Annotated in this window: 91 protein-coding genes, 3 tRNA genes, 1 other RNA gene, 2 pseudogenes and 3 riboswitches; of the genes and pseudogenes, 25 read left to right on the forward strand and 72 right to left on the reverse strand. The window is 70.3% G+C overall.

Going from position 1 to position 102023, the window contains the following annotated elements; all coding sequences use genetic code 11:
- Nucleotides 1–314 precede the first annotated feature (314 nt).
- The 7 genes from J2Z79_RS08995 to J2Z79_RS09025 all read right to left on the reverse strand — a co-directional run bounded on the left by J2Z79_RS08995 (nt 315) and on the right by J2Z79_RS09025 (nt 9488).
- Entirely contained in the window at nt 315–1883 is a 1569-nt protein-coding gene (locus J2Z79_RS08995; RefSeq protein WP_209466540.1) for a hypothetical protein, read from the reverse strand.
- Between the two features lie 104 nt (nt 1884–1987).
- Nucleotides 1988–3571 carry a hypothetical protein gene (locus J2Z79_RS09000; RefSeq protein ID WP_209466541.1) on the reverse strand — a complete coding sequence of 528 codons (1584 nt, stop codon included), beginning with the start codon at nt 3569–3571 and terminating at the stop codon, nt 1988–1990.
- Between the two features lie 81 nt (nt 3572–3652).
- Nucleotides 3653–5122, reverse strand: coding sequence for a hypothetical protein (locus J2Z79_RS09005; RefSeq protein ID WP_209466542.1), 1470 nt, complete (start codon nt 5120–5122; stop codon nt 3653–3655).
- A 320-nt stretch (nt 5123–5442) separates the two neighbouring features.
- Nucleotides 5443–6579 (reverse strand): amidohydrolase, encoded by a 1137-nt coding sequence (locus J2Z79_RS09010; RefSeq protein ID WP_209466543.1) that lies wholly within the window; start codon nt 6577–6579, stop codon nt 5443–5445.
- Nucleotides 6579–7745 carry an amidohydrolase gene (locus J2Z79_RS19165; protein WP_209466544.1) on the reverse strand — a complete coding sequence of 389 codons (1167 nt, stop codon included), beginning with the start codon at nt 7743–7745 and terminating at the stop codon, nt 6579–6581. Before J2Z79_RS19165 ends, J2Z79_RS09010 begins: the two co-directional genes overlap by 1 nt.
- Nucleotides 7746–7917: 172 nt before the next feature.
- Entirely contained in the window at nt 7918–8136 is a 219-nt protein-coding gene (locus J2Z79_RS09020) for a hypothetical protein (RefSeq protein WP_209466545.1), read from the reverse strand.
- A gap of 122 nt (nt 8137–8258) precedes the next feature.
- On the reverse strand, nt 8259–9488 hold the full coding sequence (locus tag J2Z79_RS09025) for an MFS transporter (RefSeq protein WP_209466546.1): 1230 nt from the start codon (nt 9486–9488) through the stop codon (nt 8259–8261).
- A 311-nt stretch (nt 9489–9799) separates the two neighbouring features.
- On the opposite strand from J2Z79_RS09025, the gene J2Z79_RS09030 reads away from it, so the two are divergent.
- Both J2Z79_RS09030 and J2Z79_RS09035 read left to right on the forward strand, forming a co-directional pair.
- Nucleotides 9800–11005, forward strand: a complete 1206-nt coding sequence (locus tag J2Z79_RS09030; protein WP_209466547.1) for a helix-turn-helix domain-containing protein — start codon at nt 9800–9802, stop codon at nt 11003–11005.
- Between the two features lie 81 nt (nt 11006–11086).
- A complete protein-coding gene (locus J2Z79_RS09035) occupies nt 11087–11572 on the forward strand; it encodes an SRPBCC family protein (RefSeq protein WP_245302506.1) in 486 nt (161 codons plus the stop codon).
- Nucleotides 11573–11634: 62 nt separating this feature from the next.
- On the opposite strand, the gene J2Z79_RS09040 is transcribed toward J2Z79_RS09035, so the two are convergent.
- From J2Z79_RS09040 to J2Z79_RS09150, 23 genes are all read right to left on the reverse strand, one after another.
- Nucleotides 11635–12873, reverse strand: coding sequence for a serine hydroxymethyltransferase (locus tag J2Z79_RS09040; protein WP_209466548.1), 1239 nt, complete (start codon nt 12871–12873; stop codon nt 11635–11637).
- A gap of 22 nt (nt 12874–12895) precedes the next feature.
- Complete coding sequence (locus tag J2Z79_RS09045) at nt 12896–13729, reverse strand: lipoate--protein ligase family protein (RefSeq protein WP_209466549.1); 834 nt, start codon at nt 13727–13729, stop codon at nt 12896–12898.
- Nucleotides 13730–13916: 187 nt separating this feature from the next.
- Entirely contained in the window at nt 13917–15377 is a 1461-nt protein-coding gene (gcvPB, locus tag J2Z79_RS09050; RefSeq protein ID WP_209466550.1) for an aminomethyl-transferring glycine dehydrogenase subunit GcvPB, read from the reverse strand.
- A 1-nt stretch (nt 15378) separates the two neighbouring features.
- Nucleotides 15379–16734 (reverse strand): aminomethyl-transferring glycine dehydrogenase subunit GcvPA, encoded by a 1356-nt coding sequence (gene gcvPA / locus J2Z79_RS09055; RefSeq protein ID WP_209466551.1) that lies wholly within the window; start codon nt 16732–16734, stop codon nt 15379–15381.
- On the reverse strand, nt 16735–17121 hold the full coding sequence (gene gcvH, locus J2Z79_RS09060; RefSeq protein WP_209466552.1) for a glycine cleavage system protein GcvH: 387 nt from the start codon (nt 17119–17121) through the stop codon (nt 16735–16737).
- Between the two features lie 40 nt (nt 17122–17161).
- Complete coding sequence (gcvT, locus tag J2Z79_RS09065) at nt 17162–18289, reverse strand: glycine cleavage system aminomethyltransferase GcvT (RefSeq protein ID WP_209466553.1); 1128 nt, start codon at nt 18287–18289, stop codon at nt 17162–17164.
- Nucleotides 18290–18429: 140 nt separating this feature from the next.
- Nucleotides 18430–18538, reverse strand: a riboswitch (glycine riboswitch).
- Nucleotides 18535–18933 (reverse strand): DUF192 domain-containing protein, encoded by a 399-nt coding sequence (locus tag J2Z79_RS09070; protein WP_209466554.1) that lies wholly within the window; start codon nt 18931–18933, stop codon nt 18535–18537. (Overlaps the previous riboswitch by 4 nt.)
- A 27-nt stretch (nt 18934–18960) precedes the next feature.
- Entirely contained in the window at nt 18961–19323 is a 363-nt protein-coding gene (locus J2Z79_RS09075; RefSeq protein ID WP_209466555.1) for a hypothetical protein, read from the reverse strand.
- 12 nt (nt 19324–19335) lie between these two features.
- The gene (locus J2Z79_RS09080; RefSeq protein WP_209466556.1) at nt 19336–19638 is read right to left on the reverse strand and encodes a hypothetical protein; all 303 of its coding nucleotides are present in this window, start codon (nt 19636–19638) and stop codon (nt 19336–19338) included.
- Complete coding sequence (locus J2Z79_RS09085) at nt 19619–19873, reverse strand: helix-turn-helix transcriptional regulator (RefSeq protein WP_342589455.1); 255 nt, start codon at nt 19871–19873, stop codon at nt 19619–19621. The genes J2Z79_RS09080 and J2Z79_RS09085 overlap by 20 nt, the downstream gene beginning before the upstream one ends.
- A gap of 298 nt (nt 19874–20171) precedes the next feature.
- Nucleotides 20172–20750, reverse strand: a complete 579-nt coding sequence (locus J2Z79_RS09090) for a histidine phosphatase family protein (protein WP_209466557.1) — start codon at nt 20748–20750, stop codon at nt 20172–20174.
- Nucleotides 20747–21808 carry a threonine-phosphate decarboxylase CobD gene (cobD, locus tag J2Z79_RS09095; RefSeq protein WP_209466558.1) on the reverse strand — a complete coding sequence of 354 codons (1062 nt, stop codon included), beginning with the start codon at nt 21806–21808 and terminating at the stop codon, nt 20747–20749. The genes J2Z79_RS09090 and cobD overlap by 4 nt, the downstream gene beginning before the upstream one ends.
- Complete coding sequence (locus J2Z79_RS09100; RefSeq protein WP_209466559.1) at nt 21808–22650, reverse strand: adenosylcobinamide-GDP ribazoletransferase; 843 nt, start codon at nt 22648–22650, stop codon at nt 21808–21810. The genes cobD and J2Z79_RS09100 overlap by 1 nt, the downstream gene beginning before the upstream one ends.
- An 11-nt stretch (nt 22651–22661) precedes the next feature.
- Nucleotides 22662–23600, reverse strand: a complete 939-nt coding sequence (cbiB, locus tag J2Z79_RS09105; RefSeq protein ID WP_209466560.1) for an adenosylcobinamide-phosphate synthase CbiB — start codon at nt 23598–23600, stop codon at nt 22662–22664.
- 14 nt (nt 23601–23614) lie between these two features.
- A complete protein-coding gene (cobU, locus tag J2Z79_RS09110; RefSeq protein ID WP_209466561.1) occupies nt 23615–24163 on the reverse strand; it encodes a bifunctional adenosylcobinamide kinase/adenosylcobinamide-phosphate guanylyltransferase in 549 nt (182 codons plus the stop codon).
- Between the two features lie 41 nt (nt 24164–24204).
- Complete coding sequence (locus J2Z79_RS09115; protein WP_245302507.1) at nt 24205–25419, reverse strand: ABC transporter substrate-binding protein; 1215 nt, start codon at nt 25417–25419, stop codon at nt 24205–24207.
- A gap of 22 nt (nt 25420–25441) precedes the next feature.
- A complete protein-coding gene (locus J2Z79_RS09120) occupies nt 25442–26191 on the reverse strand; it encodes a hypothetical protein (RefSeq protein ID WP_209466562.1) in 750 nt (249 codons plus the stop codon).
- On the reverse strand, nt 26188–26673 hold the full coding sequence (locus J2Z79_RS09125) for an ECF transporter S component (RefSeq protein WP_209466563.1): 486 nt from the start codon (nt 26671–26673) through the stop codon (nt 26188–26190). Before J2Z79_RS09125 ends, J2Z79_RS09120 begins: the two co-directional genes overlap by 4 nt.
- A 119-nt stretch (nt 26674–26792) precedes the next feature.
- Nucleotides 26793–26986: riboswitch (cobalamin riboswitch) on the reverse strand.
- A 128-nt stretch (nt 26987–27114) separates the two neighbouring features.
- Nucleotides 27115–27963: a cobyric acid synthase gene (locus J2Z79_RS09130; RefSeq protein ID WP_209466564.1), complete on the reverse strand. Its 849-nt coding sequence runs from the start codon at nt 27961–27963 to the stop codon at nt 27115–27117.
- 118 nt (nt 27964–28081) lie between these two features.
- Nucleotides 28082–28897 carry a heme ABC transporter ATP-binding protein gene (locus J2Z79_RS09135; RefSeq protein WP_209466565.1) on the reverse strand — a complete coding sequence of 272 codons (816 nt, stop codon included), beginning with the start codon at nt 28895–28897 and terminating at the stop codon, nt 28082–28084.
- 15 nt (nt 28898–28912) lie between these two features.
- Nucleotides 28913–29962 carry a FecCD family ABC transporter permease gene (locus J2Z79_RS09140; protein WP_209466566.1) on the reverse strand — a complete coding sequence of 350 codons (1050 nt, stop codon included), beginning with the start codon at nt 29960–29962 and terminating at the stop codon, nt 28913–28915.
- Nucleotides 29959–30987, reverse strand: a complete 1029-nt coding sequence (locus J2Z79_RS09145) for an ABC transporter substrate-binding protein (protein ID WP_209466567.1) — start codon at nt 30985–30987, stop codon at nt 29959–29961. The genes J2Z79_RS09140 and J2Z79_RS09145 overlap by 4 nt, the downstream gene beginning before the upstream one ends.
- A gap of 146 nt (nt 30988–31133) precedes the next feature.
- Nucleotides 31134–31326, reverse strand: a riboswitch (cobalamin riboswitch).
- 77 nt (nt 31327–31403) lie between these two features.
- Nucleotides 31404–32147: a sugar isomerase domain-containing protein gene (locus J2Z79_RS09150; RefSeq protein ID WP_209466568.1), complete on the reverse strand. Its 744-nt coding sequence runs from the start codon at nt 32145–32147 to the stop codon at nt 31404–31406.
- Between the two features lie 251 nt (nt 32148–32398).
- Here J2Z79_RS09150 and J2Z79_RS09155 point away from each other — a divergent pair, with 251 nt between their 5' ends.
- Nucleotides 32399–32995: a DUF3794 domain-containing protein gene (locus J2Z79_RS09155; protein WP_209466569.1), complete on the forward strand. Its 597-nt coding sequence runs from the start codon at nt 32399–32401 to the stop codon at nt 32993–32995.
- Nucleotides 32996–33035: 40 nt separating this feature from the next.
- Here J2Z79_RS09155 and J2Z79_RS09160 read toward each other — a convergent pair whose 3' ends face one another.
- From J2Z79_RS09160 to J2Z79_RS09250, 19 genes are all read right to left on the reverse strand, one after another.
- Nucleotides 33036–33806 carry a stalk domain-containing protein gene (locus tag J2Z79_RS09160; protein ID WP_209466570.1) on the reverse strand — a complete coding sequence of 257 codons (771 nt, stop codon included), beginning with the start codon at nt 33804–33806 and terminating at the stop codon, nt 33036–33038.
- A gap of 85 nt (nt 33807–33891) precedes the next feature.
- Nucleotides 33892–34446 (reverse strand): hypothetical protein, encoded by a 555-nt coding sequence (locus J2Z79_RS09165; RefSeq protein WP_209466571.1) that lies wholly within the window; start codon nt 34444–34446, stop codon nt 33892–33894.
- Nucleotides 34447–34506: 60 nt separating this feature from the next.
- Nucleotides 34507–35580, reverse strand: a complete 1074-nt coding sequence (locus J2Z79_RS09170; protein ID WP_209466572.1) for an isocitrate/isopropylmalate family dehydrogenase — start codon at nt 35578–35580, stop codon at nt 34507–34509.
- 239 nt (nt 35581–35819) lie between these two features.
- Nucleotides 35820–36743, reverse strand: coding sequence for a pseudouridine-5'-phosphate glycosidase (locus J2Z79_RS09175; protein WP_209466573.1), 924 nt, complete (start codon nt 36741–36743; stop codon nt 35820–35822).
- A 7-nt stretch (nt 36744–36750) separates the two neighbouring features.
- Nucleotides 36751–37845 (reverse strand): 3-dehydroquinate synthase, encoded by a 1095-nt coding sequence (aroB, locus tag J2Z79_RS09180; RefSeq protein ID WP_209466574.1) that lies wholly within the window; start codon nt 37843–37845, stop codon nt 36751–36753.
- Complete coding sequence (locus J2Z79_RS09185) at nt 37845–38366, reverse strand: shikimate kinase (RefSeq protein WP_209466575.1); 522 nt, start codon at nt 38364–38366, stop codon at nt 37845–37847. Before J2Z79_RS09185 ends, aroB begins: the two co-directional genes overlap by 1 nt.
- A 17-nt stretch (nt 38367–38383) precedes the next feature.
- Nucleotides 38384–39562: a chorismate synthase gene (gene aroC, locus J2Z79_RS09190; RefSeq protein ID WP_280953664.1), complete on the reverse strand. Its 1179-nt coding sequence runs from the start codon at nt 39560–39562 to the stop codon at nt 38384–38386.
- Nucleotides 39563–39655: 93 nt separating this feature from the next.
- Nucleotides 39656–40300, reverse strand: coding sequence for a prepilin peptidase (locus tag J2Z79_RS09195; RefSeq protein WP_209466576.1), 645 nt, complete (start codon nt 40298–40300; stop codon nt 39656–39658).
- The gene (locus J2Z79_RS09200; RefSeq protein ID WP_209466577.1) at nt 40297–41181 is read right to left on the reverse strand and encodes a shikimate dehydrogenase; all 885 of its coding nucleotides are present in this window, start codon (nt 41179–41181) and stop codon (nt 40297–40299) included. Before J2Z79_RS09200 ends, J2Z79_RS09195 begins: the two co-directional genes overlap by 4 nt.
- A 51-nt stretch (nt 41182–41232) precedes the next feature.
- The gene (locus J2Z79_RS09205) at nt 41233–41742 is read right to left on the reverse strand and encodes a YqeG family HAD IIIA-type phosphatase (RefSeq protein ID WP_209466578.1); all 510 of its coding nucleotides are present in this window, start codon (nt 41740–41742) and stop codon (nt 41233–41235) included.
- Between the two features lie 54 nt (nt 41743–41796).
- Nucleotides 41797–44220 (reverse strand): ABC transporter permease subunit, encoded by a 2424-nt coding sequence (locus J2Z79_RS09210; protein ID WP_209466579.1) that lies wholly within the window; start codon nt 44218–44220, stop codon nt 41797–41799.
- The gene (locus tag J2Z79_RS09215) at nt 44217–45134 is read right to left on the reverse strand and encodes an ABC transporter permease subunit (RefSeq protein WP_209466580.1); all 918 of its coding nucleotides are present in this window, start codon (nt 45132–45134) and stop codon (nt 44217–44219) included. Before J2Z79_RS09215 ends, J2Z79_RS09210 begins: the two co-directional genes overlap by 4 nt.
- Nucleotides 45135–45419: 285 nt before the next feature.
- A complete protein-coding gene (gene sigK / locus J2Z79_RS09220) occupies nt 45420–46121 on the reverse strand; it encodes an RNA polymerase sporulation sigma factor SigK (protein ID WP_209466621.1) in 702 nt (233 codons plus the stop codon).
- A gap of 66 nt (nt 46122–46187) precedes the next feature.
- Complete coding sequence (locus tag J2Z79_RS09225; protein ID WP_209466581.1) at nt 46188–47090, reverse strand: hypothetical protein; 903 nt, start codon at nt 47088–47090, stop codon at nt 46188–46190.
- Nucleotides 47090–48010 carry an ABC transporter ATP-binding protein gene (locus tag J2Z79_RS09230; RefSeq protein ID WP_209466582.1) on the reverse strand — a complete coding sequence of 307 codons (921 nt, stop codon included), beginning with the start codon at nt 48008–48010 and terminating at the stop codon, nt 47090–47092. Before J2Z79_RS09230 ends, J2Z79_RS09225 begins: the two co-directional genes overlap by 1 nt.
- 403 nt (nt 48011–48413) lie before the next feature.
- Complete coding sequence (locus J2Z79_RS09235) at nt 48414–50318, reverse strand: pyridoxal phosphate-dependent decarboxylase family protein (RefSeq protein ID WP_209466583.1); 1905 nt, start codon at nt 50316–50318, stop codon at nt 48414–48416.
- A gap of 67 nt (nt 50319–50385) precedes the next feature.
- Nucleotides 50386–52266, reverse strand: coding sequence for a methyl-accepting chemotaxis protein (locus J2Z79_RS09240; RefSeq protein ID WP_209466584.1), 1881 nt, complete (start codon nt 52264–52266; stop codon nt 50386–50388).
- A gap of 244 nt (nt 52267–52510) precedes the next feature.
- A complete protein-coding gene (locus J2Z79_RS09245; RefSeq protein ID WP_209466585.1) occupies nt 52511–53227 on the reverse strand; it encodes a CBS domain-containing protein in 717 nt (238 codons plus the stop codon).
- 129 nt (nt 53228–53356) lie between these two features.
- The gene (locus J2Z79_RS09250) at nt 53357–53851 is read right to left on the reverse strand and encodes a PTS sugar transporter subunit IIA (RefSeq protein ID WP_209466586.1); all 495 of its coding nucleotides are present in this window, start codon (nt 53849–53851) and stop codon (nt 53357–53359) included.
- A gap of 290 nt (nt 53852–54141) precedes the next feature.
- On the opposite strand from J2Z79_RS09250, the gene J2Z79_RS09255 reads away from it, so the two are divergent.
- Genes J2Z79_RS09255 through J2Z79_RS09265 form a run of 3 tightly spaced genes read left to right on the forward strand, consistent with a single transcriptional unit; the run spans nt 54142 to nt 56779 of the window.
- Nucleotides 54142–55173, forward strand: coding sequence for an ABC transporter substrate-binding protein (locus tag J2Z79_RS09255; protein ID WP_245302508.1), 1032 nt, complete (start codon nt 54142–54144; stop codon nt 55171–55173).
- A gap of 13 nt (nt 55174–55186) precedes the next feature.
- Nucleotides 55187–55963 (forward strand): ABC transporter ATP-binding protein, encoded by a 777-nt coding sequence (locus tag J2Z79_RS09260; RefSeq protein WP_209466588.1) that lies wholly within the window; start codon nt 55187–55189, stop codon nt 55961–55963.
- Between the two features lie 6 nt (nt 55964–55969).
- Entirely contained in the window at nt 55970–56779 is an 810-nt protein-coding gene (locus J2Z79_RS09265) for an ABC transporter permease (RefSeq protein ID WP_342589456.1), read from the forward strand.
- A gap of 282 nt (nt 56780–57061) precedes the next feature.
- On the opposite strand, the gene J2Z79_RS09270 is transcribed toward J2Z79_RS09265, so the two are convergent.
- Nucleotides 57062–57352 carry a hypothetical protein gene (locus J2Z79_RS09270; protein ID WP_209466631.1) on the reverse strand — a complete coding sequence of 97 codons (291 nt, stop codon included), beginning with the start codon at nt 57350–57352 and terminating at the stop codon, nt 57062–57064.
- 955 nt (nt 57353–58307) lie between these two features.
- Between J2Z79_RS09270 and J2Z79_RS18410 the strand changes: the two are divergent.
- The 4 genes and pseudogenes from J2Z79_RS18410 to J2Z79_RS18415 form a co-directional block, all read left to right on the forward strand.
- Nucleotides 58308–59804 (forward strand): annotated as a pseudogene (locus tag J2Z79_RS18410) (DNA translocase FtsK); the annotation flags it as partial.
- Nucleotides 59805–59817: 13 nt separating this feature from the next.
- Complete coding sequence (locus J2Z79_RS09280) at nt 59818–60261, forward strand: GNAT family N-acetyltransferase (RefSeq protein WP_209466589.1); 444 nt, start codon at nt 59818–59820, stop codon at nt 60259–60261.
- Between the two features lie 179 nt (nt 60262–60440).
- A pseudogene (locus J2Z79_RS19285) lies at nt 60441–60968 on the forward strand (RNA polymerase sigma factor); the annotation flags it as partial.
- A 46-nt stretch (nt 60969–61014) separates the two neighbouring features.
- On the forward strand, nt 61015–61320 hold the full coding sequence (locus J2Z79_RS18415; protein ID WP_245302509.1) for a hypothetical protein: 306 nt from the start codon (nt 61015–61017) through the stop codon (nt 61318–61320).
- Between the two features lie 81 nt (nt 61321–61401).
- On the opposite strand, the gene hflC is transcribed toward J2Z79_RS18415, so the two are convergent.
- Complete coding sequence (gene hflC / locus J2Z79_RS09290; protein ID WP_209466591.1) at nt 61402–62316, reverse strand: protease modulator HflC; 915 nt, start codon at nt 62314–62316, stop codon at nt 61402–61404.
- Complete coding sequence (hflK, locus tag J2Z79_RS09295; protein WP_342589457.1) at nt 62313–63233, reverse strand: FtsH protease activity modulator HflK; 921 nt, start codon at nt 63231–63233, stop codon at nt 62313–62315. The genes hflC and hflK overlap by 4 nt, the downstream gene beginning before the upstream one ends.
- A gap of 179 nt (nt 63234–63412) precedes the next feature.
- Here hflK and J2Z79_RS09300 point away from each other — a divergent pair, with 179 nt between their 5' ends.
- Nucleotides 63413–63952 (forward strand): hypothetical protein, encoded by a 540-nt coding sequence (locus tag J2Z79_RS09300; RefSeq protein WP_209466592.1) that lies wholly within the window; start codon nt 63413–63415, stop codon nt 63950–63952.
- Between the two features lie 67 nt (nt 63953–64019).
- On the opposite strand, the gene yhfZ is transcribed toward J2Z79_RS09300, so the two are convergent.
- A complete protein-coding gene (yhfZ, locus tag J2Z79_RS09305) occupies nt 64020–64922 on the reverse strand; it encodes a GntR family transcriptional regulator YhfZ (RefSeq protein ID WP_209466593.1) in 903 nt (300 codons plus the stop codon).
- Nucleotides 64923–65399: 477 nt separating this feature from the next.
- On the opposite strand from yhfZ, the gene J2Z79_RS09310 reads away from it, so the two are divergent.
- The 3 genes from J2Z79_RS09310 (at nt 65400) to J2Z79_RS09320 (ending at nt 69677) form a co-directional block, all read left to right on the forward strand.
- Nucleotides 65400–66815 carry an FAD-binding oxidoreductase gene (locus tag J2Z79_RS09310; RefSeq protein WP_209466594.1) on the forward strand — a complete coding sequence of 472 codons (1416 nt, stop codon included), beginning with the start codon at nt 65400–65402 and terminating at the stop codon, nt 66813–66815.
- A gap of 34 nt (nt 66816–66849) precedes the next feature.
- Complete coding sequence (locus tag J2Z79_RS09315; protein ID WP_209466595.1) at nt 66850–68520, forward strand: glycerol-3-phosphate dehydrogenase/oxidase; 1671 nt, start codon at nt 66850–66852, stop codon at nt 68518–68520.
- A gap of 455 nt (nt 68521–68975) precedes the next feature.
- Nucleotides 68976–69677, forward strand: coding sequence for a uracil-DNA glycosylase (locus J2Z79_RS09320; RefSeq protein WP_342589458.1), 702 nt, complete (start codon nt 68976–68978; stop codon nt 69675–69677).
- Nucleotides 69678–69764: 87 nt separating this feature from the next.
- Here the strand turns inward: J2Z79_RS09320 and J2Z79_RS09325 are convergent, their stop codons facing one another.
- Nucleotides 69765–70547: a ZIP family metal transporter gene (locus tag J2Z79_RS09325; protein ID WP_209466596.1), complete on the reverse strand. Its 783-nt coding sequence runs from the start codon at nt 70545–70547 to the stop codon at nt 69765–69767.
- A 371-nt stretch (nt 70548–70918) separates the two neighbouring features.
- Between J2Z79_RS09325 and J2Z79_RS09330 the strand changes: the two genes are divergently transcribed.
- Both J2Z79_RS09330 and J2Z79_RS09335 read left to right on the forward strand, forming a co-directional pair.
- Entirely contained in the window at nt 70919–72193 is a 1275-nt protein-coding gene (locus tag J2Z79_RS09330; RefSeq protein ID WP_209466597.1) for a glycoside hydrolase family 18 protein, read from the forward strand.
- A gap of 119 nt (nt 72194–72312) precedes the next feature.
- Nucleotides 72313–73305, forward strand: coding sequence for a type I phosphomannose isomerase catalytic subunit (locus J2Z79_RS09335; RefSeq protein ID WP_245302511.1), 993 nt, complete (start codon nt 72313–72315; stop codon nt 73303–73305).
- An 826-nt stretch (nt 73306–74131) separates the two neighbouring features.
- Here J2Z79_RS09335 and J2Z79_RS09340 read toward each other — a convergent pair.
- From J2Z79_RS09340 to J2Z79_RS09355, 4 genes are all read right to left on the reverse strand, one after another.
- Entirely contained in the window at nt 74132–75343 is a 1212-nt protein-coding gene (locus J2Z79_RS09340) for an anaerobic glycerol-3-phosphate dehydrogenase subunit C (RefSeq protein ID WP_209466598.1), read from the reverse strand.
- Nucleotides 75340–76905, reverse strand: coding sequence for an anaerobic glycerol-3-phosphate dehydrogenase subunit B (locus J2Z79_RS09345; protein ID WP_209466599.1), 1566 nt, complete (start codon nt 76903–76905; stop codon nt 75340–75342). The genes J2Z79_RS09340 and J2Z79_RS09345 overlap by 4 nt, the downstream gene beginning before the upstream one ends.
- A complete protein-coding gene (gene glpA / locus J2Z79_RS09350) occupies nt 76898–78508 on the reverse strand; it encodes an anaerobic glycerol-3-phosphate dehydrogenase subunit GlpA (protein ID WP_209466600.1) in 1611 nt (536 codons plus the stop codon). Before glpA ends, J2Z79_RS09345 begins: the two co-directional genes overlap by 8 nt.
- A gap of 405 nt (nt 78509–78913) precedes the next feature.
- Nucleotides 78914–80716 carry a M3 family oligoendopeptidase gene (locus tag J2Z79_RS09355; RefSeq protein WP_245302512.1) on the reverse strand — a complete coding sequence of 601 codons (1803 nt, stop codon included), beginning with the start codon at nt 80714–80716 and terminating at the stop codon, nt 78914–78916.
- Nucleotides 80717–81114: 398 nt separating this feature from the next.
- Between J2Z79_RS09355 and cimA the strand changes: the two genes are divergently transcribed.
- Complete coding sequence (gene cimA / locus J2Z79_RS09360; protein WP_209466601.1) at nt 81115–82686, forward strand: citramalate synthase; 1572 nt, start codon at nt 81115–81117, stop codon at nt 82684–82686.
- Between the two features lie 164 nt (nt 82687–82850).
- Here cimA and J2Z79_RS09365 read toward each other — a convergent pair.
- The 4 genes from J2Z79_RS09365 to J2Z79_RS09380 all read right to left on the reverse strand — a co-directional run bounded on the left by J2Z79_RS09365 (nt 82851) and on the right by J2Z79_RS09380 (nt 83175).
- Nucleotides 82851–82941, reverse strand: a tRNA-Leu gene (locus J2Z79_RS09365).
- Nucleotides 82941–83022, reverse strand: an RNA gene (gene ffs / locus J2Z79_RS09370) — signal recognition particle sRNA small type. Before ffs ends, J2Z79_RS09365 begins: the two co-directional genes overlap by 1 nt.
- Nucleotides 83019–83094 (reverse strand) — tRNA-Ala (locus tag J2Z79_RS09375). Before J2Z79_RS09375 ends, ffs begins: the two co-directional genes overlap by 4 nt.
- 5 nt (nt 83095–83099) lie before the next feature.
- Nucleotides 83100–83175 (reverse strand) — tRNA-Phe (locus tag J2Z79_RS09380).
- 287 nt (nt 83176–83462) lie between these two features.
- Here J2Z79_RS09380 and J2Z79_RS09385 point away from each other — a divergent pair.
- The 3 genes from J2Z79_RS09385 to J2Z79_RS09395 all read left to right on the forward strand — a co-directional run bounded on the left by J2Z79_RS09385 (nt 83463) and on the right by J2Z79_RS09395 (nt 85933).
- Complete coding sequence (locus J2Z79_RS09385; RefSeq protein WP_209466602.1) at nt 83463–84590, forward strand: NAD(P)/FAD-dependent oxidoreductase; 1128 nt, start codon at nt 83463–83465, stop codon at nt 84588–84590.
- A gap of 155 nt (nt 84591–84745) precedes the next feature.
- Nucleotides 84746–85069: a hypothetical protein gene (locus J2Z79_RS09390; RefSeq protein ID WP_209466603.1), complete on the forward strand. Its 324-nt coding sequence runs from the start codon at nt 84746–84748 to the stop codon at nt 85067–85069.
- Nucleotides 85070–85177: 108 nt separating this feature from the next.
- Entirely contained in the window at nt 85178–85933 is a 756-nt protein-coding gene (locus tag J2Z79_RS09395) for an SDR family oxidoreductase (protein WP_209466604.1), read from the forward strand.
- 194 nt (nt 85934–86127) lie between these two features.
- Here J2Z79_RS09395 and J2Z79_RS09400 read toward each other — a convergent pair whose 3' ends face one another.
- From J2Z79_RS09400 to J2Z79_RS09420, 5 genes are all read right to left on the reverse strand, one after another.
- On the reverse strand, nt 86128–87792 hold the full coding sequence (locus J2Z79_RS09400; protein WP_209466605.1) for a peptidoglycan D,D-transpeptidase FtsI family protein: 1665 nt from the start codon (nt 87790–87792) through the stop codon (nt 86128–86130).
- 81 nt (nt 87793–87873) lie between these two features.
- Nucleotides 87874–88929 carry an endolytic transglycosylase MltG gene (gene mltG, locus J2Z79_RS09405; protein WP_209466606.1) on the reverse strand — a complete coding sequence of 352 codons (1056 nt, stop codon included), beginning with the start codon at nt 88927–88929 and terminating at the stop codon, nt 87874–87876.
- 86 nt (nt 88930–89015) lie between these two features.
- Nucleotides 89016–89327: a DUF1292 domain-containing protein gene (locus J2Z79_RS09410; RefSeq protein ID WP_209466607.1), complete on the reverse strand. Its 312-nt coding sequence runs from the start codon at nt 89325–89327 to the stop codon at nt 89016–89018.
- 55 nt (nt 89328–89382) lie between these two features.
- Entirely contained in the window at nt 89383–89817 is a 435-nt protein-coding gene (gene ruvX / locus J2Z79_RS09415) for a Holliday junction resolvase RuvX (protein WP_209466628.1), read from the reverse strand.
- Nucleotides 89818–89819: 2 nt separating this feature from the next.
- Nucleotides 89820–90512 (reverse strand): rhomboid family intramembrane serine protease, encoded by a 693-nt coding sequence (locus J2Z79_RS09420; protein WP_209466608.1) that lies wholly within the window; start codon nt 90510–90512, stop codon nt 89820–89822.
- 108 nt (nt 90513–90620) lie between these two features.
- Between J2Z79_RS09420 and J2Z79_RS09425 the strand changes: the two genes are divergently transcribed.
- On the forward strand, nt 90621–91052 hold the full coding sequence (locus J2Z79_RS09425; RefSeq protein ID WP_209466609.1) for a CBS domain-containing protein: 432 nt from the start codon (nt 90621–90623) through the stop codon (nt 91050–91052).
- Between the two features lie 151 nt (nt 91053–91203).
- Nucleotides 91204–91863, forward strand: coding sequence for a hypothetical protein (locus J2Z79_RS09430; protein WP_209466610.1), 660 nt, complete (start codon nt 91204–91206; stop codon nt 91861–91863).
- Nucleotides 91864–91911: 48 nt separating this feature from the next.
- Here J2Z79_RS09430 and J2Z79_RS09435 read toward each other — a convergent pair whose 3' ends face one another.
- The 5 genes from J2Z79_RS09435 to J2Z79_RS09455 all read right to left on the reverse strand — a co-directional run bounded on the left by J2Z79_RS09435 (nt 91912) and on the right by J2Z79_RS09455 (nt 98727).
- Nucleotides 91912–92172 (reverse strand): IreB family regulatory phosphoprotein, encoded by a 261-nt coding sequence (locus J2Z79_RS09435; RefSeq protein ID WP_209466611.1) that lies wholly within the window; start codon nt 92170–92172, stop codon nt 91912–91914.
- A 125-nt stretch (nt 92173–92297) separates the two neighbouring features.
- Nucleotides 92298–92885, reverse strand: a complete 588-nt coding sequence (locus J2Z79_RS09440; RefSeq protein ID WP_209466612.1) for a GNAT family N-acetyltransferase — start codon at nt 92883–92885, stop codon at nt 92298–92300.
- Between the two features lie 26 nt (nt 92886–92911).
- Complete coding sequence (gene alaS, locus J2Z79_RS09445) at nt 92912–95527, reverse strand: alanine--tRNA ligase (RefSeq protein ID WP_209466629.1); 2616 nt, start codon at nt 95525–95527, stop codon at nt 92912–92914.
- A gap of 384 nt (nt 95528–95911) precedes the next feature.
- The gene (gene metG, locus J2Z79_RS09450; protein WP_209466613.1) at nt 95912–97435 is read right to left on the reverse strand and encodes a methionine--tRNA ligase; all 1524 of its coding nucleotides are present in this window, start codon (nt 97433–97435) and stop codon (nt 95912–95914) included.
- 395 nt (nt 97436–97830) lie between these two features.
- Nucleotides 97831–98727, reverse strand: a complete 897-nt coding sequence (locus tag J2Z79_RS09455; protein ID WP_209466614.1) for a hypothetical protein — start codon at nt 98725–98727, stop codon at nt 97831–97833.
- A gap of 244 nt (nt 98728–98971) precedes the next feature.
- On the opposite strand from J2Z79_RS09455, the gene J2Z79_RS09460 reads away from it, so the two are divergent.
- The 3 genes from J2Z79_RS09460 (at nt 98972) to J2Z79_RS09470 (ending at nt 101932) form a co-directional block, all read left to right on the forward strand.
- Complete coding sequence (locus J2Z79_RS09460; protein WP_209466615.1) at nt 98972–99676, forward strand: hypothetical protein; 705 nt, start codon at nt 98972–98974, stop codon at nt 99674–99676.
- Between the two features lie 172 nt (nt 99677–99848).
- Nucleotides 99849–100352, forward strand: coding sequence for an RNA polymerase sigma factor (locus J2Z79_RS09465; RefSeq protein WP_245302515.1), 504 nt, complete (start codon nt 99849–99851; stop codon nt 100350–100352).
- Nucleotides 100343–101932, forward strand: a complete 1590-nt coding sequence (locus J2Z79_RS09470; protein WP_209466616.1) for a zf-HC2 domain-containing protein — start codon at nt 100343–100345, stop codon at nt 101930–101932. The genes J2Z79_RS09465 and J2Z79_RS09470 overlap by 10 nt, the downstream gene beginning before the upstream one ends.
- Nucleotides 101933–102023 lie beyond the last annotated feature (91 nt).

Here is a 102023-nt window from a genome sequence, read left to right on the forward strand (position 1 = left end):
CTCGCAAGATGGTCGATTGACTACCTGAAAAACCCAATTCGAACGAAAAGGAACGGGGCCGTCCCAGCAGAGCAACCTGCTTTTGGGACGGCCCCCGGCGACGCCGTTGAAGCGGGTTTTGGCGGGTGGGCGTTCCCCACCCGCTAGGACCTGGCGGACAGGAGAGTCACGATGAGGATCAAGAGAAGCGTGAGGCAGAACAAGTACTCTCAACTCGCCCATGCGAACACCTCCTCTCCTCTCAACGCGGCGTCGCCATATCTGCACAAGGAGAGACCCGTGCAGTGGTTCACGGGTCTCTCCCGTTCCTGAGGCTACTCGCGGTCCACTTGCTCGATCCGCTCACTGGACTGCCGCGTGCGGCGCAAGGCGCTGCGCCGCGCCCAGTGAACCGCCGTTCCCACCGCGCCTGCGGTGATGCAGAAGCCCACGATGAGCACGGCCATGCCCACCTGACCCTCGGGCCCATCGGGTTCTTCGGGTTCAGCGGACGCCCCCTCGTCATCGCCGCTGGAGGTGTCCGGCGGCGTCTCCGCCTGAGCCCCGGGCTCCTCGCTCTGCGCTACGCGCGCCAGGGCGGAGTCCAACAGCCCGTCCAGCTGCGCCGGACTCAGGGCGGCCCCGGCATTGGCGGCCACCCACTCACGGGCCGCCTCCGTCGAGTCGAACGACCGGGGCATCGCGGCCGCCAGGAACGCGGCGATCGCCTCCTGGGTCCGGGCCTGCCACGGATGGCCCTCAAGCGCGGTCTCCATCCAGGGGCGCCAGGTGAGCAGGTGCTCCGGCAGCGCCGGGTCGCCGCCGAACCGGACCGCAGTGCGCAGCATCTGCGCCAGCCGCTCCTCGCTGCGCAGGACCATGACCGGGCGCGGCTCGGCGTACTCCCAGCCCACAGCCGAGTCCTGCAGGAGCTCCAGGTACAGGTCGCGGACCGCAACATCATCCGGATGGTCAGCCAGATACGACTCGACCGCAGCCGTCAGGTCGGGCAGCAGGGCCTCGGCAGCCACGTTCGCCGCCAAGTCCCCGCGCAGGGGGGTATCGGTTCCGACCAGGGCCCAGGTGCCGCTCAGGGCTCGCAGCAGTCTCTCCCGGTCAGCGAGCCCCGCGTCCAACATGGCCCGGATCTCGCGGTCGGTGTCCGGCCAGTACGGGTTCTCCATCACCAGGTGCAGGTCGAAGTCCGGCTCCACGTCCTCCCAGACCCAACGCAGGGCTCCGTCCTCGAGGGTCCAGCCCGGCGTGGTGCCGTGCAGTCTGCCGTCGGCGCGGACGTCCTCTGCGCGGATCGGCTTATCCAACGTCACCACGGCCTCCGCCCGGCCGATGGTACCTGCCCAGTAGGCGCCGGTGCGCAGAACGTAGGACACCCAGAAGGGGGCGTCGTGTGTCCTGCCGTAGGGAAAGACCGGCATCCAGTAGCTGACCACCATCTCCAGCGGCTGGCCGGCCCGGAAGCTGACCGGGTAGACCGCCCAGTCCGCCGGGTCCGCGTCCGGGTTCCGCTTGCCGTACTCAGACTTCCGGATCTCCACGGGCACCTCCTGGCCGTCCACCTCCACCCGCAGGTCCTGGATGTGCCCGCCGAAGATGGACTGCTCAGGGTCGATGACGAACAGGGGGAAGCCCACCAACATCTCCTCGTCGACCTCGGGCTCGAAGCGGAACCAGATGCGGAACTCGCCCACCGCGTTCCAGGTGTAGTAGGGCACCTCGCTCAGGTGGCGGCTCAGGTGGATCTCGATGCGCTCCTCCGCCATCCGGACAGTGGTGGAGTCGATGGGCGTCACGCCCGGTCCCGCCGTCGCCATCGGCGCACTGTCAGCCAGTGCGCGGGGCGCCAGGGCGAGCAGGAGGAGCAGCACGATCGCCAGGCGGCGCAAGTCAAACATCTCCTTCTACACGTGATACCGATGCCGCTAGATGGACGCTCCCGATCCTACATGCGTTCCACAGGATACAGCCAGCCTGCCGGGCGGGGACCGCGCTACGTATCCGTCGGCTCCCTTCGCCGGTCGAACTGGCGCGCACGCCGCCGGGAACTGCGCCATGCCCAGAGCGTCGCCGTGCCGGTCGCACCGAGCGTCAGGCAGAGCCCGACGATCATCATCGCCACGCCACCCGTCGGCTCAGCCGCTCCGCCGGTCGTGGGTTCCTTCGCCTCACCTGCGGCTGCCACGATGGCCGTGGCGCCGCCCTCCGCCTCCTTTGCCGGCGCGGGGAGGCGCACCCGCTCCATGGCCAGCGTCCGCAACGCCGCGGCCTGGTCGGTCGGGAGCGCGTTGCCGGCGTTCGTCGTCACCCACTTCTCGGCGTCGGCGGCCGTGGCGAAAGACGGGGGCATCACGGCGGCGAGGAAGGTGGCGATTGCCTCCTGCGTCTCGGCCTGCCACGGGTAGTCCGTGAGCCCGGGCTGGGTCCAGGGGCGCCAGGCGTGCAGGTATCCCGGCAGTTCGCCCCCGGAGGCAAAGCGAGCCAGCTCGGCCAGGGCGTACGCCAGCCGCTCTTCGCTCAGCAGCGTCAACACCCAGTCCAGGGCCTGTGCGTCGTACCGCCACACCACAGCCGAGTCCTGCAATAGCGCGAGATAATTCTCACGCACCGTGATGTCCTCCGGCTGATCCGCCATGTACGACGTGGCCGCGGCAAGAACATCTGGCAGCAGTGCCTCAGCGGCCTCCTGCGATGTCAGGCCATCCCGCAGGGGGACCGGATCGCCAGACAGGCTGCCCTCGAAGAGTACCCTGGTGGCATGCATCGCCTGCAGGACCCCGTCCCGGTCGGCAACCCCTGCGTCCAGCATGGCGCGTGTGTCGCGATACGTGTCCAGCCAGTACGGGTTCTCCATCAGCAGGTGCAGGTCGAAGTCGGGCTCCACGTCCTCCCAGACCCAGCGCAGGGCCCCTTCCTCCAGCGTCCAGCCGGGGGTCGTGCTGCGCCAGTCCCCGTCGCGGGTGAGGAGGTCCTCTGCGCGGATTGGCGTATCCATGGTCACCACGGCCTCGGCCCGTCCGATCGTACCGGCCCAGTATGCGCCGGTGCGCAGCACGTACGATACCCAGAACGCCGCGGCGAGTCCCTTTCCATAGGGGACCACCGGCATCCGGTAGCTGACCACCATCTCCAGCGGCTGGCCGGCCCGGAAGCTGACGGGAAAGACCGCCCAGTCCGCAGGGTCGGCGTCCAGGTTCTCCTTGCCGTAGGCCGACTCCCGGATCTCCACGGGGACGTCCCGGCCGTCGACCTCGACCCGCAGATCCTCAACCCGGGCGCCATAGACGGAGCGGTCCGGAGCGAAGAAGCTCAGGGGGAAGCCCACCGTCATCTCCTCGTCCACCTCTGGCTCGAACCGGAACCAGATGCGGAACTCGCCCACCGCCGTCCATCCGTAGCGGGACGGGTCGCTGAGGTCGCGGCTTAGGTGGATCTCGATGCGCTCCTCGGCCAGCCGGACAGTGGTCGAGCCCATGGGCTCCACGCCCGGCCCCACGGATGCCAGCGGCGCACTGTTGCCCAGCGCCCGGGGCGCCAGGGCGAGCAGCAGGAGCAGCACGATCGCCAGGCGGCGCACGTCCAACATCCCCTTTTTCACATCGTACCGCCGTTGCCTGGTTGACGATACCGATCTGCGTGGACTTGTCGAGGGGAGCGGTCAGCCCCGTGCACGGCAGGTGCCCCGCCGCCGCACGCCGGCCACTGCCGCGACCGCACACACCAGTAGTACGAATTCTCCCGCAGAGCCGATCAGGCCTGCTCGGCCGTCCCGGCCGGCGTCCGCGCTGTCCATTCCGGGGCCCACGGCGTCCTCAGCCGCTCCCGGGTCCGGCGTCGCGGTGTCGACGGCCGCCGCATGTGCCGGTGACGCCTGAGATCCCGGCGGTGCGGGCCTTGCCTGTGCGGCTGGCGCGGCCGGCGCTGCCTCCGTCGGGAGGACGCGTCCCACCGCAAGGGCGACCAGCCGGTCGACCTGCCCGGGTGCCAGGGCGCCTCCGATGTTGGCCGCCACCCACTCCCGGGCCTCAGACTCGGAACCGAACGACTCGGGCATCACCGCCGCCAGGAAGGAGGTAATCGCCTCCTGCGCCCCGGGGCTCCACCGGTAGCCCTCCAGCGCGTAATGGAGCCACGGGCGCCAGGTACTCAGGTACGACCCTCCGGGGTGTTCCGCCAGATACGACTCGACCGCACCGAGCATGGCGGGCACCAGCGCCGCGGCGGCCTCTACCGGGGCGACGCCGCCGTGCAGGGGCGGGCTGCCCACCTCCCCCGCCTCCAGCAGCATGGCGATATCCCACGTGGCGGCCATGAGCTCGTCGCGGTCGTAGGTACCCGCGTCCAGCGTGGCCCGGACCTCAAGGGCCGTATCGCGCCAGTACGGGTTCTCGATCACGGCGTGCAGGTCGAAACTGGGCTCCACGTCCTCCCAGACCCAGCGCAGGGCCCCGTCTTCCAGCGTCCAGCCGGGGGTCGTGACGCGCCCGCGGTGCTCCTGCACCCGGACGTCCCCCTCCTGGATGGGCCTGTCCATGGTCAGCACCGCCTCCGCCCGGCCGATCGTTCCGGCCCAGTAAGCACCGGTGCGCAGGACGTAGGAGACCCAGAACGGACTGCCGATCTCCCTCCCCTTGCCCCACGGAGAGACCGGCATGGTGTAGCTGACCACCATCTCCAGCGGCTCACCGGCCCGGAAGGTCACCGGGAAGACCGCCCATTGCGGCTGATCGGTGTACGGGTAGTACGCTTCCGGTGGGGACTGCCTGACCTCGGTGGCCACCTCCCGACCGTCGACCGCCACCCGCAGGTTCTGGATGTGCTCCCCGTAGATGTGCTGGTCAGGATCGTAGATGAGGAGCGGGAAGCCGACCGTCATCGCCTCGTCGGCCTCGGGCTCGAACCGGAACCAGATGCGGTACTCGCCCACTGCCTCGCGCCTGAAGTAGGGATACCGGCTCAGGTCGCGGCGCAGGTGGATCTCTATGCGCTCCTCCGCCAGGCGGACAGTCGTCGAGTCCAGGGGCTCCACGTGCGGCCCCACCGCCGCCATGGGCACGGTGTCTCCCAGGCAGGGCGAGGCAGAGGTGAGAAGGACGAGGAGGACGAGCAGGATGCGCCGCAGCGCCAACACCCCCTTCTGCCCGAGATGATACGGTGGCGAAGCGGATGGCTCACCCAGTCCCGGGTGTGGTGATGACCTCCGCACCAAGAGTAACGGGCGAATACTCACAAACGTTACGGAGATCGCTTCTGCCCTGAACAAGGGTCACCAGACGGGTAGTCCCCGGCACGTCACATCCCTGGCGCGGATTATCCTGGCACATGATAGGAAGGCCCGGTGCGCACACACCGGGCCCGGCGATGCTAGCGCAGCCAGAAGAACCAGGCGCCGCCACCCATGATCACGTACAGACCAGCGGGAAGGTCCGCTGGTCTGCACGTGTTCGACTACGGCTCCGCCCCGTACACCACGTGTCCCTCGATGTACGTGGCCACCACGCGGGCCCGCGCCCGGAACGGGTGGTCGCTCCACAGCACGAAGTCGGCGTCCTTCCCCGGCTCCAGCGAGCCCACCCGGTGGGTCACGCCCAGCATCTCGGCGGGGTTCAGGGTCATCGCCCGCAGGGCGCCGGCCTCGCTCATCCCCTCCCGGACCGCCAGGGCGCCCTGGATGCGGTGGTGGGCGATGGGCACGAAGGGGTGGTCCGTCATCAGCGAGACGTGGACGCCGGCCTTCTCCAGGATGCCCGGGTTGCGGAAGGTCATGTTGGCCGTCTCCACCTTGGACCGCCCGCCCAGCATCGGCCCGAGCGTCACGGGGTAGCCCGCCTCCGCCAGGAAGTCGGCCACCATCCAGCCCTCGGTGCAGTGCTCGATGGACAGGTCGATGTCGAACTCCCGGGCGATGCGGACGGCCGTCACGATGTCGTCCGCCCGGTGGGCGTGGAGCCTGAGCGGCACCGCGCGCTCGAGCACGCGGCGGGCCAGCTCCAGTCCCAGGTCCCTTCCTTTTTCCGGGTCGTACTCACGGGCCCGGGCCAGATACTGGCGGATGACCGCCGCCACACCCATGCGGCTGGCCGGCATCCGCTTGTGGTTCTGCCCGTGCAGCCGCTTCGGGTTCTCGCCCAGGGCTCCCTTCAGGCCGGACGGCTGCCGGAGCACCATCTCGTCCGCCGTGCGGCCCCGCGTCTTGATGACCACCATCTCCCCGCCGATGGGATTGCCAGACCCGGGCAGCGTCTGCACGGTCGTCACCCCGGCGGAGCGGGCGTCCGCGAAGGAGACGTGGAACGGGTTGATGGCGTCCAGCGCGCGGACCTGCGCCGTGGTGTTGGCGGTCCACTCGTTGCCGTCGTAGGCGGGCGGGCCGTCGCCCTCGCCCCAGAGGCCCACGTGGGTGTGCGGGTCGACGAAGCCCGGCAGCAGGTGCAGCCCCCGGGCGTCGATGACCCGGGCGTCGGACGGGACCTCCACCCGCCCCACGGCCAGGATCTTCCCGTCCCCGACCAGGAGGGCGGCCCCCTCCATCGGCGGGCTGCTGATGGGGTAGACCGTCGCGCCGGTGATCGCGAGCTTGGCCATCAGCACTCCACCTCCCCGTACGGGCCGTCAGCGCTGCCGTCCCGGTAGACGATCCGGCCCTCCACCATCGTCCAGGCGACCCTGGTCGTCAGCTCCAGCGGGTCGCCGTCCCAGAGCACGAGGTCGGCATCCAGCCCAGGGGCGATGGCCCCGACCCGGTCGGCCACGCCCAGGATCTGCGCCGGCGTCAGCGTCACCGCCCGCAGCGCCTCCTCGGGGGTCAATCCCTCCCGCACCGCCAGGGCAGCGGCGATGTTCAGATAGGGCTCCGGCAGCTCCGGGTGGCCGGTGACGATGGCCGTCGGAACTCCCTGCCGGTGCAGCGCCAGCGGCAGGTGGAAGCCGACTTCCCGGGTCTCCTGGCGCCCGCGGGCCGCCAGCGACGGCCCCGCCGCCACGGTCGCGCCGGCCTCGGCGATGAGGTCCGCCACCAGAAAAGCCTCGGTCGCCCCCAGCAGAGTGATGCGGATGCCGAACTCCCGGCCGATCCGCAGCGCCGTGGCGATGTCGTCGGCGCGGTGGGCCTGCACCAGCAGCGGCAGCTCGCCCCGCAGCACCGGGAGCAGCGCCTCGCAGCGCAGGTCACGCTCCTTTTCCGGCCGGTACTCCTGGGCCTTGACCAGGGCCTCCCGCAGCACGGCGGCGACGCCCATGCGCGTCGCGGGCATCCGCTTCTCGCTGCCGTGGGTGGCCTTGGGCCGCTCGCCCAGGCTTGCGGCGATGCCGGTCGGACGGCGGAGCACCAGGTCGTCGGCCGCCACGGCCCGCCGCAGCTTGACAGCCAGCGCCTCCCCCGCCAGCACATTGCCGCCCCGGGGCACCACGTGCACGGTGGTCACCCCGCCGGACCGGGCCTCCGCAATCCCCCGGTCAAAGGGGTAGATCCCGTCCAGCGCGCGCACGTGGGCGGTGTTGGGGTCTGTGGTCTCCTCGGCGTCGTTGCCTGCCCAGCCGAGCCCCTCGTTGATCAGACCCAGGTGGCTGAACGCGTCCACCAGGCCGGGGGTGAGGGTCCGCCCCCCGGCGTCGATGACCTCCACTCCGTCGGGAACGGCGACCCGGGCCCCGACTGCGGCGATCCTGCCCTGGTCGTCCACCAGGACGGTGCCGGACTCGATCACCCCGTCAGCGACGGTCAGGATCCGGGCGTTGCTGATTGCGCGCACCACGCTCCTCCTCTCGTGCAGCACGTGGTGTATTGATTCTTCGTGGGGTTAACCGTCCCTTCCGCCGTCCCCGAGGTCAAGGGTCGCGCCGGGCGGACCGTCAAGCTGTGCGCCGGCGAGGAGAAGTGCCTCCCGCCGGCGCGAAGCATGGCTCAAGGACCGTGCCAGGCGCCTATCCAGGCGGCACGTTCAACTCCGAGCGTATCAGGGCACGCTGGTGCTCCAGCAGGTCGATCGCCCGCCCGCTGATCTCGTCCAGCTCTTCGTACAGCCTCCTCGCCTCCGGCGAACCGGCTGCGGCATGCTGCATGATCTGCTCCACCACCTGCCGCCGCTCGTGCCCCAGCCGGCGAAGCTCCTCGCCAACCCGTTCCAGATGTTGATGCTCCACAGTCGCACTCCTCGCTTCCGTGCTGTCGTTCCGGTCGGGCGCCCGCAGACACCGACTCCGGTGCTAGTGTGAGCCGACGCTCCCGGCGCGATAGCTGGAAAAGGCCAAGGCGGCAGCGCCGCCTACCCTGCGCTCCGAACCTCAACCCGCTCGTGCCCCCGCGCCATCAGGACGGTCCCCACGACCGCCGTCAGCACCAGCACCACGCCGCTGGCCTGGAAGACGGCCGGGGTGCCGAAGGGCTCCATGACCCAGCCGCTCACCAGGAAGGAGACAGGCTGCAGGCCAACGATCCCCAGGTGCTGCAGACTGAGGACACGCCCGAGCAGATGCGGCGGTGCGTAAACCTGTATGGCCGTTGCCGCCACCACGTTAAGAATGCCCAGCCATAGCCCCGCGCCGGCCAGAACGGCCATCACCGCCACCGCGTGCGGAATCCAGCCGATGGCCGTCCACAGCGCGCCCGCGACCAACCCCAGGGCCATGATCCGGGCGACCTGGCGGCCGTTCCGGCCGAAGGCGCCGCCGAGCACCGCCCCCACGATCTGGCCCAGGCCCGAACTGGCCATCAGAAGGCCCAACCCGCTGGGGTCCATTCCCCGGTCTGCTGCCAGGGCGGGCAGACCCACCTGCAGCGGACCCGGCACGGCAAGGTTCAGCACAGCCGCCAGGGCAATGCAGCCCTGGAGAACGCGGTTGGTCCAGACAACCGCCAGCCCTTCCGCAAAAGCACGGAAGGCGCCTGATGGCTCGGTGCGCTCGGCAGCCTCCCTGCGGCGCGGGAGCAGATGCGCGGCGGCGGCACACAGGGCACATGCTCCGGCCACGACCACGACGGTGGTGGACGTTCCGGCCGCCGTTATCAGTCCTCCGGCCAGCGCCGGCCCGAGGAAGAACGAGAGCATCAGGACGACATGGTTTGCGGCGTTGGCCTGCTGCAGGAACCCGGCCTCGACCAGGTCAGGCAGGATCGACGTGGATGCCGGGATGTACAGCGCAGTCACAAGTCCCATTCCCAGGGCCACAAGCGCGAGGTGGCCCAGCGTGAGCCCTCCTGCCCGCAGCAACAGGGCCACCGGCACCAGGAGCAGGGCAAAGGCGTAACCCGTGCCGATGACGAGGTTCCGGGGGTGGAGGCGGTCCGCCAGGACCCCACCCACAGGCAGCAGCACGGCGCGGGGAATCGTGGTCATCATGAGGAGGGTGCCCAGCGCCAGCGTGGACCCCGTGAGGTCCAGCACGAGCCAGGACTGCAGCACAGTGTAGATCTGGACGCTCACCATCGCGACCATCTTCGCAGCCAGGAGAATCAACAGGTGCTTTGAACGTGTCCACCGGGTCAGGGCGCCCATCGCATCACTCACCTCTCACACGATCTGAACACCGGCAGCGATAGAACGCCTTCATCTACAATCGCAGCTACAAAGTATCTTATCTATTTGCACGTTTTGTTGGATGCCAGTGGCAGGTGGGCTGCCCAGCGCTTACCGCTGCCATTCTGCACGCGTCACTGAATGTGTGACGTGCGGCGGCTCCCATCCCCCGTCAACCGCAGCGCACCAGACGGCATAACAGGAAGGCCTTCTCCGTCGACAGAAATAGCGGCGGTGTCAGGAATGGGCCTGCCTGCCGGAGATGACGAGACTGGAGGAGGAAGCCCGCTGTGTTCCGGGTGGAAGGCGAACTCGTGGGCAACTGCCCCGGCGCGGCCGTGTTCCAGGTCGGGGCGTTTCCGGGCCCCCGCATCGCAGGGCAGCCCGCTGCAATGGTGACACTGGGCTGCACCGGGCACTTCAGCTTTGACGTTCCCGACGGGTCCTGGTACGTCCACGCCGTGGGCGGCATCGCCGACGACAGGGGGATCCTGAACGGGCTGGGCTGGGGCAGCCACGGGGGCATCTACGGCTTCGGCCGCCCCGTCACGCCGGGAGAGCCGGTGCGTATCCACGTCAGCCCCCTCTGGCGCGACCTGACCCACCTCCCGCTCATCCGCGGGGCGATGCTCTCCGACGACCAGTGGCAGGCCATCCACCGCGCGATGGCCCGCCTGCACGAGGATCTGGGCAGCAACATCGAGGGCGACCTGGACCGGGCCGCCTCCCTGGCCCGGACGCGGCTGAGCGCGCTGTTCCGGCGGGGCGTGGGCGTCACCATGGAGGAGTACCGCACGCGCGCCCGGCTCGAGGCCGCCAAGGCCCTGCTGGTCCTCTCGGACGCTGCCGTCCACGACATCGCACTGGAGGTCGGCTACAGCACCCCGGCACAGCTCCGCCGCATGTTCCTGCGCTACCTGGGCGTCACGCCGGGTGAGTTCCGGCGCCAGGCGCAGGCCGTGTCGGAGGCCTGGCAAGGGGCAGACGGACAGTCAGGAGCCGAATCGGACGAGTCGCCGGCCGCGCGGCAGGCTGTACGCCGCTACAGCCTGACGAGCGCCCTCTCCCGCTGGCTCACGCCGCCCCGGGCGGGCACCGTGCGGGGCGAGGTGCTCTACCGGGGCGAACACTCCGGCCGGGCGCTCTACATCGGCCTCTTTCCCAACCCGGTTCCCGACGCCTACCCCGCGGCATGGACGGCCCTGCCGGCCCCAGGGCCCTTCACCCTGCGCCGCGTGCCCGAAGGGCGCTACTACGTGCTGGCCGCCTACCTCGCCGCCCGCATGCTCTACCCGGGTGACCTCTCTTCGGGATTCGCCTACGGCGGCTACGGCGACGTCGACACGACAGGCGACCTCGCGAACTGGCACCCGATGCCGGTGACGGTACGGGCCGGCGACGAGGTCGCGGGGCTGCGGATCGAGCTGGTGGACGGCGAGGCCATCCGCCGGTTCGGCGGGAACTGGCTGCGCAGCTTCCTGCCGGATGGAAGATAATGGCAGTACATGGCGAACCTCCTCGCTGGACGAGTCTTTTTAAGATATGGAGTAACCGGATTCGTCTAGGGAGGGACGCACTTGGAGGCAGTAGAGACGCAGGTGTTGGTTGCAGCCCAGCAGGACGTGGTCTGGTGGGCCTGGACCCGCGCGGAGCGCATCACGCAGTGGTTTGCGCCGGCGGCCCGCATCGAGCCGCACCCCGGAGGGGCATTCGAACTGTTCTTCAACCCGGCGGACCGCACCCGCGACTGCACGGCGGGCTGCACCTTCACCGCGGTGGAGCCCATGACCCGCCTGGGATTCACCTGGAAGGGGCCCGACCAGTTCGCCGCGGTGATGAACGACCCCGACCGCCTCACGACCGTCTCGGTGACCTTCGAGCCCGCCGAGGGCGGCACCCGAGTGACGGTGACACATACCGGCTGGGGCGAGGGCGAGGCCTGGGCCGAGGCCCGGAACTGGCACGTCATGGCCTGGCGGCACGTCCTGGACAGCCTGAAGGGCGCGCTGGAGTCCGGCAAGGGCGACCTCTGCTGCGCCCCGCCTGAGCACGCCGACGACTAGGGAGTGTACCAAATGCGCCGGCGGGGGATCCCCCCGCCGGCGCAACCTGTTCCTATGGCATGCTACTCGACGACCAGCGGGAAGCGGGCGGTGAGCTCCTGCACCTCCGCCTTCACCCGCTCCAGGACGGCCTCGTCGCTGCGGTGCGTGATCGCCCGGTCGATCAGGTCGGCGATCTGCACCATCTCGGCCTCCTTGAGCCCCCGGGTCGTCATGGCCGGGGTGCCGATGCGGATGCCGCTGGTGACCATCGGCTTCTCCGGGTCGTTGGGGATGGCGTTCTTGTTCACCGTGATCGACACCCGGTCGAGCAGCTTCTCGGCGTCGCGGCCCGTGATCCCCTTGGGCCGCAGGTCCACCAGCATCAGGTGGTTGTCCGTGCCGCCGGTGACCAGCCGGTAGCCCCGCTCGACGAGGGCGGCCGCCAGGGCCTTGGCGTTCTTGACCACCTGGCCGCAGTACTCCTTGTAGGCCGGGTCGGAGAGCTGCTTGAACGCCACGGCCTTCGCGGCGACGATGTGCATCAGCGGGCCGCCCTGGATGCCCGGGAAGACCGCCTTGTCGATGTCCTTGGCGAACTCCTGCTTGCACAGGATGGCGCCGCCCCGCGGGCCCCGCAGGGTCTTGTGGGTGGTGGTGGTGACGATGTGGGCGTGCTCCACCGGGTTCGGGTAGTAGCCCGTGGCCGCCAGGCCGGCGAAGTGCGCCATGTCCACCATCAGCAGGGCGCCGACCTCATCGGCGATCTCCCGGAACCGCTTGAAGTCCAGCACCCGCGGATAGGCCGAGTAGCCCGCCACGATGATCTTCGGCCGGTGCTGCCGGGCCAGCTCCGCCACCGCGTCCATGTTGACCCGCTCCGTCTCGGGGTCCAGGCCGTAGGGGACGAAGTTGTAGGTCCTGCCGCTGAAGTTCACCGGCGAACCGTGGGTCAGGTGGCCGCCCTGGGCGAGGTTCATGCCCAGCACCGTGTCGCCGGGCTGCAGGAAGGCGAAGTAGACCGCCGTGTTGGCGTTGGCCCCCGAGTGGGGCTGCACGTTGGCGTGCTCGGCGCCGAAGGCCGCCTTCAGCCGCTCCCGGGCGATGTTCTCCACGACGTCCACGTACTCGCAGCCGCCGTAGTACCGCTTGCCGGGGTAGCCCTCCGCGTACTTGTTGGTCAGCACGCTGCCCGCAGCTTCAAGCACCGCCGTTGGTACGAAGTTCTCGGATGCGATCAGCTCGATGTTCCGCTGCTGCCGCTGGACCTCCTGCTGGATCACCGCATACACTTCCGGGTCGTACCGCTTCAGCGCGTCCATAACCGTGAGCCGCCCCCTGCACCTATTTTTTTATGTTCCAATTGTCACTTCCGTATTTCGTCGCGACAAGCGTTTCTGCCTCTTTTTCTTCTGCCAATGTGAGGGATCCGCTGGTCAACCTCAGGCCGAGGGCACGGGCGAAGCCGGCCGTGAAGGCGTCCCGGGCCTCCGCGTAGCCGACCTCCCGCCCCAGGGCCTCGCGGAGCGTGGTCGCCTTGCTCCGGAACCGGGCCATCAGCCGCTCGGCCGGCGCGCCCTCGGGCAGGCGCATCAGGCGGAAGAGCAGCGGTACGTCCACGTCCAGCAGGATCGACCCGTGCTGCAGGATCACGCCGTCCCGGCGGGTCTGGGCCGACCCGGCCAGCTTCCGGCCGCCGACCTGCAGCTCGTAGGCCGAGGCCGTGTCGAAGCAGGCGGTGTGGAAGCCGCCGGGGTCCGCCCGGCGCGGGTCGCGCTCGCCGCCGGAGAGCTCAGCCGCCACGCCCAGCTCGGCCAGGCCGGCCAGCAGCCCCCGGGAGATCTCGCGGTAGGTCTCGATCACCCCGCCGGGGAGCAGCTCCTCCCGCACCACCACGGAATAGGTCAGCTCCATGTGGTGGAAGATCAGCCGGCCGCCGGTGGGACGCCGCACGTAGCCGTAGCCGCTGGCCCGCACCGCGTCCAGGTCGACCTCCTTCAGCATCGACTGGAAGTAGCCGATGGAGACCGCCGGCGGCGCCCAGCCGTAGAAGCGCAGGGTCGGCGGTACCTCGCCCCGGGCGTGGGCCCGGGCGATGGCCTCGTCGATCGCCATGTTCTCCGGCCCCGGCCGGTGGCCGGTGTCCAGCAGCCGCCAGTTCTTCTCCGCCAACGCCATAGACCACGTCTCCGTTTCAGGGGGATCCCCTTCCGTCATGCTACGCAGCGGGGGACCGCCGGGATGCGCCCGCAGGGGCAACCGGCCGTTCCGCATGGAAACGGGGTGGGGCGTGCACGACAGCACCCCCACCCCGAGTCCTGACCAGCCATGCCTGGTCCCCTCCCGGGCCGGGAGGGTTACCGGATCAGCACTGCTCCCGCTTGTAGCGCAGGTTCGGCCGCCGGGCAGCCAGCGCCTCGTCCAGCCGCCCCACCGGGGTCTTGTGGGGCGCCGCCTTCACGTGCTCCGGGTTGGACCGGGCCTCGTCGTGGATGCGGATCATCGCGTCGATGAACCGGTCGAGGGTCGCCTTGTCCTCGGTCTCGGTCGGCTCGATCATCAGCGCCTCCTCCACGATCAGCGGGAAGTAGATCGTGGGCGGGTGCACGCCCTCGTCCAGCAGCCGCTTGGCCACGTCCAACGTCTTCACGCCGGTCTCCTGCTTGAGGGTCCGGGCCGCGAGGACGCACTCGTGCATGCAGTAGCGGTCCACGAACACGTCGTAGTACTTCTTCAGGTGCGCCATCACGTAGTTGGCGTTGAGGACCGCGTACTCCGAGACTTCCTTCAGCGCCGGGCCGTGGGCCAGCACGTAGGCGTAGGCCCTGACCACCACGCCGAAGTTGCCCCAGAAGGCGTGCAGCTTGCCGATGGACTGCGGGCGGTCCCAGTCCAGGACGTACCGGTCGCCCTGCTGCTCCACCACCGGCACCGGCAGGAAGGGCACCAGGTGGGACTTGACGCCCACCGGGCCGCTGCCGGGGCCGCCGCCGCCGTGCGGGGTCGAGAAGGTCTTGTGCAGGTTGATGTGGACGACGTCGAAGCCCATGTCGCCCGGCCGGGCATAGCCCATGATGGCGTTCAGGTTCGCGCCGTCGTAGTAGCAGAGCCCGCCCGCCTCGTGGACGATCTCGGTGATCTCCTTCACGTGCGGGTCGAAGAGCCCCAGGGTGGACGGGTTGGTCATCATCAGGGCGGCGGTCTTCGGGCCGACCGTCTGCCGCAGGGACTCGAGGTCGATGGAGCCGTCGGGCATCGACTTCACCGGGACCACCCGGTAGCCCGCCATGGCGGCGGTGGCCGGGTTGGTGCCGTGGGCCGAGTCTGGCACGATGACCTCGTTCCGCTCGCCCTCGCCCCGCGCCTCATGGTAGGCCCGGATCAGCAGGATGCCGGTCAGCTCGCCCTGGGCGCCGGCGGCGGGCTGGAAGGTCATCCGGTCCATGCCGGTGACCTCGCAGAGCCACCGCTCCAGGGTGTGCAGCAACTTCAGGTTGCCCTGCACCGTCTCGGCCGGCTGCATGGGGTGGGTGAGGGCGAAGCCCGGGATGCGGGCTGCCTCCTCGTTTACCTTCGGGTTGTACTTCATCGTGCAGGAGCCCAGGGGGTAGAAGTCCACGTCCACCCCGTGGTTGAGCCGGCTCAGCTGGGTGAAGTGGCGGACGACCTCGACCTCCGAGAGCTCGGGCAGGGCCGGGGGCACCTGGCGGAGCAGGTCCGCCGGAATCGCCTCGGAGATCTCCACGGCCGGCACGTCCGGCGCGGGGAACGTCACCGCCCGCTTGCCCGGGGTCGACTGTTCGAAGAGCAGCGGTACCAGGGCCATCCTACTTCACCTCCCCGAGCGCAGCCACGAGGCGGTCGATCTCCGCCCGGGTCCGCTTTTCGGTGACCGCCAGTGTGACGGCGCCGGCCGCCCCGTCCAGGAGCTCCGGATAGGCCGCACCGGCGTCGATGCCGCCCAGGATCTTGTGGCCCAGCAGGTGCCGGCTGACCGCCTGCGCCGGTGCGGGGGCGAGCACGGTGAACTCCTTGAAGAACGGTGCGCTGCCCGCCAGCCGCCAGCCGGGCAGGGCCGCGATCTGCTGCGCCGCGTAGTGCGCCTTCTGCAGCGAGAGGTTGGCCACCTCGCGCAGCCCCTCCTTGCCGACGAGGGCCAGGTAGACCGTGGCCGCCAGGGCGATGAGCGCCTGGTTGGTGCAGATGTTGGAGGTGGCCTTCTCGCGGCGGATGTGCTGCTCGCGCGCCTGCATGGTCAGCACGAAGCCGCGCTGGCCGCGGTTGTCCACCGTGGCGCCGGCGATGCGGCCGGGCATCTTGCGGGCGAAGCGCTCCCGGGTGGCCAGGATGCCCAGGTAGGGCCCGCCGTAGGAGAGGGGAACGCCGAGCCCCTGGCCCTCCGCGACGACGATGTCCGCGCCGTAGTGGCCCGGCGCCTCGAGCAGGCCCAGGGAGACCGGGTCGACGGCCACCACGAAGAGGCCGCTCATCCGGTGCACGATCGCCTCGATCTGCCGCACCTGCTCCAGGTAGCCCAGGTAGTTGGGGGTCTGCAGCAGCAGTCCGCCGACCTCGTCGGTCATCAGCGCCTCAAGGCGGTTCAGGTCCAGCGTCACGCCGTCCAGCGGCACCTCGATCAGCTCGACGCCGACGCCGTGCATGTAGGTCTCCACCACCCGCCGGTAGTGCGGGTGGACCGACCGGGCGACCAGGAGCTTCGACCGGCCGGTCTGGTTGACCACCATGCCGGCGGCCTCCGCCAGGGCCGAGGCGCCGTCGTACATGGAGGCATTGGAGAGGTCCATGCCGGTCAGCTCGCACATCAGGGACTGGTACTCGTAGATCGCCTGCAGCACGCCCTGGGAGATCTCAGGCTGGTACGGGGTGTAGGCCGTGAGGAACTCGCCGCGGCGGAGCACCGCGTCGACTGCGGCGGGCACGTAGTGGTCGTACGCGCCGCCGCCCAGGAAGCAGGCGTACTCCGCCGTGTCGGCGTTCTGCGCGGCCAGCTCCCGCAGGTGGGCCAGGATCTCCATCTCGGTCAGGGCCGGGGGCAGGTCCAGTGGCCGGTTCAGGCGTACCTCTGCCGGGATGTTGGCAGCGAAGAGCTCCTCGGTGGAACTGACGCCGATATCCCGCAGCATGGCCGCCTTGTCGGCCTGCGTAATCGGGATGTAGCGCATCTAGCCCTCCTTGGTGAACGCCTCGTAGCCCGCCGCGTCCAGCAGGCTGTCCAGCTCGGCCGGATTGGCGATCTCGATCTTCAGAATCCAGCCCTCGCCGTAGGGATCCTGGTTGATCAGCTCCGGCGAGCCCTCCAGCTTGGTGTTGACCTCGACCACCTTGCCGCTGACCGGGATGTACAGGTCGGAGACGGTCTTCACGCTCTCCACCACGCCGAACTGCTCGTTCTGCTTCAGCTCGCGGCCCACCTCGGGCAGCTCGACGAAGACCACGTCGCCCAGCTGGTCCTGGGCGAACCAGGTGATGCCCACCACGCCGACGTTGCCCTCAACCCGGATCCACTCGTGCTCCTTCGTGTACTTCAGATCCGCCGGAACGTTCGCCATCGTGCGCGTCCTCCTCGTGCCACGTTTTTCGACATGCCGCCTAGCGCTTGTGCGGCGAGCGGTAGAACGGGGTCTCGACGACCCGCGCCTTCAGCGCCCGGCCGCGGATGATGACCTCCACCTCGGTGCCCACTTCGCTGTGCTCCACGGGCACGTAGGCGAGGCCGATGTTCTTCTCCAGGGTGGGCGAGAAGCTGCCCGTGGTCACCTCGCCGACCGTCTGGCCGCCCACGGCCACCGGATAGCCCTGCCGGGGGATGCCGCGGTCGATCATCTCAATACCCACCAGCTTGCGGGTAAGCCCCCGCTCCTTGATCTGCGCCAGGGCCTCCCGCCCGATGAAGTCCACGCCCTTCTTCAGTTTCACGGCGAAGCCCAGGCCCGCCTCCAGCGGGTTGTGCTGGTCGCTGATCTCGTGGCCGTAGAGCGGAAGCTTGGCCTCAAACCGGAGCGTGTCCCGGGCGCCCAGGCCGCAGGGCAGGAGCCCCTCGTCCTCGCCCGCCTCCAGGAGCGCCTCCCAGAGGGCAGCAGCATCCCCGGCCTTCACGTAGATCTCGAAGCCGTCCTCGCCGGTGTAGCCCGTGCGGGAGAGCACCAGGGTCGGCACGCCGGCCACCGTCACGCCCATCTTGTGGGTGAACGGGGCCATCTCAGAGAGCACCGCACCCGGCGCCAACGGCTGGAGGATCTCCTCCGCCTTCGGCCCCTGCAGGGCGAGCAGGGCGATCTCGTCCGACCGGTTGACCAGCTCCAGGTTCCTGAGCCCAGCCCGCTCCCGGGCGACGTTGATCCACTCCCAGTCCTTCTGGGTGTTGCCGGCGTTGACCACCAGCCAGTACCGGTGCTCGCCGAGCCGGTAGACCAGGATATCGTCGACTACGGTGCCGTTCTCGTAGCACATCAGCGAGTACTGGACCTCGCCGACGGCAAGCTTCGCCGCGTTGTTGGTGCTGACCAGCTGGATCAGGTCAAGCGCCTGCGGACCCGAAATCTCGAACTCGCCCATGTGGGAGACGTCGAAGAGGCCGGCCGCCTGCCGGACGGCCCGGTGCTCCTCGATCACGCCGGCGTACTGCACCGGCATCTCCCAGCCGCCGAAGGGCACCATGCGCGCGCCGAGCTTCTGGTGCAACTCGTAGAGGGGCGTCCGCTTCAGTGATTCGTTCACCACCACACCTCGCTTTCACCTTGCTTAGTCTTACCAGCCAATGGGCGGCACTACTCCGCTTCCGGGGCGGCAAAAGGGGGACAGACCCGACACCCGGGCCCGTGCCCGCTGTGCGCCCTGTCCCCCGGAGGTTCAGAGTCCGTCCGGACCCGGTCGCCGCTGCCTGAGAGATTCTGCCCGCCCCCAGCCAGACCGGGCATTGCTCCTTCGGCGCCCTCCTCAGGGGAGGGTCTCTTCCGAGTCCATCATCCGTCTTTATGGGGATTGTCGGCAACAGTATTCCCTACGAAGACCCAAAAATCCTCCTCGGTGGACACCGCCAACCGGTCACCCGGACGGGTCTCCCCGGACGCCCCGGCGGGCAGCTCCAGCACCGCCCGCGCACCGGGAACCGCCGGGCTGATTCGCCACGGCGGGAACGACGCGAGGACGCGCAGGACCCGCCCTTCCCGGTCCAGGAAGAGCAGGTCGATCGGAAATCGCATGAAGTGGGTGTGCACCTGGCGGCAGGGCTCCAGCCAGAGCCCCTCGCCGGGGGCGAGGGCGGGGCGGAACATCAGGCCCAGGAGGCGCAAGCGAAAGGTATCAGCCCGGCGAATGCGGTCGCCCAGGACGAGGCCCCGGTTGAGGTTGCGGACAATCATCGTACGGCACACCCCATGGTCTCCCCTCTAGAGCCGCATGAGCCAGGCCTTCGGCTCGTACCGCGTCACGTCGTTCACCACTTCCGCCCGGATGGTGTTCACCACGGCCCAGACCTCCGTGACCCAGAAGGGCGCGTCGCGGATGGCGAAGCGCCGGTCTGCCTCGGAAGGGGCGTGGAGCGACAGGCGCCACTCGCTCTCCACCTGCCGCACCACCGCGGCGACGGTCCTGGTGGATTCGTCCACCCCCACAAGGTAGGTCGCGGCGGCGGAACCCTCCGGCGACCAGTCGACCTCCCCCGACCCGCTACGGCAACCAGCCGGGATGGGGACCACCTGTTCACGCCCGGTCGCCACGTGGCGGATGCGGACTGCCGCCCAGGGAGGCATGTCCGGTCCCCATCACCGGCGCAACAGGGCGAACCCGACCGCCATCGCTCCCGCAAGGCCGAAGGAGCTCAGGATGATGACGAAACGGTGGCGCGAGATCGTGTCATCCCGCACGCGGCACCAGATCCAGGCGAGCCACCCCGCCCCCAGGATGACGGGAATGTCCAGGGGAAACCCCCTGAGCGAGACCAGGTCCGGCCACAGTCCGTGAACCGCGAGGTCGGCCACCAGGAGCCAGGCCATCACCCTGTAGCCGAGGTTGCCTGCCGCGTTGTCGACGGCCACCGTGCGCTCATCAACATCGGGCTTTTTCATCACCTGTCACCTCCTCCAGGTAGAACAGTTCCGTAACCGCCTTCCCCAGGCAACGGGCCAGCACGAAGGCCAGGAGCGTGGAGGGGACGTACTGGCAGTTTTCGATGGCGCTGATGGTCTGCCGCGTGACGCCGGCCATGTCTGCCAGCTCCTGTTGCGACAGATGCTGCTCGATCCGCGCGGCGCGCAGGCGGTTGCGCAGTTCATACTTCGCCACGATCTCATCCTTCGCCACGATCTCATCACCCTTCGTGGCAATTGTACGAGAATCCAGCCGGAATGTAAAGTATACCGGACATAGTTCGGCAGAAAATCCCACTGACCTGGCGAACGAAGGGGTGTCCGGTCCACCCCTCCGCTCTCGTGGGCGGACCGGACCACACGCAGGCCCCGGTGAACTCAACAGACCCCGGGCACTCGGCGCTGGCGTGTCTGGCAGAACACCACACAGGCACCGGTATCAGCATCGCAACCTCCCGGCCGGCGTGATCAGACGAGGGCCGAGCACCGCGCGTGCTCGGCCCCCGTGCTTCCTACCCGCCGGGCCGCCAGATCGCCGGCTTGCCCAGGCTGCGCGCCCCGTCCCACTGAACCGTGACCACGCCGCCCGGCGGCACCTGCCAGTCCCAGAGGCCCGTGCCGGTCAGGTGGGCGAGCAGCGTGCGGATCACCCCGCCGTGCGTCACCACGACGGCGCCATCGCGCCGGGGAAGGGCTGCGAGGGCACGGCGGCGCAGCGACGATACGCTCTCCCCGCCGGGAGGAGACGCCCGCTCCGGGTCGGCCATCCAGGCCGCGAGCTCACCCGGCCACCGCCGGGCGATCTCATGGTGGGTCAGCCCGGAGAAGCGGCCGAAGTCGAGCTCCCGCAGCCGGGGGTCGGGCACAGGCGTAAGGCCCGTGGCCTCCCCGATGCGCCCGGCCGTCTGCAGGCACCGCTGGAGGTCGCTTGTGCGGATGCACGTGACGGGACACCGGCTCAGGTACCTGGCGGCCAGCCTGGCCTGGGCCTCCCCCGCCCTGCTCAGCGGGTGCTCCCCCCAGCCGATATAGCGCCCCTCGGCGTTGGCGGCCGTCTCTCCGTGGCGGACAAGGTACAGCGTGAACCTCACGGTCTGGCCACCTCCTCTGCGACGCGGCGCAGGTGGGCCACCAGCCGCTCGTGCTCCGCACGGGTGCGCACGGCCAGCCGCATGTGGAACGCGCTGAGCCCGGCGAAGGAGCGGCAGTCCCGGATGAGGATCCCCAGCGGCCCCAGGCGCTCCTGGATCTCATGTGCCGGAAGGGGGGCGCGCACCAGCACGAAGTTGGCCGATGGCGGGTAGACGACAAAGCCCGGCAGGCTGGCGAGTTCCCCGGCCAGGTAGGCCCGCTCCTCCCGCACCCAGCGCCGGGTGCGTGCCGCGTACTCCCGATCGTGCAGTGCCTCAAGCGCCGCGGCCTGGGCCGGGCCGCTCACGCTCCACGGATCCCGGGCCGCATCCAGCGCGGCCACCATCCACGGCGGGGCCACCGCGTAGCCCACGCGCAGGCCGGGCAGGGCGTAGAACTTCGTCAGGGAGCGGACGACGACAAGATTCCGCCGCTCCGCCACCCAGGGGATCACTGACCCCGCCTCGCCGGCGTCGGTCAGGTCGACGAACGCCTCGTCCACCAGCAGGGTCGCCCTGGTCCGCTCCGCCATCCGGAGCAACCCGGCCGGCGTGAACAGGTGGCCGGTGGGGTTGTGCGGATTGCAGACGATCCACCAGTCCCCACGCCCCACACCGGGCGGCGGCTCCGTGCGGTCGTGGGCGACGGGAACCGGGCGCGCCCCGGCAGCGCGCGCCGCCCGTTCGTACTCGGCAAAGCCCGGCTGCGGGACGGCCACCCGACACCCCCGTGCGAGCCGGAGCAGCAGATAGATCACCTCAGCCGCGCCGTTGCCCACCAGGACCATCGGCTCCTGCACCCTGTGTCGCCCGGCCAGGGCCGCCCGCAGGCGGCGGGCGAAGGGCTCGGGGTAGTGTGCGATGCCAGACAGGGCCCCCTGCGCGGCAGCGACCGCCCGGGGCGGCGGCCCCAGCGGGTTGATGTTGGCGCTGAAGTCGAGGAAGCCCCCGGACGGCTCGGCCCAGCGCGCCCGGGCCGCCTCGAGGTCCCCGCCGTGCAGGGGAGGCCTCTCGACCATCAACCCACCTCCCCCGCAGCCACGCCGAAGCAGGCCAGCGCGGCCAGCTCGGCCAGCTCGCAGAGCGCCCCGTAGGTGTCCCCCGTCTGGCCGCCGAGCCGCCGGGCCAGCCACCCTCCACAGCCGAAGCAGACCCCCAGCGCCGCCACCCATGCGCCCAGCCCCCGCAGCGCGGCGGTGAGGGCCCCCGACGGCGCAGCCGCGGCGAGGCCGTGCGGCAGGGTCAGTTCCGGCGCAGCCGCGGCCAGGACGCGCTGCAGCTCCACCGCAGCTGCAGGCAGGGCCAGAGCCAGCGCCAGCCCGCTGAGCAGGGCCGCAGCCGCCTGTGGCCGCCCCACGTGCCGGACATAGGCAGAGCCCAGTCCCCAGGAACGGGCCGGCGGCCATTGCACGGCCGCGAGCGGCATCACCATCCGCCCCAGGGCAGGGGCGACCAGCAACGCCGGGGCTGCCCGGCCCGGGTCCAGCTCCAGGAGGAGGGCGACCCGCAGCAGCAGGGCGAGCGCCCCGGCCGTCACCCCCATCGCCCCGACGCGGGAGTCCTTCATGATCTCGAGCATTCGCTCCCGGTCGCGGCCGGAGAGCACGCCGTCGGCAGTATCCATGAGGCCGTCCAGGTGGAGCGCCCCCGAGGCCCAGAGGCCGGCGCCGGCCGCCGCGACCGCCGCCACGGCCGGACCGAACAGCGCCCGCCCCGCCAGGTAGGCGACGAGGCCGGCGGCGCCCACCAGCAGCCCGACCAGCGGGAACAGGCCCGCTGCCCGGCCGAGGTCCCGCATGGGGTCGTCAGTGACCACGCGGCCTGTCGGAAACCGGGTGAGAAACGCAAGTGCGATGCGCACCAGGCCACCTCCTACGCAATCTTCCACAGCGCCAGGGCTCCCAGGCCGGTCCCCAGCACCGTCGCCAGCCACATCCACCGCACCGCGCGGGGGATGTCCTCCGGCTCCAGCGGACGGCGCGGGTCGCCCATGTAGGCCCGCCGCTCGGGCACCCCGCCGTAGGAATTGAGCCCGCCCAGCCGCACCCCGAGCAGGCCGGCCATCGCCGCCTCGGGCCAGCCGCTGTTGGGGCTGGGGTGCAGCCGGGCGTCCCGCAGGGCGATGCCGAGCGCACCCGGCGAGAGCCCTGCCAGTGCGAGCAGCAGGGCGCTCAGCCGGGCCGGCGCCAGGTTCGCCAGGGCGTCCAGCCGGGCGGAGGCCCAGCCGAACTCCCGGTACCGCTCGTCCCGGTGGCCCACCATGGAGTCCAGGGTGTTGACCGCCTTGTAGGCCATGGCCAGCGGCGCACCGCCGATCAGCCCCCAGAAGAGCGGTGCGATCACCCCGTCGCAGGTGGACTCCGCCACGGTCTCCACCGCCGCCCGGGTGACCTCGACGGCGTCCAGCGCCTCGGTGTCCCGCCCCACGATCAGCCCCACCCGCCGCCTCGCCCCGGCCAGATCCCCTGCCCCCAGGGGCCGGTAGACCGCCAGGGCGTGCTCGGCCAGAGAGCGGGCGGCCAGGCACGTGCTGAACAGCCAGGCCTCCGCGGCCAGCCCGAGCCAGGGGTGTACGCCGGCGGCCAGGCGGATGAGGAGCCAGGTGCATCCCCAGGAGGCCAGCGGCAGCAGCAGGGCGAGGACCGTCCCGCCAGCCCTGAGCGGCAGCCGCGTGGAGCGCAGCCACCGCTCGCCCGGGCGGACAACCCGGCCCATCAGCACCACCGGGTGGGGCAGCCAGGCGGGGTCGCCCACGGCCGCATCCAGCGCGAGGGCGATCAGCGGCAGGAACCAGGGAACTCCCTGCACCATCCGCCCCCCCTCCGTTATGGGATCACCGCCCCGATCTGCCTCAGGTCGACGGCGATGCCGGCGATGCAGGCCCAGACCTGCTCCGCCTCCCGCGCCAGCCACTGGTTCAGCCGTCCCTGGGCGTCGCGGAAGAGTCGCCCGAGCCGGTGCTCAGGCACCACCCCCGCCCCGACCTCGTTCGTCACCGCGATCAGCACGAGCCCGCGCTCCTGTGCCAGGCGGAGCAGCTGCGTCAGCTCCCGCCTCGCCCGCTCCTCGAACCCCTCCTCCGCCTGGAGCAGGTGGTTGGAGAGGAGCATGGTGACGCAGTCCAGGAGCACGGCGTCCGCCGGCTCTGCGTCCAGGGCCGGGGCCAGCGCAGCGCCCGGCGAGAACAGCTCCTCCACTGTACGCCAGTGGGCGGGGCGGTCCGCCCGGTGCCTGGCGATCCGCTGAGCCATCTCGGCGTCGCCCGGCTGCGCGGTGGCCAGGTAGACGACCCGCCGGTGCGCCGAGGCCAGGCGCTCAGCCCACCGGCTCTTCCCGCTCCGGGCGCCGCCCATCACCAGGATCAGTCCTGCCATCCCGTAGGCACGCTCCCTTCCGATGGGGGCTCCCCGGCCGGTCACCGGCCGAACAGCTCCGGGTGGATGTGCCGGGCGAACCACCGGAGCCCCTGGATCAGGCGGGGTCCGGGACGCACCACGATGTTCTCGTCGGGCAGCCCCAGCACCCGGCCCTCCCGCACCGCGGTGATCGATTCCCAGCCCGCCCTTTGCCGGGCCTCCTGGGCAGCCCCCTCCGAGCGGGCGACGATGATGTCGGGATCCGCGGCCACCAACTCCTCCAGCGAGATGGCGGGCCAGGGCTCGCCGGCGAAGGCGGCTGCATTCGTGCCGCCGGCGATGCGGATCATGTCGTCGATGAAGGAGCCAGGCCCTGCCGTGATGATCGGGTCATACCAGACCTCGTAGAAGACGACGGGCCGGGTGGCCGCGGTGGCGGCCTTCTCCTCGATCGCCCTGACCTCGCGCTGCATCTCCGCCACCAGCCGCTCGGCCGCCTCCTGCGCGTTCACCACCCGGCCCAGCATGAGGATGCCGTCGTAGAGCTCGGCGAAGTTGGCCGGGTCCAGCACGAGCGTGGTCAGGCCGTACGCGTTCTCCAGCCTCTCCCGGGCCTCCACGGAGCCGCCGGTGAGCAGGATCAGGTCGGGCTCGAGAGCGATGATCTTCTCGTAATCAGGCGGGTAGAAGCCGCCGATGGACTCGATCTCCCCGGCCTCGGGCGGGTAGTCGTCCCAGTCGGAGCGGCCCACCAGCAGGCCGCCTTTGCCGAGGGCGAACATCAGCTCCGTGTTGGAGGGGGCGACGGAGATCACCCGCGTGGGCTCGGCCTGGATGGTGACCGCCCGCCCGGCCCCGTCCGTGACGGCGATCGGATAGGTCGTCTGCTTGTCCCCGGGCCTCCCGGGGGTGCCCGCCGCCTGCTCGCCGGATCCCTGGGATGCGGCGTTCCCGCCGGCCGTGTGCCGGCTGCCGGCGTTGGCAGCCGGGTTGGGCTCACCTGCACCGTGCTGGCTGCCCGAGGCGTCGGACACGGCACTCCCACCGGACCCTGGCTGGCTTCCCGAGGCCGCAGCCCCGTCGCGACCACCGGACCCGGACTGGCTGCCCGAAGCTGCTGCACCGTCGCTCCCGCGTGCACCGGGCTGGATATCCATGCCCGCCGCGGCACCGTTCGCCCCTCCGGTCGCCGGCGGATTGCCCGCGCACCCCGCAAGCAGGCCGACCAGCAGCAGCAGGGAGAGCACAAACGATACGAGACAACGCTTCTTCATGCGACACACCTCCAAGAGTCGACTAACTGGAATAGAACTGCGAGCTCAGCTGGGCGACGACCGCCCAGGGCCGGGTCAGGGAGAGCGCCAGCCCGGGCAGCGCACGGGGAGCCGCCGCGACCAGCAGGCAGGTCGCCGGGCCGGCCGACTTCCCACGGGGGAAGCCCTCCTCATCGGGCGCCCAGTCGACCGCCAGCCCCGCGCTCGAGGCCAGGTCGACCGTCTCGGGGCCGATCCCGCGGGAGCCCACCGGCAGGAGGTCGTGCACCAGCGGATCCGCCGCGAGCCGCCTCACCAGCGGCAGGTCGGGCAGCTCGGGATCGTCCGGCCGCACCTCCGGACCCACCTTGGGCCGCCCCACGGCGACGACCAGGTCGCCGGGACTCGCCCGGCGCAGGTGCCGGCCCGGGCTCAGGTAGCCCACGACGGTGACGCCCAGGCCAGTCTGGACCGTCGGCAGGTTCTTCTCAAATGAGCCGTTGATCTGCCCCGCCGTGAGGCCGGCCAGGGCAGCCTCGTCACAGATCCCCTGAAGAATCGCCCTGCCGGTGGGCTCGGGCTCGACGCAGGCGGTGTTCACAAGGTGCAGCGGCTCTGCGCCGGCGGCCAGCACCTCCATCAGGGGCACCCGGGCGGTGAACCGCCCGACGACATAACCCGACGCCTTGACCGCATCGCCCGGCTTGGGCCCGACGCCGCCGGCGGCGTCGCAGGCGATGACCAGCCGGCCGCCGCCGGGCAGGTCCACCAGGGACAGGTCCCGCCGCCTCATGACCCGAACCCCGCCCGCCTCAGGCCGAGGACGACTACCAGGGCGGCCGCGGCGTTGGCCCCGGTCGCCGCGGTCAGCGGCAGCCACAGCGCTGCGAACAGCCCGACGCCCAGCGGGTTGGGCAGCAGCGAGAGCAGGGCCGGCGCCAGAAGCCCGTTGGCAGCCACCAGCGCCGCGGCGGCGGGCAGCGCCCCGAAGCGCCGGGCCGTCAGACCGCCCAGTGCGCCCACCCCCGCCATGGCGGCCGCCGTGGCCGCGTGGAAGGGCAGGGTCAGGGGAAAGCCGGTGACGGCTGCCGCGGCCGCGTGCCCCAGGCCGCAGATCAGGGCGCCCGCCGCCGGGCCCATCAGGAGCGCCGCCACGAAGCCGCTCATCGCATCGAAGGCGATGGAGGTTGGACCCAGCTTGATGTAGGAACCCAGGAGACTCAGGGCCAGGAGAAACCCAAGCTTCGCCAGTGTGCTTGTCCTCGCCAGAAGCACGGTCCGACCTCCCTTGCAGGTAACAGAAAACCCCTGGACTCAGCCAGGGGAACAGGTAAAACGACAGCACGCGCGTGGGAACCCCACGCGGGCGCCTCCACCTTTCTCCCGAAGGTTGAGCAGCGCTGAAGCGACAGGCAGGTTTCCTGACTCCGGATCGACGCCGGCCCCTCCGCCTTCCCGGCCTGCCGGCCAGTGGCGCACGCTGAGGGGCGACTCCCCGTCACAGTGGCGGGACCGTGCCGGATTCGCACCGGCTTCCCTTTTACCTCCCGGCCCGCGGGCCGGGAGCACCTGCCGCTGTTGCCCTGTTCAGTTGTGTTCACGGCAGTCTGGTTCCGGGACGTCCAGCACGCCGCCTGGCACGCCCTCCCGTCGGCGCCGCCGCTGCGCCGGGAACGCCTGCCCAACGGTGACACCGCCGCGCCCGGTCCGCCTCACTCACCCCGCGCGGTTCAGCACCTCCAGCACCAGGTCCACCCGGGCGTGCCGGCGCACGTGGTCCGCCAGCCGCTCAAGGGCGGCCTCCCGCGCGCCGGCCGTCGGGGCCGCCGCTCCCGGCCCGGAGAGGCCCAGGGAGTCCTCTTCGTCGAGCCCCAGGTCGGGCAGGTACGGAATCACGCCGACCACCGGCAGGCCGGTGCGCTCCTCCAGCCAGCGGACGCCGTCCGCAAAGAGCGTCGGGTCCCCGCGGAAGCGGTTGATCACCAGCCCCTTCACCCGGGCCCGCTCGTGCGGGCGCAGCAGCGCCAGCGTGCCGACGATGGCGGCAAAGACGCCGCCCCGGTCGATGTCGGCCACGAGGATGACGTCTGCGTCCAGCAGCTCGGCGGTCGTCATGTTGGCCAGGTCCCGGTCCCGCAGGTTCACCTCCACCGGCGACCCGGCCCCCTCCGCCACGATCACCTCGAACTCGGCGGAGAGGCTCGCGATGGCCTCCTGCACCGCCTGCAGGGCGGCCGCATGCGGCTCGCCCGTGTACTGCCGCCAGCCCATCTCGCCGAGCGACCGGCCCATCAGGACCACCTCAGAGCTGACCTCGGTCCGGGGCAGCAACAGCACGGGGTTCATCTCGACCCTGGGGGCCACCCCCGCGGCCTGCGCCTGCACGGCCTGGACCACGCTGATGCGCCGCCCGTCCGCGAGCACGGCCGCGCTGCCCGACATGTTCTGGGCCTTGAAGGGCGCCACCCGGAGGCCCTCCTGGCGCAGGATGCGGCAGAAGGCGGCGGCGAGCGTGGACTTGCCCACGCTGGAGGCGGTGCCCTGGAACATCAACGCACGGGCCATGTGGAATTCCTCTCTTTACGGAAGTTGACTGATACGGACTTCGACCGGGGCTGCAGCGGAAGTGGCACCTTGGCGCGGCTCGCTACTGTCGCCGTTGCTGCTCGGCGTGGTTGCGGGCTCAGCCACTCCCCATCCCCGCCGCGCCCAGCGGGTCCGGCGCCTCCCGCGCCAGCAGCATCACCTGCGGGGCGCCGGTGGTGGGGTGGCGGACCACCTTCACCCGGCTGCCGTAGACGGCCAGGATGTTGGCCTCGGTCAGCACGTCGCCCGGCGGGCCGTCCGCCCAGCAGCGCCCTTCTTTCAGCATCACCACCCGGTCGGCGTAGAGTGCCGCCAGGTTCAGGTCGTGCAGGATCACCAGCACCGTCAGCCCCTGCGTCCGGTTGAGCCGCCGCACCAAGTCCAGCACCTCCACCTGGTGGGCGATGTCCAGGTGGGCGGTGGGCTCGTCGAGGACCAGCAGGCGCGGCTCCTGGGCCAGGGCGCGCGCCACCATGACCCGCTGCCGCTCGCCGCCGGAGAGCGCCGTGATCAGCCGCCCGGCCAGCGGCGCCGTGCCGGTCAGCCGCATGGCCTCCGCGACGGCCGCCCGGTCCCGCGGGGTCTCGCCCCGCAGGGGGCGCAGGTGCGGCGTCCGCCCCAGGGCCACGACCTCCTCCACCGTGAACTCGAATCCCACCGCCGTCTCCTGGGCCACCACGGCCAGCTGCCGGGCCACGTCCCGGGGCCGCATCCGCCACAGGTCCCGGCCGCCCAGGAGGATCCGCCCCACCGTGGGCGTGAGGGCGCGGGTCAGCGTCCGCACCAGGGTGGACTTGCCGCTGCCATTGGGGCCCACCACCACCAGCAGCTCGCCGCGCCCGACCGCAAGGTCCAGCCCCTTCAGGACCGGCGCACCGCCGTAGCCCACGGTGAGGGACTCGATCTGCAGCATCTTCGCCCACCCCCTTCACGGCCGCGGCAGCAGCTGCCGCCGCAGGATTACCAGGAAGACCGGACCGCCCACGAGGGACATCACCAGCCCGACGGGCAGCTCGCTGAACCAGGGCAGCGACCGCGCCACGGTGTCGGCCGCGACCAGCACCAGCGCCCCCGTCACGGCCGAGGCCGGCAGGAGCCAGCGGTGGTCCGGCCCCGCCAGAAGCCGCACCAGGTGCGGCACGATCAGCCCGACGAAGCTGATGATCCCACAGAAGGCGACCGCGGCCGCGGTGAGCAGCGACCCGGCGCCCAGGATCCGCCGCTTCAGCCGCTCCACGTCGACCCCCATCGAGAGCGCCGCCTCCTCGCCCAGCAGGAAGGCGTTCAGCTCCCGGCCGTGCCAGAGCAGGATGCCCAGGCCGGCGGCCAGATACGGCAGGAGCCAGGCCACCTTCCACCAGTTGGCCCCGGAGAGGCCGCCCATCAGCCAGAAGACGATGGCGTCGCGCGCCTGGGAGTCGGTGAGGTACATGATCAGCGATACGAGGGAGCCCGCGATGGTGCTCACCACCATGCCCGCCAGCAGCAGGCTGACGGTGGAGGTCTGCCGGCCCGCCGTCGCCAGGCGGAAGACCAGCAGCACGGCCGCGACGCCGCCGCAGAAGGCGAAGAGCGGCACCGGCCCCAGCCGCCACGCGCCAGGCAGCAGGGCGACGCCCTCGAGGAAGGCGATGGCCACCGCGGCGCCCAGGGATGAACCGGCCGACGCCCCGATGACCGACGGGTCGGCCAGCGGGTTGCGGAAGAGGCCCTGGTACGCCGCTCCTGCCACGCTGAGCCCCATGCCCACCAGGGCCCCCATGGCCACCCGGGGGAAGCGGACGTCCCACAGGATCGCCTCCCAGGTGCGGGGCCAGGTGGCCGGGAAGTCAGCCCCCAGCCGGTTCAGCAGGATCTTCACCACATCCGCCGGCGGGATGCGCACCGATCCCAGCGCGCCCGCCACGATCAGTGCGGCCAGCAGGGCCACGAGCGCCGCGGCCGTCGCCCTGCGGCCGCGGGCCGCCCGGCCGGTCATCGCCCGAACAGCCCGGGGTGCAGGGTCTCGGCGAACCAGCGCAGCCCCTCCGCCAGCCGCGGGCCCGGCCGGACCACGATGTCCTCGTTGGGCACGCCGTACACCCGGCCCTCCCGCACCGCTCTGAGCGACTCCCAGCCAGGCCGGGTCAGGATGTCCTGCGCCATGGCCTCCGAGCCCGCCACGATGACGGCGGGGTCCGCCGCGAGCAGCTGCTCCAGCGAGTAGGCGGGCCACGCGCTGTCCGCGTCGCCGGCCACGTTGATGCCGCCCGCGATGCGGATCATGTCGTCAATGAACGAGCCGGGCCCGGCGGTGGAGAGCGGATCCGGCCACACCTGATAGAAGACCGACGGCGAGTAGCTGATCGGCAGGATCTTCGTGTAGATCGCGTCGACCTCTCCCTGGATCTCAGCGACGATGGCCTCGGCCGCCTCCCGGGCGTTCACCGCCTGGCCGAGCGCCACCATCTGGGTGTAGAGCTGCTCAAACGTTGCCGGGGCGTAGACGAAGACCGTCAGGCCATACTCCTGCTCCAGCCGCTCCCGCACATCCACCGAGCCCTCGATCATGACGACCAGGTCGGGCTCGGTCGACAGGATGCGCTCATAGTCGGGCGGGAAGAGGCTGCCCACGGACGGCACCTCCAGGGCCGCCTCGGGAAAGTTGCACCAGTCGGTGCGGCCGACCAGCCGGTCGCCCCGGCCCAGGGCGAACAGGACCTCAGTGGCCGAGGGGCCCAGCGAGAGGATCCGCTGCGGCTCCGCCTCGATGGTGATCTCGCGCCCGTCGCCGTCGATCAGGGTGATGGGGTAGACGGTCTGCTTGCCCTCGCCGGCGGCAGATTCACCCGGGGCCTGCTGGCCGGGGTTCCCCTGGTCGCCGGGCTGCTGCGTGGACGGTGCGCGGGTCTGCTGCCCGGCGTCGCCGGGCCGGCCGTTCGGCCGGTTGCTGCCGCACCCGGCCAGAAGAGTGATCATCAGCAGGGCCGCCGTCAGGGCGGGCCCGATCTTGCGCTGCTGCATATGAACCTTACCTCCACGAAACGTCTAGTGCCTCGATCCGGAACGTCGTCGGAAAAGAAAGACCCCTGGGCTCAGCCAGGGGGTATCCCGCGAACGATCGGTGGCATGACCACGCGACACGTCTCCCCCTTTCCTCCGAAGGTTGAGCGACGTAGCAGCGATAGGCAGGTTTCCTGACTTCGGATCGGCGCCGTCCCCTCCGCCTTCCCGGCCTGCCGGCCAGTGGCATGGTTGAGGGGCGACTCCCCGTCACAGTGGCGGGACCGTGCCGGATTCGCACCGGCTTCCCTTTTACCTCCCGGCCCGTGAGCCGGGAGCACCTACCGCCGTTCCCATATTCAGTTGCTTCTAGTGTAAACCACGGCCGTACATGTGGCAATAGGAGAGACCGTGATTCTGCGATCCCCGGCGGGCCGCTAGATCCGGTTGCCGTACCGGGCCCGCAGCGCCTCGTTGTGGGCGTCCGCACCGTCCACGTTGGCGCTGATGTAGACCGGCGGGACCTGGCCGGCCGCAAGCAGGCGGCGCACCACCTCGGCCGTGAGCCCCTGGGCGATCAGGGCGCCGGTAATGGACGAGACGGCGCAGACCCTGAGGGGATGGCCCTCCACCTCCAGCAGGGCGTCGCCCAATGGGGCGCAGTTGTCGATGACGACGTCCGCGAACTCGTGCAGGCGCCGGCCGCTGGGATGGCGGGAGGAGACCCGGCTGGTGTGCGCCATCGACGTGATCACAACCAGCTTGTGGCCCCGGCGCTTCACCTCCGCCGCCATCTCCACCGTCGAGCCGTTCCGGCCCGAGTTGGAGGCGATGACGAAGGCGTCCTCCGGCCGGATGTCGTACTGCGCCAGGATCTGGTGCGCGATCTGCGGCTCTCGCTCGAGGTATGGGTTCTTGCGCTCCTCCACCGGGTAGATCCCGTTGAGGAAGAGGACGTCCTCGGTGATGGCGTTGGCGGGGACCAGGCCGCCGGCCCGTCCCGCCATCTCCATGGCAAACGCCCGGGAGTGGCCGGTGCCGAAGACCTGGATGACGCCGCCGCTCATCACCGCCTCGGCCAGCAACTCGCCGCCCTTGCGGATCTGCGGGAGCTGCGTCGCCTTGAGCCGGTGAATCGCCTCGTCCGCGGCCTGGAAGAATGCTTCAGCCGAGATGCTCATGTCAACCGCCCCATCCTGCGTTCGTTGCTTCGACGGACTCGCCTCCCCTGGCTGGCCTGCTGCGGCGAACCAGGGCTCCGGCCGTGATGGCGAGTGTGGTCTATACCACATGAGGAGTATCGTTTCGGGATGACTGGCGAAACTCCTCCTCCCGCCGCCGTGGTTTACCGCAATGGATGTTATGTGACCTGGGGCGGACGGGGCGCATAGGATGGAATGCACCGGTACCACCCAAAGGAGGTCGCGACGGTTTGAAGGAGCACGGGTACGTGATTCAGACTCCCGTGGTGGTCAACGCCAACACGGCGCAAGTCCTGGTCGTTTCGGAGATTCCCCTGTCACCGCCCGCCTTCAAGATCGACGAGATTGACAAGCTGATCGAGATCGACGACTGCGCCGCCGTCTGCGACAAGGTGATCATCAACGGCCGCCTCATCAAGAACATCACCTACAAGACCGCCAAGGAATGGGACCACAAGGGCGGCCTGAACCGCGTCTGCGGCGACGTGCGCCACTGCACCGTTGAGATCCCCTTCCACCTCTTCATCGACATCCCCGGCAGCCGCGACGGTGACGAGTGCGTGATCGAGGACGCCATCGTGGCCGGCGAGTTCGACAAGCTCATCGACCGCCACCGCGACGGCACGTTCGGCAAGCTCCTGGAGAAGGCCGTGATCAAGGTCCGGGCCAAGGTCGTCCGGCGCAAGTGGCTCAAGATCGACGCCGAAGACGTGACCCCGAAGCGGCTCACCTGCCCGGACGAGTCGCAGGTCGTCAGCGTTCCGGGGCTCGACATCCCCGAGGAAGACAAGCACGACAAGCCATTCGCGCCGGGCGAGGCGTGGTGAGGCCAAAGGGCGAGGGGGTCTCCCCCCTCGCCCTTATCCGTTACTTGATCGTCAGCTCCGAGATGCCGAGCTGTGCCATCACGAGGCTATCGCCCAGCGGCCGGCCCTCGTACGGATGGAGTGAGACGGCGATGCGGACGCGCTGAACCCCCTCCAGCGGGATCTCGAACGGCACCGCATCCGACTTCGTCGTCAGGTCGGGGCTGGTGTAGATCGTCCGGTTCAGCTCGTTCAGCACGACGAGGCGGCCCACCCGGCGCTCGCCCTCCTCGCCCAGGTAGTGCTGGGGGACGAAGAGCGTGCCGGTCATGCGGGTCACGCCCGGGGGCAGGTCGTAGTCTGCCCACACCTGGGCCACCGTGCCACGCTTGTCCGCGACGTCGCTGGCCGGGGCGACGGCGGAGACCAGGACGGCCTCCGGCATCTCCGCGCCCTGCAGGCTGAGGGCGTTCCTGCTGAAGTACCGCACGCTGAAGCTGCCCTCGCCCTGCGGGGTCAGGTTCGCCCAGATCGCGGGCACCTCGCCGGGGACCGCGCCCACGTAGATGGTCCCGGTGGCGTCGTCATACTCCACCGGCCGCCCCAGCGACTCCGCCATGAAGCGCAGCGGTACGTAGGTCCGGCCGTTGTAGACGAAGCCCTGCTGATCGGCCGGCGGCTGCCGCTCGACCCCGTCGAACACGAAGCGCAGCGGCCGGAAGTAAGCGGTGATCTGCTGCTCGAACCCCGCCGCGCCCGCCACCACGCCGCCGAAGAGGACGGCGGCAGTGACGAAACCCGCAGCAAATCCAAGCAAACCCCTCTGTCTCACGATGAGACCCTCCTCCATACCTGAATAATCTCTGTATAAAGAGATTCGTACGGAGGAGGGTGTTTCCTGTCCGTTCGAAGCCGCGTCAGCCCCGGTTGCGCATCCGGACCTCGCCGAGGCTCACGTGCGCGCCGCTGCCGGCCTGGGCGGACACCCGCACCTCGGGCGCCCCCCGGTACGCGCGGGACTCCCCTCGCGGGCTGTCGGCGGCCGCCGGACGCCTGCCCTCTGGCTCGTGGAACACGCCCGTTGCGTCGCGGAAGCGCCCCGGGGGGTCACTGAACCGACCCGTGCTCTCGCGCAACCGGCCCGACGCATCGCCGGACCGCCCCGCCGCCTCCCGGATCCAGCCCGACGCATCGCTGGAGCGCCGCGTCGCCTCCCGAACGCTGCCCGGGGTGTCACCCGGCCGGCCAGGCACATCGGAGGCCCGGGCGGCGGCCTTCGCCAGGCTGCGTTCGAGGCGGCTCACCCGCTCCTCGAGCGCCGTCACCCGGTCCCGGAGGCCCTCCCAGGGCTCACGGCTCCGCTCCCGCGGCTCGGCGTACCGGTCAGAGTACAGCCGGAGCCGCGTGGACGTGCCAGGCGGTTCACGCCGCTCCGGCCGGAGGATGATCGTGTCGCCATGCGTGACGTACATCTATCCCCGCCCCCTCGCCGGTACCAGCGTATTCGCCCCGGCGGGCGGCCGTGCGGGGGATCAGCCGACCACGGGGGCCAGGCGCGCCTTCACGCGCCGGATGACCTCGTCGGTGAACTCCGTGGTGCGGGCGGTCCCGCCCAGGTCGGCGGTGCGCACGCCGGCCGCCACCGCGTCCAGGCAGGCCTCCTGGATGGCCTCGCCCGCCTGCCGGTACTGCGGGTCGTCCATCTGCCTGAGCAGCGCCCCGGCGGCCAGCTGCATCGCCAGCGGGTTGGCGACGTTCTTGCCCTGCAGGCTCGGGGCCGTGCCGTGCGGCGCCTCGGCCATCACCACCCGCGGCCGGAAGTCGTCGTCGAAGGCGATGAGCAGCGACTCGGCGCCCGCGATAGAGCCGTACAGGGCCAGCACCAGGTCGGAGAGGATGTCGCCGTCCCGGTTGAGGCAGGGGATCACCAGCGGCCGGCTCGCCCGGGCGAACAGCAGGGCGTAGGCGGCGTCGATCAGCTGCGGGTCGTAGGGCACGTCGGGATACCGCCGGGCGGCCGCGTCCATGGCCTCCTTCAGCATTCCCTCGTAGGTGGGCGACACGGTCCACTTGGGGCCGCCGAAGACCACCCCGCCCGTCTGGCGGGCCAGCCGGAAGGAGATCTCGGCCGTGGCCCGGCAGTTGCGGGCGGAGATGTAGGTGGTGCGGTAGGCGCGCGCCTCGTCGCCCTCGCCCTCGCGCCACTCCTTGGCCTCGTAGGCGTCCTCCGTGGCCATGCGCACGACGGTGATGGGCGCCGTGATCTGGCCGATGGTCTCAACCCCGGGCAGTGCGCGCCCGGTGCGCAGGATCACCGTGCCGTCGATCTCCCGGCGCAGGATGGCGTTGGGCGAGCCCACGTCGCCGCGCCCCTCCGGGGTGATGGTCGCAGCCTTCAGGCCGAAGCCGGCCTCCCGCATGGCGGCCGCCGCCTCGTAGACGACCCGGTTCTGCGTGGCCCGCCGGTTTTCCAGGCTCAGGTCGTAGCGCACCAGGTTCAGGGGCAGTCCGATCACCTCGGGGGACAGCACCCGAATCGCCTCTTCCAGCAGCTCCTGCCCGGTCTGATCACCTTCGAGTACAACGATCGTAGGCGTGTGTGCCATGAGGTCATCCCCCCAGCCCGCAGATTCGCATCCATTCCTCACCACATACTAGCAGGGTAATTCTATTCTGTTAAGCCCGTTTCGTTCTATCTGACAGAACGATGTTCTATTCGTGTGATGCTCTGCAGGAATGTGACTGAAGATGTTACAAAATACGGAGTTATGCGGCCCCGGCGGCGTGTCGTACCGCCGGCAGAAAGGCCGGCCTCACCCAGAGGCCGGCCGCAGAACTTCACCCACTACCCCCGCTTCAGGGCCGCCGCGATCTGCGCGCCCACCCGGGCGTTGTGCTTGATCAGCGCCAGGTTGGCGGCCAGGGAACGGCCCTCGGTCACCTGCTTCATCTTCGCGAGCAGGTACGGCGTGACCGCCTTGCCGGTGACGCCCTCGGCGGCCATGGCCTCCAGCGCCTCGGCGATGTGGCGCTCCACCTCGGCCGCGTCCAGGGCGTCGGCCTCGGGAACCGGGTTCACCACCAGCACGCCGCCCGGCAGCTGCGTGAGCTTCCGGGCCCGGATCACGGCCGCGGCCTCCTCGGGCCCGTCCACCCGTGCGTCGACTCCGTAGCCGGTGTCCCTGGTGTAGAAGCCCGGGAAGCGGTCGGTCCGGTAGCCCAGGACCGTCACGCCCAGCGTCTCCAGCACCTCCAGGGTCGCGCCGATGTCCAGCACCGACTTCGCCCCGGCGCAGACCACGGTGACCGAGGTGCGGCCCAGCACCGTCAGGTCGGCGGAGACGTCCCACACCTGCCCCGGCTGGCCTGGCGCGCCCCGGTGGACCCCGCCGATCCCGCCGGTCACGAACACGTCGATCCCCGCGGCCGCCGCGATGGTCGCCGTCGCGGCGACGGTGGTCGCCCCCAGCGCCTTTCGGGCCAGGACCACCGGCATGTCGCGCAGCGACACCTTCACCGCCTGCGGCGACGTGGCCAGGAGCTCCAGCTCCTCGTCGCTGAGGCCCACCTTGCAGCGCCCGCCGATGAGCGCCACGGTGGCAGGCACGGCACCCTCCTGCCGGACGATCTCCTCCACCTCACGGGCCATGTCCAGGTTCTCGGGGAAGGGCATGCCGTGGCTGATGATGGTCGACTCCAGCGCCACCACCGGCCGGCCCTGCTCGAGCGCATCCCTGACCTCGGGCGCGTAGGACAATAGGTACTTCATCCGTATACTACCTCCTCACCGATTCCAGACCCCACCGGACGGCCTCGGGGGCCACGTTGGGCGTCACGGTCACCTCGCCCGCCCGCAAGGGCAGCACCCAGTGGATCAGCCCGTCCCGCACCTTCTTGTCCCGGCGCAGGAAGGGCTCCAGCTCCTGCGGCTCCAGGCCGGACGGGAGCCGGGTCGGCAGCCCGAGGCGCTCCAGGACCCGCTCCAGCCGGACCTGCAGATCGGTGTCCTGCAGGATGCCGCTGTGCCGTGCGATGGCCGCGGCCGCCACCATGCCCACCGCCACGCACTCCCCGTGCAGCCAGCTGCCGTAGCCCCTGGCGGCCTCCATGGCGTGCCCGACGGTGTGGCCGAAGTTGAGGATGGCCCGCAGCCCCTTCTCCCGGGGATCCGCGGCCACGACCTCGGCCTTGATGCGGCAGCTCTCCGCCACGACGTGCTCCAGCACGGCGGGGTCCCCGGCGAGCACGTTGCCCACCTGCACCTCCACGTACTTCAGGAACTCCTCGCTGCGGATGACGCCGTACTTCACCACCTCCGCCATGCCCGCAGCCAGCTCGCGCCGGGGCAGCGACTTCAGCACCGAAACGTCGGCCACCACCAGCGAGGGCTGGTGGAACGCCCCCACCAGGTTCTTCCCCTGGGGCAGGTCCACGCCGGTCTTGCCGCCGATGGACGAGTCCACCTGGGCGAGCAGGGTCGTGGGCACCTGGACGAAGGGGATCCCCCGCAGCCAGGTCGCGGCGACGAAGCCGGCGAGATCGCCCACCACGCCGCCCCCCAGCGCCACGATCACGCTGCTCCGCTCCAGCTCCGCCTTCACGCAGCTGCTGTAGAGGCTGTACGCCTGCGAGAGCGACTTGGCGGACTCGCCGGCGCCCACGACGGCCCGCGTGGTCTGAATCCCCGCCGCCACCAGGCTCTCCCGCGCCGCGTCGCCATACAGCGGCGCCACGTGCGAGTCCGTCACCAGGAGCGCCCGGTTCGCCTGGGGCAGCCGCCGGCGGACGAGTCCGCCCAGCTCCTTCAGCAGTCCGGCACCGATGTGGATGGGGTAGCGCTGCTCCCCGAGTTCAACCCAGACCTCTCCCACTAGGGCTGTCTCCTTTCGTGTAGGATGTCCGCGATTTCTGCCACGATGTCTGCGAGTGAGCGGGCCTCCGTCGCGATGCGCACGTGCGCGGCGGCGGCGTAGGCCGGGGCGCGGGACTCCGCCAGCGCCCGCAGCCGGCCCAGCGGGTCGGGGCCCGCCAGCAGCGGCCGCCGGCCGACACCCTGCGCCCGCACCCGCCGGTAGAGCACCTCGGGCGGGGCGTCCAGCCAGATGACGAGGCCGTTCCGCCGCAGGGCGTCCCGGTTCTCCGGACGGAGCACGGCGCCGCCTCCGGTGGCGATCACCTGCCCGTCACCCGCCGCCACGCGCGCGATGACCTCCGCCTCCCGCCGGCGGAAGCCCTCCTCCCCCTCGGCCGCGAAGAGCGCGGGGATGGGGCAGCCCGCCTCGGCTTCCACCAGCGCATCCGTATCAATGAAGGGCCGGTCCAGCCTCTCGGCCAGAAGCCGGCCCACGGCAGACTTGCCAGAGCCCATCAGTCCGATCAGCACGACGTTCACGGCCCTACCTCCGCCCGTCACCGCTGGGCCACCCGATCCAGGTAGCCCCGGTAGTTCCGCAGCGCCTCCGCCAGCGAGTCGCCGCCGAACTTCTCCTGCACGAACCGGGCCAGTTCGAAGGCGGTCACGCACTCGGCGATCACCGCCGCGGCCGGCACGGCGCAGGTGTCGGACCGCTCGATGCCCGCCACCGCCTCGGCGTGGGTGTCAACCTCCACCGAGCGCAGCGGCTTGTAGAGCGTGGCGATGGGCTTGAAGGCCACCCGCACCACCAGGTCCATGCCGTTGGTCATGCCGCCCTCAAGGCCCCCCGCCCGGTTGGAGTGGCGGAAGTAGCCCCGCTCGGGGCTCCAGCCGATCTCGTCGTGCACCTGCGAGCCCCTGCGCCTGGCGCCGGCGAAGCCGTCGCCGATCTCGACGCCCTTGGCGGCCTGGATGGAGAGCAGCGCCGCGCCCAGGGCGCCGTCCAGCCGCCGGTCGTAGTGGACGTGGCTCCCCAGCCCCGGCGGCAGCCCGGTGGCCACCACCTCGACCACGCCGCCCAGGGAGTCGCCGTCCCGCTTGGCGGCGTCGATCTCGGCCACCATGCGGGCCGAGGCCTCCGGGTCGGCGCAGCGCACCGGGCTCGCCTCCGCCCGGGCGACGAGCTCCTCCAGCGGCAGCTCCCCAGGGTCGGCGGCCTCCACCGGCCCGATGGCCCGCACGTGGCCGGCCACCCGGATGCCGAACGGCGCCAGGAACTGTTTGGCCAGCGACCCCGCTGCCACCCGTGCGGCGGTCTCCCGGGCCGAGGCCCGCTCCAGCACGTTGCGCAGGTCGGCGTGGTCGTACTTGAGCGCCCCCGCCAGGTCGGCGTGGCCCGGCCGGGGGCGCGTGCGCAGCTTCTGCGCCGCCCGCACGTCCGAGTACGCCTCCACCGGCGTGGGCGACATCACCTCGGTCCAGTTCGCCCAGTCCCGGTTCGCCACCATCAGCGCCACCGGGCTGCCCAAGGTCGCGCCGTGGCGGATGCCCGAGAGCACCTCCACCCGGTCCTGCTCGATCTTCATCCGGCCGCCCCGGCCGTAGCCGGACTGGCGCCGGGCCAGGTCCCGGTCGATGGCGGCCAGGTCCACCGGCACGCCCGCCGGCAGCCCCTCCACGATGGTGACCAGGACGCGCCCGTGCGACTCGCCGGCTGTCATGTAACGCAACATCGTAGGCACACCCCCGCCACCGCGCTCACGTCGTCCCCTGCTTTCCGGTAAGGTACGCCGTCGCCGTCGCACCGATTCGAACCAGGATGCCGCTTAGCCCGCGTACCACGTCCAGATCTGATTGCCCCACAGCAGGGTGATCAGCCCGCCCAGGGCCATGAAGGGCCCGAACGGGATGTGCCCCCTGCGGCCCACCTTCCGGAGCGCCAGCAGCACCCCGGCCGTGAGCCCCCCCGACACGAACGCGAAGAACAGCGCCATGGCCACCCAGTTGAGCCCGAGGAAGAGGCCCATCACCAGGGCCAGCTTCACGTCGCCCATGCCCATGCCGCCGGGGACGAGCACGGCCAGCAGGTAGAAGAAGGCGAAGGCCGCCGCGCCGCCCCCCAGGGCGGAGAGCCACGACTTGTCGCCGTAGGGGGCCAGGAGCATCACCAGGAGCCAGGCCCCCAGGCCGGACAGGACCAGTTCGTTGGGGATGATCCGGTCCTGCAGGTCGACGAAGGCGGCCAGCAGCAGGAGGGCGACAAAGGGCAGCTGGTGCCAGAAGGAGGCGGTGAGCGGGTAGGCCCGGGCCAGCAGCGCGGCCGTCAGTCCGGTTCCTGCGGCGAGCGCCCACTGCGCCCACGCCGGCGGCGGCTGCGGAAGCCACCGCGGGGAGACCCGTGCGCCCAGGTACCCCAGGGCCCCGCCGAGGACTGCGCCCACGGCCGGGGCCAGGAAGGCCGGCCCGCTCATGGCGCCTCCTCCAGTGCGGCCAGGGCGGCCGACCGCATGACCTCCACCGGACCCCGCCGCCCGAACCAGTACTCCCAGGAGCAGGCGCCCTGGTGGACCAGCATGGCGAGCCCGTTGATGGTAACCAGGCCCCGCTGGCGCGCCATCCGCAGCAGGCGGGTCTCCAGCGGGCGGTAGATCGTGTCGTAGACCACGCAGTGGGAGGGCAGGAGCGAGACGTCCTCGAGCGGCGTCTCCTCGGTGTTCGGCGCCATCCCGACGGGCGTGCAGTTGACCACCAGCCCGGCCTCGGAGAGGGCCGCCCGGGCCTCGTCAGACCCCGGCTCCGCCACCGCTGCCGGGACCGGCTGGTTTGCGCGCGCCAGGTCGGCGAGCAGGAACTCGGCGCGGGCGCGGGAGCGGTTGATGATGGTCAGCCCGGCCACGCCGGCCATCGCCAGGTGCAGGGCGATCGCCCGGGCGGCCCCGCCGGCGCCCAGCAGGACGACCTTGCGCCCGGCGACCCGTACCCCACGCTCCTCGAGGCTGATGATGAAGCCCCACCCGTCCGTGTTGTACCCGATCAGCCGGCCGCCCCGGTTGACGATGGTGTTGACCGCGCCGACCTGGCGGGCGGTGGGTGCGACCTCGTCCAGGTAGGCCATGACGCTCTCTTTGTGGGGAATGGTCACGTTGACGCCGCACAGCCCCAGCGCCCGGATACCAGCCACGGCCTGCGGCAGCTGCTCGGGCGGCACGTCGAACGCGCCGTAGAGGGCATGCATCCCCTGCGCCGCGAAGGCGGCGTTATGCATGGCGGGCGAGGCGGAGTGGGCCACCGGATGGCCAAGAACGCCAAGGAGCCTGCCCGGTCCCAGGTTCGTCGACCGACCGTGCGTCATCCCGATCCCCTCTCTCCAGACCGACTGGCGACGGCCAGCCGGTCACTCCTTCTACTTCTCCGTCAGCAGGCCCCGCCGCTGCAGGTAGCTCAGCACCCGCCGCTCGATGATACGCACCAGCCGGGTGCCGATGAACTCCCGCCGGTCGATGGGTACGACGAGGATGGTATACGCGCCGGCCCGGTTGCCCCCGAGCACGTCGGTGAAGATCTGGTCACCGACCACCACGGTCTCGTCCGGCGTCACCCCGAGGCGCTGCATCGCCTCGGCAAACCCCTTCACCCGCGGCTTGCCGGCGCGGCCGATGAACGGAACCCCCGCCCGGCTGGCGAACTCGCGCACACGGGCGCCGCGGTTGTTGGAGACGATGCACGGCTGCAGGCCGTGCGCCCGGGCCTCCGCGAGCCAGCTGAGCAGGGCGGGGGTCGGCGTGGGATCGTTCCACCGGACGAGGGTGTTGTCCAGATCGAGCATGATCGCCCGCTTACCCATCCGGCGCAGCTTGTCCAGGTCGATCTCGAAGATGGACTTGTGGTACTCGGCGGGTCGCAAGCCGCGCACGGGCTACACCTCCAGGCTCAAGGGAACATTTTACCACATTGGGACCCCTCCGGGCTAGGGGTGCGCCCGGGGGTATCCCCAGGGCCACACCGACTCCACCGGGCCCACCGCCCACACGCCGTCCTCCTGGGTCCAGCTCTGGCGCACGACGCCGCTGACCGCCCGGCCGTCGCTGAACTCCAGCCGCTCCAGCACCAGCGCGACCCCGGCGTTCCGCTCCCAGTTGAGCAGCATGGCGTCGTAACCCACCAGCCCCGACCGGCGGGCGGCATCGAGCCACGCCGACCACTCGGCCCGGCTTCCGGCAGCCGTATGGCGGAGGAAAGCGGCGGCATCGCCCCGGGCTCCGGCCTCCGCCCGCCGGGCAATGGCGTCGGGCAGGCCCTCGGGAATCCAGGCCGCCGCGCCCGGAGCGTTGAGCACCGACGTCGCGCGCAGCTGCTGCTGCAGGAACGCCTCGTAGTCGGCGGCCAGCGCCTCGGGCGTCTGTCCGAGCCGCCCGGCCAGCGAGTCCAGGCTCCAGCGCTCGCCCGGAGCCGGCCCCTGCAGCTCGGCCGCGGGCAGGCGGTCCATCAGGAAGCGGACCAGTTCGGCAGCCGCCGCCGCATAGGCCCACTGCCCGGCCGTCCCCAGGGACTGGACCGGAGTGGTGAAGAGTGCGGTAAGGTCGGGCAGCGGCGAACCGGCCAGCTTGCGGGCATCGGGGAGGTACGGCTGGTCCCCCGCGGCGCTGAGTTCGTACAGCCCCATGGCGATCGGGTCGACGGCAGGCGCTGCAGACGCCGTGCCGGAGAGGTACTTGACGAACTCATAGCCCAGCGTTCGCTCGGTCTCCCAGCGCATGAACCCGCGGAGGTACTCGGGCGAGAGCCGCAGCGGATCGCCGGGGTTGAACCAGGCCAGCGCGTCCGGCGGAGCCGCGGCGCCGACGGCCGCGCGGAACGCCTCGTGGCTCTCGTAGAGCCGGATCTCGGGGCGCCCGGCGGGGGCCGCATCCGGGAACAGGTCAAACACCCGGGCATAGGCGTGATCTGCGGACGTGGCCAGGTAGGAGATCATCTGCCGCAGGCGGACCACCTCCACCGAGGGGTCCAGCGGGTCGAAGGCCGCCGTCACGTCCACGTGGTACCCGCGCAGGGTGTAGAGCTCCCGGTCGTCGACGTACCAGGATCCCAGGCGGCGCACGAGGTTGACCGGGCGGCGGATCTGCATCGGAGACCGGCCCGGGAACGTGACCGTCACGGTGAGCTCCGCCTCCGCCCGGGACCCCTGCAGGCGGATCTCCCCCATCACCACGTCCACCGATTCCACGCGCTCCCCGGCCAGCGCTTCGGCCAGAAGGCGGGCGTCTGCCCGGAGCGCGGCGGCGCCGGGCGCCACGGTGTGCACGTACCCGTCCACATCGCCGGAGGCGAGCGCCGCGGCCTGGCGGGCTGCCAGGGCGTGGATTCCGGCCGCCCGGTCCCACGGCAGGCCCTGGTGGTACCAGAGCAGTCCGAGGAGCGGAAGGGCCGCCAGCGCCCAGCGCCACCGGGGCGAGAGCCGCCCCGTGGTGCGCTCCGCGGTGCGGGCGATGGGGAGGTTGAAACCCTCGAGACCCTGGGAGAGCAGCGTGAATCCGGTCACGGCGATGAGGAACGCCACGGCGGGCGGGAACGGAATCCACGGCCGGGAGAGGAGGTGCGCCCGGCCGTCGCTCAGCAGCGAGCCCCACTCGGGGAGGCCGGTGGTCTGAAACCACCGGTCGGGGTTGCGGCCGTCCCCCACCACCATGATCCCGCCGCCGAAGAGGATGCCGAAGATGCCCATCTGCGCCATGAGCAGCAGCGCCCGTGCCATCTCGGCGGACAGCAGGTGGAGCAGGGTCGGCCACAGGTGCGGCAGAAGGTGGGTGCGGAAGATGTGCCAGCGGCCCCCGCCGACGGCCACGGCCCCCTCGACGAACGGTTCAGCCAACAGCTGGTCCAGTCTCCCCTTGAGGAGCACAGCGACCCGGGGCCACTCCACCAGGGTGAGCACGCAGACGGTGATCGCCACATTCGGCCACAGCCCCACGGTGCGCATTGCCGGCGTCGACAGCAGGAGGAGGTAGGTGACCAGGGGCGGGATCGCGGTGGTCATCACGTACAGCTTGTCCACCAGCCAGCCCGCGCGCCGGGGTCCGTACACCGAGACGAAGGCCGCCGCCACGGCCAACACCATCCGGCCTGCCGTCACCAGGGCGGCGAAGAAGAGCGACCAGCGGGTGCCGTAGACCACGCGGCTCCAGATGTCCCGGCCCCACTCATCGGTCCCCAGCGGGTGGCCGGGACCCGGCGGGAAGGGTGGCTGGCCGTCCAGGATGCTGCTCCGGGCATCCCAGTAGTGGGGCGAGACGGCGGTGATCTGGTCGGCGAAGACGGCGACCAGCAGGAGCAGGCCGACCAGCAGCCCGCCCGCGATCAGCGACAGGCGGGCGCCTTTCAGGGCACGCGTCACGGCAGATCACGCCCCCTCAACCGCGGGTCGGCCACCCGCCGCAGGATCGAGACCACGGCGTAGAGCAGGGCGAAGATCAGCCCGAGGGAGGCGCCGGCCGCCACCAGTACCGGCACGTCGGGCGGCGGCAGGGACCTGCGCAGGTCGAACAGCAGGCTGAGTGGGCTGGCGGCGTCCTGGAGCAGGTTGGTCACGCCCGGGTAGTGGAAGAGCCGCTCCACGATGAGGGCGTTGGAGAAGACGACGGTGAGCACGCCGGGCATGGCGTCCAGTATCGGCACGAGCGCTCCGGCCAGCGCGTGCTTATAGACCACCACCCGCTCGGGCAGCCCCTTGGCGCGGGCCGTGCGGATGTAGTCCTGCTCGTAGACGTTCGTCATCGCCTGGGTGGTGATGCGGGCCACCATGGCCAGCGGGAGCAGCGCAAGGCAGGTGACCGGCAGCACCATGCTGGCGACGGGCTGCAGGTCGTCCCAGGCCACGGGGAGCAGGCGGACGCCGGTGCGCTGGAAAAGCTGGGCCACCCCGGTCTGCAGCAGCATCACGAGGAAGAAGTCGGGAACCCCCTGCAGCAGACCGGTGAGCAGCGGCCCGACGGCCGAAGCCCGCCTGCGCAGCGACTGGAAGTCCCGGAGCCCCTTGACCATCCCGAGCGGGAGCGCCAGCGCAAGGGAGATCGCGATCAGTCTCAGGGTGTTGGCCAGGCGCGGCAAGAGCAGCCCGGCCACGTCGTGACCCCGGCGGTTGGCGCCCAGCGTGCCGGAAGCCAGGGTCTGCAGGTACTCGCGCAGCGTCTGGCCCCACTGCTCCAGGTCAACCCGGACGGTGAACCCGATGAGGCTGTCGGGAGCCTGCGTCACCTGGAAGGGCGGGACGGTGGCAATCAGGACGATGAAGAGGACCAGGAGGGCCACGCCGAGGATCTCCCACCCGGCCGCTGCGATCAGCTTGCGGAGACGAATGTTGCGCCACCCCCGTGCCGTTCGCGTGTTTGCGTTACATCGTAACATAACGTTCTAGGTATGCAAGTATTCTCTTGCTAAGAGACGGCTCCGGCTGCGCCGACGGTTGCAGAGAATCACCCGGGCGCCGCCCCTTCCTGCCGCCCCGCTCCCGGCCGGGCAGACGGGCCCGTACCGATCCGGGCGTCAACGGCGCGTCAAGGGCCCGGCGAAGCTGCCGCCGGGCCCGCTCCATGTTCAGTTTCCATACCCCTCCTCGAACAGCTCCCGGCAGAGCTTCATCACCGCCTTCTTCTCAATACGGCTCACATAGCTGCGGGAGATGCCGAGCATGCGGGCGATCTCCCGCTGGGTCTTGCGCGCGCCGCCGGAGATCCCATAGCGCAGCTCCAGGACCTGCCGCTCCTTGCCGCCCAGTTTCTTCAGCTTCTCGCGCAGCTTGGACTCGTCCAGGCGCTTGCCCACCAGTTCGGGCACGACGTCCGGATCCGAGCCCAGCACATCGATCAGCGTAATCTCGTTCCCCTCCCGGTCGACGCCGATCGGGTCGTAGAGCGATACCTCGCCCCGCACGCGCTTGAGGCTGCGCAGGTGCATCAGGATTTCGTTCTCAATACAGCGTGCAGCATATGTAGCCAGTCTCGTGCCCTTGTCGGGCTTGAAGGTGCCGATGGCCTTGATCAGGCCGACCGTGCCAATAGAGATGAGGTCATCCACGTCTTCGCCGGTGTTGTCAAACTTCTTCACAATATGGGCCACCAGCCGGAGGTTCCGCTCGATCAGGACCGCCCGGGCCTCCTCGTCGCCCTTCTGCAGCCGGGACAGGTACTTGGCCTCCTCCTCCTCGTTCAAGGGCTGCGGAAAGGTGCTGGAGTTGGCCACGAACCCCGCCAGCAGCAGCATGCTGCGGACGATGGTGACCACCAGGGGCTCGAACATGGCAAGCACCGCAATCCCTCCCCTCCTGTGCGGGATAGGGTATGCGGCCGCGGCTTGACCGGTTCCTCAGCTTAGAATCTGCTGCCTCCGGCTGACGGCCAGCGCCAGCCCGACGGCCAGGGCGACCCACGCGCCGAACACGGCCCACGAGGCCAGGGGTGACGGGGGCTCCACCAGGGCCAGCGGCTCGGCCACGAAGCCACCGGAGAGATAGACAAAGTGGTCGGCCAGCAGGTTGCCATAGGCGATGCGGGGCAGCAGCCAGCCCCACCCCGGCGTGCCCAGGGCCATCCATTCCAGGTAGGGAAGCGCCAGACCCGCCAGCGCGCCGGCCAGGGCGCTCCGAGTCAGAAGGGCGGCCAGCAGCCCGACCAGACCGTAGAACAGGAGCCCGAGCACCGTGACCAGCAGCTGCAAGGCCGGCGGGGCTTTCAGCGGGGGCGGCGTCACCTCCCCGGCCAGCCAGATGGTCTCCTGCGCCGCCCGCCAGGTCAACGGCCCGCTGACGGCGCCCGCCAGCGCGAACAGCAGGGCGAGTCCGGCGCTGAGGAGCAGCAGCCAGAGGACCTTGGCGGCCACGACGGCCATCCAGCCGGAGTGCGCCGCCCTCACCTTGGCGGTGCGGTTCTTGAACTCGCTCCCGACCAGCTGCGCACCCCAGACGGGCAGGACCATGGGGCCCAGGACGGCCAGGATTGCCAGCAGGTAGTTGACGCCCAGCTCAGGCCGGAGCAGGGCCACCGCCTCCCCGAGGTCAGCTGCGGCGGCGTCGTCGAGGACAAACTCGGTGAACGCGCTCTGGTAGATCGAGCGCAGTTCCTCGACGTACTGCACACGGCTCACGGCGTACTGGTAGGTCCTCACCGGCCCGCCCCAGACGGCGACCGCCAGCAGCACGAAGGCGAGGATGAGAACCCAGCGGCCCTTCCACACGAGCCGGCCCTCTGCGAGCAGAAGCTGCCGGAACATCACAGGGCCACCACCCCCTCCTGAGTCTCGTCCCCGTAGAGCCCGAGCCGCCGGAATGCCTCCTCCAGCGTGACCGCCCGCAGCTCCAGCGACTGCAGCGGCACGTCCAGGGACCGGATCTGCGCCAGAATCGCCTCGCCCTCGTCCACGGAGGCGCACGGGATCTCCACGCAGGGGACGGGCTGCGTGGCGACCACCTTGGACTGCGGGAAGAGGGTGCGGACCCGGTCCGCCTCCCGGGTTCGCACCACAACGCGGGGCGGGTGGCGCTGCCGCAGTTCTTCCAGGCTGCCGGCGAAGGTTGCTGCGCCGTCCCGGATGACGACGACGCCGTCGGCCAGCTCCTCCAGGTGCTTCAGGTCCTGGCCCGTCACCACGATGGTGGCGCCCGCGGCCGCGAGCCGGCGGAGCGCCCGGGAGACCAGGCCCCACGCCCCCGAGTCGAGCCCCACCGAGGGCTCGTCCAGCAGGAGCCAGGACGGGCGCCGCAGGAGGGCGGCCGCCACAGCCAACCGCTTGCGCTGGCCCAAGGAGAACCCGCCGGCCCGGGCCGGAAGCAACGGCTCCAGCTCCAGGCCCGCCAGGAGTGCCCTGGCCTCCGGCGTTCGGGGGGAGCACCCGCCCGAGAGCAGGTACAGGTTCTCCTCCCCGGTGAGCAGGGGGTAGACCGGGGCATCGTCGAACACCGCTGCGATCCTGGGCCGGACGAGCGCCGCCGGCCTGCCGCCGAAGCGGACCGCGCCGGACGTCGGATGCGCGAGGCCGGTCGCCAGCCGCATCCAGGTCGTCTTGCCTGCGCCGTTTCGGCCCGCGAGCAGGGTGACGGAGCCCGGATCCACCGCAAAGCTCAGGCCTTTCAAAGCCCAACGCTTCCCGAACCGCTTCGACAGGTTCTCTGTCACCAGGCTGGGATTGGTCATCTGACTGGCCGCCCTCCCGTGCGCGCTCTGTTCAGACTGGAAGTAGCTGTAGCCGCCCCATCCGTCTCACGGTCGCCAGGGCCGACACGTCACCCCGGCTGAGGCGGCGCCGGCTTCGGACGGCGACCCGGCCGGCGCGGTCTCACCCCATTAACGTCGGCATTAACGTCGGCAGTCCCGCCGTCACGGCGGGAACCAAGTGTCTCGCCCTGACCGTCGGGCATCCCTCCATCGCCTGTTGTGGAAAGTGCCCCGGGGCACCCTCTATGCTAAACCCACCCCGCGCTTTTGTCCATCAACTCCAAGTGTTCTCTCTACAGGACGGTGGTCGTTGTCATCGGCGCGCGACGTACCGCGCGCAAGCGGCCGGGTCTTGCGCCCGGCCGCTTGCTCCGAACAGTGTTTACTGCTGCACCAGGTACTTGAGCGGAATCAGGATGTTGTCGCCGAACCAGTTGGCGCTGGTGTCGGCGCCGGGCTCGGCGCCGGCCGCCGCCTGTTGCTGCGCCGCACGGGCGGCGTGCATGGCCAGCTGCTCCTCGATCACCAGCTGGCAGGCCTTTCGGGCGTACATCGCCGCCATCAGCATGGCGCGCTCGTCGCAGTAGGGCGACATGGGGTAGGACTTCAGGCCGTAGACCCAGTACCGCTTGTCGGTCTCGCCCGGGGCATAGCTGGTGGGCCGGTAGCCGGCGGTGAAGCTGGTGTAGGGCGGGTACTCCCAGCCCTCCACCCGCTGGTCCGGGTCCCGCAGCATGGCGAACAGCTTGTTGGCCACGTTCTGCTGGAGCATGTTGTACCAGTACAGGTCCTCCCGTGCACCCGGGTCGCTCAGTTCCCGCTGGTACTGCGCCTTCGCATCCACCCACTCGGGGTAGACCCGGAAGAGGGTGACGAAACCGTTCTCGGTCGGGTTGACGCAGACCATGTTCGGCATCTCCGCCAGCACCTTCCGGAAGTAGACCTCCACCTCGATGATCCGGCCCAGCATCACCTGGAACCCCTCGTAGCCCAGGAGCTTCAGCGTGGACCAGGCGGCCGTGGAGTAGGCGGCCGACCGGGAGGTCTCCAGGGTGTAGTGGCCGGGGTTGTACGCGGTCCGGTCCTGCAGGTAGGCCGGCGCCGGCCGCTCCAGCATCTTGGCGAAGAGCTTGTAGTCCTTCACCATGAAGAGCGAGCAGTTGTACGGCGACCAGCCGGTCTTGTGGAAGTCGCAGCCGATCGCGTCCGCATAGATGAGGTCGGCCATCTGCTCGGCGTTGCGCCTGATCTTGGCCAGGGCCTCGGCCGAGAACTGCAGCGGGTTGCGCTCGAAGTCGTAGTGCTTGAAGGCCAGCCAGGACCAGCCGATCACCGCGTCGGCGTAGAGCAGCGGCCGCGGGCAGCCCCCGGCGTTCTCGTAGCTGTCCAGGATCTCCCGGACCTCCCGGATCGGGTCGATGGCGAAGGCGTCGGTGGTGCCCATGGTGCAGACCACCATGACCACCGGCTTCCCCTCGCGCCTGCACTCCTCCAGCACCTGCTTCAGGTGGGGGATCGACATCCGGTTCTGTTCGTCCACCTGGATCTCCCGCACGTTGCCGGAGCCGAGGCCGGTCCAGTCGGAGCAGTTGTCCTTCACGTAGTGCCCCTCGGCGGAGACCAGGATCTGGCCGTCCACCCGGATGCCCCGCTTCCGCGACTCCGGCCCCAGCACCCGCGTCAGGGCGTACTTGGTGCCGTAGAGGTAGCAGCCGGTCCCGCCGAAGGTGAAGAGACCGCCGGCGGTCTGGGGGTCCCAGCCGATCATCGCGGCCACCATGGCCGCGGCCTCGAGTTCGGTCTTGGCGACGTTCCAGGAGTACTCCCCTTCGATGATATTAGGGCTGAAGACCCCCGCCATGGCCGCCCCGATGATCGATGGCGTGTTGGCCGGCGGGATCACGTTGGCCATGGTGTACGGGTGGTTCCAGACGGGCATGCCGTCGAACAGGGAGGCCAGTTCGGCCAGCACCTGCTCCTGCGGCATCATCCTCGGGGCGAGGCGCGCCTCGTGGCACTTGCTGTAGTCCGGCAGGTCGACCTTGCCGAGGTAGCTCTTGGCCGCATCCGTGCCGGCGGGCGGCTGCTTCAGGGCGTTGATCATGCCCACCGCCCGGGCAAACATCTGCTCAAAGGACTGGTCGCGGTCGGGTTCCCGCCACGGCGAGGGAAAGGAGGCCTTGAGGGCGTCGAGCTGCCTCCGCCAGACGGAGGGGGCCACCTCCGGGCTGGCGATCTCACTACTCACCTGGGGTAGGGACGTCAGCGTCTGCTTCTGGCTGGCCATGATCGCTCTCCTATACTCTCCTGGTATCCTTGAGAGATTTGGGGCAAGCACCGTGTATGTTCGCTCATCAGAGCTGGAACCGCTTGACCTGGGCGCCCAGATCCTGCGCCACCTGCTCCAGTGCGGCCGCACTGCCGGAGAGGCTGGCTGCCGAAGCGCTCTGCTGCTCCACCGCCTCTCCCAGCCCGTCAACCGCCTGGGCGTTGGCCTGGACGATCTCGGCTACCCGGGCGATCGCCTCGAGCATCTGGGCCGTGCCGGCGGCCATCTCCTCGGAGGCGGCCGAGTTCTCCTCCGCCACCGCCGCGACCGACTGGAAGGTCTCGGTCACCCGCTGCGCATCCTGGCGGATGCGGGCCATCGCGTCGGCCACCCGCTGCACGTCGCGCGCGGAGCCGTCGACCGTCTGGATGATGGCAGAGAGCGCCCGGCCGGTGTCGGCCGCCATCTGGCCGCCGCGCTCCACCTCGGCGTTGCCGGTCTCCATCGCCTGGACCGCCTCGGCGGTGCGACCCTGGATGTTGGTGATCAGGTCGGCGATCTCCCGGGTCGAGGCGGCGGAGCGCTCCGCCAGCCGCCGCACCTCTTCGGCCACCACGGCAAAGCCGCGGCCGTGCTCCCCGGCGCGCGCCGCCTCGATGGCGGCGTTCAGGGCAAGCAGGTTGGTCTGCTCGGCAATCTCCGTGATCGCCTGGGTGATCTGGCCGATCTGGGCGGAGAGCTGTTCGAGATCGCGGATCTTCGCCATGGCCTGTGCCACCGCGGTGCGGATCCGCCCGATGCCGTCCAACGTCTGCTCCACCACGGTCACGCCCTCGCGCGCCGTGGCGGTCGCGTGGGCCGAGCCCTCGGCCATGGCAACCACGGTGGCCGCGACCTGCTCGATCTCGGCCCGGACCTCATCCAGCAGCCGGGCGGCCTGGGCCACCTCGCCCGCCGTCTGCCCGGAGCCGGAGGCGATCTGCTGTATGGTGACCTCCATCTGCTCCACCGACTGGCGCGCCTCAGTCGAGGTGAGCGAGAGCGTCCCGCCGTTGGCGCGGACCTCCTCCACCGCCCGGACCGTCAGCTCCGCGTGGCGGGTCGACTGCCCGGCCGACTCCCGCATGGCCGCGGCGGCGCCCAGGACGGCCTCGGTGGAGAGGGTGACCCCCTCGATCAGCTGGCGAATCTCCTGCTGCAGGCGCGAGATGTCCAGCATCTCGTCCACCTCGTTCCGCGGGCGGCGGGCCGCGTCGGGATCGATCCGGAGGTCGCCCTCGCCCAGCCGCCGGAGCGTGGCGGCCGCCTGCCGCAGCGGACGGCTGAGGACGTTGGAGAGGAGCAGCGCCACCGCCACCCAGATCGCCACCGATGCCAGGGTGAAGCCCGCGGCGGTCCAGAGCGCCTCCCTCAGCACCCTGGTGACCGCGGTGACGTCGTAGTCGATGCCGGCGAAGCCGACGACCTTGCCCGAGCCGTCACGCAGCGGGTGGATGGCGCTCTTCCACTCGCCCAGCTCGTCGGCGTAGATCTCCGACGCTGCGGGGACGCCCCCGAGTGCGGAGGTGATCGCATCCGCGAAGGTGCCGGGCGGGATGGCGTACTCCGCGCCGGGCATCATCACGGCCGGGTAGACGAAGGCGATCCGCGGGTTGCCGGTGCCGTCGGCGACCACGCCGTAGACCAACGCCGCGCCGGTGTCGGCGGCGAACCCACTGGCCATCGCCATGTACCGCTCATAGAGCCCCGCGTCTCCGCCCGCCGCCAGCCGGACCATGTCGTCGCCATTGATCTGCGCCGTCAGAACCGCGGCCAGTTTGGACTGTTCGCTCTCGAGCCGTTCGAGGATCATGTCCTGAGTCCGTATGTACGTGAGGCAGCCCAGCAAGGCGGTCAGGAGAACTCCCGGCGTGACAATCCAGGTGATCAGGCGGAGACGTAGTCTGCGTATGGGGTCGCGGATCATGACGAGTTGACCTCCCTGTATAGTATAACCTTTAACAATTCAAGGATAGATAATAAGCACTTATTGAGCAACGGGGTTTCTGTTACAGTTTCGTTACACGGTGTTCGCCCTCGTCACCGCTGAAAATAGAAAGGGGCCCGCGCCGGGCCCCGTGGGGAGGTCTCCCCATTCAGCACCGACGCGAGCCGATTCCAAGGGGCCGGACCGCCATGGCCTCGCAGGGCTCCGGCGCCGCCCGATATGGCTAGCTCAGGCCCTCCGGCGGGTTCAGCAGGTCGCGCGGGGTGATGATCCCGAGGAGCGCCTCGTCCTCCCGGCCGCTCTCCGTGATCAGGAGCGCCTCCAGGGCCGCCTGCCGCTTGCCTTTCCCGGGGGTGAAGAGCTCGGCGGCGTCGTACCATGTGGCGCTGCGGGGGACGAAGGCCACCCGCCGCCCCCCGAACGGGTCGTGGCGCAGGGCGTCGGCCACCGTCGCGCCGGCGACGTCCACACCGCCGGTGGCGAGGGAGTCGGCGAGCCACTGGGCGATGCAGCGGGAGGTCAACAGCCCGGCGAAGCGCGCTCCCCGGAACGCCGGGAACTGGGTGTAGTGGTACTCGCGGATCCACCGGAGCGGCTTCGCGAGGGGATCGTCGACGTCCAGCCGCCGCACCTCCCGGCGGAACATGGGGTAGACGCGGGGCGGGTTGATGATGACCTCCGCCAGCCGCTCGATGGCCTCCACCACCTCAGGGCGGGGGTCGGCGATGATGCGGGCCGGGTACTCCTTGTCGTGGACGATGGCGTTGCGCAGCGCCCCGAACTCCTTCAGGTCGTCGGCGTACCGGCGGACCACGCTGAACCGCTTCGCCGCCTGGTCCACCACCGAGGCGAAGCCGAAGCGGGAGCGGTCGATGTCGAGCAGGTCCCGCAGGTGGTCGTCGATCTGGTTGTACGCCCTGATGAACCGTTCCGCTGACATCGGCGCCTCACCTCAGGGCCGAGGTTCGGCACCGGGTCCGCAATCTCCTACCGGGCGGGGTGGGGCTGCGTGCCCCTGCCGCTTCGGCAGGGACGGCCCCGTCTCCGCGGGCCCGCCTCCTTGGAGGCGTCACCTCGCGTTGACGGTCGCCACCGGGTCACCGGCATCCACCGGCCCCTGGCGCTCCAGGCGCCAGGTCTGCTTCTCCTCCAGGTTCGTATACACCACCGGCGTGGCCAGCGAGGGAACGTCGCCCTGAATCGCCGCCAGGTCGACCTCGAGCAGCGGCTGCCCCGCGCTGACCTTCGCCCCCTGCGCGGTCAGGATCCGGAAGCCCCTGCCCTGGAGCTTCACCGTGTCGATCCCGACGTGGACCAGCACCTCCAGCCCGACGGCGGTGCGGATCCCCACCGCGTGGCCGGTCGGAAAGAGGTTCACCACCTCGCCGTCCACCGGGCTGACCACCCGCGCCGCGGACGTCACCTCGGGGAAGACGCAGAAGCCGTCGCCCATCATCTTCTCCGCGAAGACCAGGTCGGGTGTCTCGCCGATGGGCTTCACCTCGCCCTTGACGGGCGCTACCACCTTGATCGGCTGCTTTCTTGCGAAGAGACCAAAGACCATCGAAACCGCCCCCTACGTCAGCCGAGCCGCGTGATCTGTGCTTTAGACGATTACACTTCGTGCTGAAGAACCGCGTGCCTGCTCGTTGCGCCCCTCGCCGGCCCGCCGGCCGCCTCAGTCACCGGCTGCCCCTCTCTTCCTCCCTAGTCATTCCCCGGCGGCGCCCGCAGCGTACGGCGCCGCCTTTGCACGTGGCAGGGCTAACCATGGCAGCGCCGCCTGCATACCGTGGTGGGGAATCGCCCGCCCAACCCCCGGCGGGGGGCGGACTACTGAAGGAGGCAGGACATATGACCAGCCGCAGATCACGGCCAGCGATGCTGCTGACGGCCGCCCTGATGTCCGCCGTACTCCTGGCGGCGTGCGGCAGGGGCCCGGCCAGGACGAGCGAGAAGGTCACGGTCCGGTTCACGGAGGTCATCCACTCGATCTTCTACGCCCCGCAGTACGTGGCCCAGGCGAAGGGCTTCTTCGAGGACGAGGGGCTCGAGGTGATCGCCTCCACCGCACAGGGCTCCGACCGGGGCGTCGCCGCTCTGCTGGCCGGCACGGCGGACATCGCCATGGTGGGCCCCGAAACCACGGTCTTCGTCTACAACCAGGACTCGCCGGTGAAGGTGAAGCTGTTCGCCCAGCTCACGGCCCGTGACGGCTCCTTCCTGGTGGCCCGGGAGAAGCCCGAGGGCGAGTTCTCTTGGACCGACGTCAGGGGTAAGTCCATCATCGGCTGGCGGCCGGGCTCGATGCCGCAGCTGGTGGCCGAGGCCATCCTCCGTCGCCACGGCCTGGACCCCGAGACCGACCTGGAGTACATCGACAACCTGGCGGCGCCGGCCATGGTGGGCGCGTTCCTGAGCGGACAGGGAGATTACATACAGGTCTTTGAGCCGTCGGTCAGCCAGCTGGAGCAGGAGGGGCACGGGTACGTGGTCTCCTACCTGGGCGCCGACTACGGCGGCATGCCCTACACCGGCTTCGTCGCGACCGACAAGTTCATCGCGGAGCACCCGGACGTGATCCAGCGGTACACCAACGCCATCTACCGGGCGCAGAAGTACGTGTTCGAGACCGACCCGAAGGTGGTGGCCCGGGAGGTCGCACAGTTCTTCGAGGGGACCGACGTCGACCTGCTTGCGGCCTCCATCCAGCGCTACCGGGACGAGGGCGGCTGGGTGCGAACTCCGGTGATGAACCCCGCCGACTACGACGCCCTCCAGGACCTGATGATCGCCAGGGGCGTGCTGCAGCCCGACCAGCGGGCGCCCTTCGACGCCATCGCCACCAACCAGTTTGCCGAGGAGGCGGTCAACCGGATCAAGTAGAGGAGGTCTGGACGTGAGCCGTCCCCGCATCGCACTCGAGGAGGTCTCCCTGACCTACCTCACCCCCCGGGGGGCCACGCCGGCGCTGGCCGGAGTCTCCCTGGCGGTCTACCCGGGGGAGTTCGTCTCCATCGTCGGCCCCAGCGGGTCGGGCAAGTCCACGATCCTCTCCCTCATCGCCGGCATCCTGAGGCCCACCGCCGGGCGGGTGCTGCTGGACGGCGAGCCGGTCACCGGCCCCTCCCAGCGGGTGGGCTACATGCTCCAGCGGGACTACCTCTTCGAGTGGCGCACGGTGAGGGAGAACTGCATGATCGGTCCGGAGGTGCAGGGGCAGGACCGGGCCAGGGCCAGGGGACGGGTGGCCCGGCTCCTGCACAAGACCGGTCTTGCCGCCTTCGCGGACGCCTACCCGGACCAGCTCTCGGGCGGCATGCGCCAGCGCGCCGCGCTGGTGCGCACCCTCGCCATCGACCCCGATATCCTGCTGCTCGACGAACCCTTCTCCGCCCTGGACTTCCAGACCAAGCTGATGCTCGCCGACGAGATGTGGAGCCTGCTGAAATCGGAACACAAGACGGCGCTGCTGGTCACGCACGACATCTCCGAGGCCATCTCCATGTCCGACCGGGTGATCGTGCTCTCCCAGCGGCCCGGGCGGGTGAAGTCGGTCCACGAGATCACCTTCGCCGGGCCGGAGCGCCCCGTTCCGTTCAAGGCGCGGAGCGCACCGGAGTACGGCGGCTACTTCCAGCGCATCTGGTCCGAGCTGGACCAGCCCGGGAGGTGAGCGTCCGTGCGCGATGAGGAGTTGCTTGCCCGGTACCGCCGCGCCCAGCGGCGCCGCCGCTGGTCCGTGACGGCCGCCCAGGCGGCCCTGTTGGCCGGCTTCCTGGCGCTGTGGGAGCTGGCCGCGGCCCGCTACTGGGTGAACCCGATGCTGACCAGCCGCCCCTCCGCGGTCTGGCGGACCCTGCTCGACCTGACCGCCTCGGGCTCGCTCTGGCGGCACGTGGGGGTCACCCTCCAGGAGACGCTGGCCGGCTTTGCGGTCGGCATGGCGCTGGGCATGGCCGTCGCCGTGGCGCTCTGGTGGTGGCCCGCCCTGGCGGCGGTGCTCGACCCCTACCTGGTAGTGCTCAACGCCCTGCCCAAGATCGCCCTCGGCCCCATCTTCTACATCTGGCTCGGCCACCAGTGGTCGGTCTACGGCATGGCCGTGGCGATCTCGGTGATCGTCACCATCGTGATGCTCCACGCCGGCTTCGGCGAGGTGGAGCAGAATCAGATCCTGGTCATGCGCACGTTCGGCGCGACCCGGGCGCAGATCCTGCAGAAGGTGGTCATCCCCGCCTCGCTGCCCACCCTGATGGCCGCGCTGAAGGTGAACATCGGTCTGACGCTGGTAGGCGTGATCGTAGGCGAGTTCCTCTCCGCCCGGGCGGGCCTGGGCTACCTGATCATCTACGGCGGCCAGGTCTTCCAGATGCAGCTGGTGATGACCTCGGTGGTGATCCTCGCGCTGATCTCCGCCGTGCTCTACCTGGCCGTGACCTGGGCGGAGCGGCTCGTGGCCCGGCTCCTCCACCTGCCGACCCGGAGCTGACTCCGCCCGGGCCCGTCCCGACCCGTGCTCCATCCGGGTAGAGGCTTTGCGCAACTTATGGCAGGAGTTCCCCGTCTTACCGTGGAAGGAAAGCAGGCTTCCCGGACGACAGGGGGGTTCCAGCTTGACTCGCAGAAACAGGTCACAACGGGTACACCGCAGGGCTCTGCTGATCCTGGCCTCGGGCGCCTGCGCCTGGTGGCTTTTGTGGCGCTTCGGCTACGCAGGTTCCTGGCAGACCGCCGGCCTCGCCGCGCTGGTCTGCTTCCTCCTGCTGCTCAATCAGCGGAGCGCCGCGCGGCGAACGGCGGCGCCCTCCCGCCGGTGGGAGGGATCCGTGGCGGACCCGGTCGGCGAGCCCCTGCCATCCCGGCGCCGCCGGCCCAACGCCGTGAGCGAGGCGTACAACACGTATCCCGGCACGCAGTCCGATGCGCAGCAGGCGCAGCAGAGCCACCCGCCTGCCCGCGCCCCGCGCCTGACGGCGTTCACCACCCAGGGGCTGGTGACCGACGGCACCCGCGAGGCGCCGTCCCGGATGCCGCCCCCGGTCCCGCCGCCCATCTTCGGCAATCCGGCCTCGCGGCCCATCGTCGCGGGGATGGAGCACACCGCCCGCAGGGCCCAGCCGCAGCCCGCCGAGGCGGAACAGGGGACACAGGAAGACGCGCCGGTGGCGGGGAGCGCGGCGCAGTCGACGGCTGCACCGGTTCGCGCAACCGAACTTCAGCCTTCGAGCGCTCCGACAACCGTGACCGCATCGCAGCCGGCAGACGCTCCGGTTCTCGCAACCGAACCGACGAGCGCTCCGGCAACCGTGACCGCATCGCAGCCGACAGACGCTCCGACACTCGAGGCGGCGCAGCAGGCGACCGGTGCACCTCCACCCCGGACCGCACCGCACGCGGCGGATGCACCGCCGCCCGGTATCTCATCGCAACCGGCGGGCTCACCGGCACTCGGGACCGAACCGCAATCAAATGGCGTGTCGATTCTTGGAGTCGCGGCCGTCGTACCAACGCCGGGGGCAGCGCCTGATTCGGCGGATATCTCGTCACCGGGCACTGTACGGCAACCAGCGCATGCGCCTGTACCGGAGACCGCGCCGCGCCCCGCCCACGCGCCGGTCCCAGGGGCTGCGCTGCAATCCCCGCAAGCGCATGCTCCAGAGGCTGCGCCGCAATCCACGCAAGGACATGCTCCGGGGGCTTCGCCGCAATCCACGCAAGCGCCCGCTCCCGGGGCTGCGTGGCAACCCAGGCCCTTCTCTGCGCCGGGGATCACAGCGCAGCCGCCGTACACCGGGACAGCCGAAACCGCCGCACCGTCTGCTGTCCCGGAGTCTGCGCCCGCGCCGAACCTGGCGGACGACGAAGTCGCCGTGGCCGCGGATCCCCGGGTCGCTGCGGACGGCGGCGCAGCTCCAGTCCGCCCCGGCCTGCCCGGGCTCACGCCCGCCGAACGGTTCTCCCTGGGGCTGGACGCCTCACCGGCGGCGCCTGACGCGGGCGCGCCGGCCGCGCCCGCATACGTCCTCCCCTCCCTCGACCTCCTCCCCCTGCCGGCCAGCGAGCGAGGGCTCTCCGAGGACGAGATCCTCGAGCGCGCCTCCCTGCTGGAGCAGACCCTCGCCAGCTTCGGCGTGGAGGCCACCGTGGTGGACTTCTCCTTCGGTCCGGCCGTCACACGGTACGAGCTGCAGCCGGCGCCGGGCGTGCGGGTCAACAAGTTCACCGCCCTGGCGGATGACATCGCCCTCGCCCTGGCGGCTGTCGACGTGCGGGTGGAGGCGCCCATCCCCGGCAAGTCGGCCGTCGGCATCGAGGTGCCCAACAAGGAGCGGCTGGCGGTGCCGCTGCGGGAGGTCCTCCAGTCGCCGGAGTTCCAGGAGAGCCCGTCGAAGCTGACCGTCGCCCTGGGCAAGGACAACTCCGGCCACCCCGTGGTGGGCGACCTGGCCCGGATGCCGCACCTCCTGATCGCGGGGTCCACGGGTTCCGGCAAGTCCGTCTGCGTCAACGCCATCATCTGCTCCCTGCTCTACAAGGCCCGGCCCGACGAGGTCAAGATGCTGATGATCGACCCCAAGATGGTCGAGCTCTCCATGTACAACGGCATCCCCCACCTGATCGCGCCGGTGGTCACCGACGTCCGCAAGGCCGCCGGCTACCTGAAGGGCGCCGTGAAGGAGATGGAGGCCCGCTACGAGCTCTTCGCCGCGAGCGGCGTCCGAAACATCGAGCAGTACAACCGGCAGGTCGCCCTGGAGACAGGATCGGGTTCCGACCGTTCCCGGCAGCCCCTGCCCTACATCGTCGTCTTCATCGACGAGCTGGCCGACCTGATGATGGTCGCGCCGGTGGACGTCGAGGACGCCATCTGCCGCCTCGCCCAGATGGCCCGGGCCTGCGGCATCCACCTGGTCATCGCGACCCAGTCGCCCCGGGTGGACGTGATCACCGGCCTCATCAAGGCGAACATCCCCTCCCGTATCGCCTTCGCCGTCTCGTCCCAGGTCGACTCCCGGGTGATCCTGGACGCCGCCGGCGCCGAGCGGCTGCTGGGCCGGGGCGATATGCTCTACCACCCCACCGGCCTCCCCAAGCCGATCCGGGCGCAGGGCGCCTACATCAGCGAGGCCTCGGTGGAGGAGCTGGTCCGGTTCGTGAAGGCCCAGGGCACCCCGGAGTACACGGCCCAGGAGGTACCCGTGGAGAACGGCAGCCGCCGCGGGGCCCGAAGCGGCGCAGAGGAGCAGGCGTCCTCGACGGCGGTGGACGAGGCCCTCCCGGAGGCGGCCCGCATCATCATCGAGCACGGCCACGCCTCGGTCTCCCTGCTGCAGCGGCGGCTGCGCTGCAACTACACCAAGGCCACACGCCTGATCGACGAGCTGGAGGCGATGGGTCTGGTGGGCCCGCACCAGGGCTCGAAACCCCGGGAGGTGCTGGCCACCATGGCCACCTGGCACGAGCTGTTCGGCAACCGGTCGGGCGGGACCGGATCCGGCCAGCCGGTCGAGTGAGGGGGTGACACAGATGGCGATTCGCACCGTGCGGGTGACCACGCCGGAGCAGATGGAGGCGGCCTTTGCGATCCGGCGCAAGGTGTTCATCGAGGAGCAGAGCGTCCCGCCCGAGGAGGAGCTGGACGCCCTCGACCAGACCGCTGCCCACGTGCTCGCCCTGGACCCCGGCGGCCGCCCGGTGGCCACGGGGCGCATCATCCCCTACGGCGAGCGGACCGGCAAGCTGCAGCGCATCGCGGTGCTGAGCGAGTTCCGGGGCGGGGGCTACGGCCGGGCCGTGGTCGAGGCCCTGGAGGAGATCGGGCGGAGCATGGGCTTCAGCCGCTTCGTTCTGGGCGCTCAGACCCACGCCGAGGCGTTCTACCGCAAGCTCGGGTACCGGACCACGTCGCCCGAGGTCTTCCTGGACGCCGGCATCCCGCATGTGCATATGGAGAAGATCGCAGCGGAATAGCGGAAAGACCTGGCGGTGCCCTCCTGTGGGCCGCCAGGTCTTTCCGCGGTTCACCCGCGCCGTCCCGTCCGGCCTGACTGGTGCCGGGGCTCAGGCGCAGGTCGCGCACGTCGTTTGCACTTGCACCTAACTTCTCCCTCGGTGGCGTTGTCATTGAGGGTGAAAGGCCGGGTGAGCAGATGAGCGAGTGGCACCTGGTGGGGGCCGCACAGGCCGGAGACCACGAGGCATTCGCCTGCCTTGTGCAGCGGCACGACGCCTTCCTCAGAGGACTCGTGGCCCATTACGTCAGCGGCGAGGACGTCGACGACGCCGTGCAGGAGATCTGGTCTGCGGTGTACCGGAAGCTGTGGCAGTTGGAGCGGGGAGACCGCTTCCCGGCCTGGCTGAGGACGCTGGTCTACTACCAATGCGTCAACTTCCGTAAGGCCCGTCAGAGACACCGGCGTGTGGAGGCGTACCTGAGCGCTGACGGATGGCTGCACATCGCGGAGTGCATCGCGTCAGATCACCTGAGTGTGGAGGAACTCGTGGAACGCGCCGAGACCCGCAACTGGGTGATCCGCCTCCTGGAGGGCCTGCCGGCTGACTACGGGCAGCTCCTGCGACTGCGGTTCCTGCACCACCTGTCCTATGCAGAGATCGCCGCCATCGCAGGCCTGCCCGCGAGCAGTGTGAAGTGGCGTCTCCACGAGGCCAGGCGACTGCTCAAGGCTGCGATCATGCGGCAAGCACGGAAGGGAGAGAAGGTGCGTGAAGCAGGTGGGTTCCGACACGATCTACGCGCTCCTGAAAGAGATCAAGGCCGTGGCGATGAACGCGTCCCTCACCGGCGCGCTCGAGGACAGCAGCCGTGCGTTGGCGGAGATGTACAACCGCTGCGTTGACACGCTCGAGGAGCAGGGCGACAGACTCGTGGGGTCTCTCTTCCCCCAACTTGACCCCGACGAGGCGAACATGGATGAGATCGGGGCCCTGGCCTCCCTCCTCGCCCAGTACCTAAGGCCGAAGGAACAGAGTTCCACCGGTGGATCCGGCCCACTGGATGATGAGGAGTAAGTGACCGGCCCGGGCCTTACACTCCAGTCCAGCGCAGTCAAGGCGGTGCACCTGCGTGCACCGCCTTGCTTCGTGTCACGGCTACTCGCCCATCAGGAGCCGGGCGTACGGCGAATCGACCGGGATCACGATCGTCGGCTTGCCGTTCAGCGTCGTCCGGTAGGACTCCAGCGTGCGGTAGAAGGCGTAGAACTCGGGGTCGGCGCCGTAGGCCTCGTTGTAGATCCGCGCGGCCTCGGCCTCGCCCTCGGCCTCGATCTCCGCCGCCTGGCGGCGGGCCTCGGAGACGATCAGCGTCGCTTCCTTGTCGGTGCGGGCCCGGATGTTGGCCGCCTGCTCGTCGCCCTGCGACAGGTAGTCCTGGGCGATCTTCGACCGCTCGGACTTCATGCGGTTGTAGACCGACTCCATGTTCTGCTCGGGCAGGTCGGTCCGCTTCAGCCGCACGTCGTGGACCGTGATGCCGTAGTTGGCCAGCGACTCGTTGACCAGCTGGGTGACCTGGGCGTTCAGGTTTCCCCTGGCGGACTCGCCCTCGGAGATGATCTCACCGAACCGGAGCTTGCCCAGCACGCCGCGCACGGTGGAGTAGACCGCCGCGTCGATGCGCTGCTCGGCCCGGACGGTGGTCTGGGTGTTCTGCACGAAAAGCAGCGGGTCGGTGATCTGCCAGACGGTGTAGTGGTCGACGATGATCGGCTTCTGGTCGGCCGTCAGCACGTCGGCCGGGTTGCTGTCGTACACCATGCGGTGCTTGGGCAGCGTCTGCGCGGTCTGCAGCAGCGGGATCTTGAAGGTGGGCCCGGCCTCGGTCTGGACCCGCTGCACGACGCCGGTCCAGGAGCGGATGACCAGGTACTCGTCCTCCCGCACGAAGATCACCTGGCTCAGGGCGCCGAAGACCAGTGCGATGAGCGCGATCCAGATCAGGAGCCCCCTGACCTCGCCGGGCTGCACATTGACCTTCAGCTCGATGGGCTCACGGTTGGGATTCACTGTCCGCCACCCCCTCCCGGCACGATCGGCAGGTACTTCACCGTGCCGTCAGACGAGTCCATGATCACGATCTCCGCCCCGGGCAGGATCTGCTCCAGCGTCTCCAGCAGCAGCCGCTTCCGGGTGACGGTCGGGTTCGCCTTGTAGGCCTCGTAGATGGCCTTGTACTGCGCCACGTCGCCCAGGGCCTGGTTGATGCGGGCCTGCTTCCGCGCCTCCGCCTGCTCCAGCAGCTGCCGGGCCTCGGCCCGGGCCTGCGGGATGCGCTCGGCCTCGTACTTGCCGGCCTCGTTGATCTTGGTCTGCTGCGCCTCCCGGGCGTCGGTGACCGCCTTGAACTCGGCCGCGACCTGCTTCGGCGGCTCCACGTCCTGCAGCTTCACGTCGATGATCTGGATGCCGGTGCCGTAGGCGTTCATCAGCTCGACCAGCTGGCGCTCCACCTCGTCCTGGATCTCGAACTTGCCCGTGGTGATGGCGAAATCGAGGCCCGTGGTGCCCATGACGGAGCGCAGCGAAGCGGCCGTGGCGTTGCGGAGGAGCCGCTCCGGATCATCGACCGCGAACAGGTACTGCTGGATGTCCTGAACGCGCCACTCCACCAGCAGGTCGGCCCACACCAGGTTCTCGTCGCCCGTGATCATCAGCGCCTCGTCCTCCACGAGCCTCACCTGGCCGCCCTGCTCACGGAAACCGAACTGCAGCTCCTGCGTCTGCTTCGTCGGCACGACCACCACCGTCTCCAGCGGCCAGGGCAGCTTGGTGTGCAGGCCCTTCTCCACCTGCCGGGTGGCGCGCCCCATCGTCAGCACCAGCGCCGACTCGTGCTCCTCCACGCGGAACCACGTCGTCAGCGCCAGGTCGGCCACGAGGGCCACCAGCAGCAGCCCCAGAAGCGCTCGCCGTATCAGTCGCACCTGCTCGACCTCCTTTGATCACACCTTGACCATTCCAGGTAAAAGATGCGGGACACCGGGCGATTGGTTCAGGGGAATGCCCGATTTCTTCAGCACCTGCTGACGTTCGCCTGCGGAGCGCAGTGCGCCGGCCCGGCGCTCCCCCCATCGGGCATACTACGGCGCAGGAGGTGTGGGTGATGCTGCGTGGCGACGTGGACCGCTTCTACCGGGCCCTCCGGCAGGAGTATCCAGACCCGCCGCCGGGCCCCGTACAACGGCTCGACCACGTCAGGGAGATCGCGACGTACTACGCGCGACTCACCCAGGAAGAGCGACACCTCATGCTGGCCTGGGCAAAGAAGGAGGAGAGCGGCATCGGGATGATCCCGCTCGCGCTCTCCGCGATCCCGTTCTTCGGCCTGATCGTCAGCTCCCGGCTCCAGGAGCTGTTCAACCAGCTGCCCATCTGGCAGATCTTCCTGTTCTGGCTGCTGTTCGCCACCTTCGTGCTGCTCGGCTTCTACATCCACCAGCGGCAGAAGGCGTACACGGCGCTCCACATCGCGCTGCTGGAGCAGGCCATCAAGGCGGAGGAGAACCGCATGCGCCATCAGGCCACCTCCGGGTTCCCGGGGTCTGAGGCCAGGCCCGAGCCCCGTCCGGAGGAAGCGCGCGACCAGGAGCCCCCGGCGCAGGAGAGCACCATCGCCCTCCCGCCGGCCCCCGGACCGCACTGACGACACACGATGCAGCACCGGCGGCGAACGGCAACGATGCGCCGCGGCAACGGGGCCCCCCCTGTCCTTAGAAGGCGGGCAGCTCCTCGCCCGAGAGCACCCGCCGCTGCACGGCCACCACGGCCTCGGGCCGGATCCGGGCGCGCAGGAGGGCGGCCAGCGAGGCATCCGCGGACCGGACCAGCATGACGGCCTCCGTGTCGCCCGCAGGGGGGCTCTTCTGCCGCCGCAGCGGCAGCGTCTTGAGCCCGGGCGGGACCAGCGGCGCCCCGCCGTCCCAGACGGTGGCGTCGATCTGGCCGCGCAGCAGCAGCGACATCGCCTGGCCGTACGAGATTTCGACCATCTCCACCGACCTGCCCCGGCACTCGTCGAGGGTCAGCCGCATATGGTCATGGGAAGCGGGGTCCACGCCGACCCGCATCCCGTCGGCGATGCCGTCGGCATCCGCACGCACGAGCAGGACGTGCTCACCCACGCTGGACCCCGGGCCGAAGGAGAGCACCAGCCGCAGGTCGCCCGCGCCAGCCTCCGCCTCCCAGGCCATGCGGGAGGCGATGGCGAAGTCGAACCGCCCGGTGCGCAGGAGCTGGACGCGGCTGCGCCCGCCGCGCACCTGCGCCAGCACCAGCGGGATCTCAGCCTGTGCGAAGGCGCGCGTCAGCCCCGTGGCCAGGCCGGCGAAGTGGAGCGAGTAGGCCACGGGCATGACGCCGATGACGGTGGCCAGCCCGGCGCGGGCCATCAGCTTGGGGTAGTCCAGCCGGGTGATGAACGACCCCAGGCTGCCCCGGCGCTCCAGCGCCACGGCCCCCTCGTCGGTCAGCAGCTTCAGGGCGGCCTGGACGGTCCCGCGGCCCGTGCCGAACTCGGCGGCCAGCTCGCCCACGGACGCCAGGCGGTCGCCCACCCGGTGCGCCGCCAGCCGGCGCGCCAGCTCCTCGGCCACGGAGCCGTACCGGTGGAGCACGGCCTCCACCTCCCTCATCAGGCGATGAAACAAGTCTATTGTAGCAGACAAAGGCGCCTGCAGCCTCTGCATGACGTGCTGGCCGCGCGGGCGCTCCCGCCTCCCCTCCGCCGTTTTCGCCGGGGAGCGAGTCGGTTGTCCGCCGCGCGCACACCCGCTACACAGCGGCGACTCCGCGCGCGGGCCGGCTTCACCTTCCGCGCCGGGAGCCCCTGCCGCCGCAGTCGCCCGAACACGTGCGAATTCCCTTGCAATGAAGGAAACCCGACCGCCCGGGGCGAACCCTCATGTGATGAGGGAACCTTCACACCGCGCCGTGAAGTGCGGCTGCCTGCACCCCGGTCGACTCCCGGTAATCGGGTCCGGGGCGTCCTCGGTCGTGCCGTCTCTCTGTGCGCCCAATCGTACAGGTTTCTGTACGATATCCGGCCCCGGTTTCCTCCGACGTGCGACTAACCTGAGAGGAAGTGATCCCGCATGATCAGCACGCAGACCCTCGCCGGCGAACTGAAGGCGCTGCTCGGGGAGGACCGCGTCCTCACCGAGCCCGAGCAACTCACCCAGCGCGCCGTGGACACGTGGCCGCTGCGGCTGGTCCAGCAGGTGGCGGGCGCGCAGCCGGTCCTGCCGCGCCTGGTCCTGCGCCCCCGGTCCACCGCCGAGGTCGCCCGGGCCCTGGCGTACCTCAGCGAGCGGGGCGTCCCCGTCGTGCCCTACGGCGGCGGCTCCGGCGTCACCGGCGGGGCGGTCCCCACCGCGGAGAGCGTCGTGCTCGATCTGGGTGCGATGAACCAGATCCTCTCCCTCGACGCCGACAACATGACGGTCACGGTGCAGCCGGGCGTCCTGCTGGCCGACCTGGAGCGCTGGGTGAATGAGCGGGGCTTCATCACCGGCCACTACCCCCAGTCCATCGACGTGGCCCAGGTGGGCGGGCTGGTGGCCACCTTCAGCGCCGGGCAGTTCTCCACCAAGTACGGCAACATCGAGGACATGCTGGCAGGGCTGGAGGCGGTGCTGCCGTCCGGCGAGGTGGTGCGCGTCCACTGCGTGCCGCGGCGCGCGGTCGGCCCCGACCTGCGCCACCTCTGGATCGGCTCCGAGGGCACGCTCGGCGTGATCACCGAGGTGACCCTCAAGCTCTTCCCGAAGCCCGCCGAGCGCTGGATGCAGGCCTACGCCGTGCCCTCCATGCGGCAGGGCCTGGCGATCATCCAGCGGTTCATGCAGGCCGGCTGGAAGCCGGCGGTGGTCCGCCTCATCGACTTCATCGAGGCCGCCCGGCTGCTGCAGGATACCATGCCAGGGGAGGAGGCGCTCCTGATTCTGCTCTCCGAGGGACCGTCGGGCTGCCCCGCCGTGGAGGGCGCCGCGCTGGACGCGATTGTGCGGGACGGCGGCGGCCGCCCCATGGGCGAGCGGCCGGTGGAGCTCTGGCTGGAGCGGCGCAACGACGTCCACGAGTTCGACCAGTACATCAACATGGGCATCATCGTCGACACCATCGAGGTGGCCGCCCCCTGGACCCGCATCGCCGACATCTACGAGCAGGTGACGACCCGGGTGAGGGCCGAGGTGCCAGAGCTCGTCATCATCATGGGCCACTCCTCCCACAGCTACATCCAGGGCACCAACCTCTACTTCATCTTCGGCGCCCAACCGCCGCGGGACCCCGCCGAGGTGGAGCGGGTCTACTGGTCGGTCTGGGAGCGGGTGATGGCGATCACGCGGGAGTGCGGCGGCACCATCTGCCACCACCACGGCATCGGCAAGCTCCGGGCCCGCTGGGTGCCGGAGGAGCTGGGCAGCGCCTGGCCGCTGCTCCGCCGGCTGAAGCAGGCCCTGGACCCGGGCGGCGTGATGAACCCGGGCACCCTCCTTCCGCCCGAGTGACGGCCCCCTGGTGCACCCGAAGGAGGTGGTTGCGGTGACCCAGTATCCGTTCAGCGCAGCGGGCCGTGCGGCCGCGCTGCAGCGGCTGGCAGCGGAGACGTTCGACCTGCTGGTCGTCGGCGGCGGCATCACCGGAGCGGGTCTCGCCCGCGACGCGGCCCTGCGCGGGCTCCGCGTGGCCCTGGTGGAGAAGGAGGACTTCGGGCACGGCACGTCCAGCCGCTCCTCCAAGCTGGTCCACGGCGGCCTGCGCTACCTGGCCTACGGTGAGGTCCGCCTGGTGCGGGAGTCCGCCCGGGAGCGGGCGGTGCTCCGGCACATCGCCCCCCACCTCGTCCACCCGCTGCCCTTCGTCTTCCCCCTCTTCCGGGGCGACAGCACGGCCTTCTACCGGGCCGGTCTCATCCTGTACGACCGGCTGGCCGGCGTCTCGCCGGGCGAGAAGCACCGCATGCTCGACCCGGTCGCCGTGCGGGAGTGGGCCCCCGGGCTGCGCGAACCCCTGACCGGCGGCATCGTCTACGGTGAGTACATCACCGACGACGCCCGCCTGACGATGGAGAACGCCCGCGCTGCCGCCGAACTGGGCGCAGCGGTGGCCAACCACGTGTGCGCCACCGGCTTCCTGCAGGACGGCGACCGGGTGGTGGGCGCTACCGTGGAGGACGCCCTTTCCGGGAACGCCTTCCCCGTGACCGCCCGCGTGGTGGTCGTCGCCACGGGGCCGTGGGCGGAGCAGACGCTCGCCGCCGGTTCGATGTCGCCCCCCAAGCACCTGCTGCTCAGCAAGGGGGTGCACCTGCTCCTGCCGGCGGACCGCCTGCCGCTGGCGGGGGCCGTCACCCTGCGGCTCCCGGACGGCACCATGGGGTTCGCCATCCCCCGCTGGGGGTACGTCTACGTGGGCACCACGGACGTGCAGTACGCGGGCAGCATCGACGCCCCGGAGGCCGACCCCGCCGCCGTCGGGCACCTGCTGCACCTGGTGCAGTCCTCCTTCCCCGAGGCCGGCATCACGGAGGACGACATCGTCGCCACCTGGGCCGGCGTCCGGCCGCTGATCGCGCAGCCGGGCAGGTCCCCGCGCGACACCTCCCGGCACGACGAGGTGTGGCGCATCCAGCCGGGCCTGCTCGCCATCGTCGGCGGCAAGCTGACGACGTACCGGCAGATGGCCAACCGGGTCATGACCCAGGTGGCCCGGGAGCTGGGGCGAGACCTGGGCGACAACCGCCGGACCGCCGCCGAGCCCCTTCCGGGCGGACGGGTCGGCGCGGCCGGGTTCGGCGCATTCCGGGACCGGATGCTCGCTGCGTACGACGCGGCCGGCGTCCCCGCCCGGGCCACCGACCGCATCGCCTGGCTCTACGGCGGGGGCATGGAGACGCTCCTGGCCTACGGGGCCGAGGACCCCGCCTGGCTGCAGCCCCTGGCCCCTGGCGCGCCCGCCCTGCGCGGCGAAGTCCGCCTGGCGGTGGAGCAGGAGATGGCGCTCACCCTCACCGACTTCATGGACCGCCGCTCGGCCCTGCTGCTGTTCAGCAACGACCAGGGCCGCGCCGCCGCACCCGAGGCCGCCCGGATCATGGGCGACCTGCTGGGCTGGAGCGAGGAGAAGCGCGCCGCCGAGATGGAGGCGTACCGCGCGGTGGCCGATCGCCACGCCGTGCACCGCGTGGCGGCTGCCGCAGAGCCCGTGGGATAGCATCCGAACGCCTGGTGCGGGACGACGGCCGACACCGCCGGGCCCGATGACGGCGGACAGCACGGCGCGGGCCGCCGTCGGACGCTACCGATCCCGATGACGGCGGACAGCACGGCGCGGGCCGACGTCGGACGCCACCGATCCCGATGACTGCGGACAGCACGGGGCGGGCCGACGTCAGACGCCACCGATCCCGATGACGGCGGACATCACGGCGCGGGCCGACGTCGGACACCACCGATCCCGATGACGGCGGACAGCACGGGGCGGGACGACGGCGGATGCCACCGGGCCCGATGACGGCGGACAGCACGGCGCGGGCCGCCGTCGGACGCCACCGGGCCCGATGACGGCGGACGCCACGAGCAGGGGTGCTGGCGGACACCGCCGGGACCGATCACCGCAGGTGACGGTGACCCGTCAGCGTTCACGCGCTGCAGGGAGCACGGCCTCCGGTGCCGAACCTCTCCCGCATGAGCAACCTCGAACTACTCGCCAAGGAGATCATCGCCTGCGAGCGCTGCCCCCGCCTCCGTGCGTACTGCGCGGAGGTGGGGCGCATCCGCGTCCGCCGCTATCGAGACCAGGAGTACTGGGCCCGCCCGGTTCCCGGCTTCGGCGATCCCGCAGCCCGCCTGCTGATCCTCGGCCTCGCACCGGGCGCCCACGGCGCCAACCGCACCGGCCGCATGTTCACCGGAGACGACTCCGGCCGCTGGCTCTACGGCGCCCTCTTCGACGCCGGCTTCGCCAACCAGCCCCAGGCGGTGAGCCGGGACGACGGCCTGCAGTTGACGGATGCCTACGTGAGCAACGTCGTGCGGTGCGCGCCGCCGGACAACAAGCCGACCGCGGCCGAGATCGCCGCCTGCCTCCCCCACCTGGAGGCGGAGCTCGGCTTGCTCCCCAACGTTCGGGTGGTCCTGGCGCTGGGGCGGATCGCCTTCGACACCTACGTCCGCCTCCGGCGCGCACAGGGGCACGACCTCGGCCGGCCCGCCTTCCGCCACGGAGCCGAGTACCACTTCCCCGGGCTGCCGGTGCTGCTCTGCAGCTACCACCCCAGCAGGCAGAACACAAACACCGGGGTGCTCACCCCGGTGATGTGGCGGACCATATTCGCGCGGGCGCGGGAGCTGGTGGACGCCTCGCCCTAGTGCGGTCCGGGACCCCAGTGCGCGTTGCGCCGTCGTGCGGTGCCGGGCCATCCGTGCATGGTTCGCCGTCGTGCAGACCCGGGACCCTTACCCCAGCGTGGTGTCCAGCAGCATCATGATGATGAAGCCGACCAGCAGCATGTACGTGGCGGTGCGCTCGTTGCCGCGCTCGTGCGTCTCGGGGATGATCTCGTCGCTGATGACGAAGAGCATCGCCCCGCCGGCGAAGGCCAGCGCCCACGGGAGGATGGGGTTTGCCAGCGTGACGGCGGCCACGCCCAGCAGCCCGCCCACTGGCTCGACCAACCCGGTGAGGAGCGTGATGAAGAAGACCTGCCCCACCGGGTAGCGCTCGGCCAGGAGCGCCAGCGCCACCGCCATCCCCTCGGGGACGTTCTGGATGCCGATGCCGGCGGCCAGGCTCAGGCCGCTGCCCAGGTCGCCGCTCCCGAAGCCGACGCCCACGGCCAGCCCTTCGGGGAAGTTGTGGATCGTGATGGCGATGATGAACAGCCAGATACGCTGCAGGGTCGAGGTGGCCGCACCGCCTTCCGGCCCTTTGATGAAGTGCTGGTGGGGCGAGTAGCGGTCCACCAGGTCGAGGAACAGACCTCCCAGGAAGAGGCCGGCTCCGGCCACCAGCGCGCCGCGCAGGCCGCCGCCGGCCCTCTCCATTGCCGGGATGAGCAGGCTGAAGACCGTGGCCGCCAGCATGACGCCCGCGGCCATTCCGAGCATGCCGTCGTAGATGCGTGGCGATACCTTGCGGGTGATGACGGCCGGAACCGCTCCAACAACTGTCGCCAGACCCGCCGCCAGGCTGGCCACCAACCCGAGGACGATCGGGTTTGCACTCAGCAACCCAGTCATCGGTTTACCGACCTCCCGGGTGCATTTTACCACGTGTTACATACCACTGTAACCATCCCGCTTCCTGGTGCGACTTCCACCGCTCCTCCCCGGCACCTTCCCCGCTGCGCGCCCGAGGGTGCCTGAGTCTGGGTTCCTCACCCAACCGGGAACCCCCTCGTACGCACCCCCGTGGTACGTGAGTTTGGGCTCCTCGGTCACACCCCCGATACTCCGGCTCGTGTGCACCCCAGGGTACCTGAGTGCGGGCTCCGCGCTCACGCCCCGGCACTTCTCCTCGTCCACGCCCGAGGGCAATCAGGTACGGGCTCCCTCCCCGGGCACCCCCGCCCGTCCCCGGGGCATACGATGGACCCGAGGGAGTGAGTGACATGGAAATCGCCGTCGTAAGGCCCGGCGAGTCGCTCTGGCAGATCGCCCGCCGCTATGGGGTGACAACCGAGCAGATCGCCGCGCTGAACGGCCTCCGGGATCCCAACCGGCTGGTCCCGGGCCTGGCCCTGCTCATCCCGGTGGAGCGCCGGCACGTGGTGCGCCCGGGGGAGACCCTGTGGCGCATCGCGCAGACGTACGGCACCACCATCGACGCCATCGCCCGCGAGAACCGGCTCACCAACGTCAACCTCATCTACCCCGGCCAGATCCTGGTCATCCCCAGGGGAGATCGGCCGGTCATCGAGGCCAACGCATACCAGGCCAACCTGGCCACGGGCAACGTGTCCTACACCGCCGAAGCGGCGCCGTACTTAACCTACATCAGCATGTTCAGCGCGGCCGTTACCGAGGACGGCGACGTGGTGCCGCCCAGGGCCGAGAACTTCATCGCCGCCGCCAACCGGGGCGGGGCCGCCGCGCTCCTCACGTTGACGAACTTCCGGGGGTCCACCTTCAGCTCGGACCTGGCCTCGGCGTTCCTGAACAACGACGCGGCCGTCGCGCGGGCCATCGACGAGTTGGTGATCATCCTGCGCGTGCAGGGGTATGCCGGACTCAACGTCGACTTCGAGTACGTCTACCCCAGCGACCGGGAGCCCTACAACAACTTCCTGCGGAGGCTGCGGCCCCGGCTGCACGCCGAGGGGTTCAGCCTGTCGACCGCGGTGGCTCCCAAGATCTCGGCCGGTCAGCCCGGGCTGCTGTATGAGGCCCACGATTACCCGGTGCACGGCGAGGTCTGCGACTTCGTGGTCCTGATGACCTACGAGTGGGGCTACGTGACCGGTCCGCCCATGGCCATCGCCCCCCTGCGGCAGGTCCGCCAGGTGCTGGACTACGCCGTGACCGCCATCCCCCGGAGCAAGATCATGATGGGGATCCCCACCTACGGCCGGGACTGGCGGTTGCCCTACGAGCGGGGCGTCACGCGCGCCGAGACCTTCTCCCCGGTCACCGCCGTCAACCGGGCAATCGACGTCGGCGCCGCAATCCAGTTCGACCAGGACGCCCAGTCGCCCTACTACCGCTACTGGGATGCACAGGGCCGGGAGCACATCGTCTGGTTTGAGGACGCCCGCAGCCTGCAGGCGAAGTTCGACACCGTGAAGGAGTACGGGCTGCGCGGGGTTTCATACTGGGTCCTGGGAAACCCGTTCCCGCAAAACCTGCCGCTCCTGCAGGACAACTTCCGCGTCCGCCGCCTGCTCTGACCTCCGGAGACGCCGGGGCGCGGACCCGTGAGCCCCCGTCCGGACTTCACCAGTTCCGGCGGGGGCTTGATCCGCGTGGTAAGATATAGAGGTAACCTCCGCGAAAGAGGTGGGGTGGATTGTCGCTGCTGTATCCTCTCCGGTTCTCACCCCTGTTCAAGGAACGTGTGTGGGGCGGCCGCCGCCTGTCCCGGTGGTTCCCCGACCTGCCCCCCGGCCCCATCGGCGAGGCCTGGGTGCTGAGCGACCATCCCCAGGGCCGGACCCCCATCGCCAACGGTCCGTTCCGGGGCGAGACCATCCAGAGCCTCCGTCAGCGCCTTGCAGAGGCTTACCCCGACCGGGGCGACCAGCTCCTGCTGGGCAGGAAGGGCGTACATCCCCGCACCGGTGAGTTCCCGCTCCTCTTCAAGCTCCTGGACGCACGGGATGACCTCTCGGTCCAGGTGCACCCCGGCGACGATTTCCCGGGCCTTCCCCCCGGCGAGCTGGGCAAGAGCGAGATGTGGGTGGTGCTCGACGCAGAGCCCGGTGCGAGGCTGATCCACGGCCTGGCGGACGGCACGACCCGCGCCGGTCTCGCCGGGGCCGTCGCGCAGGGCCGCACGATGGAGGCGCTGCGCTCGGTCACCGCGCGCCCCGGCGACGTGTACTACGTACCCGCCGGCGTGGTCCACGCCCTGGGTGCCGGGCTGCTGGTGGCGGAGATCCAGCAGTCCTCCGACACCACGTACCGCCTGTACGACTACGACCGTCCCGGCCTCGACGGCAAGCCGCGCGAGCTGCACATCGAGCAGGCCCTCGCCTGCGCCAGCTACGCTCCGCCGCCTGCCCCCAGCCGGCTCCGGACGCCCGAGCCCAACCGGTGGGAGCCCCTGGTTACCTCGCCCTACTTCATCACCGAGTACGGACGGTGCATGAACTGCTGGTACGGGGCCACCGACCCGAACACATTCGAAGTGCTGATGATCCTGGAGGGCACGGGCACCATCGAGTGGTTCCGGGAAGGCGTGGAACCGGTGGCCGCCGGCCAGACGTGGCTCCTCCCCGCCGAAATGGGCCGGTACCGCCTCACGGGCGAGTTCAGCGCCCTGCGCGTGCGGATGCCCTGAGCTGCCCTCGGAGATACGTGGGCCCCTGAGCACGTGAGCCCCTGAGCACGTGAGCCCCTGAGCACGTGAGCCCCTGAGCACGTGAGCCCCTGAGCATGTGAGCCCCTGAGCACGTGAGCCCCTGAGCACGTGAGCCCCTGAGCACGTGGGCCCCTGAGCACGTGAGCCCCTGAGCACGTGAGCCCCTGAGCCGTCGCCCGGCGCAGGGGCTCTCTCGCGCCCGCCGGGGACCACCGGCGCTGATCAACAAGCCACCCGCCTCTTGCAGGATCAGCTTCAGGGCGGATGCCCCGGGTGGTGACAATGCCCGGGGGCACGAAGTAAAGGTCTCAGGAGCGGCCTGCGGCTCCGGCCAAGCCCGGGCGAACAGGGGCAGGCGGTGCCTCCCGACAATAGGGGGAAAATGGAACGGTATTTTTCACGAAATACAGGGAAACTGTCCCCCTATTCCCGCTGGCGAGGGGCCTGCCTCCCTGGAGGACGGCGAAAAGGATGCCCCCGGGTAGTACGAGAGGCCATTTTGGCGCCCCAACATACTCCCCAGGGGTATTCGCGGCGACAGATAGGGTGCCAGTTTCCCTGTAATCGGTGAAAAATAGGGTTCCAACTTCCCCCTATTCTCGGCGGCCCCCTCCGGAGCCCCGGGGGAGCGCAGGGCCCCTGCGAGCGCAGCGCCCCTAGAAGCGGAGGGCCCCCTGCGAGCGGAGCGCCCCCTGCGAGCCCAGCGCCCCCTGGGAGCGCAGCGCCCCTAGAAGCGGAGGGTCCCCTGCGAGCCCAGCGCCCCCTGCGAGCCCAGCGCCCCTGGAAGCAGAGGGCCCCCGGCCAGCTAGGCGCCGCCCAGACCGTAGGCCTCCCAGAGCACGCTGACCGGATGGACGGCCTGGATCCCGGCCTGGTACTCCATCTGCCAGCGGCAGGTCTCGCAGTCGGAGACGGCACGGGGCGCGCCGGCGGCCAGCAGCGCTTCGCGCAGCGGCTCGCCCACCTTCATGGAGACCTCGTACTTCTCCTCCTTGAACCCGTACGTGCCCGACGAGCCGCAGCAGCTGGCGTCGAGGTTCCACGCCTTGACGCCGGGGATGAGGTTGAGCAGCGTGACGGCCGGAAGGCCGATGCCCTGTGCCCGCTGGTGGCAGGGCTGGTGGTACGGCAGCCTCTCCTGCGTCGGGCGGAAGTCGGTCCGCAGCAGGCCCTGTTCGTGGCAGGCCAGCAGGAACTCGGAGATGTCGTAGACCTGGCGGGCCACTACGTCGGCGCCGTCCAGGTGGAGCACGTGCTGGTAGTCGTGCTTCAGGGTGAGGGAGCACGATGTGGAGCTGACGACGATGGGGATCCCCGCCTCGGCCGGCGCCCGCAGGTGGCGGAGGTTGAAGCGGCCGTTGCCCGCGGCTCCCCTCAGGTCGCCGTTGGCGATGATCGGCAGCCCGCAGCAGGTCTGCTCGGGCAGGATCACCTCGAAGCCGTTGTGCTCCAGCACCTCCACGACGTGCCGTCCGATGTGCGGCTCCATGTACTGCACGGAGCAGCCGTGGAAGTAGGCCACCTTGCCGTTGGGGGCGGGCCGGTCCTTCCAGGGCGACTCGTGCCGGGCGAACCATTCCCGGAACGAGTGGTTGGCGTACCGGGGCATGGGCTTGTGCCGGTCGATGCGCAGGACCTTCTCCATGGCCCACCGGACGGGGCGGTTGGCCAGCACGCCGTTGGTCAGCCATGGCATGCGGACTGCCACGGGGCCCACCAGGTACGTGTGGGTGAGTACCCAGTCGCGGAGCGAAAGGCCGCGGCGCCCGACCTTCTCCCGCCTTGGCACGGCGATCAGGTCGGCCGGGTGGATGCCCGACGGGCAGACCGTGTCACAGGTGCGGCAGCCCAGGCAGAGGTCCAGGTGGTCCAGCTCGGCGACCTCGCCGGCGGCCCGCAGGCGGGCGAGGCCGGGGCCGCCGTTCTTGGGCCCGGGGAACTCGGGCGCGACCCGCAGCATGGGGCAGTGCATCTCGCAGATGGTGCATTTCAGGCAGGCATCGTACTCGCTGATCACCGGCGCTCACCTCCATCCGACAACGCCAGGCACCCGGCCAGGCGGCCCGCGGCGCCGCCGGTGGCCACGGCAACGCCACCCCCGCAGCCCTCGGCGTAGGGGTCGTACCCGGCGAGCGTCCGACCGCAGACGAACAGGTTGGCAAGCCCCTCAGGCCGCAGCTCCTCGTCCACCGGCACGCCCACCCGCACGAAGGGGTGTCCCCCGGCGGGCAGGAAGTCGGCATCCGCCCAGCAAGACGGGTCGCGCGGCGCCGCAGCCTGCCGGGTGGAACCCTGTTCCTGCCGGGGCGCGTCCTCACCGGACGAGTCCCGTCGAGCCGGGGCCTGTCCGGAAGAACCCGGCGTGGCGACCCGCAGGCCGAAGAGCGGCTCCCGCACCTCCAGGCCCTCCGCCGCGATCCCGCCGCCCAGCAGGCCGCCCGTGGCGAGCACGTAGGCCTCCGCCTCGTAGGTCACCTGGCCTCCGGGACCCTCGCAGACGACGGCACGGACCCGCCCGTTCTCCACCTCCGCCCGCACCGCCCGGGCGCCCAGCGCCAGGTCGACGCCCGCCTGCTGGACGGCCCTGCGCAGGGCCTCAGCCAGCCGCAGGCCCGGCACGGACGGGGGCGGCAGCAGCACCTCCGCCACGCACATCCCCGTGGCCGCGGCCAAGTCCTCCTGCACCTTGACGGCCCCGGCGAGCCCGAGCACCGCGGGAAAGAGCACCCACCGGCGCCCGTGGGACGATCCCGCCGCCCCCTGGCCGGACGCTCCCGTCGCCAGGCCTGACGCCCCGATCGACAGGCCGGCCGCTCCCGTCGTCAGGCCGGACGCCCCGGCCGCCGGACCGGACGCCCCTGCCGCCAGGCCGGACGCCCCTGCCGCCAGGCCGGATGCTCCCGTCGCCAGGCCGGGGGCGACCGTCTCCACGCCGGACGCTCCCGTCGCCAGGCCGGACGCCCCGATCGACAGGCCGGCCGCGTCGCGGGCCGAGAGAACGGCGTCGATGACCTCTTCCCTGTAAGCCTCGTTCTCCAGCTGCCGGGCCAGGGCGACGGGGTGGACCTCCTCCGGATTGCCGGGCAGGTCGACCCAACTCCACGGCACGCCGCCCATCCCCGCCGCCACCACGGCGGGGTCGAAGTCGCGCAGACCGCGGAAGCCCACCACCCAGACGGGCTCGCCGGGCGGGGGAGCCGCCATTCCGGGGCCCACCAGGTGCGTCGGCCGGCGGGCACCCAGGGCGGTGATCACCTCGTGCTCCCCGGGCGAGAGCGGCCAGCCCACCCGGGCCATCTCAGCCCGGAACTCCGCGATCTCGTCCTCGACGACCGCCATCCCCAGCAGCCGGTACGGGTGCGCAGGGGGCAGGGCCTCGAAGGGGACGGCCAGGCGGTCGATGCAGCCCGAGGCCAGTTCCAGCACGCCGGCGCCCTCGGCCACCAGCGCGACCTCGGCGCCGGTCCGGCGGGCGGCCAGTGCAGCAGTCATGCCGGACAGGCCGCCGCCGATTACAAGGACCTCGGGGCGGCGCACCCGGCCCCTGAAGCGGGGGACGCCGATCGTCATCTCAGTCATGGCCGACACCTCCTGCCTCCGGCTCCATGGCCAGCTGGCTCCGGGCCAGGGCGTAGTTCAGCTCCGCCGCGCGCAGCTCCAGCCCTCCGAGTCCGCCCCGCACACCGCGCCAGCGCTCCGCCTGGAAGCGGGCGAGGAGCTCGGGAACCCGGGACGCTGGGATCAGGTCCGCCCGCACCAGGGCCAGGGCCGCCCGGTATCCGCAGAAGCCGCCCTGGCAGGTCCCCATGCCCAGGCGCGTCCGGCGGCGCAGGTCGCCCAGCGACGGGTTGTCCAGGCTCCGGGCGGTACCCACGAGCTCGCCGGCCGTCACCTGCTCGCACTCGCAGACGATCTGCCGCCCGCCGGGCTCCTCCATCGCCCGGATGATGTCGGGCAGCGACGCCGGGTGGCGGTCCGCCACGGCCCGCGCCCGCTCCGTGCCGACCAGGCTGGTGATGCGCGCCATCGCCCCGCGGTCGGGCGGGGGCAGGATCGGTTCGGTCGCCGTGCGGCAGGGGGCGGTGACGCCCAGGTGACTGGCGGCCACGTCCACCACCCGCTCGGCCATCAGGCGGTAGGTGGTGAGCTTGCCGCCCACGATGGAAACCAGGCCCCCCACCCCGTGCTCGGCCTTGTGGTCGACCACCACGAAGGTGCGGGAGAGCTCGCGGGTGTTGCCGCCGCTGCGGGAGCCGTAGAGGGGCCGCACGCCGGCGAACGCCCGCAGCACCCGGGCGCTGGCTGCCAGCGGCAGCATCTCGGCGCCCAGCCGCTTCAGCTCCTCCACCTCGCCGGCGGGAACGCGGATGTCGTCGGGATCCGGCACCGGCGTGGCGGTGGTGCCGAGGAGCGTCACGCTGCCGGTGGGGACGAAGATGTCGCCATTGCCGGGCTTGCGCAGCCGGTTGACCACCCGGCTCGTCAGCCGCCCGTGGTAGACCAGGAGGACGCCGCGGTCGGCCACCACGTCCAGCTGGATACCGGCCATGGCCGCGATCTGCCCGGCCCAGGCGCCGGCGGCGTTGATCACCATCTCCGCCTCCAGCCGCTCCTCCTCGCCGGTGGCCAGGTTCCTGAGGCGCACGCCCGCCACGTTGCCGCCGCTCATCAGGAGGCCCTCGACCCGCCGGTAGGTGTACACCCGGGCCCCGTAGGCTTCGGCGGCCGCAACGTTGCCCTGCACGAGCCGCCAGCCGTCGACGGAGGCGTCGGGCACGGCGTAGGCCTCCCGCACCGACTCGGCCAGCAGCGGCTCCTCCCGGCGCAGGCGGTCGACGTCCAGCTCCTCCACGGCGATGCCGGCCTCCCGGCAGGCCGTCACCCACTGTGCGGCGTAGGCCGGATCGTCCTGCTCGAGGCGGACGAACAGCCCGCCGCAGGGCTCCACGGCAAAGGGTGCGATCCGCCGCACGATCTGGTTCTCCTCCGCGCACTCCCGGGCGGACTCCGCATCCTTCACCGCGTAGCGGCCGCCGCTGTGCAGCAGGCCGTGGTAGCGGCTGGACGTGCCGTGCACCAGGTCGCCCTGCTCCACCAGGGCGGCCTTAATGCCGCGCAGGGCCAGATCCCTGAGGATGCCGGCGCCCGTTGCCCCGCCACCGATCACGATGGCTTGCAGCACGCATCATCTCTCCTTTCACGGCGAAAGCCCCACCAGGGACACGCCTCAGTCGGCGTGCCCTGGTGGGGCGACTCTCCCTGTCTCAGCGCCCTTGTTCCGACTCCAGTGTACGATAGGCGCACTCGGGCCCGTAAGGGTCGTCGGACCTAATCCGCGTAGTCCGAACGTGCCAGTGCGTGCCAGGCGCGTATGCCTAGGTACCGGATGGCGGGCCGCGGTGCTCCGGGTTCTGGTGAGCGAGCGAGTGCGCCGGGCAACTACCGGCCCCGGCGAGCGGGCGAATGCGCCGGACCGCTACCGGTTCTGGTAGGCAGGTGAAGGCGCCGCGCTGCTATCGGTTCTGGTAGGCAGGCGAAGGCGCCGCGCTGCTACCGGTTCTGGTCGTCAGGCGCAGGCGCCGCGCTGCTACCGGTTCTCGGTCAGCGCCAGGAACTGCTTCACGTCGGCCACCGAGACATCCACGGCCTGCTGCCAGAAGTCGGGCTTGGTAAGGTCGACGCCCAGGTGCTTGGCGGCCAGGTCCTCGACCCGCATCCGGCCCGTGTCGCGCAGCAGGTCGACGTACCGCCGGGCGAAGGACGGCCCCTCGGCCACCGCACGGGCGTAGACGCCCGAGCTGAACAGGAAGCCGAAGGTGTACGGGAAGTTGTAGAACGGCTGGCCGGTGATGTAGAAATGCAGCTTGGAGGCCCAGAAGTGCGGATGGTACTCCGAGAGGGCGTCGCGGTATGCCTCCTTCTGCGCCTCGACCATCAGCTGGTTGAGCCGGGCCACCGGCAGCAGGCCCTTGTGCCGCTCGGCGTAGAAGCGGGTCTCGAACAGGAAGCGGGCATGGATGTTCATGAAGAAGGCCACGGCCCGCTCGGCCTTCCCGGCCAGCAGCGTCAACCGCTCCTCGTCGCTGCCCGCGGCCTTGAGCGCAGCGTCGCTCACCAGCAGCTCGGCGAAGGTGGACGCGGTCTCGGCGACGTTCATCGCGTAGCCCTGCGCCATCTGCGGCAGGTCGTTCATCACCGACTGGTGGTAGGCGTGGCCCAGCTCGTGCGCCAGGGTGGAGACGTTGTCCAGGGTCCCGCCGAAGGTCATGAAGATGCGGGACTGGTGGCTCAGCGGGAACGAGGTGCAGAAGCCGCCGGGCCGCTTGCCGGGCCGGTCCTCGGCCTCGATCCACCGATTCGCAAAGGCCTGCTCAGCAAAGCGCGCCATGTCCGGCGAGAAACGGCCGAAGTGCTCCACGATGAAGGCCGCGGCCTCGTCGTAGGTCACCTTCGTGCTCGAGCCGCCCAGCGGGGCATCGACGTCGTACCAGGCCAGCTTCTCGAGCCCCAGGAGCTTCGCCTTCCGGTTGAGGAACTCGACGAAGATCTCCTTGTTCCGGTCGATGACCGCCCACATCACGTCCAGCGTCTCGGGCTTCATGCGGTTGGTCTCCAGCGGCTCCGACAGGATGGAGTCCCACCCCCGGTGCTTGTAGAGCTGGATGCGGAAGCCGGCCAGGTGGTTCAGCGCCGCGCCGATCAGCTCTGCCTGCTCGCCCCAGGCCTTCTCCCAGCGTGCGAACAGCTCGGCCCGCACGGCCCGGTCGGGGTCGTGCATCCGGTTGAAGGCCTGACCCGCCGACAGGTGGACGGTCTTGCCGCCCTCCTCCCACGGGATCTGGATCCGGGCGACGAGCTCGTCGTAGAGCCGCCCCCAGGCGTGGTAGCCGTCCACGGCCAGGTCGCCGGCCAGCGACTCCCGCTGCGGGTCCATCCGCATGGCGGCCCGGGCCCGGCGCTCCCGCAGGGGGTAGGCGATCCCGGCGAAGTCAGGCCGCTCCACCAGCGCCGTGAACACGTCCTCCGGCAGCTGGCTGATCTGGTGGTCCATCAGGGTCGTGGCGTTGCCGGCGGCCGCCCTGATCTGGCTCAACCGGCCCTCGAGCAGCTTGGCCCCCTGGTCGGCCATCGACTGGGCGGTCAGGCAGGAGATGAACGCCCCGGCCTGCCGGAGGTGCCGCGCCACGTCCTGAAACTCGGTGAGGAGCGGCGCCCAGGCGTCCAGCTCGGCGGGGCTCTGGGGCACCTGCGCCGCCTCCAGGCGCTGCTTCAGATCGGCGACGCGGGCGGCGAGGTCGTCGAGGAATGCGCGGAATTCGGGGGAGTCGCTTCCCCCGGGGAAGAAAACGTCGAGATCCCACGTCTGGCTCAGCGGTGCCTGCACGATCATCTCATCCTCCCTCGTGGATATCGTTGCCACTGGCTCCGACTCTTAGCGATTCGGGCTTGACACGGCCATTCCCTGCGGATAAAGTGGTCGATAAATACTCATGATTGCTGCAGGCGATGACGAGGGCGAGTAACCGGCGCGCGCCGTCCCAGAGAGCGGGCCACATCGCTGCGAGGTCCGCACGGCAGACCCGGCGAAGATCCCCTTCGAGCCGCCACCCGAGCCCCTGCGCGGGGTAGGCGTGGCCGGTCCTCCCCCGTTACCGGGAGGCGACATCGACCGGTGTCGGCTGAGGAGGCCGCCTGCGCGCGGCAAATCCGGGTGGTACCGCGGAGGCCACGAGGCCCCCGTCCCGTATGGGATGGGGGCCTTGTCCATTCTTCCCACAAGGAGGTCGAATGAGGTTGTTGGCTGTCACTCTGTATGACACGACCCTGCGCGACGGGTCCCAGCGGGCTGGCATCTCCTACTCCAGCCAGGACAAGGTTCGGATTGCCCACCGCCTCGCCGACCTCGGGATCCCCTACGTCGAGGGCGGCTGGCCGGGGTCGAACCCCAAGGACGGCGAGTTCTTCCGCCTCCTGCGGGAGCGGCCGCTGCGGGGCGCGAAGGCCGTGGCCTTCGGCTCCACCTGCCGGGCCGGAAACGCCGCCGAGTCGGACGCCACCCTGGCGGCCCTGCTGGAGGCCGGCACAGAGGCGGTGGCCCTCTTCGGCAAGAGCTGGGACTACCACGTCACCCGGGGGCTGGGGACCACCCTGGAGGAGAACCTCCGGATGATCCGGGAGTCCGTGGCCTACCTGAAGCGGCAGGGGCGGGAAGTGGTCTACGACGCGGAGCACCTCTTCGACGGGTTCCGCCGGAACCCGGAGTACGCCCTGGCGACGCTCCGGGCCGCAGTCGCCGGCGGCGCGGACTGGGTCGTGCTCTGCGACACCAACGGCGGGACGCTGCCGGAGGACGCCGCGGCGGTGGTCCGGCGGGTCGCCGCCGAACTGCCGGGCGTCCGCCTCGGCATCCACGCCCACGACGACAGCGGCCTCGGCGTGGCCGTCACGCTGGCGGCGGTCCGGGCGGGGGCGACGATGGTGCAGGGGACGATCAACGGCTACGGCGAGCGCTGCGGCAACGCCAACCTCTGTGCGATCATCCCCAACCTCCAGCTCAAGATGGGCATCCCCTGCCTCCCCGAGGATAAGCTGCGCGAGCTGACCGCGGCCAGCCACTTCGTCAGCGAGGTGGCGAACCTCCCCCCCTGGGACGCGCAGCCCTTCGTGGGCCGCAATGCCTTCGCCCACAAGGCCGGCGTCCACGTGAGCGCCCTGCTGAAGGATCCGGCGATGTACGAGCACCTGCCCCCGGAGACCGTCGGCAACGAGCGGCGGGTGCTGGTCTCCGACGTGGGCGGCCGCTCCAACCTCCTGGCGGCCTTCGGCGACCAGCTTTCGCCGGCCGAGGCCGCCGCCCTGATCCAGCAGGTGAAGGAGCGGGAAAGCCGGGGCTTCCAGTACGAGGGCGCCGAGGCCTCCGTGGCGCTGCTCACCTACAAGGGAAAGGCGCCGTTCGAGGTGCTGGGCGTGAAGCTGATGGTCACCGGCGCCGCCGACGGACCAGCCGAAAGCGAGGTCGCCATCAAGCTGCGCGTCGGCGACCAGATCGTCCACACCGCCGCCGAGGGCAACGGGCCGGTGCACGCGCTGGACCAGGCGCTCCGCAAGGCGCTGACCGAGGTCTACCCCTCCGTCTCCCGCATGCAGCTGCTGGACTACAAGGTGCGCGTACTCGAGGGCTCCCAGGGCACGGGCGCCGTCGTGCGGGTGCTCATCGAGTCCGGCGACGGCGAGGAGCGCTGGTCGACGGTGGGGGCCTCGTCCAACATCCTCGAGGCCTCCTGGCAGGCGCTCACCGACAGCCTGGCCTACTTCCTCATCTTCCGGGAAGGGGCGGGATCCACCGCTGCCGCGGACTAGAACCCGCGCTGTCCCGCCCCGGGTCAGGACCCGCCCGGCGGGGAGAACTGTCCGGGCGGCGTTCCGCGGCCCCCGATGGCAGCGCGCGCCGGTTGCCCCGGCGAGACAGGAAAAAAGAACCGACCCTGCCCCACGAGGCAGGGTCGGTTCTCTGCTGTGCAATCTGGTGCAGATGGGGAGACTCGAACTCCCACCGGGAGTGGTTACCCGACACGGTCCTGAGCCGTGCGCGTCTGCCAATTCCGCCACATCTGCGAGATGTCCACCTAGCGAACCGACGGTGCGCTGCTGCCTTCCGACCCTGACGCGTTTCCGCCGGCCCGCTAGCGGACTGGTGGAGCTAAGGGGAGTCGAACCCCTGACCTCTTGAATGCCATTCAAGCGCTCTCCCAACTGAGCTATAGCCCCGTATGTGGTGGCCCAGGCCGGAATCGAACCGGCGACACCGCGATTTTCAGTCGCGTGCTCTACCAACTGAGCTACCGGGCCGTATGCGCCGGATATGATGCTCCGGCGGAACTCTATGTTACCGTATCCGCACCGCTTCGGCAAGTCCGAGTTTCTCCCACCAGCTGTGCCACCGCCGCCATGTCTCTTCCAATCGCCGTCTTCCGCCCCGAAGGCCACATTCGCGGCGGCCGCAGCCGGCACCACGACGAACCGGCAGTGGGGTGACGATTCAGCAAGACTTTTTTAACCTCGATGTTGACATTCCTCCGCGAACGGCGTACATTGGTTGTGAAGAGATTCACAACCACGCGCTGGGGGGATGTGCGGTGGGCGAGAACCGTCCGATTCTGGTGGTGGGCGGCGGATACGCAGGACTCTCTTTCATCAGGCAGATGCGGAAGTACAGCCCCGAGGTCCCCGTGACCTTGATCGACAAGAACCCCTATCACACGATGCTCGTCGAGACCCACCAGGTGGCGGCCGGGACCCGCCCGGCGGAGTCGATCCTGATCCCCTTCGACCAGCTGGGCGACTTCCGCTTCATCCGGGCGGAGGTCATCGCCGTCGATCCCGGGACCCGCACGCTCTCCACCACCGCGGGAGACATCCGCTACGAACGCCTCGTTCTCGCGGTGGGCAGCGTGGATCACGACTACGGCGTGCCCGGCGTCCGGGAGCACTGCCAGATGCTCAGGGGCCTCGCCGACGCCGAGGAGATCCGGCGGCGGCTCGACGCCCTCGGCCCCGACGCCCCGGTGCTCATCGCCGGCGGCGGCCTGACGGGCGTCGAGCTGGCGGCCCACATCGCCCTGCGGCGCCCCGGGCACCGGTCGATCACGCTGGTGGAGGCCGCCCCGACCCTTCTGCCAGGCCTTCCTCCCCGCCTGGCGCGCGCAGCCCGGCGCCGCCTGGGGCTGCTGGGTGTCAACGTGCTGGCCGGCTCGCCGGTGACGCGGGTCGAGGCCGGCCGCGCCCACCTGCGGGACGGAACGGTCCTGCCCTTCGGGCTGATGATCTGGGCGGCCGGGGTCAGGGCACACCCACTGGTGACGGCGCTCGGCCTGCCCGCCGACAGGACGGGCCGGGTAATCGTCGGGCCCGATTACCGGACGCCGCTCCCCGACGTGTACGTGATCGGCGACTGCGCATCCGGCCACCAGCCGTCCGCCCAGGCGGCCCTTCAGCAGGGCCGGGCGCTCGCGGCGGTCCTGACCGGCAGGTCACCCGCGCCGCTGCGGAGCAAGGGCGTCCTCGTCGACCTCGGGGAGCACCGGGCCGTGGGCCGGGTGGGGGCTATCACCCTGAGCGGGCTGGTGCCGGGGATTCTCAAGCGGTTCACCGAGGCCGCCTGGATCGGCCGCATCGGCGGGTGGGGTGCGGCGCTCCGCAGCCTGATCTGGGGCAGCCCGGCGCTGTCGGAGGGCGTCGAGGGAGCGCCCCGCATGCGGATTTGACACGGACCGCGGCGAACCCGCGATCGGGTTCCGGCAACGGAGACACGGAAGCATGCCGGCGTACCCGGGCCGCACTCCACGTTGGAGGATGTAAACGGGTTTCGCCGGCTGGTGTAAAATGTAGGAACACCCTATGAGAATCTCTGGAGGGGCCTATGCCAGATATTCCGTTCTTTGATGCCATCGGCTTCTTCGCGCAGAAGCTTCAGGAGGTCGAGCAGCAGCTCATCGCCAAGAAAGCCGAGCGTGAGATCCTGCTGGCGAACCAGGCCAGCCTGGAACAGACACTGGCGACCCTGGCCCTCCTCTCTCCCGAGCACCAGAAAGCGATTCAGCAGGAGGTCGCCTCCCTCAAGGAAGTGCTCCACACCACCGAGCGGAACCTCACCTCGCTGGAAGGCGAGATCGACATGCTGAACGCCAAGCTCAACGCCCTGAAAACTGCCCGCGACCTCCTGCACGTGGAAGGCACGCCATAACGGTGGGGGCCCGTCGCCTGGTCGACAGGTAACGTGCTCCCTTCTTTATGCGGATTGAGAAAGGAGTGTGCCGGTATGGATCTCGGGTTGACGGGGAAGATAGCCTGGGTGACCGCAGCCAGCACAGGGCTCGGCTACGCCTCGGCGCTGGCGCTGGCCCGTGAGGGGTGCGACCTCGCCATCTGCAGCCGCAGCGAGGAGGCCATCAGCTCGGCCGCCGGGCGGATACGCCAGGAGACCGGGCGCAAGGTGCTCGCTATGGCGGCGGACGTCAGCCGAAAGGAGGACCTGGAGCGGTTCGTCGCAGCGGCGCTGGCGGAGTACGGCGGCGTGGACATCGTGGTCTCCAACACCGGCGGCCCGCCCGCGGGCGGTTTCCTCGACTTCGACGACGATGCCTGGGTCAACGCCTTCAACTCGCTCCTGATGCCGGCCGTCCGCCTGAGCCGAGCCGCGCTGCCCTCCATGAAGGAGCGGGGATTCGGCCGGATCATCTACATCACGTCCTCCGGCGTGAAGCAGCCCATCCAGAACCTGATCCTCTCCAACTCCCTCCGGGCCGCCGTCACCAACATGATGAAGAGCCTGGCCACCGAGGTGGCGCCGCTGGGTATCACGGTGAACTGCGTGGCTCCCGGCCGGATCCACACCGACCGGGTGGACTCCCTCGATCAGGGCGCTGCCGCCCGGAGCGGCAAGAGCCTGGAGGAGGTCCGCAGGGAGGCGGCGAGCCGCATCCCCGTCGGCCGCTACGGCAGGCCGGAGGAGTTCGGCCGCGCGGTCGCCTTCCTCGCCAGCGAGGCGGCCTCGTACATCACGGGTTCGGCGTGGCAGTTGGACGGCGGCATGGTGGGTAGCCTGTAGGCGGTGCAGTCGCGCCTCGGCCAACGGCCTCGAGGCGCTGCCGCAGGATCGGTGCAACCACATCGTATAGTTGACGCCGCCGGGCGTGCCCCGCACTCGGGTGCGGGCATCCCGGCGGCGTTGCTCTCCACCCTGCCGCTCGTGCACCTGGACGGGCTCGGCAGCGGTGCGGTCCGGCCGCGCCCCAGCGCGCCTCACTCCAGCTCCAGGATCCGCTCGGCGATGCGCCGGAAGAGGGGTGCGGCGAAGGTCCCGCCCGAACGGCCGTCCTCGATCAGCACCACGACCACGTACCGCGGCCGCTGGGCGGGGAACCAGCCGGCGAACCAGGCGTGCGTGGCCGGGCGGCCGTTCATCACCGTGTCGGCGGAGCCCGATTTCCCGGCCGCCCCGACCCCTTCCAGCCAGGCCGCCTGGCCGGTGCCCTCGCCGCCCGGCACGGTCGCGGCCAGCAGCGCCGCCTGCAGTTCGGCGGCCGTCGCCCGGCTCACCACCCGACGTGCCGGCTCGAGCCTGGGCCGTGCGACCACCGCGCCGTCGGTCCGCTTGACCGCCGTCACCAGGCGGGCCGGGTGGAGCGTCCCGCCGTTGGCGAGGGCCGTGTACGCCCGCGCCACCTGGAGCGGGCTCGCCTTCAGCCCGCCCTGGCCGAAGCTGAGCTGGGCGACGTCGCCGCCGTAGTGCGGCTCGGGCAGCGGCGCCACCGGCTCGTGGCCGGGGGGAAGGGCGCCGGTGGCTTCCCCCAGCCCGAACAGACGGGCCGCCTCCAGCACGGCGTCGCCGCCCATCCGCTCGTAGCCGATCTGGATGAACGCGGTGTTGCACGACCGGGCGATGGCCTCCCTGAGCGTCACGGGCCCCTGCGGAGTCCCGTCGACGTCCCGGAAGGTCCGGTCGCCCAGCCGGTAGGTACCGCTGCACACGAACTGCTCATCCGGCGCGATCAGGCCGGCCTCCAGGGCCGCGGCGGCAACCAGGGGCTTGAACACCGACCCGGTCTCGTAGGGCGTCAGGGCCCGGTTGCGCAGTTCGTTCTCGCCGGCCCAGACGGCCTGGTCGTAGTTGGGGCGCGAGGCGATGGCCAGCGGTTCGCCCGTGGCCGCGTCCATCACCACGACGCCCGCGCGCAGCGGGCCCCCTGTGGGATGGCCCGTCCGGTCCATCTCCTCCTCCACCACCCGCTGGATGCGGGCGTCGATGCTGGTGTGGAGGTCGTAGGGCTCCTTGTTCACGGGATCCAGCGGCAGGACGACCTGGAGGGCGCCCCCGGGCAGCGGCCCGCCCCGCCCGTCGTAGCGGGCCGTCAGGTGGGGGACGTTCTCGCCCCTGAGTTCGGCATCGTAGGCGAACTCCAGCCCGGTCTGCCCGCCCAGGGCGTTGGCGTACCCCACCAGGTGGCGGGCCAGCGAGTCCGGCCCGTAGCGGCGTCCGGTGGGGCCGACGGCCAGGCCGGGCAGCCCCAGCTCCGCCACCCGTTCGGCCGCCTCGGGGGAGAGCCCCTCGATCACCCAGCCCGCCTCATGGTGCCGCCGCACGTACTCCAGGACCCGGGCCGCCGCCTCCTCGCCCAGGGCGTCCGCCAGGGACTCCGCCACGGCCGCCGTGTCGCCGAAGAGGCGGGGAAAGGCCGCCAGTCCCAGGACCGACTGGGGATCGGTAAGGGCGACGCCGTTCCGGTCGTAGATGGCGCCGCGCCGCATCTGAAGGGGCAGGCGCTCGGTCCGCTGGCTGATGGCCTGCCGGGCCAGGGCCGGCCCCTGCATGACCTGCAGGTAGAACACCCGCGCCGCCAGCGCTGTCAGGCAGAGCGCGGCCGCGACGCTGAGCCAGAGCACGCGCCGGGCCATTCGGATGCGCATAGGGAAACACCTCGGTGGGAAATTATTCCCCGAGGTGTCACTCGTCATGCGTTATGTTGCTCCGAGGAGGCGGGGGCCCGGTCAGGGCTGCCGTGCCGCCAGGTTCGCCTCGGCCCGGTCGACGTTCTCCAGGTGCTCCTCGTAGGTGGCTGCGAAGTAGTGCTCGCCCGACCCGTCGTTCTTGGCGACGAAGTAGTAGTAGTCGTGGGTCTCAGGGTAGAGCACCGCCCGGATGGCGCTCTCGCCCGGCGATGCGATGGGCCCGGGAGGCAGCCCGGGATACTTGTAAGTGTTGTAGGGGGAATCGACCTCCAGGTGCTCGTAGAGCAGGCGCTCCGTGCGGGGCAGCCCCAGCGCGTAGTAGACGGTGGGGTCGGCCTGCAGCGGCATCCCGACGGCCAGCCGGTTCAGGTAGACGCCGGAGATCGCCGGCTGCTCCGCCGGCACCCGGGCCTCGGTCTCGACGATGGAGGCCAGGGTGACCACCTCGTGCACCGTGAGCCCCATCTCGTCGGCCCGGGCAAGGAGTTCGTCGGTCCAGACGGCCGCGAACCGGTCCAGCAGCATCGCCACGACCTCCTCGGCGGTGGTCGCGCTGTGGTACTCGTACGTGGCCGGGAACAGGTAGCCCTCCATCGGCTGCGCGACGTCCAGGTCGGGGGGCAGGTAGGGGTTCAGAGGCACGGCGGCGGCCACGGCGTTCAGGAAGTCCTCCCGCGGCACCACGTCCGCCTCGTCCAGGAGGTCGGCCATCATGGCCACCGTCAGCCCTTCGGGCAGCGTGAAGCGCCGCACCACCACGTCGCCCGAGACGAGCTTGGCCAGGATCTCGTCGGCGGACATGGCGGCCGAGAGTTCGTAGCGGCCCGAGACGATCTGGGCATCCAGTTCCCGGTAGCGGACGTAGAGACGGAACACGTTGGGGTCCCGGATGATGCCGCGTTCGGCCAGGATGTCGGCCACGTCGGCGGTGGTGGCCCCGGCGGGGATCTCGATCTCCACCGGCGCGGCAGAGGGGTCAGCGGGCTCCAGGCGCCCGAGGAACCACAGGAAGCCCGCGTACGCGGCGCCGGCCAGCAGGGCGAGCAGGACCACCAGGGCCAGGACCAGCCGGGCTGCCTTTGCTGCGATGGACAAGTGCGCTCATCCTTCCGGCGTTAAGTGCGTGCCCTGCCCTATTCGACAAAACGACGAGCCCTCCTGTCTGGAGGGCTCGGTGCGGCCTACTTCTCGGACTCCTCCTCGAACTCCTCGTCGTCGAGCATCTCCTCCCAGGCGTCGGCTACCCGCTCGAACTCCTCCTCGGACTCGATCTCGACCAGAACCTCCTCACCGTTCTCCTCGTCGATCCGCATGATGACGGCCTCTTCGTCTTCCTCGCCATCGTGGATGGGGAGCAGGACGGCGTAGTCCTTCTCGTCGACGGTGATGACCTGGACGATGGTGAACTCGTGCTCGTTGCCTTCCTCGTCCGTCAGCACGATAACGTCATCATCGTGCTCATGCTCGTGGTCATGCTCGTGGTCATGGCTCATGGCAATCACTCCGATCCACAAGATAGTCCCATTCTAATGCAGCCCAGTTGCCATGTCAAACCAAAGAGCCCGGCGAGGGTCGCGACCGTGCATCCAGGTAACCCTGCAGGATCACGGCCGCGGCCATCTTGTCGATCACCTTGCGTCGCCTGGCCCGGCTGACATCTGCCTCCAGCAGCACCCGCTGCGCGGCCATGGTGGACAGCCGCTCGTCGTAAGCCTCCACCGGAAGGCCGCTGTGGGCGGCCAACTGCTCGATGAAGGCCCGGGTCAGTTCGGCGCGGGGGCCATAGGTGCCGTTCATGTTGCGGGGCATCCCCACCACCCAGCGCGTCACGCCGTACTGGCGGGCGATCTCGGCAAGGCGGGCCAGATCCTCCTCCAGCGACCGGCGGCGGATCACTTCCAGACCCTGGGCCGTCCAGCCCAGTTCGTCGGAAAGTGCCACGCCGATGGTCTTATCTCCCACATCGAGCCCGCCTATGCGCACCATCATCCACCTCGATTCTCAACCGGCCGCCGGGGGGCGAGGATCTGCGCCAGCGCCACGCCGCTGAGGAAGCCGTTGATGTGGGCCCAGAACGCGACGTTCTGGACCAGGTCGTGCAGCCAGATGGGGGCGAGGCCGCTGGCCAGCTGCACCAGGAACCAGAGTCCCAGGAAGATCCAGGCCGGCACCCGCACGGCCGGGACCAGGTATCCGACGGGCACCAGCGTCAGGATCCGTGCCCGGGGGTAGCTGAAGATGTACCCGCCCAGCACGCCGGCCACGGCGCCCGACGCGCCGATGGTGGGGACGTCGGACGTCGGGTTGGCGACGGCGTGGGCGATGCCCGACAGCGCGGCGCAGAGCAGGTAGAACACCAGGTAGCGCCGGTGGCCCAGCCGCTCCTCAATGTTATCGCCGAAGACCCAGAGATAGAGCATGTTGCCCAGCACGTGCCCCCAGGACCCGTGCAGGAACGGCGAGGCGAAGAGCGTGACGAGGGGCCAGCCGCCCAAGGCCGCCCAGGCCGGGAGGCTCAGCAGTTCCGTCGGGCGCAGGGCGAAGGTCTCCACGAGCCACTCCCCCACAGCGGGACTCCCGACCTCGAGGAGGAAGATCCCGATGTTGGCGGCGAGCAGCGCCCAGTTGACCCACGGGCGGTTACGGACGCGCGGGCTGTCACGCAGTGGCAGGACCAATGCCAATTCCCCCCCGGAGTTTACCGCAGCGGCGACGCGGTGTAAATAGCATATCTCCCCGGCGTCCGAATCACTCTATGGGCAGTGCCAAACACGGGAGGTAGGCTCATGCGTCTTCGTCAGCTGATGACCACCAACGTACGCACCTGTCAGCCCGACACGCCCCTCGTGGAGGTGGCCCGGATCATGGACGAGGTCAACTGCGGCTTCGTGCCCGTGGTGGAGGGCGGCCGGCCTGTGGGGACGATCACAGACCGCGACATCGTCGTCCGCGCCGTGGCCATGGCGAAGGACATCCGCACCGTGAAGGCCCGCGAGTGCATGTCCAGCCCGGTCATCACTGCCACCCCGGACACGGATGCCCACGAGGCGGCCGACATCATGGCCGAGAAGCAGATCCGCCGGCTCTGCGTCGTCGAGGGCGGGCGGCTGGTGGGGGTCGTCGCCCTGGGCGACCTGGCCACGGAGCGGATCCACACCGACGAGGCCGGGGAGGCGCTCTCGGCCATCTCCGAACCCTCGCAGCCTGACGCCCACTAGCACCGGCAGCCTGTCCGCAGTCAACCCGCGATGAGGGGCGCCCTTCCGCCCGGGGCGCCCTGTTGCGTTATGTCACCCTGCTGGCCGGCAGGCCATACCATGGTCTGGGGTCAGGCGTGCCCCACAAGCGAAGCGGGGAGGCGTGCCTGAGATGGGCTTCTGGAGCAGCGAGTGCCACTGCAGGGACCATCGGCATCACAAGCGCCGCCACTGCGACTGCGACCACGACTGGGACAAGGGCTGCCACGGGCATCACGGGTTCGACTGCGGCTGCGACAGGAAGCACCACTTCGACTGTGGATGCGGCAAGCGGCACCGGTTCGACCACGACTTCGGCAGGAAGCACCGGTTTGACCACGACTTCGGCAGGAAGCACCGGTTTGACCACGACTTCGATAGGAAGCACCGGTTTGACCACGACTTCGACGATAGGCACCGCTTCGATCACGACTTCGACGATCAGGACCGGTTTGACTTCGACTTTGACAAGAAGCACCGGTTCGACCGCCACTTCGACGACAAGCATCGTTGCGGCTGCGACAAGAGGCACCACCACTTCGACAAGAAGCGCCACGACGACTTCGACTTCGACGGACGCCGGCACGACTGCCACTGCGACCACGATCGGCGCCGGCGGAAGTGCGGGTGCCACGATTTCGACGACCACGACTGCTGCCACGATTGCCGGCGATGCAAGCACCACTGCCGCTGCCCCGGGGACTGCGACTCACACCGCGACTGCAAGAAGTCGAACATTCACCCCGTCGTCGTGCACGGCCACAGCGACACCAAGCGGTTCATCTTCTTCTGACATGAACGGGGCGCCCGGAGGGGGCGCCCCGATGCTGTTCGTGCCGACCTACTCCTCCACCTTCTCCAGGTAGCTGCGCACCAGCTCCTCGAGGAGCTCGTCCCGCTCGATGCGCCGGATCAGGTTCCGCGCGCCCATGTGGCTGGTGATGTAGGTGGGATCCCCGGAGAGCAGGTACCCGACGATCTGGTCGATGGGGCTGTACCCCTTCTCCTTGAGCGCCGCGTATACCTTGCGCAGCACCTCCCCCGGGTTCCGGTCTTCCGGCCTGTTCCGCCAGTATACGGTCTTGTCGCTGATCTCTGGCATGGGAACACCGCCTTCCTCCAAGATGGACCCGTGCAGCAGGTCTGGGCTCCGGTACTGACGATATTCGCTCCGCGAAACCTGACTCCTCTTCCGCCCGCCGTAGTCTGCCTCCGCACGTGCGCGGGCTATTCCCAGCCGGCGGACTGCCCCTGGACGGCGGCCCCCCGCTCCCGCTCACGGGCGAAGAACTCCTCGCGGGTGATGCCCATGACGACGATGTCGTAGTAGCGGCTGCCCCGCCGCAGGGCCTGGCGCCGGACCCCCTCGTGGACGAAGCCGGCCTTCTCATAGCTGCGGATCGCCCTGCGGTTGAACTCGAAGACGTGCAGCTCCACCCGGTGCAGGTCCATGGGGCCGAAGGCCTCGCGGAGCACGAGGCGGAGGGCATCCGTCCCGTAGCCCCGGCCCCAGTGGTCTTTCTCGCCGATGTAGATCGTCAGCATCGCCGAGCGGTTCCGCTCGCTGATCCGCCAGAGCCGCACCAGGCCGATGAAGCGCCCCTGCTCGTTCACGATGGCCCACTCCGGCCGGGGGGCCAGGCTGTTCAGCCAGATGTTGACGGCCAGGAGCAAGGGGCCCGGGAAGAGCCCCGACTTGTCCTCGTACAGCAGGTGGCCCACCTCAGGGTCGGTCATGAACCGGTGCAGGGCGCCGGCATCCCCGGGGCGGAGGGGGCGGATTCCCGCCTTCTCGCCCCAGATCACGCCCGCCATGGTCCTTCCTCCTTCGCGCGGCTGCGTTACAGGCCCAGCTGCTCGCCCAGCAGGCGGGGAACCGCGTTCAGCGCCTCGCCCAGCCGCTCGGGGTTCTTGCCGCCGGCGGTGGCCATGTCAGGCCGGCCGCCGCCACCGCCGCCGCAGATCTGCGCAACCTCCTTGATCAGCTTGCCGGCGTGCACCCTGCCCGCAAGATCCTTGGTCACCGCGGCGACCAGGTTCACCTTGCCGTCGCCGGCCACGGCGCCGAGCACCACCACGCCGGAGCCGAGCTTGTCGCGGATCACATCGGTCATGTTCCGGAGGTCGTCCATGGTAGCCACCGGCGCGGTGCCGGCCACCACCTTGATACCGCCGACCTCCCTGGCCCGCTCCACCAGGCTGCCGGTCTCGCTGGCGGCCAGCTTGGCCCGCAGCTGCTCCAGCTCCTTCTCGAGCTCCTTCACGCGGCCCCTGAGCTGCTCCTGCGCCTCGGCGGCCCTCGCCTGCGCCTCCTCGAGGTGCCGGATCACCCCGGCGCCGGTCGCGGCCTCGATGCGGCGCACGCCGCCGCCGATGCCCGACTCGGAGATGACCTTGAAGTATTGAATCTGGCTGGTATTGCTGACGTGGCAGCCGCCGCAAAGTTCCCGGGACCAGCCATCGCCCACCGAAACCACCCGCACGACGTCGCCGTACTTCTCGCCGAAGAGCGCCATGGCGCCCAGGGCCTTCGCCTCGTCGATCGGCATCTCGGTCCAGGTGACCGGCTCGGCGGCCTCGATCTCGCCGTTGACCATCTCCTCGACCGCGGCGATCTGCTCCGGCGTCATGGGGCCGGTGTGGGCGAAGTCGAACCGGAGCCGGTCCGGGGCCACCAGCGAGCCCGCCTGGTGGACGTGGGTCCCCAGGACCGCACGCAGCGCCTTGTGCAGCAGGTGCGTGGCGGTGTGGTTCTTCTGGGTCGCCCGGCGCTTGCCCGCGTCGACCTGCGCCTCCACCCGCTGGCCCACCTCCAGGAAGCCCTGCTGCACCGTGCCGTAGTGCAGGTGGTGGCCGGAGGGCAGCTTGCGGCAGTCCTCCACCTCCACGGTGAGCCCCTCGGCGACGATGCAGCCGGTGTCGCCCACCTGGCCGCCGCCCTCGGCGTAGAACGGGGTCCGGTCCAGGACGATGACCACGGACGAGCCGGCGCCGGCCCCGGTGGGATTGCCCTCCTCATCGAAGACCGCCAGCACCCGGCCCTCGGCGCTGAGCTCGGTGTAGCCGACGAACGCCGTGGGGGCGACGGACTCCAGGTGGGCGGCGATGCGGGTCTGCGCCTCGGTGACATAGGAGACGTCCCGGGCGGCCCGTGCCCTGGCCTTCTGCTCGGCCATTGCGGCCTGGTAGCCCTGCTCGTCGACGGTGAAGCCGTGCTCCCGGGCCACGTCGCGCACGATGTCCAGCGGGAAGCCGTAGGTGTCGTAGAGGACGAAGGCGTCCTGGCCCGACACGGTGGACTTGCCGTCCTGCCGCATGTTGCGCAGGATCTCCTCCAGCCGGGCCATGCCCTGTTCGAGCGTGCGGAAGAAGCGCTCCTCCTCCCGTCGCAGCTCCTCCTGGATCGTGGGCAGCTCCGCCCGCACCTCGGGGTAGGCGTCGCCCATCACGTCGGCCACCGCACCGGCCACCTGCCAGATGAACGGCCCGGTGAAGCCCAGGTTGCGGCCGAAGCGCACCGCCCGGCGCAGGATGCGGCGCATCACGTAGCCGCGGCCCTCGTTGCTGAAGCGCACGCCGTCGGCGATCAGGAAGGTGCAGCAGCGGGCGTGGTCGGCGATCACGCGGAAGGGCACGGCCTCGGGCCCGTCGCCGTAGGTCCGGCCCGAGAGCTCGGCGATGCGGGCGAAGATGGGCTTCCAGAGGTCGATCTCCCAGTTGGACCAGACCCCCTGCATGATCGTGGCCATGCGCTCCAGGCCGAGGCCGGTGTCCACGCCGGTCCGCTCCAGCGGCACCAGGCCCTCGGCCGTCTGATTGTACTGCATGAAGACGTTGTTCCAGAACTCGCGCCAGCGGTCGCAGCCGCAGGTGTCGATGGCGCAGCCCTTGGGATGGTCGCAGGCGTGCTCGGGCCCCATGTCCCAGAAGATCTCGGAGCAGGGCCCGCAGGGGCCGGTGTCGCCCATGCGCCAGAAGTTGTCCTTCTCGCCCAGGCGCACGATGCGGTCGGCGGGCACGCCCACCTTGTTGTGCCAGACGTCGAAGGCCTCGTCGTCGTCCTTGTAGATGGAGACCCAGAGCCGCTCCTTCGGCAGGCCCAGCCACTCGGGGCTGGTGATGAACTCCCAGGCGTAGGCCAGGGCCTCCTCCTTGAAGTAGTCGCCGAAGCTGAAGTTGCCCATCATCTCGAAGAAGGTGTGGTGCCGGGCGGTGAAGCCGACCTCCTCGAGGTCGTTGTGCTTGCCGCCGGCCCGCACGCACTTCTGGGCGGTGACGGCCCGGGAGTAGTCGCGCTTCTCCAGGCCCAGGAAGGTGTCCTTGAACTGGTTCATCCCGGCGTTGGTGAAGAGCAGGGTCGGGTCATTGTGCGGCACCAGCGACGAGCTGGGCACGTGGGTATGGCCCTTGGACTTGAAGAACTCGATGAAGGCGGTGCGGATCTCGCTGCCCGTCATGTACTTGGGCATGGTGCAGGAAACCCCCTTTGGAAAATGAGAACCCCCGCCGCCGACGCGTGTGGCGCGTCAGGGGCGAGGGCTTGCAGCCTTCGCGGTACCACCCTGATTGACCTCCGGAGACCCGGCGGCCATCTCTCCCCAGTGATATCGGCATGGTGGCCGTCCCAGCCTGGGCGAGCCCGTCGCCTCGGTGGGCCCCTCGGGGGCGGCACCGGAATCCCGCCTGCGCAGGCGCCCTCTCAGCCGGCGTGGCGCCCTCTCTGGTGCGTGGCTGCTGGGACCCGGTCTCCCCGTCGTTGGGTTGGACTACCAGCGATTATACCGACGTGCATGGGAGCGTGTCAAGGCGACACCGTGCCGCAGATGGGCCGGCCCGCAGGCTCAGCGCCGCGGGAACAGGGGCTCGCCACGCCGGATGGCGGTCCCCGGCGGCAGACCGCCCCACGCGGTGGCGACCGACCACGGGGTCGACCTGGCCAGCGAGGGGTCGAGCCCCAGCTGCGCGTAGATGCGCTCCGGGGTCTCCACCAGGAAGGGAACAAGAGCCGCTGCGGCGATGCGCAGGCTCTCGGCCAGGCTGTAGAGCACGTCCGCCAGTTCGGCCGACCGGGCCGGATCCCTGGCGAGCGACCAGGGCGCCCGCTCATCCACATACTTGTTGGCCCGCCTGACCAGCTGCCAGAGCGCAGCCAGGGCATCCGCCAGCCGGCAGCCCTCCAGGGCGGCCTCAAGCGCCGCCAGCGCCTCCTCGGCCGCCAACCGCAGCACGCCGTCGGGGCTGACCGGAGCGGGAACCCGGCCGCCCGCGAACTTGTTGATCAACTGGGTGGTGCGGGACAGCAGGTTGCCGAGGTCGTTGGCCAGGTCGGTGTTGACCCGCCGGACCAGGGCCTCTTCGGACCATTCGGCGTCCCCGGCGTAGGGCAGCTCCCGCAGGAGGTAGTAGCGTACGGGGTCGACCCCGTATGCCGAGACCAGGGCGACCGGGTCGACCCCGTTGCCCCGCGACTTGGAGATCTTCTCCCCGTCGATGTGGAACCAGCCGTGCGCCCAGATCTGCCTGGGCGGCTCCAGGCCCAGCGCCGCCAGCAGCGCGGGCCAGTAGATGGCGTGGAAGCGGGCGATGTCCTTCCCCACCAGCTGACGGGCGGCGGGCCAGAAGCTGTGGAAGAGCCGGTCATCCTCGGCCGCGTACCCCAGAGCCGTCAGATAGTTCGCAAGGGCATCGAGCCAGACGTAGATGCGGTGCTCCGGGTCGAAGGGCACGGGGATCCCCCAGTCCACCGAGGTCCGCGAGACGGCGAAATCCTCCAGCCCCTCCCGGAGGAAGGTGAGCATCTCGTTCCGGCGGGAGTCGGGCGTCAGGAAACCGGGCTGCGCCAACAGCCGGCCCACCACGGGGGCATACCGCGTCAGCCGGAACTTGTACGCCGCCTCCTTCGCCCACTCCACCGGCCGGCCGCACTCGGGGCAGAGGCGGCCCTCGATCAGCTTGGACTCGGTCCAGAACGACTCCTCGTACTGGCAGTACCACCCCTCGTATTCGTCTTTGTAGATATCGCCCTGCTCGTACAGGCGGGTGAAGATGGCCTGCACCTGGGTGCGGTGGCGCTCCTCGCTGGTGCGGATGAAGTCGTCGTAGCTGATGCCGAGCCGGTCCAGGGCGAGGCGGTCGGCCGCCGCAATGCGGTCCACCCAGTCCTGCGGGTGAGCGCCGTGAGCCGCGGCCCGGCGCTGAATGTTGATGCCGTGCTCGTCAGTGCCGGTCAGGAACCAGACCTTGCAGCCCCTGGCCCGGTAGTAGCGAGCCAGCACGTCGGCAGCCACCGCCTCGTAGGCGTGGCCGATGTGCAGCAGGCCGTTGGCGTAGAAAATCGAAGTCGTCAGGTACACAGACTCAGACATATGGGGTACCTCCCTTTGGAATGACGCATCATGGGGTCGCTGTCCTGCTCGTGCGCACGCATGCCACCCTCAGACCCGGACATTCGCATGGTCGGCCCCCCTTTCTGCGGGAAGAATGCAGAAGACCCCGTCCCTGACCGCACAGCGCAGGGACGGGGTTTCGCTCCCCGTGGTACCACCCTGGTTCACCCCCTGCTCGCGCAGGAGGCCTCTGCGGGTACGCGGCCGGATGGGGCCGTTATACCCTGGTCCGCTAACGGGGACCGGCCGTCCCGGCCTACCGCCTGCCGCCGGGCCGGGCGGGGCATCGACCTGCGGTTCGGGGGCCATCTTCACGCCCGTCGCCCTCGCCGGCTTGCACCTGACCCGGCTCTCTGTCAGAGGCGCTCCGGGCGCTACTCCTCCCCGTCATCACCTTTGAACGTAACATTAGGGCAAGCGTGTGAAGTTGTCAACACCTGGAGGGCGGCCTCCAGCCTGGTCGTGTACTCCCCCTCGGGCATGCGGGCCAGCTGGGCGAGGGTGAACCCGCTGTCCAACAGGTGGCCCACAGCCCGGTAACCGGCCCAGTACCCCTCCCGCTCCAGCCCGGCCGGTCCCGTGCGCGTCGTGAAGGTCTGCAGGGCGTCTGCGCTGACCTCCTGCAGGCGGGCCAGAACCCCCTGGAAGATCTGCTTCTCCCTCTCCCGGCAGCGCTCGACCCACGCCGGGCCGTCCAGGGTGAGGTAGTGCCACTCCTCCCGCCCGGGCGCCACCGCCCTCGACGTCCATATGGCCATGCCTTCCTGCATGAGCAGCGTGGCGACCGACTTCAGCCAGCCGCCGGGGAACCCGGACAGCCGGTCGTGCAGGACGTGCGCAAACTCGTGCGGCAGGAAGACGGAGGCCTCTTCCTCGCTGAAGGACTCGATCGGGAAGTGAACGGCGGTGTGCTCCCCCATCGACGCGGCCCAGGCGTTGCGGTCCAGCATGCCCACGAAGGCCACGAACAGGATGGACAGGTCCTGGTCGAAGCCCAGCGCCTGTGCGGTGGCGTCCAGGGCCTGCTGGGGATCCGGCCTGAACCCTGCGGCACCCTGGCGGATGCGGTCCATCACCTCCGGGTACCGGTGCCAGTTCTGCTCCAGCAGACTGCGGGCCAGGGCCCTGCCTTCCTCGGTGGGCGGAACCGCAGCGATGTTGTAGTGCTCCAGCCAGAGCCGCCACCGGGTCTCAGGGTCGGCGCTCTCTGCCAGCTCGTAGAACTTGAGGAACCGCGGGGACAGGTCCACCATCCGCAGGGTTGCGGGCATACGCTCCCTCCTGTGCCCGGGCAGCTTCGCCGGGCGCTGATTACCTATGATGACGACGGCCCGGGAGGATGAGTTCGACGAATATTACCGCTTCAGGAGCACTTGCTATGCTTTCGGCGGTTGAGCGCAGGGCTCGCCTGCACGAAGCGACCCCCGCTCCCCTATTCCCGGCATCCAACGCCGCCTCGTCCGGCTGGCTGCAACTCGCCGTCGGAATTCTCCGTCCAACCAGCGAGGTGGTTGCATGCGCCGTTCTACCCTGACCTTGCTCACGGCGGTCGCCATGGCCGCTGCCGTCGGCTGCTCGTCCCCGCCTGCCGCATCGGAAGGAAACCCCGAGGTCCGGGAACTGCATGGCCGGGTAGCCGAGCTCACGGCTGCGGTGGAGGAACTCGAGTACCAGAACCGGGAGCTCGAGGCCCAGGTCGCCGAGCTGGACGCCCGGCGGAGGGAACTGGAGTCCCGGAACGCGGATCTGGCGAGACGGCTCTCCCCGGAGGACCGGGTCGTCGATCTCGTCAACCCGAACTTCCCGCCAGCGGTGGGCGGAGAGCCGGGCTGGGAGTACCACCGGACGCTGACCGCCGACCTGGACGGAGACGGTCAGGAGGAGCGGGTCTCGGTCACCACCAACGCCTTCTGGATGCCGGACGAGAGGGAGTTTGCCTGGGACGACGGCCACCCGTGGCACGTCTACGTGGAGGAGCCGGACGGCACTCGGACCTACCTCTTCTCCAACTGGGTACAGCTGGGGCAGCTGGAGGTGATCCTCGACCGGGAGGGCCCGGGGCTGTTCATCGTCTACAAGCGGGGCGGCGGCATGGTTGTCTACCGCGCAACATACGAGGGCCCCGGCCAGTTCCGGACGGTGCTGGCCTTCGAAATCCCGCTCAGCGACCAAGCCACATGGGCCAACCCGGAGATGTTCTCTAGAGACCCCGAGGTATGATCTGGAATCCTGGGCCGGACGGTACGGAGCCGGCATGCGCAGCCGTCTGCCCCCTGCGGACATCCCGTCTGCCCCTTGGATGAGGCGCCTTGGCGTAAGAAGGCGCCCCATTTCACTGTAACGAACCGCTCCTCACCGGTACTAAACTCATGGACGGAGGTGAGCGGCGGGGATGGCGGAGCGGCTGGAGGACCTGTACGCAGAACTGCATGCGCCGATCTTCCGCTTCCTGGCCGCCCTCACCGGCGATCCCGACGCAGCCGATGAGCTGACCCAGGAGACGTTCCTGCAGGCCATTCTGGCCCTCCCCCGCTTCCGCCGGGAGAGCAGCTCCACCACCTGGCTCTACGCGATCGCACGCAATGTAAATCGGAAACACATGGCAAAGGGACGCCGGCCGCGGCCCGACGAGCCGCCCACCACCCCAGCTGCGACGCCCGCCGAGGTCATCGAGGCGCGCGAGGAGCGCCACCGGCTGGCCCGGGCGCTGGCGACCCTGCCCGAGGCGTACCGGGAGGCCCTGGTGCTCCGGGAGTACCAGGGGTTGAGTTACGCGCAGGTGGGCCAGGTACTGGGGAGGTCGGAGACCTGGGCGCGTGTCACCTGCTTCCGAGCCCGGCAGATGCTGAGAGAGGCCTACCTGCAGCTTGAAGGGGGGCAATCCCGTTGGAAATAGACCTCTGCGCCCTGACGGAGGACCTGCTGCCGCTCTATGCCGACGGCCTGCTCTCGCCGGCCACGCGGCAGGTGCTGGAAAGGCACGCCGCCGGGTGTCCCGCCTGCCGGCAGCGCCTGCGGGCGGGAGCCATCCCACCGCCGCCGGCCGTCCCACCGGCGGAGCCGAGGGTGGAGCGGGCCGCGCGGGACTTCTTCGGTCGCCTGCGCCGCCTCCTGTTCGGCGGGCTGGCGGCAGCCGTGGCGCTGATGGTCCTCGTCGGCAGCCTGAGCTACACCCTGGGGCGCCAGCGGCCGGCGGAGGCGCGGCGGGTTCCCTTTCGGGTGGCAGGCGCCGGGGATCTGGCGGCCCGGGCGATCCCGGGCTGGGAACGCGCCAGCGCGGCCGGCCTGGTGGCGGACCTCGGGATCACGGAGCGCATCCCGGGCACAGACGCCGCGATCACGCTGGAGAGGGCCTGGTTCAGCGGGCGGCAGGTCTACGTGCTGTACACCGTGAGAGCCCCGGAAGGCGGCCACTGGCTGCCGGCCGAGGCACTGCTCCGCGGCGATGACCCCGAACGGCCTCACAGCGAAGGCCGCACCGACTGGAACCGCCTGTCGACCTGGGGCGGCTTCTCGCGGGAGGGGTTCCACTCCGTCCTGATCTTCCGTGCGGTTCCGCCGGTCCATGACGCCTCCCGACTGGAGCTGGTCCTCCGCCAGTGGGCGAGGGTATCGCCCGGCTCCGGCGTGTCCCGGACCGAGACCTTCTGGGCGGACCTGCGCATCCCCATCCCGTGGGACCGGGACTACCTGACCGAGCCCGCCCCTGACGTCCTCTCGTGGCCGCAGCAGCACACCTGGCTCGGGCGCACCCTCGCCCTGGACACGCTGGAGGTGGGCGTCGGCCGGACGCAACTGACCGGCGAGATCACGCTTCCGGAGGGCGAGCGGGACCCGGTTCTGATGGCCTCGCTCATCGTCGGCGGCCAGGAACTGGGCGGGGGCGCCCACACGCTGGAACCCGCCGGCGAGCCGGGGCGGTACCGCTTCACGGCCACCTTCGACGGACCGAACCGGTGGCCGGCGCCCGTGCAGCTCCGGCTCCACGGCATCGGTCTTGCCACCGACCAGACCCTGAAGTGGACGGTCAACTGGGCCAAGTACCGGGGCGACGGCCCAACGGAAGACCGGCTGATGGACCCGGAGGATCAGGTGACAGTCCGCTTCTACGACAGCGAACTGATCAGCATCTACGCCCATGACGGCGGCGTGGCCATCGAGCAGCGGGACCCCGAGCGGAAGGCCCCGTACGTGAGGGCCCACCTGGGCGGCCACGGGCGCGGCTTTCCGGACGACCTGGGGCCGGGGTTTGAGGTGGAGAACGACGCAGGGGAGGTCATCACCAACCTCGGGGGCGGCGGCGGCGCGGTCTACGGCGGCCCGGGACGGAACGGCGTGCGGGAGGGCGTGGCGGTGATGTGGTGGGACGAACTCCCCGAGGCGTTCCGCCAGTCGTACCGGCTGATCATCCGGTACGTGCAGCCCTCCGCGCTGCTGGTGCTGGACGAGACGTGGACGCTGACCGTGGAGGACTGAATAGAGTAGGGGCTGGCCTTTCGGCCAACGCCCCCTCGTCAAACCGGACGTGCAGTTTTCCCGCATCCGGCTTCCGCCGGTCGTAGCCCTA

The organism is Symbiobacterium terraclitae (assembly GCF_017874315.1).
GTDB classification, from domain to species: domain Bacteria; phylum Bacillota; class Sulfobacillia; order Symbiobacteriales; family Symbiobacteriaceae; genus Symbiobacterium; species Symbiobacterium terraclitae.

Excerpts from the sequence above, each read along its gene's own strand:
- J2Z79_RS09140 (WP_209466566.1), bottom strand. The coding sequence starts at position 29,962 with ATGACCGGCCGGGCGGCCCGCGGCCGCAGGGCGACGGCCGCGGCGCTC.
- J2Z79_RS09280 (WP_209466589.1), top strand. The coding sequence starts at position 59,818 with ATGGCGATTCGCACCGTGCGGGTGACCACGCCGGAGCAGATGGAGGCG.
- J2Z79_RS09300 (WP_209466592.1), top strand. The coding sequence starts at position 63,413 with ATGCTGCGTGGCGACGTGGACCGCTTCTACCGGGCCCTCCGGCAGGAG.
- J2Z79_RS09460 (WP_209466615.1), top strand. The coding sequence starts at position 98,972 with ATGCGCCGTTCTACCCTGACCTTGCTCACGGCGGTCGCCATGGCCGCT.
- cimA (WP_209466601.1), top strand. The coding sequence starts at position 81,115 with ATGAGGTTGTTGGCTGTCACTCTGTATGACACGACCCTGCGCGACGGG.
- J2Z79_RS09245 (WP_209466585.1), bottom strand. The coding sequence starts at position 53,227 with ATGTCAGCGGAACGGTTCATCAGGGCGTACAACCAGATCGACGACCAC.
- J2Z79_RS09070 (WP_209466554.1), bottom strand. The coding sequence starts at position 18,933 with ATGATTGTCCGCAACCTCAACCGGGGCCTCGTCCTGGGCGACCGCATT.
- J2Z79_RS09225 (WP_209466581.1), bottom strand. The coding sequence starts at position 47,090 with ATGTTCCGGCAGCTTCTGCTCGCAGAGGGCCGGCTCGTGTGGAAGGGC.
- cbiB (WP_209466560.1), bottom strand. The coding sequence starts at position 23,600 with ATGGTGCAGGGAGTTCCCTGGTTCCTGCCGCTGATCGCCCTCGCGCTG.
- gcvPA (WP_209466551.1), bottom strand. The coding sequence starts at position 16,734 with ATGCGCTACATCCCGATTACGCAGGCCGACAAGGCGGCCATGCTGCGG.
- J2Z79_RS09010 (WP_209466543.1), bottom strand. The coding sequence starts at position 6,579 with ATGGCCAAGCTCGCGATCACCGGCGCGACGGTCTACCCCATCAGCAGC.
- J2Z79_RS09410 (WP_209466607.1), bottom strand. The coding sequence starts at position 89,327 with ATGAGCCATGACCACGAGCATGACCACGAGCATGAGCACGATGATGAC.
- J2Z79_RS09355 (WP_245302512.1), bottom strand. The coding sequence starts at position 80,716 with ATGATCGTGCAGGCACCGCTGAGCCAGACGTGGGATCTCGACGTTTTC.
- J2Z79_RS09400 (WP_209466605.1), bottom strand. The coding sequence starts at position 87,792 with ATGCGCATCCGAATGGCCCGGCGCGTGCTCTGGCTCAGCGTCGCGGCC.
- J2Z79_RS09390 (WP_209466603.1), top strand. The coding sequence starts at position 84,746 with ATGCCAGATATTCCGTTCTTTGATGCCATCGGCTTCTTCGCGCAGAAG.
- J2Z79_RS09345 (WP_209466599.1), bottom strand. The coding sequence starts at position 76,905 with ATGACTGAGATGACGATCGGCGTCCCCCGCTTCAGGGGCCGGGTGCGC.
- metG (WP_209466613.1), bottom strand. The coding sequence starts at position 97,435 with ATGTCTGAGTCTGTGTACCTGACGACTTCGATTTTCTACGCCAACGGC.
- J2Z79_RS09130 (WP_209466564.1), bottom strand. The coding sequence starts at position 27,963 with ATGGCCCGTGCGTTGATGTTCCAGGGCACCGCCTCCAGCGTGGGCAAG.
- J2Z79_RS09310 (WP_209466594.1), top strand. The coding sequence starts at position 65,400 with ATGATCAGCACGCAGACCCTCGCCGGCGAACTGAAGGCGCTGCTCGGG.
- cobU (WP_209466561.1), bottom strand. The coding sequence starts at position 24,163 with ATGGCAGGACTGATCCTGGTGATGGGCGGCGCCCGGAGCGGGAAGAGC.
- J2Z79_RS09170 (WP_209466572.1), bottom strand. The coding sequence starts at position 35,580 with ATGGCACACACGCCTACGATCGTTGTACTCGAAGGTGATCAGACCGGG.
- J2Z79_RS09145 (WP_209466567.1), bottom strand. The coding sequence starts at position 30,987 with ATGCAGCAGCGCAAGATCGGGCCCGCCCTGACGGCGGCCCTGCTGATG.
- J2Z79_RS09175 (WP_209466573.1), bottom strand. The coding sequence starts at position 36,743 with ATGAAGTACCTATTGTCCTACGCGCCCGAGGTCAGGGATGCGCTCGAG.
- J2Z79_RS09135 (WP_209466565.1), bottom strand. The coding sequence starts at position 28,897 with ATGCTGCAGATCGAGTCCCTCACCGTGGGCTACGGCGGTGCGCCGGTC.
- gcvH (WP_209466552.1), bottom strand. The coding sequence starts at position 17,121 with ATGGCGAACGTTCCGGCGGATCTGAAGTACACGAAGGAGCACGAGTGG.
- J2Z79_RS09430 (WP_209466610.1), top strand. The coding sequence starts at position 91,204 with ATGGGCTTCTGGAGCAGCGAGTGCCACTGCAGGGACCATCGGCATCAC.
- J2Z79_RS09250 (WP_209466586.1), bottom strand. The coding sequence starts at position 53,851 with ATGGTCTTTGGTCTCTTCGCAAGAAAGCAGCCGATCAAGGTGGTAGCG.
- cobD (WP_209466558.1), bottom strand. The coding sequence starts at position 21,808 with ATGGTCGAGAGGCCTCCCCTGCACGGCGGGGACCTCGAGGCGGCCCGG.
- J2Z79_RS09465 (WP_245302515.1), top strand. The coding sequence starts at position 99,849 with ATGGCGGAGCGGCTGGAGGACCTGTACGCAGAACTGCATGCGCCGATC.
- J2Z79_RS09440 (WP_209466612.1), bottom strand. The coding sequence starts at position 92,885 with ATGGCGGGCGTGATCTGGGGCGAGAAGGCGGGAATCCGCCCCCTCCGC.
- J2Z79_RS09075 (WP_209466555.1), bottom strand. The coding sequence starts at position 19,323 with ATGCCTCCCTGGGCGGCAGTCCGCATCCGCCACGTGGCGACCGGGCGT.
- J2Z79_RS09025 (WP_209466546.1), bottom strand. The coding sequence starts at position 9,488 with ATGGGCGCCCTGACCCGGTGGACACGTTCAAAGCACCTGTTGATTCTC.
- J2Z79_RS09150 (WP_209466568.1), bottom strand. The coding sequence starts at position 32,147 with ATGAGCATCTCGGCTGAAGCATTCTTCCAGGCCGCGGACGAGGCGATT.
- J2Z79_RS09165 (WP_209466571.1), bottom strand. The coding sequence starts at position 34,446 with ATGTACGTCACGCATGGCGACACGATCATCCTCCGGCCGGAGCGGCGT.
- J2Z79_RS09425 (WP_209466609.1), top strand. The coding sequence starts at position 90,621 with ATGCGTCTTCGTCAGCTGATGACCACCAACGTACGCACCTGTCAGCCC.
- J2Z79_RS09040 (WP_209466548.1), bottom strand. The coding sequence starts at position 12,873 with ATGGACGCGCTGAAGCGGTACGACCCGGAAGTGTATGCGGTGATCCAG.
- J2Z79_RS09235 (WP_209466583.1), bottom strand. The coding sequence starts at position 50,318 with ATGGCCAGCCAGAAGCAGACGCTGACGTCCCTACCCCAGGTGAGTAGT.
- J2Z79_RS09230 (WP_209466582.1), bottom strand. The coding sequence starts at position 48,010 with ATGACCAATCCCAGCCTGGTGACAGAGAACCTGTCGAAGCGGTTCGGG.
- aroC (WP_280953664.1), bottom strand. The coding sequence starts at position 39,562 with ATGTTGCGTTACATGACAGCCGGCGAGTCGCACGGGCGCGTCCTGGTC.
- J2Z79_RS09325 (WP_209466596.1), bottom strand. The coding sequence starts at position 70,547 with ATGACTGGGTTGCTGAGTGCAAACCCGATCGTCCTCGGGTTGGTGGCC.
- J2Z79_RS09435 (WP_209466611.1), bottom strand. The coding sequence starts at position 92,172 with ATGCCAGAGATCAGCGACAAGACCGTATACTGGCGGAACAGGCCGGAA.
- J2Z79_RS09115 (WP_245302507.1), bottom strand. The coding sequence starts at position 25,419 with ATGAAGAAGCGTTGTCTCGTATCGTTTGTGCTCTCCCTGCTGCTGCTG.
- gcvPB (WP_209466550.1), bottom strand. The coding sequence starts at position 15,377 with ATGGCCCTGGTACCGCTGCTCTTCGAACAGTCGACCCCGGGCAAGCGG.
- J2Z79_RS09455 (WP_209466614.1), bottom strand. The coding sequence starts at position 98,727 with ATGCCCGCAACCCTGCGGATGGTGGACCTGTCCCCGCGGTTCCTCAAG.
- J2Z79_RS09080 (WP_209466556.1), bottom strand. The coding sequence starts at position 19,638 with ATGAAAAAGCCCGATGTTGATGAGCGCACGGTGGCCGTCGACAACGCG.
- J2Z79_RS09120 (WP_209466562.1), bottom strand. The coding sequence starts at position 26,191 with ATGAGGCGGCGGGACCTGTCCCTGGTGGACCTGCCCGGCGGCGGCCGG.
- sigK (WP_209466621.1), bottom strand. The coding sequence starts at position 46,121 with ATGTTCGAGCCCCTGGTGGTCACCATCGTCCGCAGCATGCTGCTGCTG.
- alaS (WP_209466629.1), bottom strand. The coding sequence starts at position 95,527 with ATGACGGGCAGCGAGATCCGCACCGCCTTCATCGAGTTCTTCAAGTCC.
- J2Z79_RS09330 (WP_209466597.1), top strand. The coding sequence starts at position 70,919 with ATGGAAATCGCCGTCGTAAGGCCCGGCGAGTCGCTCTGGCAGATCGCC.
- J2Z79_RS09255 (WP_245302508.1), top strand. The coding sequence starts at position 54,142 with ATGACCAGCCGCAGATCACGGCCAGCGATGCTGCTGACGGCCGCCCTG.
- J2Z79_RS09195 (WP_209466576.1), bottom strand. The coding sequence starts at position 40,300 with ATGAGCGGGCCGGCCTTCCTGGCCCCGGCCGTGGGCGCAGTCCTCGGC.
- J2Z79_RS09240 (WP_209466584.1), bottom strand. The coding sequence starts at position 52,266 with ATGATCCGCGACCCCATACGCAGACTACGTCTCCGCCTGATCACCTGG.
- J2Z79_RS09045 (WP_209466549.1), bottom strand. The coding sequence starts at position 13,729 with ATGGCGTTGGCGGAGAAGAACTGGCGGCTGCTGGACACCGGCCACCGG.
- J2Z79_RS09200 (WP_209466577.1), bottom strand. The coding sequence starts at position 41,181 with ATGACGCACGGTCGGTCGACGAACCTGGGACCGGGCAGGCTCCTTGGC.